We start from the raw sequence: 111,499 nt of genomic DNA on the forward strand, positions 1-111,499 counted from the left end.
CCTGCGCCCAGGCCTATGTCGCCGGCATCAATGCGCGCATCGACGAAGTGATTGCCGATCCCGCGCTGTTGCCGCTCGAATATCGCATCCTCCAGATCGTCCCGATCCGCTGGGACCTGCGCGACCTGGTGCGTGCCCGCGAAGCCTCGAGCGGCAATGTCGACGACGAGATCCGCCGCGCCCGCCTCGCCGCCCTGGGGTTGCTCGATCTCGACGCGATCGTCGCCCCGCTCCGCCCGGCCTGGTCGATGAAGGTGCCCGACGGGCTCGACGCCGCGGCGGTGAGCGCGGCGGACCTGGGCGTGCTCAACATCGACGGCCTGCCCTGGGCCGAGCTCACCGGCCAGGACCCGGCCGCCGCTTCCGCCGAGCGCGCCAATGCCGGCAGCAACGCCTGGACGGTGTCGCCGTCGCGCACCGCCACCGGCCGGCCGATCCTGGCCAATGATCCGCATCTCGGCATCGGCGGCTTCAGCCCGCGCCACATCGCGCACCTGACCGCGCCGGGGCTCGACCTGATCGGCGGCGGCGCGCCCGGCCTGCCCGGCATCATGCAGGGCCATACCGATCGCTTCGCCTTTGGCCGCACCAATTTCCACATCGACCAGGGCGACCTGTTCGTCCTCGAGCTCGATCCCGCCGATCCCGAACGCTATCGCCACGACGGCGGCTGGAAGCGGTTCAACAAGGTCGAGGAAGCGATCGCGGTGAAGGACGGCGCGCCCGTCGCGGCGACGCTGCGCTATTCGGTGCAGGGCCCGGTGCTTTCCTGGAACCCGGAGAAGCGCCGCGCCACTGCGCTCGCCACCATCGCGATGCAGCCGGGCGGCGACGGCGCCTTCGCGATGATCGCGATCAACCTGGCCCGGGACTGGGAAGGCCTGCGCAAGGCCTTCGCCCTCCACCCCTCGCCCACCAACTTCCACTATGCCGATGTCGACGGGAATACCGGCTGGCAGGTGATCGGCTTCGTGCCGGTGCGCAAGCGCGGCGACGGGCTGCTCCCCGTGCCGGGCGACGGCCGCTACGACTGGACCGGCATGCGCAAGTTCGAGGCGCTGCCGAGCGCGTACAATCCCGCCAAGGGCTGGTTCGCCTCGGCCAACCAGAACAACCTGCCCGCCGATTGGCCGCGCGACCGCATCCCCGCTTTCTCCTTCCGCGATCCCTATCGCTACGATCGCATCGCCGAAGTGCTCGCCTCCCAACCCAGGCACAGCCTGGCCGACAGCGTCGCGCTCCAGCACGACACGCTCTCGACGCCCGCCCGCCAGTTCCTCGCGCTCCTGCCGGCGGCGCCCTCGGCCGCGGCCAGGCCGGCGGCCGACATGCTGCGCGGCTGGAATGCGCGGATCGATCGCGACAGCGGCGCCGCCGCACTGTTCGAGGCAGTGTGGCGCGAGGCCGGCAGGCGCATGCTCGCCGCGATCGTTCCGGCCCGCGCCAAGGGGCTGATCAACACCATCGCCCCTTCGATCCTGCTCGACGCCCTGGCCAAGCCCGACACGCGGTTGGGCCCCGATCCCGTGGCGGCGCGCGACGCGATGCTCGATGCGGCGCTGGCCGCCGGCTGGACCGCGATCCGCGAGAAGCTCGGCCCCGATCCCGCCGCCTGGCGCTATGGCACGCTCCACCAGGTCCGCCTGCGCCACCCGCTCTCCGCCATCCCCGCCATCGCCCGCGCCTTCCCGGCGATCGAGGGCGAAGGCTCGGGCGGCGACGGCTATACGGTGATGGCGCGCTGGCTCGGCTCCGGCCCGGGCTGGCAGGTCGGCGGCGGCGCGAGCTATCTCCAGGTGATCGACGTCGGCGCCTGGGACAATTCGCTGATGCTGATCCTGCCCGGCCAGTCGATCGACCCGCGCTCGCCGCATTATCGCGACCAGTATCGCAACTGGGCGAGCGGCCGGATGCAGCCCATGCCGTTCAGCCGCGCCGCGGTCGACGCGCGCGCCGCCTCGCGCACCACGCTGCGGCCGGCATGAGGCGCGCCGCCCTGCTCCTGCTCGCCCTCGCCGCCGCCCCGGCCGCGGCGCAGGATCGCGGCTTCGACAAGGCAGTGGCCGATTTCCGCGCCCTCCACCGCGCCGAAGTCGCCAAGGCCGGGATCGCCGGCAGCAGCTTCTACCTGATCCGCGACGGCCGCACGATCGTTGCCGACCATCTCGGCGAGCAGGATGCCGAGGCGCATGTGCCGGTGGATGCGCGGACCATCTATCACTGGGCGTCGATCACCAAGACGATGACCGGCATCGCGATCCTGCAGCTGCGCGATCGCGGGCTGCTGAAGCTGGACGATCCGATCATCCGCTACGTGCCCGAGCTCGCCGGCGTTCACGATCCCTTCGGCGATCCTGCCGAGATCACCATCCGCCAGTTGATGAGCCACAGCGCCGGCTTCCGGAACGGCACCTGGCCGTGGCGCGACAAGGCATGGCAGCCCTTCGAGCCGCCTGGCTGGAAGCAGCTGGAGGCCATGATCCCCTACACCGAGCTACAGTTCAAACCGGGCAGCAGGTTCGGCTATTCCAACCCCGGCATCGTCTATCTCGGTCAGGTGATCGAGCGGCTCTCGGGCGAGGATTTCGAAGTCTATGTCGACAAGAACATCCTGCGCCCGCTCGACATGCGATCGAGCTATTTCGACCGCACCCCGCCCTATCTCCTGCCCCACCGCGCCCACAGCTATTATATCCGCGACGGCAAGCGCGTGCCCGCCCCGTTCGACGTCGATACCGGCGTGACCGTCTCGAACGGAGGGCTCAACGCCCCGCTGCCGGACATGGCGAAATATGTCGCCTTCCTGCTCGGCGACCCGAAGCGCGGCGCCGAGTACGACCTCGTCCTCAAGCGGGCCTCGCTCGAGGAGATGTGGCGGCCGGTGATCGGCGCGGGCGAGGACTTCACCCAGGGCCGGATGGCGCCGACCACCTGGAGCGGCCTGTCCTTCTTCCTCGACCGGACCGACGGCATCCGCATCGTCGGGCACAATGGCGACCAGAACGGCTTCCGCGCCTATCTGAGCCTGTGCCCCGACCAGCACATGGGCACCCTGCTCGCCTTCAACACCGAGACGCGCGGCGTCGAGAACGATCCCGGCAACCGGAACATGCCGGAATCGCGCATCGCGCTGGCGACCGACAATCTGTGCAAGGCGGCGGCCCGGCCCGGAAAGTGATCAGCGCGCGCGGAGCAGCCGCCCGCTCTTCCCAACGCGCGCGCCGCCCTCATAGGCGGGCTTCCCATTGACCATGACCAGGTCGAACCCCTCGGCCCTGGCAAAGGGATCGACATAAGTGGAGCGCGCCTTCACCTTCGCCGGATCGAACAGGATCAGGTCTGCCTTCGCCCCGGCGCGGATCATGCCGCGATCGCCCAGGCGCAGGATATGCGCCGGATAGCCGGTGCCCTTGCGGACCATCTCCTCGATCGTGAGCTTGCGATCGCGCACCACATATTCCTCGACCAGCTTGGCATAGGTGCCGGTCGCGCGCGGATGGCGCATGCCCGGGCCGCCATCGGTGGAGAAGGCGACATGGGGATCGACCAGCAGCACGTCCTGCAACGCCTTGTCCTGCGTGAAATGCGCCCCTGATCCGCTCTGCGGGCCGATCCTGATCAGGAAATCGGCATAATGCAGCCCGGCTTCCCCCGCCGCCTGGGCCAGCGTCTTGCCGGCATAGGGCTTGGTGCCGATCAGCAGCGCCTCGGGCCCGCCGCGGCGGGTCATGCGCTGCACCAGATAGTCGCGCAGTTCCTGCCGCCGCTCGGCCACCACCTTGGCATAGTCGGTCGGCGGCAGCGCCCATTTGGGAAAGAGGATCGCGATGCCGGTATAGCCGGCCTCGTACGGATATTGGTCGGCGGTCAGGTCGATCCCCCGGCGGCGCTTCTCGGCCAGATAGGCGAGCAGCTCGCGCGCCCGCGCCTCGCCCTTGCCGAAGACGACCTTGAGGTGCGAGATGTGCGGCCGCGCCGGCAGCGAGGAAGCGATCAGCTCGTCGATCGAGGCCTTGATATCCTCGTCATTCTCCGAGCGCATATGGCTCATCACCACGCCGCCGTACCGCGCCACCACCTTGCCGAGATTGGTCAGTTCGGGCGTCTCCGAATAGATGCCCGGCACATATTCCAGGCCATAGGACAGGCCGAACGCCCCCGCCTTCAGCTCGGCGTCGAGCTGCGCCGCCATCCGCGCGAGCCCGGCGGCATCGGGGCGGCGGACCGAATCCGGCACGCCCGCCGCGCGCCGCAGCGTGCCATGGCTGGAGAGCAGCGCGACATTGAGGTCGATCGCCGCCCGATCGACGGCCGCCATCCAGCTGCGCGGATCCAGGTCCTTGCCCAGCCGGGGGCCGCTGCCGTCCTGGCCGAGCGTGATCGTGGTGACGCCCATCGCGAGAAAGGCCTCGTAGCTCTCGTCGAGCGGGTCGCCATGGCTGTGCATGTCGATGAAGCCCGGCGCGAGCACCCGCCCCTCGCCGGCGACGATCCGCATCGCCCCGCCCGCGGCCGAGGGCGCCGAAACCTCGACGATCCGGTCGCCGGCGACCAGCACATTGGCCAGGCGCGGCGCGGCGCCCGTCCCGTCGACGAGAAGCACTTCGCGGAACAGGATCTCGGGCTCGGCCGCCAGCGCGATCAGGCCGGGCCAGCTCGCCAGCCCGCCGGCCGCCACCGCCCCGCCAATGGCCTGTCGCCGTGTCAACCGCTGGGTCATCCCGCTCCCCCGTTATTGTCTTGCCCGGCAGGACTATGCGCGGAAGGAGAGCGAAGGCGAATCCCTAAAAATGATTAACCTCATTGCTTCCGCGCATGGGAAGCGGGGATGGGAGCGGAACCCGATCGAGGTCTGACCCAGCCAGTCGCCTGCCCGCGCTTCCAAAGGGGGCCGAAGCCAATTTGCCGTCCCCTATCGATGGTCAAATCGGTCCGGATCGGGACTCGCCTTGGCCACGTATCGCCACTAGACCTCGCCACGTGCTGCAGATGACTTCGCTCCCCGCTTCCGCCCGCCCGCGCGCCCTTGCCCATTGGCTGTTCGCCGTCGCGGCGCTGATCGTGCTGATGGTGGTGATCGGCGGCATCACCCGCCTCACGGAATCGGGCCTGTCGATCACCGAATGGAAGCCGCTGTCGGGCGCGATCCCGCCGCTCACCGATGCGCAGTGGCAAGCCGAGTTCGCCCATTACCGGCAGATCGGCCAATATGAGCAGCTGAACCGCGGCATGACGCTGGCCGAGTTCAAGAACATCTTCTTCTGGGAATATCTCCACCGGCTGCTCGGCCGCGTCATCGGGCTCGCCTTCTTCCTGCCCCTGGTCTGGTTCGCTGTCCGGCGCGCGATTCCGCAAGGCTATGGCTGGCGGCTGACCGCGCTGCTCGCGCTGGGCGGGCTGCAGGGCGCGCTCGGCTGGTGGATGGTCCAGTCCGGGCTCAACAAGACCAGCACCGCAGTGGATCATTTCTGGCTCGCCGCGCACCTGCTCACCGCGCTGTTCACCCTGGGCGGCATCGTCTGGACCGCGCTCGACCTGCTGGCGCTCGCCCGCAACCCGATGGCACCTCCCGCCCGGCTGACCGGCCTCGCCACCGGCGTGCTGCTCGTGCTGTTCGTCCAGCTCTTCTACGGCGCGCTGGTCGCCGGGCTCGATGCCGGGCTGGTGACCGACCAATGGCCGCTGATGAACGGCCATTTCTTCCCGGGCGTCAGCCAGACGGGCCAGAGCCTCGGCCATGTCCTCTTCTCCGATCCGGCGGTGGTGCACTTCATCCATCGCTGGTGGGCCTGGGTGGCGGTGGCGGGGCTGATCCTGCTCGCGCGCAAGGTGCGCGCCACGAGCCGCCCCGCCTCGATCGCGATCCACAGCGCCTTCGGCACCCAGATCCTGCTCGGCATCGCCACGGTGATGGCCGGGGTGCCGATCTGGCTCGCCGCGTTCCACCAGCTCACCGGCGCGCTGGTGGTGATCGCCACCGTCTGGGGCGCGCATGTCGCCGGCGCCCGGGCTGCCGCTTGAGCGAGCTCGCGCTCTTCTACGTGACCTTCGCCACTCGCGCGGATGCCGAGCGGGTGGCGGAAGCCGTGCTCGACGAGCATCTCGCCGCCTGCGCCAACATCCTCGCCCCCTGCACGTCGCTCTATCTGTGGCACGGAGCGCTGGAGAGAGCGGAGGAAGTGCCGGTGCTGTTCAAGACGCGCCCGATGCTCGCCACGCGCCTGCGCGATCGGATCGCCGCGCTCCATCCCTATGAACTGCCGGTGATTGAGAGCTGGACCGCCACTGCCAGCGAGCAGGTGGCCGCCTGGGTGGCAGGCGAGACGCGCTGATGCTGCTTGCGGCGATCATCCTCCAGGCCAGCACGGCCACCTTCGCCCCGCCGCTGGATGCGCCGAGGCGCGTGGTGACCGAACGCCGCGACGGCGCCCGCACCTATCGCATGGAGCGCGATGTCCGCTTCGCGCGCGTGGACAAGGGCTATCGCGCCGAAGTGACGCTGCGCGCCGGCATCGGCGAAACCCCGGACAGCAGCGGCGCTGCCTATGAAGCCGGGTTCGAGGCATTTGCCGGCAGCACGATCGTCTTCCATCTCGATCCGCGGGGCGCCGTCGTCGCGATCGACGACATGCCGGCGCTGTGGGAGCGCTTCTGCCGGCGTGTCGCCGAAGTGGCCGCCGCCCGGCATGCCCTGGCGCCGGCGGAACGCGAGAAGCTCGCCGCGCGCATCGCGGCCCCGCTCCGCGCGCTGCCGGTCGAACGCCGGCGCGCGATGCTCGCCTCGCTCGTGGTGGCGGTGATTGCGGACGAGGCGACAACCCCCGGCAGCGCGCCGGTCCGCCTGCCCGGCCAATCGGCCTATGGCGGCACGATAGCGCTCGAGGGGCGGCGTACCGTCGTCGCCCTGCCCGACGGCCTGCTCCGCAGCACCGTCCGCGCCGATGCGGCCGACGTGGCGTTCGAGCGCGTGACCGACATGGATCCCCGCACCGGGCTGATCACCCGCAACAGCAAGACGCTGCGCATCCGGGCGGGCGGCCTGGAGAAGGTCAGCGTCACATTGCTCACCGTGGAACGGGCCGCCGATTAGGCCATGGTATCCCAGTACCCGTCAGCAAACCCGCGCTTTTCTTGACTTTCTCCGCGCGAATCGTCAGAGGGCCATCAACCGCGCTGCCCGGAAGGGTGGCGCGCTTGCGTTTCATACTCGAAAGGTCTCGCCCATGAAGGCGCTGATGAAGACCACCAAGTCGGCCAAGCCGGCCGAGGTGGAGAAGAAGTGGCACATCGTCGATGCCGACGGCCTGATCGTCGGCCGCGCTGCCGTCGTGATCGCCAACGTCCTGCGCGGCAAGCACAAGACGAGCTTCACCCCGCACGTCGATTGCGGTGACAATGTCATCGTCATCAACGCGGACAAGATCCGGTTCACCGGCAAGAAGCTGGCCCAGAAGGTGTACTACAAGCACACCGGCTATGCGGGCGGCATCAAGGGGATCACCGCGGGCAAGGTGCTCGAGGGTCGTTTCCCGGAGCGCGTGCTCGAAAAGGCCGTGGAGCGCATGATCCCGCGCGGTCCGCTGGGCCGCCAGCAGATGCGCAACCTGCGCATCTACAACGGTGCTGAGCATCCCCACGAAGCGCAGAACCCCGAGGTCCTCGACATCGCCGGCATGAGCCGCAAGAACAAGGTGGGCGCATAATGTCCGACAACCGCCAGTCCCTTTCCGATCTCGGCGCCATCGCCGCCGGCGAGCAGGCCGTGGCCACCGAGGCCCAGGCTTCGGCCGACACCCGCGCCGAGGCGTATCTCGCCGGCCAGCTCGACGCACCGTCTACCCCGGCCGTGCTGCGCCAGCAGGAGCTCGACAAGTTCGGCCGCGCCTATGCGACCGGCCGCCGCAAGGATGCCGTCGCCCGCGTGTGGCTGAAGCCGGGCACCGGCAAGATCACGATCAACGGTCGCGATCAGGAAGTCTATTTCGCGCGCCCGACGCTGCGTCTCGTCATCAACCAGGTGTTCGGCATCACCGAGCGCGAGGGCCAGTATGACGTCGTCTGCACCGTCAAGGGTGGCGGCCTTTCGGGCCAGGCCGGCGCGGTGAAGCACGGCATCAGCCAGGCGCTCACCAAGTACGAGCCGATCCTGCGCACCCCGGTGAAGCAGGCCGGCTTCCTGACCCGCGACAGCCGCACGGTCGAGCGCAAGAAGTATGGCCGGGCCAAGGCTCGCCGCAGCTTCCAGTTCTCGAAGCGCTAAGCGGTTCTTCACGGAACAACGAAGGGGCGGTCCGGCGACGGGCCGCCCTTTTCGTTTGTGCGCCGGCCCCGACCGCGGCTAGCCTCGCGCCATGGCGCTCGACCATCCCGACACGGTCCGCATCCTGGCCTTCCTCGACGAGATCGGGATCCCGGTGTCTCGGGGCAGGATCGAGGGCGAGAGCTTCCTGCCCGGCATCGAGGTGCGCAGCGGCGGGCTGGTGCTCGATCCGGCCCGGCCCTTTCACCCCGGCGACCTGCTCCACGAGGCCGGCCATATCGCCGTCACCGACCCCGCCGACCGCCCGACACTCTGCGAGGTCCGCGACGATCCGGGCGAGGAGATGGCGGCGATCGCCTGGTCCTATGCCGCTGCCCGCGCGGCCGGCATCGATACGCGCACGCTGTTCCATGCCGATGGCTATCTCGGCGGCGGCGAAGCGCTGGCGGCCGCGTTCGACCGCGGCGCCGGGCCCGGGCCGCCGATGCTGCAATATTTCGGCATGTCCGCCGAGCCGCACCAGGCCGCCGCGCTGGGCCTCCCCGCCTATCCCCGAATGGCGCGCTGGCTGCGCTAGAGGCGCGCCAGCCAGCCGGTATAGTGGACCACCGCGCCGAGCAGCGGCAACGCTACTCTCACCTCGAAGCGGAAGCGCCCGTCCTCCTGCCATTCGCGCGCGGCGATGCGGGGGGCCAGCAAACGCGGCATCGGCACGCCGAACGCGCTCCAGCGCCGCAGCACCATCCGCAACCCCTTGTCATCCGAGGGGAGGTCGAAGGCGAAGCGCAGCGGGCCGAAACGCTCCGCGACGCCCTGTCCCGCTTGGCCGAGTTCGCTCGAAAAGGCATGGCCACCGAAATCCCGCGTCCAGCATTCCTTGCCATCCCTGGCGGCGAAGGCGACGCGGAGCGGATAGCTGCCGCTCGGCGGGAACCCCATCACCCGCCCGACCAGCCAGGCCAGGCCCCTGCCTCGGCGCACCTCGCCCTCTCCCTCCGCGCCGGCGTCGCCACAAAACGCGTGCATGGCACGCACCTGTTCCGGCAGCCGCGCGAAGCGCGCACCCATGGCCCGCGCGTAGAGCGGATCGACCGCATGCTCGCGCACCGCATGGCGGATGGCCAGGCCGACGAAGAGCGGCTCGAACCGGTCGAGCGTCAGCAGCCGGCTCGCATCCTGTGCACCCGGCGGCACGCGACCGGCCAGAATGTCCCCGGCGAGCAGTTCGGCCGCCAGCGTGGGAATTTCGGGCCCGTCTCCGCGATCGGCGATCAGCGTCCAGCGCCGGCGGACACCTGCCCCAACCAGCGTTACCGACATCGCCGATCGGTCGCTCCCGGCCCAGGCGGTGATCCGCTGGAGCTCGTGCAGCCAGGGCGCCGCGCCGCGCAGCGTCCGGAGCCACCCCCAGCGGACCGGCCAGCTCAGCAGCCACAAGGCGAGCATCTGGAACCCGAGCTCGGTACCGGCACGGAAAGTCGTCGCGGGGCGACCGGGCAACAGTTCCGGCGCCAGCGACAGGTCCGGCACTTCGGCGAGCGCGATCCAGCGACGGAGCGGGGCCGCCTCTCCTTCGATGGCGAAGCGCTCGCGGCGCAGGTCCTGCCAGCCGGTCGCCTGCATCCAGCGCTGGCCGCGCCAGACGCGCACCGGCTTGCCGACATAGGAGAGGATCGCGGCCGCCACCGATGGGCCGGCCACTGCCCGGTTCGAAGCGCTGATGGCGATGTCGATGCGCTCGACCTGCGGCAGTCCCGCCGCCAGGGCACGCACCACGGCGCCGGAAAGCGCCGGCACGCTCGAGGCGCCGCTGACGATCGGCACCGCCACCATCGGGCCCTTGTTGAGCGCCGCGATTCCCGTCACGAAATCGCGCGAATCCGCCAGGTCGAGATAGGGGATGCGCATCGCGATGCACGCCTCGGGCACCGTATAGCCGCTGCCCTGGAACGGTCCCGCCGCATCGATCACCAGGTCGGGCCGTTCGCGCGCCAGCACCATGCCGATCCCGTTGGTCCGGTCCGCCACAACGGGTTCGGCGCCGGGATGCCCGGCGCAGAACGCCGCGGCCCTGTCGTGGCTCCGCCCGGCGACCAGCACCTCATGCCCCGCCGCAAGCAGTCGCCGGCTCAACCGCGCCCCGAACCCGCCATAGCCGCCGATGACGAGGATGCGGCTCATTCGGCGCCGTCCGGCACCACGATGTCTCCGCCGCGGACCGCGCAAAAGGCCAGCCCGCCGACCAGTCCCGAACCACCGAACCATAATATCGCCGAGAGCAGCGCTCCCAGGTCCGGCCTGCCACCGAGGCCAAGTAGCGACATTGGTATCGCACCGATCAGAAAGCCGGCCAAACCCGCATTCCACATGCGCAGCGGCCATCGATCAACCAGCACCAGATAGATCGGAAGCGCAATGAAGACCAGGTGACCGAATGCGAGAATCAGGGCGATGAAGAAGCAGAGCAGGAACAGGTCACCGGCGAGACTGCCCGCGAGGAGCATGAATCCGATCGAGCCGGCCAAGGCGGCGGCGAGGATCGCCGCGCAGCAGGCAAGGGGGCCGCGCCCGCTCATTCCACCGGGTCCGCGAACACGCAGAGCTGGTGGACCAGCTCGCCAAGCCAAGGATGCACCAGGTCGAGGCTGAACAGGAAACGTCCGCCGCCCAGATCCATATGCCCCACCGTCAACGCCCCGGGCATCGCCCAGGCCGGCAGCTTCACCCGCAGCCCGCCCAGTTTCAGGAAATAATGATCGCTCACGAACAGTAGCGCGCCACCCGCTTCCTCCAGCCGGAGTGCGATGCCCACCCCAAGCCCCAGATATTCCTCGATGCCCGTCGGCCCGGCAAAGCGCTTGGCGCTGTGGATAACCTGTGGAAAACCCTGTGCGCGGCCATATTGCCGCGTCCAATATTGCCCCTGGCCGTCGGCGTCGGCGGTGACGCTCACACTGGCCGAGACGCCCACGTCCGTGCCGAGCGGCAACGGCGCGCCGATCAACCGCGCGGCCTGCGCCAGCAGCCATCCCGCCCGGCTGATCCGGCATTCGGCGACTTCGCCGAGATAGGAGACACAGGCCCCGGCCTCGATCTTGCGCAGGAAACGGCGGCGCGTCGCGGGCGGCAGGAACAGCCAGCGTGCGCCGAGCAGCCGGGCAAAGGGGCTGTCGTCGTCAGTGCGGCAGGGCGCGCCCATTCGATGCCAGTCGGCGTAACGGGCCAGCGCGCCAGGCGCATATCCGATTGCCACGCCCATATGCCACCCTTTCCGCGGCCGGAGGCCGCTATTCAGCCTTGCCCTTGGGAAGGAAGCTCAGGATCCGCTTGCCCAGCCGGATCAGCGTCATCAGCCGTCCCGGCGGCACGCTCATCATCTGCTGGTACCAGTCGTCGATCGTGACGACGAAATCCTGCATCGCCTCGATCCGCCCGCGCGCAACGTCCGAGATGCGGCCGTCACGCCTGGCTTCCTCGGTGCACACACGCAGCGCCGCCACTGCCGGATCGATCTCGCGCTCCTTGCGGCCCTGGGCGATGCGCGTGAGCATCTGCATCAAGTCGACCTCGGCCTCGTAATGATCGCGCCGGTCGCCCATCACGGGCACGCGGCGGATCAGCTTCCAGCCGAGCAACTCCTTGAGACTGTTCGACGTGTTGCTCCGCGCGATGCGCAGCGTGTCGCTGATCTCCTCGGCGTTGAGCGGCCGGTCCGAGAGATAGAGCAGCGCATGGATCTGGGCGACCGAGCGGTTGACGCCCCACTGCCCCCCCATCTCGCCCCAGTGCAGCACGAACTGCTGCACCGCGATCGGCAACTGAACAGCATTGTCCGTAATTTCTGTCATAACAGAAATATAAGACACGATTGCGGAAGAGTCAACCGCTGTCGGACTGCGTATTCCGTCGCATGTTCCGATCGTCTCGTCGCCGTTCGCGCCGTTGCGGCTGCGCAACTACCGGCCGGATCCGCGCCCTTGCGCCGGGCACAATCGCGCTGAAGCCCGTCTTAGGTATTTCCGCAGGTTGCTGGGATTCCGCCGGCAAACTATGCAGATTCGCGCAGGTCGCGACTTCTCGCGGCGGCGGGGGAAAATTGGTGTTCCGGCAACGAAAACTGGCCGCGCTTGGCGCGGCGCTCGGTTTGCTCGCGCTCGCGGGTTGCGATTCGGGCGGCGGGGGCACGTCGTCGGGCGGCGGCGGCGTGGTCTCGACACCCGGACCGACGCCCACGCCGGCCGTGTTCACCGAGGGGGACGCCGCCCGCCTCGCCAAGCAGGCGAGCTTCGGCCCCACGCCCGATCTGATCGCCCGGATCAAGCAGCTCGGCGCCACTGCCTGGGTCGACGAACAGCTCGCCGCGTCCAGCAGTTCCTACGCCGATCTCACCACGGAAGTGCGCCGCGATTTCTGCGCGAGCGGCGACACGGTCTGCTCGCGCGCCCATTTCAGCCGCACGCCGGTGGCGATGCGCTTCTACGCCAATGCCATCGCCGGTTCCGACCAGCTGCGCCAGCGCACCGCCTTCGCGCTCGGCCAGATGATCGTCGCTTCCGAAGCCGAGGTGAACTCGACCGCAGGCATCGCCGCGTTCAACCAGATCTTCCTAGCCAACGCCTTCGGCAATTATCGCGACATCCTCCAGCAGGTGACGATGAGCGGCTATATGGGCGACTATCTCGACATGGCCGACAGCAACAAGTCGGGCCCGTCGGAGAATTACGCCCGCGAGCTGCTCCAGCTGTTCTCGATGGGGCCGGACCAGCTGAATATGGACGGCAGCTTGAAGCGCGACGGCAGCGGCGCGGCGATTCCCAATTATGCGACCGACGACATCAAGGGCGTCGCCAAGGCGCTGACCGGCTGGACCTATGCCCGGGTCGGCGGCGCCGCGATCACCGACGGCAATGCCCGCGACTATTCCAAGCCGATGATCCAGGTCGCATCGCGCTATGACACGACCGAGAAGAAGTTCCTCGGCGCCACCGTCGCCGCGGGTGCCACGCAGGAAGCCAGCGTCGCGGCGGTGGTCGATGCCGCGTTCAATAGCGCTTCCACCGCGCCCTTCGTCGCGCGCCACATGATCGTCCACCTCGTCACCGCCAATCCGAGCCCGGCCTATGTCGGCCGCGTGGCGGCGGCGTTCGCGGACAATGGCAAGGGCGTGCGCGGCGACATGAAGGCGGTGGTCCGCGCCGTCCTGCTCGACGGCGAGGCGCGGGCGGCGCCCACCGCCGCCGGCGGCAAGCTAAAGGAACCGGTGCTGCTGATGACCGCGCTCGCCCGCGCGATCGGCTTTGCGACCGACGGCTATGTCTTCACCACCCGCGATGCCAATCTCGGCCAGCCGGTGTTCCGGGCGCCTTCGGTGTTCAACTTCTATCCGGACGACTTCCCGCTGCCCGGATCGACGGTGCTGAAGAGCCCGGCCTCGAAACTGCTCAATACGTCCAACGTGCTGCGCTGGCACAATTTCGTCTATGACTGGACCGTCTCGGGCGATGCCAATCGCAGCGAATATGCGCTCGATTCCGGCCTGCCCATGTCCTCGCTGACGCAGCCCCTGTGGGCGACCTGGGAAGCCTATGGCACCGATCTCGACACGATGGTGTCGCGCATCGACCTGACCTTGTTCGCCAATACGCTGAATCAGGCGCAGAAGGACGCGCTCAAGGCCGCTGCCACGCCGATCACCAATGCCGATGCGAATGTCCAGGCGCGCCGCCGCGCCCAGACGATGCTCTACGTCGCGGCGACCAGCCCGATGTTCCTGGTCGACCGCTGAGGAGCCGGACCGATGACGATTTCCCGACGCGACTTGCTCAAGGTCACCGCCGGCGCGAGCGCGCTCGCCGCGATCGGCCAGCTCGGCCGCACCACCGCCATCGCCGCGCCGAGCGGCAGCTATCGCGCGATGGTGGGCGTGTTCCTGTTCGGCGGGAACGACGGCTGGAACATGGTGATCCCCACCGATGCCCGGCACCCGCAATATCTCGCCTCGCGCGGCACGGTGGGCATCGCGGCCAACCGGCTGACCGCGCTCACCGGCGCGCCCTATGCGCTCCATCCGGCGATGGCGGCGCTGCGCCCGCTCTGGGACGAGGGCAGCCTGGCGCTCGTCCTCAATGCCGGCACCCTCTTCGCCCCGCTCACCAAGGCGACCTATCAGTCGCGCGCCGATCTGCGCCCGATGAACCTGCTCAGCCATTCGGACGAGCAGGCGCACTGGCAGGGCCTGCGCGCCCGCGACTTCGCGACCGACGGCTTCATGGGCCGCCTGACCGACCGGATGGGCACGAGCGCGGTCCCGTCGATGATCTCGATCGCCGGCTCGAACCTGGCGGTGATCGGCAAGACCAGCTCGACGCTGGTGCTGCCTTCCACCGGCACGCTCACGCGTTCGGGCTATTCGAGCATGAGCAACGCGGCGAACAACGCCAAGAACGCCGCGCTCACCACCTTCTCCTCGGCCGCCGGCCTGGGCGACGTCGCGGAGGCGAGCGCGCGCGACATCAATGCCAGCTATGATCAGGCGACCACCGCCAACACGATCATCTCGGCGAACAGCACGCTCGACGGCTATTTCGTCAACCCGGCCACCGGCGCCGCGCTCACCAGCGACGTCGCGCGCCAGCTGATGCGCGTCGCCCGGATGATCGATGCGCGGGGCAGCCTGGGCCATGGCCGCCAGACCTTCTTCGTCAGCCAGGGCGGGTACGATAACCATTCGGGCCAGACCAATGGCGGCACCAACGATACCGGCACCCATGCGAACCTGCTCGGCGACCTGGCCATGGCGCTGGCCGGCTTCCACCGCGCGATGCAGGCGATCGGCATGGCCGAGAACGTCACCAGCTTCACGATGAGCGACTTCGGCCGCACCTATCGCGGCAATGCCCAGAACGGCACCGACCATGCGTGGGGCAGCAACCATCTGGTAGTCGGCGGCAATGTCGCGCCCGGCGGCATCTTCGGCGCCTATCCGGACCCGGTGCTCGGCGGCGCCACCGATGTGAGCAGCGAGGGTCGCTTCGTTCCCGCCGTGGCGCAGGAGGAGTATATCGGCGCGATCGCCCGCTGGCACGGCGTCGCCGATGCGGACCTGCCCTATGTCTTCCCCAACTGGTCGACCTGGAGCACAGGCGGGCGCGGGCCGCTGGGCCTGTTCCGAACTTAGGTTCCTCCGCGCTTAACTGCGTATCGGGATTGCGCTATCGTTCCGCTCCGGTAATGGGGCGCGGCTTTGGGGGAGGCGGACGATGGCCAATCTCTATCGCATTACACCGTTCATGCACGTGCCGGATTTCGAGAAGGCCGTCTGGTTCTTCACCGAGGTGCTGGGCTTCACGCTCTATTTCCGCACGTCCAACTATGCGTATGTCCAGCGCGAACAGGCTGCATTCCGCCTGCTGGAGAATGTCGGCGACGACGGCGCCCCGCCGGGCAATCGCCGCTTCTGCTATTATGTCGACGTCGAGGATGTGGAAGCGGTCGCCGACGAGCTGAGACCCAAGGCGCACCTGCTCAACGATGGCGACATCCACGGACCGGTCGACCAGATCTATGGCCAGCGCGAACTGATGGTGGTGGCGCCGGACGGCAATCTGCTCGTGTTCGGGCAGGACATCTCGAAGCGGTGATCAGAGCGCCACGCTCCCCTCGCCCATGAACCGCGCCCGGGTGGAGAAGCCCGTGCCCGCCACGCTGAGTTCGTTGAACGAAGGCGGGCGCGCCCGCACCCGCTCTGACAAGGTGCCCGCCCCGATCAGGCGCACCGTCCGCTCGCCGATCCGCCGCTCGATATCGAACGGATCATGGACATGGCCAGTGAGCACCGCATCCACCCCCGCCCGGGCCAGCGCGTCCAGGGCCTGGGCCCCGCAATGCGTCTCCGAGGTCGTCCGCGTGCCACCCTCCACCAGCGGGTGATGGCAGGCGACGAACACCAGCCCGCCCGGCGGCACCGCTTCGACCAATGCCAGCGATGCCCGCAGTGCCCGGCCGCTGACATAGCCCTTCGACCAGTCGAGCCGCCACTGGAAGCGCGCGGTGGTCTTGAGCGGCACCACTGCCACGCCCTTCACATCGAGCGGCCGCTCGATCATCCGTTCGAGCGCATGGTAGCGCCGGTAGGGCGCCACGAACCGCGCCCAGGGATTGAACCACGGCAGGTCGTGATTGCCCACCTCCACCGTCACCGGCCGGCCAAGGCCCTTGAGCCACTGCGCAGCGGCCGAGAATTCCTTCGCCCGCGCCTGCATCGTCAGGTCGCCGGTCACGATCACGGCGTCAGGCTGCTCTTCGCGCACCCGCGCGGCGAACCAGTCGAGCGCAGCGCGGTCCTCCCGCCCGAAATGCACGTCGCTGACATGGAAGAGCCGCGTCATTCCGGCCCCTCGCGCGTCGCGATGAAGGCCTTGCGGCTGATCCCCGCCGTGATCGGGGTTCCCGGCGCCAGCGGAACCGGCTCGCCATCGAACAGCGCCAGCACCGGCTTCTTCCCGCGGGCGGCGAACTCGCGGGTAAGGCCCTCGCTCACCGCATGCGCCGCGACCCAATCCCCGGTCAGCCATTCCCAGCCCAGTTGCGCGATCGCGCTCCAGTCGCGCGCGTCCACCGCCGCTACGTGCAGTTCGCCCTTCTCGGGCCGGACGAATACCGCCTGATAGCGGCCCGCGAGCGCCGATACGCCGGAGATGCGGATGCCGCTGCCGCCGAACGTGCGGTTCCATGCAACATGGGCCGCCTGGAACAACCGCCGGAACGCCCCCTTGCGCACCGCCTCGCGCGCGCGGAACCAGGCAGTGGCGGGCCCCATGATCAGCCCGACGAACGCACGATGCCCGGCCGCCTGGACATAGGGCAGGGCGATGCGGGTGGCTTCGTCATGCGCGGCCTGGACGATCGCCCGGGGATCGAGCGTATCGTGCAGCGACTTGGCGAGCAGGTTCATCGTTCCGCCCGGCAGGATCAGGAAGCTGCCCTCCCATGCCCTGAGCGCCGATAGTGCAGCGTTGATCGTTCCGTCGCCCGCGAACAGCACCACGGTATCGACCCCGTCCCGATCGAGATCGGCCCCGGCGGGCATCTTCTGCTCCGGAAACTCGGTGCGGCCGACCAGCGTCAGCCCGCGCTCCGCGAACACGCCCTCGAGCGCATTGCATTTCGCCCTGGTGGTGGATCCCGAGCCGGGATTGGTGATGAACCAGAGTCTTTCCATCCGGATCGTAACGCCCGAGATATGATTTGGCTCAACCGGATCTCAATAACGATAGAGCCGCATCTTCTGGATGCCGAACTGCCCGGGCGGCAGGCGGACGTGCCGGCCCTGGTGCGTCTCGTCGCCGTTGAGTTTCCGGCCGGCGACCCATTTCCCGTCGACGAACTTGCCCTCCTCGACGGTATCGAGGCCGATGCGCGGCCCGAACGTCACCGTGATTCCGCTGCCCGCGACCAGATAATCCTCGCCGCCCAGCCAGAGCAGGATCCCGCCATGCTCGGCCGGCTCCTGCTTGTCCTTCGGCGTCCAGGGATCGACGAACCCGACGGTCAGCGCATAGCCACCCAGCGTCGCCGTCTGCGGTGCGCTGTCGACCGCGCCTTCGAAGCCCACCGGCGGCGCGAACCCCGCGCGTGCCCTGGCCGCGAACAATGCCGGGGTCAGTTGCTCGAGCATCGCATAGAAGCTGCCCAGGCGGTCCTTGTCGGCAATGTTCTCGATCGCGAAGGGGCTGAACCCGATCGCGCCATGTTTGCCGATCGCCCGCATGGCGTTGGCCGGCGCGCGCGGATCGCCCGCCTGGTTCGCCTCGGGCACGAACAGGGGGTTGCCAGGCACGGCATAGCCCTCGACGATGCCCGCGAAGTTCGGGAAGTAGATGTCGGGCGCGAGCATATCGATCGCAGGCGCGGCATCCCGCCATATCTGCATCAGATGCGCGAGCGGGCCGCCGCTCGGATATTCGCCCGGCAGCTTGCCCGGCCGCCCCTGCGCTCCGTTGACGTACATCGGCAGCGCGTATTCGCGCTTGCCGGCCTCGGCCACCGCATTGGCCCAGCGCGCATAATGATGCGCGGTGAACCCCTCCTCGCCGCCCTTCCACCTGGCGAAGGCGGCGTCGGCCAGCGAGCCGTGCTCGCGCGCGGTCGGCAGGAAGCCGATCTCGTTCTCCACCTGCACCATGAGCACGGTGTGCCGGTCGCCGTCGATCGCCTTCAGATGCTTCATCAACGCGGCAAAGGCCCGCGCATCGGCGTCGCGCGTGGCCATGCCGAACACCGACAGGATATCCTGCGGCTGCCCATCCTCGCCGGTCGAGCGCAGGAAGCGCTTGCCGTCGCGCTTCACCCACGCGGGCACATAGGTCGACATGCTGTTCTTCCAGCTGCCGAACCACAGCAGCACCAGCCGCATGTCGTTGGCCCGCGCATCCTCGACCAGCCAGTCGAGGCTGGAGAAGTCGAACCGGCCTTCCTCGGGCTCGATTGCCTCCCAGGTCACCGGCGCCAGCACCGTGTTGAGATGCAGCGCCTTCAGCCGCTGCCAGTGCGGCCTGAGCCACGCGCGGTCGGTGGCCGAGCTATTGCCCAGTTCGCCCCCCCGGATCAGGAACGGCTTGCCGTCCACGATCAGCCGCCCGCCCTCCATATGCGGCATCTGGGCGAAAGCGGGGGTGGCGAGCAGAAGGGCGAGCGCAGGGAGCCAGCGGAGCATGGCAAGCACAATAGTCTGATTTAATCGCGCATGGGAACCGCGCATGGCGCGTCGTCCGCGATTCGCGGCAATGTCTTCGGAATCAAGGAGAAGCTGGAGCGGGTAGCGGGAATCGAACCCGCGCTAGAAGCTTGGGAAGCTCCTGTGATACCATTTCACCATACCCGCTCGGGCTCGCCGAAATCCCCGCTTTTGCCGATTCTGTCAAGCTGCTCCGCTCAGTGTCGAAGCTTCAGATGATGCGGCAGCGGCCGGCGCCTGCGGAACAGCAGCTTCAGGCACACCCATAGCAGCAGCCACTCCCATAAGGTCGGCACCCGATCGGCACGCATCATTTCGGCTCCCATGGCTCGAGGAAAGCGGGCGGCACCTGCTCGGTCAGCCACACCCCGTTGCTGGTGACGAAGAAGTCCCGGCCGGTCTCGGCCAGCGCCGCCGCGCGAACCGCCAGGATAACCGCCGTCCCGCGCCGCTGCCCCACGCGCGTCGCGGTATCGCGTTCGCCCGAGAGATGGACATGATGGCGCCGCATCGGCTTCAGCCCCTCCGCCAGGATCATCGGCAGGAAGCGCTCGACGGTGCCGTGCCACAGCAATTCCGGTGGGTCGGCGCGCGGCCAGTCGAGCGCCACTTCCACGGAATGCCCCTGCCGTGCCCGGATCCGCGCCGCGTCGCCGGAAAGCTCGAAGCGCTGCTTGTCGCATTCTTCGACCAGGCGCATCAGATCGTTCCGATCGCATCTGACGCCCGCCCGGGCGAACGCGCCCAGCACCGCGCGGACATCGGTCCAGCCCTGTCCGTCGAGCGTCAGTCCGCCCGCTCCGGGATCGTGCCGCAACCACAATGACAGCCGCTTCGAGCGCCGAATGTCGTTCACTGCTCCGCCCCCTCGATGACGACCGCCGCGCCGGGCCATTCCTCCGCCGCGACCTGGTCGATCGGCCGGGCGATGCCGCGCGTCAGCTCGGCCGGTACCGTCACCCGGAAGCCGCGCGCGATCAGTCCCTCGACTGCCCAACGCACGCAATAGTCCGCCGCGACGCCGACCACGGTCACCGCCTCGATCCCCGCGCCGCGCAGCCCGGCGAAGAATGCGTCGCGATCCGCCGCCTCGCGCGCGCCGACCCGCTCGATCGCCAGGCCCGGTTCGGCCCACATGTCGAACACGCCCTTCTCGAGTCGCAACACCGGGATCGCCGGATCGACCGCATCGGCATCGACCACCAGCTCCCAGCCCGGCGTGCCCTTCTCGCAATGCGGCGGGAACTGCTTCGCCTCTTCGGATATGGCGTAGATCGCCGGCACATGCGTGTCGAAGGTGAACAGCACGCCGGCCGTTTCTTCGGAACGCAGCCCGGCCAGCCAGGCCCGCATCGGCGCAACGATCCGCTCGGCGCCCGGAACCGGCAAGGCACCGTCCGCCGCCACGAAATCCCGCTGCATGTCCACCACGATCACGAAGTCCGGCATCGCTAGCCTCCACATTCCGCATTTGACATATATCCAATCTGAACATAAGTAAAGCGCATAACGCACATAAGGGTGACGTGATGGACCAGGCCGCCTTTCTCGAAAGCTACGATCCGGCCGCGTTCGAGCGCCCGTCGGTGGCGGTCGACCTGATCCTGATGAGCGTGGTCGATGATGCCCCCGTGGTGCTGCTCACCCGCCGTGATCAGCATCCCTTCCAGGGCGCATGGGCGCTCCCCGGCGGCTTTGTCGGCATCGGCGAGAGCCTGGATGACGCCGCCCGCCGCGTCCTCGCCGAGAAGACGCGCATGGCCGATGCCTGGGTCGAGCAACTCTACACCTTTGGCGCGGTCGGCCGCGACCCGCGCATGCGGATCATCAGCGTCGCCTATTTCGCGCTGATCCCCGCCACTGCCTTCGCCGCCGCGCTAAGGGCTGCCCCCGAACTGGCACTGGCCGAGCTGGCCGTCCCCTGGCATGGCGAGCTCGGCGGCCCGGTCGAGGCCCGCCTCGCCGAGGGCGAACCGCTCGCCCTCGCCTTCGATCATGGCGCCATGCTCGGCGTCGCGATCCTGCGGCTGCGCGGCAAGCTCGATTACTCCGGCATCGCCTTCGCCCTGCTGCCCGAACGCTTCACCCTGCGCGCGCTCCAGCAAGTGTACGAGGCGATCCTCGATACCCGCCTCAACAAGTCCGCCTTTCGCCGCCGCATGCTCGATCGCGGCTGGCTGGAGCCGACCGGCGAGCGCGAGACCGGCGCCTCGTTCCGTCCCGCCGAGCTCTACCGCTACCGCCCGCCCGGCGAAGCCCCTCGCTGAGCCGCGCCGCCGCGTCTATCGTCACCGGCCACATCCGGAGGAAGCCTTGCCCGTCACCGACATCGCCACCCGCGTCTACAATCATGGCTGGCGGCTCGATCCGATCGTCCGTAGCCTGCTCGACACCGATTTCTACAAGCTGCTGATGCTGCAGATGATCCGCCATCTGCACCCGGACGTGCAGGCGACCTTCTCGCTGATCAACCGCACGAGGAGCGTCCGCCTGGCCGAAGTGATCGACGAGGCCGAGCTGCGCGCCCAGCTCGATCATGCCCGTACCGTGCGCTTCTCGAAGAAGGAGCTCATCTGGCTCGCGGGCAACAGCTTCTACGGCAAGCAGCGCATGTTCGCGCCGGACTTCATCGCCTGGCTCGCCGATTTCGAGCTGCCCGAATATGACCTGCACAAGGTCGACGGCCAGTTCGAGCTGCACTTCGCCGGCCCGTGGACCCACACGATGATGTGGGAAATCCCCGCGCTGGCCATCGTCAACGAGCTCCGCTCGCGCGCCGCCTTGAAGGGCAAGGGCCGGTTCGAGCTCGACGTGCTCTACGCCCGCGCCAAGGCGAAGATGTGGGACAAGGTCGAGCGCCTGCGCCGGCTTCCGGACCTCGTCATCTCGGACTTCGGCACGCGTCGCCGCCACGGCTTCCTGTGGCAGCGCTGGTGCGTCGAGGCGCTGAAGGAAGGCCTGGGCAGCCGGTTCATCGGCAGCTCGAACGTGCTGCTTGCGATGGACAACGACCTGGAAGCGATCGGCACCAATGCGCACGAGCTGCCGATGGTCCTCGCCGCGCTGGCGGACAGCGACGCGGAAGTCGCCGCCGCTCCCTATCGCGTGCTGGAGGAATGGCGCGCCCATTATGACGGCAACCTGCTGGTCGCCCTGCCCGATGCGTTCGGCACCACCGCGTTCCTGCGCAACGCACCGGACTGGGTTGCCGACTGGACCGGCTTCCGCCCGGACTCGATGCCGCCGATCGAAGGCGGCGAGCAGATCATCGCCTGGTGGCAGGCGCGCGGGCGCGATCCGCGCACCAAGCTGCTGATCTTCTCCGACGGCATGGACGTCGACAGCATCGAGGCGACCTATCGCCACTTCCATGGCCGCGTCCGGATGAGCTTCGGCTGGGGCACCAACCTGACCAACGACTTCCGCGGCTGCGACCCTGCCGGTGGGCACGACCTCGAGCCGATCTCGCTCGTCGCCAAGGTGACCAGTGCGAACGGTCGCCCGGCAGTCAAGCTCTCCGACAATCCGTCCAAGGCCACTGGCGACCCGGCCGAGATCGCCCGCTACCTGCGCATCTTCGGCGGCGAGGGCCGGACGGCGCAGGCGGTGGCGGTTTGAACCGTCTCCCCTCCTCTGCAGGGGAGGGGAGACGGAGCGACGCGCCGAGTCAGAACCCGATCGGGGACGCGGTGCCGGGCCGCGCCGCCGCCTCTGCCCGCAACCGCGCGAGGATGTCCGCCGCGCCCTGCGCCGGCCGGTGCCGAAGCTGCCGCGCCACCACCGCGAAATCGCCGGGAGTCAGCCCGTCGAGCCCTGCCGGAGCGTCCATCCCGAAGAAGCGCGCGAACGCCTTTGCCGCGCGTTCGGCCCCAAGCGGCCGCAACGCCAGCTTGAACACGAACCGCCGCAACGTCGCCGGATCGAGCTTCCCCGGATGGTTGGTCGCCGCGACCACCGGCAGCGGGTGCCGGTCGAGCCAGGTGAGCAGTTCGTTGACTTGCCCCACTTCCCAGCTCGCCTGCGCCGTCGTCCGGTCGAAGAGGAGCGAATCCGCCTCGTCGAACAGCAGCACCCCACCGCGCCGCCGTGCCTCGGCAAAGGCATCGGCGATGTTCGCCTCGGTCTCGCCGACCCATTTGGACAGCAGGTCCGACGCGCGCTTCACCACCAGCGGCCGATCGAGCCGCCGCGCCAGGTGCCAGGCGAGCGCCGTCTTGCCCGTGCCCGGCGGCCCGGTGAGCAGCAGCGAGACATCGGCCGCGCCCGCCGCCGCGATGCCCTCGATCACTTCCGCCACCGGCGGATCGCTTTCGTAGAGCGCCACGTCGAGCGCGCCCGGCCCCGGCTGCGGCAGCTCGCCGCCCCGGAGCGCCTTCACCAGCGCCTCGGCCGAGCGCACGCCGCCATCCGCCTCGCCCGCCAGCCGCCCGGCCCGGGTCGCGACCCGCAGCACCGTCGCCGCCTCGGGTGCGGCGTCGAGCAGCCGGACGAAGCCGTCGCCCGGCGCCACGCCCTCGTCCGCCGCCACCCGCGCCAGCATCCGCTGCCCGGCGCTGCGCGAAGGCAGGCCGAGCCGCAGCACATGGCTCATCCGCCGCAGGATCGCGCCGTCGACATTGCCGATCGCGTTGGTCGTCCAGATCACCGGCACCTTGTTGGTCTCCAGCATCCGGTTGACGAACACCTTGCTGCCCGTGCGCTTCTGGAACCAGTCGCCGTCGCTCGGGCTGGACTCGCCGATCAGGTCCTCCATCTCGTCGAACAGCAGCGCCGCGCCCCGCCGCCCGCCGAGCACCCGCTGCGACAGCTGCATCGCCGCGATGCGTTCCCAGCGCTCGGGCTCGGCACCGTCCTCGTCCGCTTCCGCCACCGCGTGCAGCCGCGCGCCCGCGGCCGCCGCCAGCGTCCGCGCGAACTCGGTCTTGCCGGTGCCCGGAGGCCCGTGGATCAGCAGGTTGATGCCCACCGCCCGTTCGGCGATCGCGCCGCGGAGCAGCCGGACGAGATAGTCCGCCTCCTCCACCGCGAAGTCGTCGAGCCCGAGCCGCGCGACCTGGCAGGTGCCGGCCAGCGCCTCGAGCAGCGGCCGGCCGGGCCGGGGCGCCGCGTCGAGCACCCGCTCGAGCGACCAGCTCAGGTTGATCTGGTCCCGGCCCTGATAGTCATGGCCGAAGCTCGCCAGCCCGAGCCGCACCGCCGCCGAGCGCCGGGCCAGCCGCCCGGCATCGACCGGCTCTGCCCCGGCCAGTGCGCCGAACAGCCCGGGCAGGTCGATATCCGCCCGGCACATCGCCTCGACCAGCCCATAGACGCGCGGCACCCGTTCGGCCGCGATCATCAGCTCGAGCAGCGCATGGTCGAGCGGACCGAAGCCGAGCAGCAACGCCAGCTCGTCGGCGATCTGGAGCACCTGCGGACGCACCTCGCCCAGCGGCCGCCAGCGCAGCGTCGCCGCTAGCAGCGCGTCCCAGCCGATATCCTCGCTCGCTGCCGACGAGCCGGTGAGCCAGTCGACATGCGGCATCGCCCATTCGTGCACCGCCTTGGCGAGCGGCGCGGTGGCCGGCAGATTCCGGCCGATCCGGCGGAGCATCCGCCGGACGATCTGATGTTCGTGCATAAATTCCCGTGCTCGCCCCGGGCGCAGGCGCGCGTCTTCGCGACGCGCGGCTCGGCCGGCGCGGTTCTCTGATTGCGTTATCGAGACGGATGCTGCGGGCGCCGCTCGGCCCCCACAGCGCTCAGGCGAGCACTATCGGAACGAAGCGACGCAGGGCAGAAGGCCGTTTCGGGCGTTCGTGGCCAACACGTCATTTCTCCACATCGCCGGGCGGAAATGGTCCCCCGGTCGGGGCGGGCTCCTAGCCGCGTTCGCGCCCAAATTCAAGTTTGACCTGCCCCGGTCCGGCGCTAGCGTCGCGGCCAGGCAATGGGAGAGACGGGTAATGCGGGTTCTTGCAGGTGCGGCGCTGGTCGCGATGGCGTTCACCGGAACGGCAGCCCGGGCGCAGCAGAACCCCCAGGCCGAGGCCCAGGCGCTCGAACTGCTCAAGCGCGGCATCGCCTTCCGCACCGTTGCCGGGCCGGGCAACCAGACGCCCGACTATGCCGCCTATCTGAAGACCCAGCTCGTCGCCGGCGGCTTCGATCCTGCCGACATCCGCATCGAGCGGATCGACGACACCGCCTGGCTGGCCGCCCGCTATCCGGGCACGGACCGGGCCGCCAAGCCGATCTACATCTCCGGCCATATGGACGTGGTCGAGGCGAAGCCCGAAGACTGGACCCGCGATCCGTTCACGCCGATCGTCGAGAATGGCTATATCTTCGGCCGCGGCGCGACCGATATGAAATACGACCTCTCGACGATGGTCGCCACGCTGATCCAGCTGAAGCGCGAAGGCTACAGGCCGTCGCGCGACATCGTCCTCCTCGCCTCGGGCGACGAGGAGACCAGCATGAAGACCACCGCCGCGATGGCCGAGCAATATCATGACGGCGAGCTGCTGCTGAACATCGATGGCGGCGGCGGCGCGCTCGACGAGCACGGGAAGCCCGAGATCTTCGGCCTGCAGGGCGCCGAGAAGACCTATGCCGATTATGAGCTGACCTTCACCAATCCCGGCGGCCATTCCAGCGCGCCGACTAAGAGCAACGCGATCTATTCGCTCGCCCATGCGCTGGCGAAGATCGAGGCGTATCAATTCCCCGGCGAGATCAACGATATCACCCGCGCCGGCTTCGTCCAGGGCGCCAGGACTGCCGATCCGGAAATGGCCGCCGCGATGCGTGCCTTCATGGCCAATCAGCGCGACGCCAAGGCGCTTGCCGTGCTGCGTTCCGAACCCGGGCTGATCGGCCAGACGGGCACCACCTGCGTGGCCACCATGGTCAATGCCGGCCATGCGACCAATGCGCTGCCCCAGCGCGCCACCGCCAACATCAATTGCCGCATCTTCCCCGGCACCTCGGTCGCGGCGGTCGCGGCGACGCTGACGAAAGTGGTCGGCGATCCCGAGCTCAAACTCCGGACGCTCGACAGCGGCACCGTCGCCAGCCCCGCCTCGCCGCTGCGGCCCGACCTGATGAAGCTGGTGTCGGATGGCATCCACGCCCGCTTCCCCGGCGTGCCGATCGTGCCGGCGATGTCGGCGGGCGCGAGCGATTCGATGTGGTTCCGCGCCAAGGGCGTGCCGAGCTACGGCATCAGCCCGATCTTCATGAAGGGCTCGGACAGCTTCGCCCACGGCCTCAACGAGCGCACCCCGCTCAGCGAGATCGCTCCGTCGATCGTCTATTACAAGTTCCTGCTCCGGGGCCTGACGAAATAGCGCCTCCGCGCCGGCATGCGCTGCCCCCGATCCGCTGCGAGCGTATTAGCTTGATAACACGCACCGGATCGTGCAGAAATCGTCTCCAGTGGGCATCGAGGCCGAAGCCCTGGGGGAATCACATTGTCGACAGACGAACCTGGCGGCGCGCCAGCGCTGGAGTTGCGCGCGCTCGGCAAGACCTATGGCCGCGGCGCCGGCGCCAAGCGGGCGGTCGATGACGTTTCGCTCACCGTCCGCGGCGGCGAGGTCTATGGCTTTCTCGGCCCCAATGGCGCGGGCAAGAGCACGACGATCCGCATGGCGTTGGGCCTGATCCGGCCGAGCGACGGCGATGCCCTGCTGTTCGGCCGGCCGGTTTCGGACCGGCAGGCGCTGCGTCGGGTGGGATCGCTGGTCGATGGCGGCACTTTCTATCCCTTCCTTTCCGGGCGCGACAATCTGCGCGTGCTCGCCCGTACCCAGGGTCATGACGGCGCACGCATCGAGGCGGTGCTCGAACGGGTGGACCTGGCGCGGGACGCGAAGCGCAAGGTGAAGGGCTATTCGACCGGCATGAAGCAGCGCCTGGGCGTCGCCGCCGCGCTTCTCGACGATCCCGATCTTGTGATCCTCGACGAGCCGGCAAACGGTCTCGACGCCGCGGGCATCCAGGATATGCGCACGCTGCTGCGCGGCCTGGCTGCGGACGGCAAGGCAGTGTTCCTGTCGAGCCACCTGCTCCACGAAGTCGAGCAGATCTGCGACCGGGTGGCGATCGTCCACAAGGGGCAGTTGCTTCGCGAGGCGACGGTTCGCGAGATGCTCGACCAGGGCGAGGCGCTGCGCATCGAGGCGGAACCGCTCGACGCCGCGGCCGCCGCACTCGAGGGGCGCTGGCCGGTCGAGCGCATCGCCGGCGCGCTCAAGGTGCGCGCGCGCCGGGCCGAAGCGCCGGCGATCGTGCGCACGCTGGTCGAGGCCAGCGCCGACATTTTCCATATGGGCCCCGACGATCAGAGCCTCGAGGAAATCTTCCTGACCATGACGAGGGACTCCGATGCTTGATGCCGTCCGTGCAGAGGCGCTGAAGCTTCGCCGTCACCGGGCGACCTGGATGATGGTCTGGATCTATCCGATCGCCATCACCCTGATCGTTGCCGGGATGCTCGTCTACGGCGCGTTCCGGGCGCATGGCGTGCCGGCGCCCGCCCAACCCGCCCTGGAATGGATCCGGGAGAGCACGACTCTGTGGAAGCTCCCGGCCTCGCCGCCCGGACGCTTTCTCATCGCCGGCTTCTGCGCAGTGGTGTTTGCCGGCGAATATGGCTGGAACACCTGGAAGCTGATCATTCCGGCACGCGCGCGCTGGCAGCTGATCGCGGCCAAATGGGTCGTTGCGCTCGGCTTCCTGACGATCGCCCTGATCGCAGCGGACCTCATCACGCTGATCGGCAGCTGGCTGGGATCCTTCCAGGGCGACGGCATCCCCGCCGGCGTCACGCTGGCCGCCGTCCTCGAAGCGCATTGGCAGGCGGGCGCGCATGCGCTGCTGCCCATCGTCTACACGATCGCCTTTGCCGGGCTGTTCGCGATACTCACCCAGTCGATCCTCGCGACGGTGATCCTGTCGATCGCGCTCGTCGTGATCGAGGGGCTCTGGCCGCTGATCGGCCTCTTCCTCCATCAATATGTGCCGGCGCTGACGGAGACGCTGGTCAGGGTGCTGCCCTTCTATCACCTGGCCAATCTGAAGACCTGGGCCAGCGGTGCCGGCCTGACGATGCCGCTCGGGCCGGATGCCGTCGTGTCGATGTCCTGGGGGATGTCGTTCGCCGTGCTGATGGGCTGGATCCTCGCCGCAGCGGCCGCCACGCAGCTCCGCTTCCTGCGGCAGGATCTCAACTGAGGCGGCGCCGGCCCCGCTCGATCCCGGGGTTCGCGTCGCTACCCAACCGCTCAGGCCGGATCGCCGCCATCGGGGGCTGGCTCCGGCATCAGCCGGGAGGGCCAGCCGATGCGGATCAGCATGCCGTCCGGGCCGGCGATACCCACTTCGTACAGGCCCCATTCGCGATGCCGCAGCACGCCGCCCGGGCGGATGATCAGATCGTCGACCAGCGCGGCGACGGCATCCACTTCCGGGGTGCGGATGAAGACGCCGAACGGGTTGTGCGCCTCCGGCACCTGCCACGGGCCCGGGCCCGCCTGGGTGAGGTGCACCTCGCACCCCCAGCCGCTCATGATCGCATAGGCGGCATCGCCGCCGACGCGAGCGAAGCCCAGCCGTTCCCAGAACGGCATTGCGGCCCCGAGGTCGTTGTGGGGAACTATGGCGAACGCGCCCACCGTCGCGGGGATCGGCATCGTGCTTCTCCTTGCTTTCCGGACGATCCTTCGCATGGTCTGGCAGCCTGTGCACGAACGTCGCGGCGGACCGCTTGCGGCCCGTTCGCCGTATAAGCCGATGGCGCCAGGAAAGGGAGGCCGATGACCGCCAGATACGACGCCCTGATCATCGGGGGCGGCCATAACGGCCTGGTCTGCGCCTTCTACCTCGCCCGCGCCGGCCTGAAGGTCCGTGTGCTCGAGCGCCGCCATGTCGTCGGCGGCGCGGCGGTGACCGAGGAATTCCATCCCGGCTTCCGCAACTCGACGGCCAGCTATACGGTCAGCCTGCTCCGCCCCAAGGTGATCGCCGACATGAAGCTCCCGGCACGCGGCTGGCGCGTGGTCGAGCGGCAGATCTCCAACTTCCTGCCGCATGAGGGCGGCTATCTGAAGCTGGGCGGCGGGCATGAACGCACTCGCGCCGAGTTCGCGCGCTTCTCGGCCAGGGATGCCGAGGCGTTTCCGCGCTACGAGGAGGCGCTGGAGCGCGTCGCCGCGGTGCTGCGCGACATGGCCCTCAAGACGCCGCCCAATGTCGGCGGCGGCGTCCGCGCGCTGCTCGCCGCCGCGGCGCAGGGGCGCAAGCTGGCGCGCATGCCGATCGAGGCGCAGCGCGACACGATGGACCTGTTCGTCAAGTCGGCGCGCGACTTCCTCGATGGCTGGTTCGAGAACGACTATGTCAAGGCGGCCTTCGGCTTCGACGCGGTGGTGGGCAACTATGCCAGCCCCGATACGCCGGGCAGCGCCTATGTGCTGCTCCACCATGTCTTCGGCGAAGTGAACGGCAGGAAGGGTGCCTGGGGCCATTCGATCGGCGGCATGGGCGCGATCACCCGCTTGATGGCGGAAGCCTGTACCGAGGCCGGCGTCGAGATCAGCCTGGAGGCTCCCGTCGCGAAGCTGCTGGTCGACGGGAACCGGGTCGCCGGCGTGCGGCTGGAGAGCGGCGAGGAGATCGCCGCCGGGACCGTCGCGGCCAATGTCGGCCCGGCTCTGCTCTATCGACGACTCGTCGACCGCGCCGACATGCCCGCCGACTTCGCCCGGCGGATGGACCATTACAAGGCCGGCTCGGGCACCTTCCGGATGAACGTCGCACTCTCCGAGCTGCCGGACTTCACCGTCCTGCCCGGCGCCGGCGAGCATCATACCGCCGGCATCATGATCTGCCCGACGCTCGACTATATGGACCGCGCCTATGTCAGCGCCAGGGCCAGGGGCATGTCCGACGCGCCGATCGTCGAGATGACCATCCCCTCCACGGTGGACGACAGCCTCGCCCCGCCGGGCCGGCACGTCGCCGCGCTGTTCTGCCAGCAATTCGCGCCCGACCTGGACTGGGACCAGGCGCGCGAAGCCGCCGCCGACCGCATCATCGATACCGTCACGAAGCACGCGCCCAACTTCAAGGCATCGGTGATCGCGCGCCAGATACACTCGCCGCTCGATCTGGAGCGCAAGTTCGGCCTGGTCGGCGGCGACATCATGCACGGCCACATGTCGCTCGACCAGCTCTGGGCCGCCCGCCCGGTGCTGGGCCATGGCGACTATCGCGGGCCGATCCGGGGGCTCTACATGTGCGGCGCCGGCACCCATCCCGGCGGCGGCGTCACCGGCGCGCCGGGGCACAATGCCGCGCACGAGATCCTAAGGGATCGCAGCCTCCTCGGCCGCCTGCTCGGCTGAACCGCGCATCAGGTAGAGCGGGATCGCCGTCGCCATCAGCAACAGGCTGAGCCCGATCGCTTCATAGCCGGCGCCCCAGATCGCCCAGAGCGCGAAGACCAGCCCGATCGCAGCGGCGGGCCGCACGACGCCCAGCACCAGCGCGGACAGGCAGGTGCCGGCATAGAACCACAGCGTCGCCGCCGTCGTCACGCGCAGCATGAAGTCGTAGATGGCGGCGGTATCGCGCGAGACGTTGCTGAGCACCAGCACGCTGGCGAGCGCGCTCGACGCGAGCAGCGCCGCCACCGGCACGTCGCGCCCGCTGGTTCGCCCGATACGGGCGGGGATCACGCCGGCACGCGCCATGCCCAGCGGCACCTCGCCCTGCAGCAGCACCCAGCCGTTGAGCGCGCCGATCGCGGCGATCGCAGCAAAGCCCGCCACCGCCAGCCCGGCCCAATGGCCCCAGAAGGCCTCGACGAACAGCGCCACCGGCGCATTGGCGCCCGCCACCGATCCTTGCGGCATCGCGAAGATGATCCCCGAACAGGCGATCAGGTACAGCAGCCCGGTCAGCCCCACCCCGGTCAGCGTGGCACGGGGAATGGTTCGGGCCGGATCGCGCACCCGCTCGGCCGCGACGCCCGCACATTCGAACCCGACCATCGCGAAAAAGGCCAGCGTCACCGCCGATGCCAGCTGGCTCGCATCGAACGGCGTGTGCGGATGCGCGCTCGCGGCAAGGTCGCCCTTCGCGCCGAGCTGGGCGAGCAGCAGCACGATGGCGACGAGGGGCACCAGCTTGACGAGCGTGGTGACCACCTGGAACTCGCCCGCCGCCCGTGCGCCGCGCAGGTTGAGCAGCGTGATCCCCCAGAGCAGCCCCACCGCCGCCAGCACCAGGCTGAGCGAAGACTGGGCCAGGGGCGGCCAGAACACCGCCAGATAGCGTATCGCGGTGAGCGCGATGAACGCGTTCGCCGCCCATACGCCGACCCACATCGTCCAGGCGATCAGCACGCCGGGGAGCGGCCCCAGCGCGCGCACACAGATCGCCAGCGTGCCCGTCGCCTCGGGCATCGCGCGCGAAAGGCCGGCGATCACCCAGGCGATCACCATTGCCCCCGCGATCGCCGCGATCCACGCCGCCACGCTGGTGAAGCCATAGGGCGCGAGCTGCGCGGGCAAGGCGAAGAAGCCCGAGCCGATCATGTTGCCGATCACCAGCGCGGTCGCCGTCCAGAAGCCGAACGGCCGCTTCGATTCCGTCATGCCCCATTCCCCCGGAAAGTCAGATCCCGCCTTCGACCGCCTCCAGCCCCCGCTCGGCCAGCCCGTGGAGCAACGCGTCTCCGCATGCGTCGAGCGGCGCCTGCTCGGTCGCCCGCACCACGAAGTTGGCGCCGGTGCGGCCGTCGCGGAAGAAGGGATAGCTGCCGATCGCCACGCCTTCATGGGCGCGCTCGGTCTCGCCCAGGAACTCGGCGATCTCGCTCTCCGCCACCCAGGCGCCGATCGTGCGCGAGAGCAGCGGGCGCCCGCCCTCCAGCGTGCCGGTCAGCGCGTCGAGCATGCCCGCCGTGATGTGCGGCACCCCCGCCAGGATGAAGAGATTGCCGACGCGGATACCCGGCGCGCCGGACATGCGGTTGGGGATCAGCTCGGCGCCCTCCGGCACCCGCGCCATGCGCAGCCGCGCATCGGTGAGCCCGCCGCGCGTCTCGTAATAGCGCTCCAGCACCGCGCGCGCCTGGGGGTGGATCACCACGCCCACGCCCAGCGCCGCGGCGATCGCGTCGACGGTGATGTCGTCATGCGTCGGGCCGATGCCGCCGGTGGTGAAGCAATAATCGTAGCGGTCGCGCAGCGCGTTGACCGCCTCGACGATCCGCGCCTCGACATCCGGCACCACGCGCACTTCGGCCAGGCGGATGCCCTGCACGTTCAGCCAGGTCGCGATCTGGGCGATGTTCTTGTCCTGCGTGCGGCCCGAGAGAATCTCGTCGCCGATCACCGCCAGCCCAGCCGTCCAGATGCGTTCGCCCATATCCCCGGCATAGACGCATGCGGCGTCCGCGCCTAGCGTCCCGGTCATGCTGCTCGCCATCGCCGCCCTCGCGCTCTCCGCCGCCGCCTCCACCCCTGCCCCCTGTCAGGCCGAACTGGTCGTGCTCGGCACCTCGCAGGATGCCGGCACCCCGCAGATCGGCCATCCGGAGGACCCCGCCTGGCGCGATCCCGCGCTGCGGGCCTGGGCCGCCTCGCTCGCCCTGGTCGATCATGCCAGCGGTGCGCGCTACCTGTTCGACGCCACGCCCGACCTGCGCGAGCAGCTGGAATGGCTCGACGTGCACGATCCGAAGCGCACGCCGGGCCTCGGCATCGACGGCATCTTCCTCACCCATGCGCATATCGGCCATTATGCCGGCCTGATGTTCCTCGGCCGGGAATCGGCGAACGCCCGGGGCGTTCCTGTCCATGCGATGCCGCGCATGGCCGAGTTCCTGAAGAACAACGGCCCGTGGAGCCAGCTGGTCAGCCTGGACAATATCGCGCTCCGGCCGCTCGCCGCCGGCACCGCCACCCGGCTGCCCGACGGCATCACGGTCACGCCCTATCTCGTGCCCCACCGCGACGAATATTCCGAGACGGTCGGCTTCGTCATCGCCGGCGCCGGGCGCAGCGCGCTCTTTCTTCCCGACATCGACAGCTGGGAGAAATGGGACCAGCGGCTCGAGGACATGCTGGCCCGGGTGGACGTCGCCTATCTCGACGGCACCTTCTTCGACGATAGCGAGCTTGGCGATCCCGCACGGATGAAGAGCGTTCCCCATCCCCGCATCGCCGACACGATCCGCCGCCTGCCGCCCGTGCTCGCCGCGAAGGTCCGTTTCATCCATCTGAACCACACCAACCCGGCCCGTTTCCCCGATGCGGCGAAGCGCCGGGCGGCGGAGCGCGGCGGCGCGGGCTTCGCCCGGCTCGGCGAGCGTTTCTGCCTCTCGAAAAACGGCGCCGACCAGCCTATATCGCCGCGATGACCGAATATGTGACCGTTACTGCCGACATGCCCCAGGCCCGGGATGGCGCGATCAAGCTCCATGGCCCCGCAGGCTTCGAGGGCATGCGCCGCGCCGGCCGCCTCGGCGCCGAGATTCTCGACGCGCTCGTGCCCCATGTCGTACCCGGCGTCGCCACCGCCGAACTGGACGACATCGTCCGCGAGATGACCGTCGCCGCCGGCGGCGTGCCCGCCACGCTCGGCTATCGCGGCTACACGCACAGCTGCTGCATCTCGATCAACCATGTCGTCTGCCACGGCATCCCGAGCGACAAGACGCTCAAGGACGGCGACATCGTCAATATCGACGTGACGCCGATGCTCGACGGCTGGCACGGCGACACCAGCCGCATGTTCCTGGTCGGCGATGTCGGCATCAAGGCGCGCCGCCTGGTCGACGTGACCTATGAATGCCTGATGCTCGGCCTCGAACAGGCCAGGCCCGGCAACCATCTCGGCGACGTCGCCCATGCCATCCAGCGCCATGCCGAGAAGCATCGCTACGGCGTGGTCCGCGATTTCTGCGGGCACGGCCTGGGCCAGATCTTCCACGACGCGCCCGAAGTCGTCCATGTCGGCCGCCCCGGCACCGGCCCGGAGCTGCGCCCCGGCATGTTCTTCACCGTCGAGCCGATGATCAACATCGGCCGGGCGGACGTGAAGCTGCTCGACGACGGCTGGACCGCGGTGACGCGCGACCGCTCGCTCTCGGCGCAGTTCGAGCATTCGATCGGGATCACCGAGGACGGCTGCGAAATCTTCACCAGGAGCCCCAGGGGCCTCGACCACCCGCCCTATTGAAGCGTTCCGCAACTTGCCTGGGGCGCTACGCAACGGGTTGCGTCCGCCAGCGGCCGGAAGGCCGGGCGGACGCATGCGGCGGGTGGAGGGAGTGGGCCGCACCGCCGCCGGGGCTCATTCGCTCGCTTATAGTCAAGCGCGAACCGATTCGAACAACTTGTGCAAGGAATCCCCATATCGACTGGGGAGTCAATGCAACTTCCTGGGGACATTATTCCCATTTTGGACAATATTACTTCACGGCAATAGTAAACGCTATTACGTAAATTATGATATTTACTGAGGCAGGCCGCATCTCAGTGCGCGGCGCGCGACCAGAACGACAGTTGCTCCTCGGCAGCCGCTGCATCCAGATCGCCGATCTCGCTGTGGATCCAGCAGGTCTTGCGCGCCTCGGGATCGAGGGCCAGCAACCCGTGCGCCATGATGACAAGCGGCCCCGTGGCGACGATCACATCGCCGTCCGGCAGGTCGTTCCCACGCCGATGCAGTTCGGCGGGCAGGTCCATAGGCATAGGCTGCATACATCGCACCCCGGTACGCTCGCCGCCCCCAACGCGATTACACCGAAATGGTTCCACAAGCCGGTCGCCGATAATTTGTTGCCGCGGGGCAACGCTTTCGCCGCTGCCCCCAAATCCGGCACCGCATGCGGCGCTGCCCATTTGATAGGCACTTGTTAAAGCGGCGCGGCGCGTGCAACCGAGAGGGCGAGCCGAGTCCCGCCTCTGGCACGAAGTTTGCCAGACGCGCGGATAGGCAAGCCTCATGTGCCTCGGGGGAAACCGTGAAAAAGATCGAAGCGATCATCAAGCCGTTCAAGCTCGACGAAGTGAAGGAAGCGCTCCACGAAGTGGGCGTCTCCGGCATCACCGTCACCGAAGCCAAGGGCTTCGGCCGCCAGAAGGGCCATACCGAGCTCTATCGCGGGGCCGAATATGTCGTGGACTTCCTTCCCAAGGTGAAACTCGAGGTGGTGGTTGAGGATTCGCTTGCCGACCGCGTGGTCGAAGCGGTCGCCGCCGCGGCGCAGACCGGCCGGATCGGCGACGGCAAGATCTTCGTGATCCCGGTCGAGACGGCGCTCCGCATCCGCACCGGCGAGCGCAACGAGAACGCGATTTGACGCGCCGCAACATAGCGTCGATGTAACGCCCGATCTGGGCAAGATTCTTTCCCGATTCGTCGGGTCAACGAAAGAGAGCGAAAGGGCTTAACAATGGCGAATTCGGCCAGCGACGTTCTGAAGATGGTGAAGGACAACGAGATCGAGTGGATCGATCTCCGCTTCACCGATCCCAAGGGCAAGTGGCAGCACCTCACCATGGTCGCCAAGGTGATCGGCGAGGACGAACTGACCGACGGCCTGATGTTCGACGGCTCCTCGATCGAGGGCTGGAAGGCGATCAACGAGTCCGACATGATCCTGAAGCCGGATCTGGACGCGGTGTGGATCGATCCCTTCTCCGCCACCCCGATGCTGATCCTGGTCTGCGACATCGTCGAGCCCTCGACCGGCGAACTCTATGCCCGCGACCCGCGCAGCACCGCGAAGCGTTCGGAGGCCTATCTCAAGTCGCTCGGCATCGGCGACACCGTCTATGTCGGTCCCGAGGCCGAGTTCTTCATGTTCGACGACGTCCGCTTCGAGAACAGCTACTCCACCAGCTATTACGCGATCGACGACATCGAGCTGCCGGGCAATTCGGGCAAGGAATATGAGGCCGGCAATCTCGGCCACCGTCCGCGCGCCAAGGGCGGCTATTTCCCCGTCGCCCCGGTCGACTCCGCCGTCGACATCCGCGGCGAGATGGTCGCGACGATGCTCGAAATGGGCCTGCCCTGCGACAAGCATCACCATGAAGTCGCCGCGGCGCAGCACGAGCTGGGCCTGACTTATGGCACGCTGGTCCAGACCGCCGACCGCATGCAGATCTACAAATATGTCGTGCACCAGGTCGCGCATGCCTATGGCAAGACCGCGACCTTCATGCCGAAGCCGATCAAGGAAGATAACGGCTCGGGCATGCACACGCATATCTCGATCTGGGAGAAGGGCGCCAACACCTTCGCGGGCAATGGCTATGCCGGCCTGTCGGACGCGTGCCTCTATTTCATCGGCGGCGTGATCAAGCACGCCAAGGCGCTCAACGCTTTCACCAACCCGACTACCAACAGCTACAAGCGCCTGGTGCCGGGCTATGAGGCGCCGGTGCTCCTCGCCTATTCGTCGCGCAACCGCTCGGCTTCGTGCCGCATCCCGTACGGCGCGGGCACCAAGGCGAAGCGCGTCGAGTTCCGCTTCCCGGACGCGCTGGCCAACCCGTATCTCTGCTATGCGGCGCTGCTGATGGCCGGCCTGGACGGCATCCAGAACAAGATCCACCCGGGCGACCCGATGGACAAGAACCTGTACGACCTGCCGCCGGCCGAGCTGTCGCAGGTGCCGACGGTATGCGGTTCGCTCCGCGAGGCGCTCGACAGCCTGGAGGCCGATATGGACTTCCTGCTCAAGGGCGACGTGTTCTCGAAGGATCAGGTCGAGGCCTATGTCGAGATCAAGCGCGGCGAGGTCGCCCGCTGGGAGATGACGCCGTCGCCGGTCGAGTACGACATGTACTATTCGGCCTGAGCCGCGGGAAATCGGACGATTCGGAAGGGCGTCCGGGGAAACCCGGGCGCCCTTTCCGTTTCGGGAGCCGCGCGCGCCGCCGCCGGACTCGACGCGACCGGCCCGTGCGCATTAGGCTGGCCCCATCTGCCCGCCCCGCCACGAGGAGCCGAGATGGACGAGGATGACCGCCCCACCGACAAGGGGCCGCCGCACGGGCCGGGGCCTGCGACCCCGCTCGAGATTCCGGGCCTGGGCTCGATCCCGCCCATCGGCGCGCTGCCCAATCCCCTTGGCCGCCTGCCCGCGGACGCGATCGCCCAAGGCCTCGGCATCACGGGCATCGCGGCGCAATCCCCCGGCATCGGCCTGCCGTTCCCGCCCCTCTCGCCCCAGGCCGCGCCCCAGGGCATCTTCGGGCATCCGATCGGCAACCCGGCCGCTCCGCTGGGCGCCGCGCTCCCCATCCATCCCGGCAACCCGGGGGCGACGGGGCCAGGCATCCAGATAGGGAGCATAGCAGGCCAGCTCGGCTCGCTCCTCCCCTTCTCCGCTGCGCCGACACCGGGTGGCATGCCCGGAGCCGCGCCGGCCGCCGGGGACAAGGACGACCCGCTGCCTTCCTGACGCGCCGCCCGAACGCGCTACGACTGGTAAAAATACGCCCGGCCCCGAAGGACCGGGCGCATTCCCCCTTTTAACTCGTCGGCGCCTGCCGCCCGCTTGCCCACGCCGTTGGCCCCGGATCATGACATCCCTGTTGCGTTGCGGCGTAAACCGCGTGACTTTCCTTGCCGCCGGAACGGTTCCTTTCCCGGAGACGGAAAGAAAGCGCGTCTCACCAGTTAAACAATCGTCCCTAGAATGATGGCCATGCGCAGCCTCTCGACGATCCCTGCCCTGCTCCTCGTCGCCGCGTGCAGCGGAGGCGGCGGCAATGGCGGCACGCCGACGCCCGCCAATACCGCGCCGAGCTTCACTTCGCCGGCCGCCACGAACATGGTCGAGAACGGGACCGCCGCCTATCAGGCGGCCGCGATCGATGCGGAGGGGAACCCGATCACCTTCTCGATCGCCGGCGGTGCAGACGCGGCGCGCTTCGCGATCACCGCCGCCGGGGCGCTCAGCTTCGTCGCGGCGCCCAATTTCGAGGCGCCGACCGACGCGGATGGCGACAATGTCTATCGCGTCCAGCTGCGCGCCAGCGACGGCAGCGCCGCCTCGACGCTCGACCTGGCCGTGACCGTCACCAACAGCCGGGAGGGGATCGCGGTGAAACGGGTCGCGACCGGGCTGAACCAGCCGACCTTCGTGACCGGGATCCCCGGCAGCAGCGACGTGTACGTGCTCGAGAAGGGCGGCAACCTCTATCGCCTCGCCCCGGCCACCGGCGCGCGCGCCCTCGTCTTCACGGTGGGCGATCTCAGCACCGACGGAGAGCGCGGGCTGCTCGGCATGGCCCCGCTGCCCAATCCGATCAACGCCGATCGCTTCATGATCTTCTGCACCGCGGCGAACGGCGATATCGAGCTTCGCCAATATGCCTTCCGCGCCGCCGGCTTCCCGCCGACGGTGCTGGCCAGGATGGTGATCCCGCATCCCGGAGCGAACAATCACAATGGCGGCTGGATGGGCTTCGGGCCCGACGGCTATCTCTATGTCGGAATCGGCGATGGCGGCGGTGCCGGCGATCCCGGCAACAATGCCCAGAACCCCTATTCGCAGCTTGGCAAGATCCTGCGCATCAACGTCGTTTCCGATCCCTATGCCGGCGGCGCCCCCACCTTCTTCGCGCCGCCCATGAGCAATCCGTTCCCATTCGGCAGCGGCGGCGATCCCTATGTCTTCGCGCTCGGCCTGCGCAATCCCTTCCGCGCCAGCTTCGGCCCGGACGGGCGCCTCTATATCGGCGATGTCGGCCAGGGCGCGATCGAGGAGATCGACGTGCTGCGGCCGGACCAGCCCGGGCTCAATTTCGGCTGGCGCTATCTCGAAGGCACCCGGCCCTATACCGGCACCGCGCCGGGCGGGCTGACGCCCCCGGTCTCGCAATATGATCATGGCAACGGCCCCAAGCAGGGCGCGTCGATCATCGGCGGCTATGTCTATCGCGGCCCCGTCCCCTCGCTGCAGGGGCAATATGTCTTCGGCGACTATGTGAGCGGCAACATCTGGACGCTGCCGGCGGCCTCGCTGGTGCAGGGCCAGCTGTTCCCCGCCGCCGGCTACGAACGGCGCAACCTCGATTTCACGCCCGACGCCGGTACGATCGGCAGCCTGGTCTCGTTCGGGGAAGACGCCGCCGGCAATCTGTTCCTCGTCGATATCGGCGGCAGCGTCTTCATGGTCCAGCCGGGCTGAGTCGCGCACTTGCGTTGCGAATGGCAACTGTCCATCTAGGCACCATACCGGGTTTTCGAGAATTGGAGAGGCGAGTGATGCGCAGCTATCTGAAGCAGTTCATCGGGGGCGAATGGGTCGAGAGCCAGGGCGGCACCCGGCACGAAGTGATCAACCCGGCCACCGAGGAAGCCGTCACCGAGATCACGCTCGGCTCCGCGGCGGATGTCGACCAGGCGGTCGCCGCGGCGCGCAAGGCCTTTGAGAGCTTTTCGCGCACCAGCGTCGACGAGCGGGTGGCGCTGATCGAAGCGATCCTCGCCGAATACAAGGCGCGCGCCGGCGACATGGCCGAAGCGATCAGCCAGGAAATGGGTGCCCCGATCAGCCTGGCCAGAACCGCGCAGGTCGGCTCCGGCCTCGGCCACCTGATGTCGGCCGCCAAGGCGCTGCGCGAGTTCCGGTTCGAGGAGCAGATCGGCAACAGCCTGGTCGTGCACGAACCGATCGGCGTCGTCGCGATGATCACGCCCTGGAACTGGCCGCTCAACCAGATCGTCTCCAAGGTGGCGCCGGCGCTCGCCGCCGGCTGCACCATGGTGCTCAAGCCCAGCGAGGAAGCGCCGCGCTGCGCGATGATCTTCGCCGAAGTGCTCGCCGCCGCCGGCGTGCCCAAGGGCGTGTTCAACCTGGTCAATGGCGACGGCCCCGGCGTCGGCACCGCGCTCTCGCGCCACAAGGGCGTCGACATGGTGAGCTTCACCGGCTCCACCCGTGCCGGCGTGCTCGTCGCCAAGAACGCGGCGGAAACGGTGAAGCGCGTCCATCAGGAGCTGGGCGGCAAGTCGCCCTCGCTGATGCTCGAAGGCGCCGATCTCGGCCGCGCGGTCCAGACCACCTTGTTCAGCGTGCTGATGAATTCGGGGCAGAGCTGCATCGCCCCCACGCGCCTGCTCGTGCCGAAGGGCATGCAGGAACAGGTCGCCGCCGCCGCCGCCGAAGTGATGAAGGCCACCCACACCGGCGACCCGGCCGAGGAGGGCCGCCATATCGGACCGCTGGTCAACAAGGCCCAGTGGGAGAAGGTTCAGGGCCTGATCGCCCGCGGCATGGAGGAAGGCGCCAAGCTCGAGGCGGGCGGCCCCGGCCGTCCGGACGGAGTCGAGACCGGCTATTTCGTCCGTCCCACGCTCTTCTCGGGCGTGCGGAACGACATGACGATCGCCCGGGAGGAAATTTTCGGGCCGGTGGTGACGATCATCCCGTACGAGGATGAGGAAGACGCGGTCCGCATCGCCAACGACACCGATTACGGCCTGTCCGCGGTCATCTTCGGCGATGCCGACGCCGTGAAGCGCGTCGCCCCGCAGCTGCGCGCCGGCATGGTCTATGTGAATGGCGGCCAGCCGGATCCGAACCTGCCCTTTGGCGGCTACAAGCAGTCGGGCAATGGCCGCGAGCACGGCAAGTTCGGCCTGGCCGAGTTCATGGAAGTGAAGGCGATGGTCGGCGCGCTGGCATGATGCGCGCGGCCTTCCTCCTCCCCTTCGGGCTGCTCGCGCCGTCCCTTGCGGCGGCGCAGCAGGCCGGGGACCAGTTCCAGCTCGTCCGCACCACCCTGGTCGAGCAGCGCGGCCCCGGCACGATGCGCAGCTCGCAGAACAGCGACGCACTGATCGAGCGCATCGTCGCGGTGACGCCGGCCGGGGTCGAACTCGAATACGGCCTGCCGCCCGGCAGCCAGGGGGGCGACTGGACCTTCCCGGTCCGCGTGTTCCAGCCCCAGGGCGGCGCGCTCCAGCTACGCGACCGCGCCGCGCTGGAGGCCCGCATCGACAAATGGCTGAAGGACGCCAACCTGACGCGCGCCGCGTGCGGCCATTGGGTTGCCGGCTGGGCCGCCTTTCGCATCGAGTGCGACCCCGACACGGCGCTGCGCACGGTGGATGCCTTTGCGATCGGCCAGTTGAAGCTCGTCGACGGCGCCCCCTATGCCGATGCCCAGGCGGCGCGCCCGGCACCGCTCAGGGCCAGGCCCGACGGCAAGGGCTTCACCGCCGAGCTGGCGGTCGACCCCGCCGCCATCCGCGACGAACTGGCCCGGGCCGATGTCGCGGCAGCCGAGATCGGCGGGCAGGAACTTACCCTCGACGCTGCCCGCAAGGCGCATGCGGGCGACCAGGTCTCGGGCACGATCAAGGTGACGATCGACCTGGCCGGCACCGTCAGCCGCCGCACGCGCATCGTCACCTGGACGATCACCCGCAACGGCCGGACCGAGACGCGCACCACCACCGAAAGGGTCGAGCGCCGCCCGATCCAGCAGCACGTCGATCCGAACAGCATCTAGGGTCGCGACCCGATCCGCAAACCCCGTCGTCCCGCCTTTGCGGGGATGACGGTGGCGGCCATTTGCCCTGCCTGGATCTCACGCCCTCCATTGCAGGCAGATGCCGTACCCATCGGGATCGGCAAGATAGAGCTGGCGCATGCCATAGAGCGTCGTCACCGGCGCCCGTGCCGATGCCACGCCCCTGGCCTGAAGTTCCGCCCAGGCGCCGCCCAGGTCCCCGCAGCCGAGATACAGGCAGATATCGTCGCCCAGCCGCGCCGTCCGCGCCGCATCGCGCGCCGGCGGGCGCTCGCCCGCATCGTGCAGCGTGTTGAGCATCAGCTCGCCCCCGCCATTGCGCAGCCAGCACCAGTGGAAATAGCGCCCCTCCGCCGCTTCGATCTCGGGCGAATGCTCGACAAGCTCGAAGCCGAGCACGTCGCGATAGAATGCCACCGATTCCGCCATGTCGAACACCTGAAGCAACGGCACCAGGCCTTGCAGCTTCATCATGACCTCCCCTTTCTCAGGGCAGCAGGAGCGTCGATCCCGTCGTCTGCCCGGCCTCCAGCGCCCGGTGCGCCTCGGCCGCGTCCTCCAGCGCGAATCGCTGGTTGACGTCCACCCGCACCGCGCCCGAGCGCAGCATCTGGAACAGCCGGGCGCTGCCCGCGGCGCGCTCCTCGGGCGTCACATAATAGTCGAACATCGTCGGCCGGGTCACGTAGAGCGAGCCCGCCCGGGCCAGCGCGCCCAGCGCCACGCCCTCGACCGGCCCGCTGGCATTGCCGAAGCTCACCACCAGTCCGCGCCGCCGGGCAGAGGCCAGCGATGCCTCCCAGGTCGCCTTGCCGACGCCGTCGAGCACCACTTCCACGCCTGCGCCGCCGGTGATCTCGCGCACCCGCGCGGCAATGTCGTCCTCGCGCGCCAGCAGCACATGGTCCGCCCCCGCCCCGCGCGCCAGCGCCACCTTGTCGCCATGCCCCACCGTCGCGATCACCGTCGCGCCGATCGCCTTCAGCCAGCGCACCGCGATCTGCCCCACGCCGCCCGCCGCGGCATGGACCAGCACCGTCCAGCCCGGTTCGACCCGGGCGCAGCGCTCGACCAGGAACTCCACCGTCCCGCCCTTGAGCAGGGCCGCCGCCGCCGTCTCGTCGCTGATGTCGTCGGGCAGCGCGAACAGGATCTTCGCCGGCACGTTGCGCGCGGTGGCATAGGCGCCCAGCCCCGGCCCGAAGGTCGCCACCCGGTCGCCGGCCGCGAAGTCGGTCACGCCTTCGCCCACCGCCTCGACCACGCCCGCCGCCTCGCCGCCCAGCCCGCTCGGCAGCGGCACCGGGTACAGGCCGGAGCGATGATAGGTGTCGATGAAATTGAGTCCCACCGCAGTGTTGCGCATCCGCACTTCGCCGGGGCCCGGCGGGGCCAGCGCGACATCGCTCCACCCGATCACCTCGGGCCCGCCCGTCCGCTCGATCCGCGCCATCCGTTCCATATGTGCGACTCCCGTCAGAATACCGGCCATACCCATAGGATCAGCGGCGTTCCCACCGCCAGCACCAACACCGAGAGTGGCGCGCCCAGCCGGGCATAATCGCCGAACCGATAGCCCCCCGGCCCCATCACCAGCGTGTTGCACTGGTGGCCGATCGGCGTGAGGAAGTCGCAGCCCGCGCCTACCGCGGTCGCCATCAGGAACGCCTCGGGGCGATAGCCGAGCTGCCCGGCAAAGGTCGCGGCGATCGGCGCCATGACCAGCACGGTCGCGGCGTTGTTCAGGAAGGGCGTCACCGCCATCGCCGCCGCCAGGATCAGCGCCACCGCGCCCCAGGGCGGCAGCGTCGCGGCGAGCTGGCCCAGCCAGTCGCCGATAATCTGGCTCGCCCCCGTGGTCCGCAGCGAATCGGAGACCGGGATCAGCGCGCCCAGCATCACCAGGATCGGCCATTCGATATGGTCGTACGCCTCGCGCACCGGCAAGGCGCCGAGCAGGATGGTGAGCCCGGCAGCCGCGAAGAAGGCCACCGCCACCGGCACATAGCCGAGCGCGGTCGCCGCCATCGCCGCGGCCAGGATGGCGACGGGCAGCAGCCCCTTGCGGGCGCTGCCCAGCCGCAGCGTCCGCTGGGCGAGCGGCAGGCAGCCCAGCTCGCCCAGCCGCTCGAACAGCAGCTCCAGCGGGCCCTGCAGCACGATCACGTCGCCCGCCTGCAGCACGATCGCGCCCAGCCGGCTCGCCAGCCGCTCGCCCTGGCGCGAGACCGCGATCAGGTTCACGCCGAAGCGCTCGTGCAGCCCCAGCCGTCCGGCGCTGCGCCCGATCAGCGGGCTCTCGGTGCCGATCACCGCCTCGATCACGCCCGGCTCGCCCTCGGCGCCCTCCGGCCGCTCGCGCTGCGAGCCCTCGAGCGCCAGCCGGTCGCCGGCGATCACCCGCTCCAGGCTGTCGGGCGCGCCGGTGAGGATCAGCAGGTCCTCGGCCCGCAGCACCGTGTCGGGGAAGGGCGTCGCGCGGATGCCGGCGCGCAGGATCGTGGTGACCTTCACTGCATCGTCGTGGCGCGCGCGAAAGGCGGCGACGGTTTCGTCCACGGCCGGCGATCCGGCGGGAATCTCGGCCTCGGTCACATAGTCCTGGATGTCGATCGCCTCGCCCAGCGTCGGCGCCGCCCGCCGGTCGCGCGGCAGCGGCCGATAGGCGAAGCGCAGGAAGACCAGCCCCATCAACGTCAGCCCCAACCCGACCGGCGCATAGTCGAACATGCCGAAGGGCTGCCCGGTCATCTCCTCGCGCACCCGGCTGACGATGATGTTGGGCGAGGTGCCGATCAGCGTGATCAGCCCGCCGAGCAGCGAGGCGAAGGACATCGGCATCAGATAGGCGGCCGGCGATATGTTCGAGCGCTTGGCCATCTGGAAGGCGACCGGCATCATCATCGCCAGCGCCCCGATATTCTTCACCAGGGCGGAGGCGAAGCCGACCGAGGCGCAGAGCAGCAGCAATTGCGAGCGGATCCGCGTCACGCGCCGCTGGAGCACCAGCATCGCCCGCTCGATCACGCCCGAGCGCTGCACCGCCCCGGAAAGCACGAGCGCGCTGGCCACGATGATCACGATGTCGTCGGAAAAGCCGGTAAAGGCCTGTTTGGGCGAAACGATCCCCAGCGCCAGCGCCGCGAGCAGCGCGATCACCGCGACCATGTCGTAGCGGAAACGTCCCCAGACGAAGAGCAGCATCATGCCGGCGAGCACGCCGACGGAGAGCAATTGGGGCGTGTTCATCGCTTGAGGAACGCCGCGCGATGGTTTCGGGTCCGTGCCCTTTCGTCTCCCCGCCCTTCCGGGCAGGGGAATGCACTCAGTGCACCGTCCCCACTGCCCGGCCGACCGACATCAGCACGATCAGCCGCTCGATCTGGCGCCAGCGGCAGAAATGGATGTGGTTGCCAAGGTCGCGGCTGCGATCGGCAAGCGCGGCGGCCTCGCTGCCGGCCAGTTCGCCGAATCGGGCGATGAGTTCGTTGGCGTCGGCGATTTCGCGGCGATCGCCGAGATAAGGCATCATGTTCATGCGGGCAGACACTCACGCATCATGCCAGTTCCGCGGAATCCCCGCTTCGCGCGCCACATGATGCTGAATTTCCGCTAACCATGCCGAAAATGCCGTATCGCCTGCCCCGGTTCGGCACAGGTGGCGTCCCGGCCCGGGACGTGGCAGAGGAGCGGCCATGACCAAGCCCCCCTCCAAGACGCCGATGGCCGGCGGCTTCCTGCTCGCGCTCAGCCTGATCGTCGGCGTGTTCGCCGGCATCGCCCGCGGCGAAGCCTCGTTCGGCTTCCTCATCGGCCTGGGCGTCGGCATCGCGCTGCTGATCCTGGTGTGGCTGGCCGATCGGATGCGGACGGGGCGGTAGTCCGGCCCCTCCTCCGAAGGGAGAGGGTCAGATCGCCCGGCCCAGCCAGGCCACCCGCCCCACCACATCGACCAGCGCCGCCGGCACGACCCGCGCTTCCCAGGCCGGATTGTCCGAGATCACTTCGATCCCGCCCACTCCGGTGCGCAGCCGCTTCACCATCAGTTCGCCGTCGAGCCGGATCACGAACACCCCGCCCCGCCCCTCGATACGGCGCCGGTCGCGATCGACCAGTATCTCGTCGCCATCCTCCAGCGTCGGCGCCATCGAATCGCCCTTCACCCGGATCATCGAGGCGGCCTCGGCGCGCACGCCCAGCGCGCGCAGCAGGTCGGGCGAGAAGCTGCCCGGCCGCCGCCGCGCCTCGCCCTCGACCAGGCCGCCAGGGCCCGCCGAGGCGCCCACGTCGAGCCGCGCCACCGCGACCATCCCGGCCACCTCGGGCCCACCCAGCCGCGCCTCGGGCACCCCGAAATAGCGCGCCAGCAACGCGCGGTCCGCCTCGGCCAGCAGCCGCGGCGTGCCGCGCACCACATATTGCTGAAGATAGGCCAGATTGCGCCCGAGCAGCCGCGAAAGCTCGGAAAGGCTCGTGCCATTCTCCGCGATCAGCGCTTCCAGCGCGGCGCGTTGCGCTTCCGGATCCATGACATCTCCATACCCGTAGGATTTTTCCTAGACAAGTAGGAAATACGGAACAAATTAGGAACGATCTTCAGCGAATCGGACGGGAGACAGGCGGATGTCGGTGCATCGCAAGATCGAGAAATTCCTTCGGGCGACGGACATGCCGCCCACCAAGTTCGGCCGGCTGGCAGTGCGCGACCCGCGCTTCGTGCTCGACCTGCGCCGCGGTCGCGAACCCGGCCCGCGCATCGTCGCGCGAGTCGAGGCGTTCCTGGCCGCCCAGCAACCGGCGCAGGCCCGGCAAGGCGAGGCCGGGCAATGAGCCGCGGCCCCGATGCGGAAGCGCTGTTGCGCCGAGCGCTGGAGGCGAGTGCGGAAGCGGCGGGCTGCCCCGCCGCGCTGGTCGCATCGGATTGGACGCGATGGGCCAGCGCCACCTTTACCGGCGCGCGCCACCTCCTCACGCTCGCCGCCCCGCCCTCGGCCGCGCTCGACGCCTGGATCGCCGGCCTGCCCGATGCGGAACTGCGCCTGCGCCGCCACCTGGTGGCGGACCTGGTAGTCGATCATGTCCGCCGCGCGGGCGATCGGGTGACGATCTCGCTCGAAGTGCTGACGGTGGAGGAAGGGCGGTGAGCGCTCACCCGGGATCCGTCATCCCGGCGCGCGGATGACGAAAGAGACGATCCGGCGCGGTATCAAGCCGTCCGGCGCGCCAGGTTGCGCAACGTGACCAGAGCCTCTTCCAGTCCGCGTTCATGCTGCTTCGACGTCGGCGGGGTCGCGGGCGCCAGGCCCTTGTCGGCCACCCCGCGCTCGAGCCGTTCGAGCAGCGCGTGGATCGAGGCATCGGTTTCCGGCCGCACGATCCGCTCGCCCCTGGGCGGCAGCACCGGGGCTTCGGCCGCGGGTTCCGGCACATGGCGGCGCACCGCCGGCGTCAGTTCGAATATCTCGAACCGCTCGCTCTCGTCGAAGATCGACGGGCGCGGCGCGCGGCGTAGCGGGGCGAGCGGCACCGGCGCGGGCTTGGGCACGGCCGGAATGGCCTGCGGATCGAAGGCGGAGAGCGGCTGGTCGAAATCGACCGGCAATTCCTGCTCGGCGAGCGGCTGGCGTGCCCGCGCGTGGACATCGCGGCTTTCGCGACCTTCCGGCGCCTCGGCGATCGGCTCGGGAGCGGCAATCGCGGCCTGCTCGGGATAGGCTTCGGAAACTTCCGGTACCGCGATCACAGGCTCGGGCGCGGCGACCGCCACCGGCGCGAGCGGCACCATAACGGGCTCGGGCGCCTGTGCCACCGGCTCCGGCGCCTTGGGCGGCGTGATCGCGCGCGGCGGGAAGATCGCGTCGAAATCGATATGCTCGTCCTCCGGCGCGGGCGCCGGCGGCGCGGGCGTTGCGGCGCGAATCTCGAGGAACGGCCGGCCCAGGTCGCGCGTGGCGAGCAGCGGCGGGCGCGGCGGCGCGTCGGGATGCGCATCGGCGCGGCGGAGCACCGGCAGCGGCACTTCTTCCGGATCGAGCGCGATATCCTCCGCCTCGCCGATGGTCAGCCCGCGCGAGCCGAGCAGAATGAAGGCCGAGAGCCACATGAAGGCGCCGACGAACGCGCCGGTGCCCAGCGCCACCGCGAGGCGGGCAGTGGCGCCCAGCGGCGGCTCGGCCGCGGCGAGGATGGAGGGAAGGCCGGAATCCATCACCAGCGCCTCGAGCGCAGGCACGGGGATCATCGCCACGCCAAGCGCGGCGAGCCCCCCCGCGACCGCGGCGATCAACGGCGCCAGCGGCAGGTTCATGCGCTCACCATGGGCGTGTGCGACCACGAGTCTTCCATGGCCCCGACTTTGGCGAGTCTTTGGTAAACGGAGTCATAACGCCCGACATTCCTCGCCCAGTTGCGCTCCGCCTCGACAAAGGCTCGGCCACGCTCGCGCCGCGCATCCCATCCGTCGCGCTCGGCGAACAGCCGGGCCACGGCCTGTGCGAGCGCCACGGGATCGTCGGGCTTGAAGAGCGTCCCGGTGTCGCCATCGCGGATCAGCTCGCGATGCCCGCCCACGTCGGACGCAGCGACCAGCCGGCGCTGGGCCATGGCCTCGAGCGGCTTCAGCGGCGTCACCAGGTCGGTGAGGCGCATATGCTTGCGCGGATAGACCAGCACGTCGATCACGCTGTAGTAACGCTCGACCTGCTGGTGCGGCACCCGGCCGACGAAATGGATGCGATCGGCGACGGGCGACGCTGCCGCCTGCGCCGTCAGCGCCGGGTCGCACGGCCCGCCACCGACGAGCACCAGGTGCATCTTCGGCCGCGCGGCGACCAGTGCCGGCATCGCCTCGATCAGCACGTCGAGCCCCTCATAATCGTAGAAACTGCCGATGAAGCCGATCGTCTCGGCACCGTCGATCCCCAGCTCCTTCGCCAAGGCCCGGTCATAAGGCAGGGGTTCGCCGAACACGCCCAGATCCACGCCGTTGGGCGAAATCATGATCTTGCCCGGATCGATCCCGCCACGGGCGACCAGGTCGTTCTTCAGCCCCTCGCAGATCACCGCGACGGCATCGGCCTTGCGCACCGCCCGGGTTTCCAGCCAGCGCGTCGCCCGGTATTTCCAGCTGCCTTCGGTCCCCGTGCCGTTGCCCACGGCCGCGTCCTCCCAGAACGCGCGGATCTCATAGACCAGCGGCAGGCCGAGCTTGTCCGCCACGCGCTGGGCCGCCATCGCGCCCAGCACCGGCGAATGGGCATGGAGGACGTCCGGCCGCCAATTGCGCGCCACCGCTTCGATCCGCCTGGCGAACGCCGCGACCTCGCGCAGTTCGCCGATCACCGGCGGCCCGGAATTGACGCGCGGCGTCCGATAGAAGCGGATGCCGTCGATCGTCTCCTCGTCGGTGTCGAACTTGCCATGGCGCGGACTGGTCACCGCGGCGACGTCCCAGCCGCGTGCCATCTGCGCCTTCAGGATCGCCCGCGTCCGGAAGGTATAGCCGCTGTGGAGCGGCAGGCCGTGATCGAGGATGTGGAGGATCCGCATGGGGCTCCCATGCCATGCGAGCACTTAACGCCGCGTCAACCTCACAACACGCACTCCGGCTCCAACGATGCCTCGAGTGGTGCTCGACATCTGGAGCCCCTGACGACTGGCGGCAGATGTGCAGCCCGCCTTCAGTGGCACATTCAGCGTTGCTAGCGGGTCACAGTGCGAGTCAGGAGCAAGACTGTTTGCCGTTCAGACGTCCAGCGCACAGCTCAGGTTCTGCATCTGAGGGCAAAACCGGCCCCCCGCAGAATTGGTGGTTCCGGCTTAGCCGCTTGCGGGCAGTGCGGCGGGAGTTCACGTCAGATAGTCTTGCCAAGTTAGCCTCCGAGAAACGAAGGCGAACACTGGACCACGGTCACGGAAATCATGGGGTCGGTCGAATGGCCCGTGCCCCAAGTCAAAACGCTCGCGGACGCAATGCGCGCCTTTCAAGCGAGGTTCTGACTAGCTGGACAGACGGTCCCTCAACCCGTCACCGGCGATACCGGCTCCGACACGCAATATACTCGATTCGCTGGATCCCGGCAAGGAGCGCGCAAGTGCTTGGTCTTGTACCGAGGAACCTTCCCAAACGAACTCAGTCCCCCAACGGAATATGCGGAATGCACTTAACGCCGCGTCAACCGCATCCCGCTACACCGGCCCGACAAGCAGGAGCGCCGACGGGCACATGATCGACAATCTATCGCTCGCGATCTCGCACGGGCTGATGCTGCTCGCGGCCTTCCTGCTGCTGCGCCGTCCCGATCTCGACCACGAACCCGGCCCCGACGACCAGCCGTCCAAGGCCAAGCCCAGCCGATGGGGCAAGCCCGGTGCGTGATCTCGTCTTCGTCGCCTTCCTGCTGGCCTTTTTCGGGATGGGCTTCCGCAAGCCGTTCCTCTTCGTGCTCGTCTACGCCTATATCGACATCGTCTCGCCGCAGCGGCTCACCTATCTCCTGCTCAATTCGGTGCCGATCTCGCTGATCGCGGTGGGCCTGTCGGTGCTCGGCTGGCTGGCGATCGACGACAAGAAGGACGTGCGGGTGGCTCCGCGCCAGCTGATGATCGTCCTCCTCCTCGCCTATTGCTTCTACACGACCAAGAATGCCGACTTCAAAGTCGAGGCGCTCGACAAATGGGACTGGGTCTGGAAGGCGCTGGCCTTCGCCGCCTTCCTGCCGCTGACGCTGCGCACCAAGCTGCGCATCGAGAGCCTGCTGCTCTTCATGATCCTTTCCGCCGCCTCGATCATCATCGTCGGGGGCATCAAGACGCTCGGCTCGGGCGGCGGCTATGGCGAGCTCAACCTGATGGTCGCCAACAATTCCGGCCTCTACGAAGGCTCGACCATCTCCACCGTGGCGATCGCGATCGTCCCGCTGATCATTTGGTTCATGCGCTTCGGCACGATCTTCCCGCCGGACTGGAAAGTGAAGGCGTTCTGCGTCGCGCTGATCTTCGCCTGCCTGCTGATCCCGATCGGCACCTCGACGCGCACCGGCCTGCTTTGCATCGGCCTGGTCGCGCTGCTGATGCTCCGCGATACCAAGCGCAAGTTCGTCTATCTGGCCGCGCTGGGCTGTGTCGGCCTCGTCGCCGTGCCCTTCCTGCCCTCGGCCTTCACCGAGCGCATGGGCACGATCAAGACCTACAAGGCGGACGCCTCGGCCTCCACACGCCTTGCCGTGTGGCAATGGACCATCGACTATGCCAAGACTCATCCGATGGGCGGCGGGTTCGAAGCCTATCGCCAGAACCATATCCGCTACGAGAAGGTGGCAGTGGAGAGCGACGGTGCCGGCCAGGCGACCGTCGACCGCAGCCTCGAGGTGGACAAGGCCCGCGCCTATCACAGCGCCTATTTCGAGATGCTCGGCGAACAGGGCTATCCCGGCCTGGCGCTGTGGCTGACGATCAACCTGCTCGGCATCTTCCGCATGGAAGTGCTGCGCCAGCGCTACAAGAAGCCCGAGCCCGGCCAGGAATGGGTCGCCCCGCTCGCCTCGGCGCTGCAGACCGCGCACATCGTCTACATGCTCGGCGCCACCTTCATCGCCATCGCCTTCCAGCCCTTCGTCTACATGCTGATCGGGGCACAGATCGGGCTCGACACCTATATGGCCCGCAAGCGCGAGGAAGCGCGCTGGCGGCCGCTGCGCAAGGCAAGGCCGGCACTGGCATGAAGGGCGAACAGGCCAAGGGGGAACAGGTCAGGGGGGAACTCAGGGCCCTGACCAGCGTCCGCGGCATCGCGGCCTGGTTCGTGGTGTTCTTCCACATCCGCTTCGCGCTGGGCCTGCCCGATCCGGAGCTGCACCTGCTCGCCAAGGGCTATCTGGCGGTCGACTTCTTCTTCCTGCTCTCCGGCTTCGTCATCTGGATGACCTGGAGCGAGCGCGTCCGCGCCGGCGGGCCGGCGGCGATCCCCGGCTTCCTGCGGCGCCGGGTCGCCCGGGTCTGGCCGCTCCATCTGTTCATGCTCGGAGTGGGCGTGGCGATCGCGGCGACGCTGGAACTCACCGGCCGGGGCAGCGACCAGTTCCCCTGGCACGAGCTGCCGCTCCATGTGCTGCTGCTCCAGAACTGGGGCTTCACCGAGCATCTGACCTGGAACGATCCCGCCTGGTCGATCTCCTGCGAGCTGGGCGCCTATCTGCTCTTCCCGCTGCTCGCCCTTGCGATCGACTGGCGCCGCGTGCCGAGCTGGGCGGTGATCGCCGCCATCGCCGCGCTGCTCGGCCTGCTCCATGCGATCTTCGCCAGCCGCGGCGCCTGGGCGCTCGGCCAGGAAATCACCAGCCTGGGCCTGGTCCGCTGCGTGATCGAGTTCGCCGCCGGCACCGCGATCGCCGCGCTGTGGCTGCGCTGGCGCGACCATTGGCGCCTCCCCGCGCTGGCCGGCTTCGGGCTCGCGTTCGCTCTGGGCATCGGCTGGGCACTCGGCCTGCCCGAGACCTTCGCCGCGCCCGCCGCCTTCGCCGCCCTGCTGCTCGCCCTGGGGCTCACCGCCGCGCGCCGCGGCAATCCGCTCGAGGCGGGCTGGATCCATTATCTGGGCGAGATCAGCTACGCGACCTATCTCTCCCATTATCTCCTCTGGTTCGCCTTCAAGCTCGCCTTTGTCGAGAACGAGCATGCCGTGCCCTGGCCGCTGGTCGGCGGATTCCTGCTGCTCGTGCTCCTCGCCTCGATCGCGCTCTACCATCTGGTCGAGCGCCCGGCGCAGCGCTGGGTGAACGCGGCCGGGCTCCCCCGGCGCGCGCCGAAACGGGCCCTCCCCTAGCCCGCGTCCGGAACGAAGCGAAGGGCCGCGCATTGACCGGGGCATTGCGAGGAGGCCCATGCCCGATACCGAGATCGTCTATGTCGACGACCAGCAGCCCGGCATTACCCGGCGCAAGGTGCGCCACGGCTGGGGCTATCGGGATGCGGACGGCAAGCGCATCGCCGATCGCGACACGATCGACCGGCTGAACGCGATCGGCCTGCCCCCGGCCTATGCGAATGCCTGGTTCTGCCCGGATCCGCACGGCCATATCCAGGCGACCGGCCAGGACGAGAAGGGCCGCAAGCAATATCGCTACCACGCCGCCTTCCGCGAGGCGCAGGAGGCCGCGAAATATGATCGCTGCGCCGATTTCGGCGCGCATCTGGCAAGGCTCCGCGCCCGGGTGGCGCGCGATCTCGGCCTGCGCGGCCTGTGCAGGGAAAAGGCCGTCGCCGCCGTGGTCCGCCTGCTCGACCTCGGCAGCATCCGGGTGGGCAACGAGCAATATGCCCAGGCGAACAGGAGCTTCGGTGCCACCACGCTCCGCAAGCGCCACGCCCGGGTGACGGGGCGCACGCTCCGCCTCCAGTTCCACGCCAAGTCGGGCCGGCTGCGCGTGCTGACGATCACCGACGGCTCGCTCAGCCGTTTCGTCAGGAAGTGCCAGGACCTGCCCGGGCAGCACCTGTTCCGCTGGCTCGACGAAGCCGGCGAGGCGCACCCGGTCACTTCGACTGACGTCAACGCCTATATCCGCGCGGCCATGGCGGAGGACTTCACCGCCAAGCATTTCCGCACCTGGGGCGCCAGCGTGCTCGCCTTCCGCGCGCTGGCCGAAGCGAGCGCCCCTCTCGGCCTCAAGGCGATGCTCGCGCCGGTGACCGCGGCGCTGGGCAACACGCCCGCCATCGCCCGCAAATCCTATGTCCACCCCGCGCTCGTCGATCTCGCCAAGGATCGCGAGGCCCAGGCGGCGTGGCGCGCCGGTCTCCACTTGCCCCGCGCCACGCGCTGGCTCAATCGTTACGAACGCGGCCTGATCGCCTTTCTCGACGATCTCGCCGCGCACCAACAGCCCCGAAAGGCCGCATGATCATCAACCGCACCGCCACCGGCTTCCCGCAGAGCGACGACCTCGAGATCCAGGCAGAGGCCTTCGCCAACGACAGCTGGGCCTGGGCCCAGTCGCACTGGCTCCAGATCCTGATCGCCACCGGCATCGCCATCGCGGTGTTCTTCCTCCTCCAGGCGATCAAGGGCTGGGGCGCGCGGGTGTGCAAGAAGGGCGAGGGCGTGGCCAACTGGTACGCGGTCATCGGCCGCGCGGTCGCCAGGACCGGGAATTTCTTCATCCTGATGGTCTCGATCCGGCTGGTTACCGGCTATGCCAATCCCCCCCGGATGGTCGAGAGCACAGTCGAGTTCCTCTTCACCATCTCGGCCGCGTTCCAGTGCGCGATCTGGCTGCGCGAGCTGATCTTCGGCGCGATCGAGCGCAAGACGACGGCCGACAATTATCACGGCTCCGGCCTTGCCAGCGCGCTCGGCATCATCCGTATCCTGATCACGGTGGTGCTCTTCGCCATCGCGACGGTGATGGTACTCGGCAATCTGGGCGTGAACGTCACCGGCCTGGTCGCCGGTCTCGGCGTCGGCGGCATCGCCATCGGTCTTGCCGCGCAGGGCATCTTCGCCAACCTCTTCGCCGCGCTGACCATCCTCTTCGATCGGCCCTTCCGCGTCGGCGACAAGATCCGCTTCGACCGCAACAGCGGCACCGTCGTGTCGATCGGCCTGATGAGCACGCGCATCCGCTCGTTCATCGGCGAGGAGCTGGTCTTCTCGAACAAGCAGCTGCTCGACAAGCTGATCGAGAACCTCTCGCTGCGCCACCATACCCGCACCAAGCTGCCGATCGGCGTCGCCTATGAAACGCCGGTCGAGAAGCTCGAGGCGCTGCCCGCGATGTTCCGGGAAATCGTCGAGCAGGCCGGCGGCACGCTCTCGCGCGCCAGCACGGAAGGCTTCGGCGCCAGCTCGATCGATTTCGTGATCGAGTTCGACGTGGCCGGCGACGACGTGCCGCACGCCCAGCTGGTGCGCGACAGGATCATGTTCGCGATCCTGCGCCGGTTCGCCGCGGAAGGCATCTCGATCCCCTATCCCACCCAGACCAGCTATACCGCCGATCCCAGCGGCAAGTTCATCCTGCCCTATCCGGCGGAAGCCAGGGCCTGAGCGCCCGCGCCGGTGACGATCCGGAGTGAAGATCCCATGCTCAAGGACCATAGCAGCCACGCGATCCTCCCCTGCCGGGACATCGCCATCGCCAAGGCCTTCTACACCGGGACGCTCGGCCTGCCGCTGGTGGCGGATCATGGCGAGGTCTTGCTGCTGCGCACCGGCACCACGCTGCTCAACGTCTATCGCAGCGACTTCGCCGGCACCAACCAGGCCAATGCCGTGGTCTTCGACGTGCATGACGATCTGGAAGCGATCGCCGCCGCCTTGCGCGGGAAGGGCGTGAAGCTGGAGGAATATCCCGGCGGCTTCGACCGGGTGGAGGACGGCGTCCATATCCTCGGCGATTTCCGCGCCATCTGGTTCAAGGACCCGGACGGCAACATCCTCCACGCCAACAGCGGCGGGTGAGCGCTCAGGCGGCGGGCGCCATCCCGGCCGCACTCAGAAAGCCCCGCCAATTCTCCACCGTCAGCCCGGCCCGGTACTCGGCCTGCATCTCCGGCGTGAGCACCTCGATCATCCGGCTGCCCTCGACCCACAGCTCGAGCACGCCGAACACGCCCCCGCGCTTGCGATACTTCACCGGCCAGCCTTCGCGCTTCGCCAGCGCCAGGACCTCCTCCACGCCCTTGTCCGTCGCGATGGCGAGATGCGTGGCCGAGCGCGCGCCGTTGCCGCCGATCACGCCCATCGCATCGGCATCGCCCTCCGCCTCCACCAGCTCGGTGCCCCGCGGATAGACCTCCACCGTGGTGCGGCGGTCGTCGCCCGCCATCGCCATCCAGCTGCCCGCGATCACCGGCGGAAAGGGCAACGCCACTCCGCCCCACAGCTCGGCGATGACTTCGGCGACATGTCGCGGATCGTCCGCGTCGATCGAAACATGAAACAACATCCGCACACTCCCCGAGTCTGTGTATTATTCATCCAATACACATGGCACAATTTGTGTCAATCTATATTTGACACTTTTTGTGCCACGGCTATGGGATCGGCATGTCCAAACGGAATTTCCTGCTCACCGACCCGGCCAGGCCCGAAGGCCCCGACAATGCCCATACCCGTGCGAGGATCGACGATGCGATCCTGGCGCTGATGGCGGAGGGGGACCGGCTCAACCACGACCTGGTCGCGACGCGCGCGGGCGTCTCGCGCCGCACCGTCTATCGCTATTGCCCGGACCAGGCGGCGCTGCGCGCGGCGGCCTGGGCGCGCATCGGCCCCGCCGGCGGCATTCCGAAGACCCTCGGCGAATTCGTCGGTGGCGTGGCCTCGCGCTTCGCCAATTTCGACGACAAGGCGGATGCGATGACGGTGGTGATGGCCAGCGCCGAAGGCCGCGCGATCCGCAACGTGATGAAGGAGGAACGCGTCGCCGCCTTCCGCGCGATGCTTGCCCCCCGGGTCGAGGCGCTCGCCGAGCCCGATCGCACCCGCGCGATCGCGATGTTCCAATATCTGGGCAGCGGCTTCGCCTGGCGCGAGATGCGCGACCAATGGGACATGGACGGCGCCGGGGCCGCCGCCGCCTGCACCTGGGCGATCGAAGTGCTGCTCGCCGATCTGGAAAGGCGCGGCGCCAGGCCACTAGCCGACGGTCCGGCCTGAGTCGCCGACCGCTTTCGAATATCGGGTTCGGAAATTCCTCCCCGTATCTCCGGGGTTTGCTGCCAGCGGACGCTACGTCAGCCCCATCTTTCAAATTTCCGGTCGGCCGAGGCTTGCGGGAGGCCCCGCCCCGCCCCTAGATGGGCGCGAAACAGGCAAGAGGACCGCTATCTTGGCGACGATCACCGTGCAGCAGATGGCCGAGAGCATCGGCACCGAACGCGTTTCCGACTGGGTGGAAGTGACCCAGGCGATGATCGACCAGTTCGCCGAGGCGACCGGCGACCACCAGTTCATCCATGTCGATCCCGTCCGCGCCGCGCAGACGCCGTTCGGCGGCACCATTGCCCATGGCTTCCTCACGCTCTCGCTGATGCCGATGCTCGCCGCGCGCACCGATGCGCCGGCGATCGAGGGCACGAGGATGGGAGTCAATTATGGCGGTAATAAAGTCCGCTTCATGCAACCGGTACGCTCGGGCAAGCGCGTCCGCGGCCGTTTCAAATTGCTGAAATTCACCGAGCGCAAGCCCGGCGTCTGGGAACAGGTCCAGGAATATACGCTCGAGATCGAGGGCGAGGCGAAGCCCGCGCTGATCGCCGAGTGGATCGCGCTGGTATATGTATGAGCGCGCCTCGCATCGCTCCCCTCGAAAGGCCGTTCCCGCCCGCGTTCGATGCCCAGATGAAGGTGCTGATGCGCGGCGCCGAGCCGCTACGACTGTTCACCACGCTGGCCAGATCGGATCGCGCCTGGACGAAATTCTCGGCCGGCTCGCTGCTCGACCGCGAGGGCCCGCTCTCGCTTCGGCAGCGCGAGATCGTCATCCACCGCACGACGGCGCGGTGCGGCTGCGAATATGAGTGGGGCGTTCACGCGGCGATTTTCGCGCCGGCCGTCGAACTGGACGCGGCCCAGCTCCACGCCACCGTGCACGGGCCTGCCGACGCCTCGATATGGAGCCCGGCGGAGCGCGTGCTCCTCGCCACGGTCGACGCCTTGCTCGACGAACGCCGGCTGGGCGACGCCGCATGGGCCGGCCTCAAGGCATATTTCAGCGACGAGCAGGCGTTCGAAATCGTCCAGCTCGTCGCCTTCTACCACGGCGTGGCGCTCATCTGCGGCGCGTTCGATCTTCCACTTGAAACCCAAGCGGCACGCTTTCCCGCCGCCTGAAGGAGAATAAGTCCATGTCTCGCTCCGCAGTCATCGTCTCCACCGCCCGTACCGGCATCGGCCGCGCCTATCGCGGCGCGTTCAACGCCACGCCGGCGCCGACGCTCGGCGCCTATTCGATCAAGGCCGCGGTCGAGCGCGCCGGCATCGATCCGGCGGAAGTGCAGGACGTCGTGTTCGGCGCCGCGCTCCAGCAGGGCAGCACCGCCGGCAATATCGCCCGCACCGCGCTGCTGCGCGCCGGCCTGCCCGTCACGGTCGCCGGCATGTCGGTCGACCGCCAGTGCGCCTCGGGCCTGATGGCCATCGCGACTGCCGCAAAGGAGATCATCGTCGACAATATGGACATCGCCATTGGCGGTGGCCTCGAATCGATCAGCCTGGTCCAGACCCCGCAGATGCGCGTCGAGCCCGATCGCGAGCTGCTCGCGATGCACGGCGACATCTACATGCCGATGCTGCAGACCGCCGAAGTGGTCGCCGCCCGCTACGGCATCGGCCGCGACCGTTGCGATGCCTATGCCCTGCAGTCGCAGCAGCGCACCGCCGCCGCGCAGGCCGCGGGCAAGTTCGACGACGAGATCGTGTCGGTCACGGCGACGATGAACGTCGTCAACAAGGAGACCAAGGAAGTCTCCCAGAAGGAGATCACGCTCGCCAAGGACGAGGGCAACCGCCCCGAGACGACCGCCGAGGGCCTGGCCTCGCTCCAGCCGGTGCTGCCGAACGGCACCGTCACCGCCGGCAATGCCTCGCAGCTGTCGGACGGCTCGTCGGCCAGTGTGCTGATGGAGGAGAAGGTGGCCGAGAAGCGCGGCCTTACCCCGCTCGGCCGCTATGTCGGCATGGCCGTTGCCGGCACCAAGCCGGACGAGATGGGCATCGGCCCGGTCTTCGCGATCCCGAAGCTGCTCGAACGCTACAACCTCAAGATGGACGATATCGGCCTGTGGGAGCTGAACGAGGCTTTCGCGGTGCAGGTGCTCTATTGCCAGGACCAGCTCGGCATCCCGAACGAACTGCTGAACGTGAACGGCGGCGCGATCTCGATCGGCCATCCCTATGGCATGAGCGGCGCGCGCATGACCGGCCATGCGCTGATCGAAGGCAAGCGCCGCGGCGCCAAATATGTGGTCGTCACCATGTGCATCGGCGGCGGCATGGGCGCGGCGGGCCTGTTCGAGGTGCTGTGAGCCGCGTCATTGAAAATTGACGCCTGCGGGATTGCAAAGGTCTCGCAAGACTCATTGGGCTTGTCCCGTTGATATGGGCCTCGGTCGTGGCAGCGACCGGGGCCCATATCGTTCGGGGCCCGGCTGGCGGGCCGGGCCCCTCCCGTCGCTGTTCATTGAAGATCGACGCCCGCCATGGTATCCAGCCGGCAGGCGATGACATAGGCGCCTTTCTGTGAGCCCCGGTTGTGTCAGCAACCGGGGCTCAAACGTTTGGGGCCCGAGTGTCAGCTCGAGCCGCGCCCGTGTACCTATTTCTTTCGAGCCATCTCGATCGCCTTCACGACCGAAGTCGCAAAGGCAAACAGGACGCCCAGGAACAGGCACAGATCGGCGAATGACATAGGTTCACCTTTCTGTTGCGGCGGCGGGATTGCCGCCATGCCAACCCTACATCCGGAGCGGTCGCGTGCGGCGAGACTGGCCCGTAATGGATATGTCTACCGGACCCGCGTGAAATAGTTCGTCCGCATCACCGGCTTGCCGCCTTCGCCGATATAGCCGGCGGTCTCGATCATCGTCTTCCCGTCCGGCGCGACCGTGTAGACCCGGGTCGAGGCGGGGATCCCGCCCTTGCCCAGCACCATCACCAGCACATTGGGCGCCGGCAGCTGCACCGCGGCGATGTCCGCCTCGGGGCTGCCCTCCACGATATAGGGGGTCCCGTCGGGCGTGTAGGTGCCGGCCGTGTGGTTCTCATAGTCCTTGCCGACGATGTCGACACTGGTCCGCCACTTGCCGCCGCCGATATCGGCATAGCTGATCGTCACGCTCTTCGGCCGCGCCTCGGGCGGCATGGGCAAGCGCTCGACATCCACTGCCCAGCTGCCCAGCAGCGGCGACGGCGCGGCGGACTGGGCAAGGGCCGGCGCAGCATGGCCAAGGCCCACCGCCAGCAGAATCGCGAAAGGCACCTTCATCCGTCTCTCTCCCGAAGTTGGTCGGCGAGAGGATATGTCGGAATCCACGCCCCCGTCCTCCTGTAACTCCCTGTGTAACGCTGTAAATTCGCTTGTAACAAAGCCGCTTGCACGAATGGCTTTGTTCGCTTTACTCTCTGACAACGCTGCCAATCGCAATCTTGTTGCTCATGGGGCGACTGTTAGCGATAACAGTATTCGGACTCCGCAAAGCGGGGCCGATCAGACAGGGGGTGCGTCGATGGGCGAAGGCTTGGCGTTGGTGGCCGATATCGGCCGCCAATCGGTGCGGTTCGGGCTGACCGGCGGCGAGGCGGGGCCGGCGCCACGCGACATCCGGCGGTTCTCGACCAGCGAGCATCCCACCTTCACCAGCGCTCTCGTCTCCTATCTGAGCGGCCTGGGACTTCAGGACGCGCGGCTGCCGAGCGTGCTGGCCGTGGCCGGCGCGGCGCGCGGCGACCTGATCAACCTGACCGGCAGCCGCTGGTACATCTCGCTCGCCGGCGTCGAGGCGGTGCTGCGCGCGCCGCCTCGCGCGCTCAACGAATGCGCCGCCAATGCGCTGGCGCTCACCACCCTGCCGCCCAGCGCCTTCACCCCGCTGCACGGGCCGCCGCCGCGCGCAGTGGAGCCCGGCGGCACCTATGTCGTGATCGGGACCGGCACCGGGCTCGGCGTCGCCGCGTTGATCAGCGCGGGCGGGCGGCTCGTCCCCGTGCAGAGCGAGGCCGGCCACATCGCCTTCGCGCCCGAGACGGCGGACGAACGCAAGTTCGCCGAGTTCTGCCGGAAGCGCGGCCATGCGCTCGACGTGGAGACGCTGGTCAGCGCGCCGGGACTCTGCCTCGCCTATGAAGCATTGTCCGGAGGCATCAGGATAGCCTCGCCCGAGGACATCACCCGCAGCACCGCGCGCGACCCGATCGCGGCGGCGGTGGTGCGCATGTTCGTCGAGCATCTTGGTGCCTTTGCCGGGGATCTCGCGCTCGCCTTCGGCGCCTGGGACGGCGTCTACCTCACCGGCGCGATCAGCCGCGCGCTCCACTCCCATCTCCTGGATCCGGGCTTCCGCCGCCGGATGGAGGGCAAGGCCGCGTTCCGCCGCCAGCTCTCCGACGTCCCGGCAGTGCTGGTCAACCGCAACGATCTCGAACTGATCGGCGCGGCTGCCGCCTATGGGAACGCCTGACGCCATCTGCCGCGTGTCGTCGCCGGGGGTGATGGATGGCGCTTGACGCTGGGAGCGGCCCGAGCCACCCCGTCCCCATGACCGGCCCATCGCTAGCGCACCGCATTCGCACCGAAGCGCACGCCATCTGGTTCGCGGTGCGCGATCCGCGCACGCCGTTGCTCGCCAAGCTGGTCGGCGTGCTGGTCGCCGCCTATGCGCTTTCGCCGATCGACCTGATCCCGGATTTCATTCCGGTCCTCGGCCTCGTCGACGATGCGATCGTCATTCCGCTCGGCGTCTGGCTGTTCGAGAAGCTGATCCCGCCCGCGCTCTTTGCCGAGCACCGCGCCCGCGCCGAGATCGAGACGCAGCGGCCGGTCAGCTGGCCCGGCGTGCTGCTCATCCTGGCGATCTGGATCGGCGTCGCCTGGCTGATCTGGAGCATAGTCGCGACCAGCGAATATAACTGATCCGGCCTCCCCTCCGTTCCAGGGAGGGGAGAGCCACGCCGCTCAGCCCGGATTCGCCGCCATCCACTGTTCCAGGATCGGCGCGATGCGATTGCGCCACTTGGAGCCGTTGAAGATGCCGTAATGGCCCACGCCCTCGGCGAGGTGATAATGCTTCAGATCCTCGGGAAGCGCAGTCGCGATGGTCAGCGCCGCCCTGGTCTGGCCGATGCCCGAAATATCGTCCTTCTCGCCCTCGATCGCGAGGATGGCCACGTCCCGGATCGCCGCCGGATCCACCTTGCGCCCGCGATGCGTCATCGTGCCCCGGGGCAGCGCATGCGCCTGGAACACCGTGTCGATCGTCTGGAGATAGAATTCGGCGGTCATGTCGCAGACCGAGCGGTACTCCTCGTAGAATTTCATCGTCGCGTCGGCGCTCTCGTCATCGCCCTGGACGAGATGCTTGAACATCTCCCAGTGCGAGATCATGTGGTTGCCGAGGTTCATCGTCATGAAGCCCGCGAGCTGCAGGAAGCCCGGATAGACTTTCCGTCCCGCCCCGGCATAGCTCATCGGCACGGTGGCGATGACGTTCTGCTCGAACCAGCTGAACGGCCGCTCGGTGGCGAGCGTGTTCACTGCGGTCGGCGCTTCGCGCGTGTCGATCGGGCCGCCCATCATGGTGAGCGTCGCGGGGCGATTCGGATGCGCGTCGGCGCTCATCACCGCGACGGCGGCATAGGCCGGCACCGAGGGCTGGCATACCGCCAGCACATGCGGCCGCGGATCGCCGTCCTTGCCGATGAAGGCGAGGAACTCGACCAGATAATCGATATAGTCGTCCAGGTCGAAGCGGCCATGCGCGAGCGACACCAGCTTCGCGTCGCGCCAATCGGTGATGTAGACGTCCGCCACCGGCAGCATGCGCTCGACCGTGCCGCGCAGCAGCGTGGCATAGTGGCCGGACATCGGCGCGACGATCAGCAGCTTCGGGCCGCCTTCCACGCCCGTGCGCACGAAGCGCTTGAGCTGGCCGAACGGCTTGCGCAGTACCACTTCCTCATGAACCTCGACCTGCCGGCCGTCGACCGTCGTATGATCGAGCCCGAATTCCGGCTTGCCGCGGGGAGCGGAGGCATGGGCGAACACTTCGAGCGCCGAGGCGAGCACCGGTCCGCCGCCGAAATAGGCGAACGGATTGGCCGGATTGTTCAACAGCCCCGCGGAAAAATTGGCCAGCGCGCTCGCACCTGCGAGAAGCGAGCGCTGAATCTCATAAGCGTCGTACAGCATTGCGTCCCTTCCGCCGTCCCCCTCCCCAAAAACGGCGGCGGCTATGTTAGCGTTATAGGCGAGCCGTGCTGCGGCGCAACGCCGGGCAAGGCCGTAATGCGACGGAACGATCCGCAGCTCCCATACCGCAACCACGAAATCGCAGTCGATATCCGGCTAACCCCCTCTGTACACACGACGAACTGGCCGTTCCGGAATTCCTGTGGATATCCGGGCAACCCGTCCCGGCAAAGGACGGTTCCCCTCTCTCTCCAATCGCGCTAGTCCGCCGCGCATGGCCGAACCCGTCCCGCCTGCGCCCGCGCTCCCCCCGTCCGATGGGCCGCAGCGGCGCAAGATCTCCAATCTCCTGGTCGTTTGGGGCTTCACGCGGCGCTATCCGCTTCAGCTGCTGATCGCGATCGTCGCGCTGATCGGCTCGTCGCTGACGACGCTGCTGATCCCCCGCACCTTCCAGAAGATCGTCGACCACGGCTTCGCCGCCGGAGCGGACACCAGCCGGATCGGCATCTATTTCCAGGGACTGCTGCTCGTCGTCGTGGCGCTCGCGGCCTTCACCGCGGTCCGCTTCTATTTCGTTTCCTGGCTGGCCGAACGCACCGTCGCGGACCTGCGCATGGCGGTGCACCGCAACCTGCTCCGCCTCCCGCCCAAATGGTTCGAGGAGAACCGCCCGTCCGAGATCGCCTCGCGCCTCACCGCGGACACCGCGGTCGTCGAGCAGGTGGTCGGCTCCACCGTCTCGATCGCGCTCAGGAACCTGCTCACCGGCGCGGGCGGCGTCATCTATCTCTTCGCGCTCGCGCCCAAGATCGCCGCCTATCTGGTCGTCGGCATCCCGGTCACCATCCTGCCGATCGTCTGGCTGGGCAGCCGGGTGCGGCAATTCTCGCGCACCAGCCAGGACCGGGTGGCCGATGTGGGCGCGATCGCCTCGGAGACGCTGGGCGCGATGCGCATCGTCCAGGCCTTCGGGCAGGAGCAGCGCGAGGCCGAGCGCTTCCAGGGCGCCGTCACCCGCACCTTCGAAGCCGGCAAGCGCCGCTTCGGCCTGCGCGCGATCATGACGGCGCTGGTGATCGGCTCGCTGTTCACGGCGATCACGCTGATCGTATGGGCCGCGGTGGCCGATGTCGCCGCCGGCCGGCTATCGGGCGGCTCGATCATGGCGTTCGTCCTCACCGCCGGCCTCGTCACCGGCTCGTTCGGTGCGCTTACCGAAGTCTATGGCGACCTGCTGCGCGCCTCGGGCGCGGCCAGCCGCCTCGCCGAACTGCTCCATCAGCAGCCCGACATCGCGGCCCCCGCCAGCCCCGTGCCACTTCCCCAGCCGCCCCAGGGCGCGCTAGCCTTCGACCGGGTCACCTTCCGCTATCCCACCCGCCCGGACAGCGCCGCGCTCACCGACTTCTCGCTCGAGGTCCGCCCCGGCGAGACGGTGGCGGTGGTCGGCCCCTCGGGCGCCGGCAAGTCGACGCTCTTCCAGCTGCTCCAGCGCTTCTACGATCCCGATGGCGGCGAAGTCCGTGTCGACGGTGTACCGGTCCCGGCGGCCGATCCGGCCGATATCCGCGCGCGCATGGCGATGGTGCCGCAGGAGACGGTGATCTTCGGCGCCTCGGCGCGCGACAATCTGCGCTATGGCGCCTGGGGCGCGACCGACAACCAGATCTGGGCCGCCGCCGAAGCCGCCAACGCCGCCGATTTCCTGCGCGACCTGCCCCAGGGCCTCGACACCTTCCTCGGCGAAGGCGGTGCGCGGCTTTCGGGCGGACAGCGCCAGCGCGTCGCCATCGCCCGCGCGCTGCTCCGCGACGCTCCCATATTGCTGCTCGACGAAGCCACCTCCGCGCTCGACGCCGAGAGCGAACGCCTTGTCCAGGACGCGCTCGAGCGGCTGATGGAGCACCGCACCACGCTCGTCATCGCCCATCGCCTCGCCACGGTGCGCGCCGCCGGCCGGATCATCGTCATGGAGGAAGGCCGCATCGTCGAGACCGGCACCCATGCCGAGCTGGTCGCGCGGGGCGGCCTCTACGCCCGGCTGGCCGCGTTGCAGTTCCACGAGGCCTGACACGGGCTTCGCGGCGGACCGAACCGGCCGATCCCGATCGGCTGCCGGCCCGCAACGGTGCCGGGGCTCCGTGCCCCGGCGGGCCGGCAGCGATCGGGCGGAAGGATGCCTCAGGCGATCGTCAGGCCCACATCGAGATTGTTGCGGGTCGCATTCGAATAGGGGCAGATCTGGTGCGCGGCCTGGACGAGCTTCTCCGCATCGGCGCGCTCCACGCCGGGCAGGCTGATTTCCAGGTCGGCGGCGATGCCGAAACCGCCCGCCGCGCGCGGTCCGATGCCGACGGTCGCGGTCACGCTGGTTTCGGCCGGAACCTTGATCTTGAGCTGCGCGCCCGCAACCTTCAGCGCGCCGATGAAGCAGGCCGAATAGCCGGCTGCGAACAACTGCTCGGGATTGGTCCCCTCGCCGCCCGCGCCGCCCAGTTCCTTCGGCGTCGAGAGCCTGGCGACGAAACGCCCGTCCTCGCTGCGGGCCTCGCCGTCGCGGCCGCCGGTGGCCGTGGCGCGGGTGCTGTACTTTACGTCAACCGACATGCTCGATCTCCTTATTTAAGCTCGCGATATTGTTTATTGCGATATTATTCAGCTAATGGATGAATCGGGGCTTGTCCAGCGAATTCGTTATCGCGATATGGTTTTTGATGATATCGGCCTCGGCCAAGGAGACGACCATGCCCGCCGCGATGCCCCTCGACGACCAGCTCTGCTTCTCGCTCTACGCGACGAGCATGGCGATCACGCGCGCCTACAAGCCGATGCTCGACCGGCTCGGCATCACCTATCCGCAATATCTGGTGCTCCATGCGCTGTGGGAGCAGGACGGCCGCACCGTCGGGGCCATCGCCGATCGGCTCGCACTCGAATCGAGCACGGTGACCCCGCTGGTGAAGCGGCTCGAAGCGGCACGCTTCGTCACCCGCGAACGCAATCCGCAGGACGAGCGCCAGGTCCAGGTGCGCCTCACCGATCGCGGCCGCCACATGCGCGAGGAATGCGGCTGCCTGGCGGAGGAACTGCTGGCCCGCTCGGGGATGCACGGCGAGGAGCTGGGGGCGCTCAACCGCGACGTGAAGACGCTGTGGAATGCGCTGCGCGAGGCGCGGGACTGAACGCCGTGCCAGCTTGATGCGAAGCAGCGGCGACGCGCTCGATCACCATACCGCCTCTTCCAATATTGGCCTTCCTCTGCTTCACTCAAATCCGTTCGGAGCCATCGCTTCGGGCGGAGGGCAAGGCGCGGCACTCCTGTACGTGCGATCGGGAGCGTCAACGGAATCAATGAATCGTTCAACTACGCGGTTGAACGTCAAGGAGCAGGAAACGAGCAGATGGCAGACCGCGAATTCGATATCATCGTCTATGGCGCCACCGGCTTCACCGGCCGCCTCGTCGCCGAATATCTTGCGGGCCATTATCCGGACGTGAAATGGGCGATGGCCGGGCGCTCGCTCACCAAGCTGCAGGAGGTCCGGGACGAGATCGGCGCGCCGGCGTCGACTCCGCTGCTCACCGCCAATGCCGATGATCCCGCCGCGCTGAAGGCGATGGTTGCCCGCGCCACGGTGGTGATCACCACGGTCGGCCCCTATCAGCTCCATGGCGAGGCGCTGCTCGCCGCCTGTGTCGAGACGGGCACCGCCTATGTCGACCTGTGCGGCGAGCCGGCGTGGATGGGCCAGATGATCCGCAAATACGAAGACGCGGCCAAGGCCAGCGGCGCGCGCATCGTCTTCTCCTGCGGTTTCGATTCGATCCCCTTCGATCTCGGCGTGTGGACCGTGCAGCAGGCGGCGATCGCCCGCTTCGGCCGGCCGGCGCCGCGCGTGAAGGGCCGGGTGCGGGCGATGAAGGGCACCTTCTCGGGCGGCACCTTCGCCAGCGGCAAGGCTTCGATGGCCGCGGCGGCCAGGGACCCCGCGATCCTCAAGCTGATGCTCGATCCCTTCGCGCTCACGCCGGGCTTCGCGGGCCCCGCCCAGCCAAACGGCATGGTTCCCTATCATGACGAAGCGATCGACGCCTGGGTCGCGCCCTTCATGATGGCAGTGATCAACACCAAGAACGTCCATCGCTCGAACTTCCTCGCCGGCCAGCCCTATGGCGCGGACTTCCAATATGACGAGATGCTGGTCGTTCCCGGCCTTGGCGAGATCGGCAAGGCCGCGGCCGAGGCGATGGCCAAGATCAATCCGATGGCGGCGGACAAGGGCCCGGCACCGGGCGAGGGGCCGAGCAAGGAGGAGCGCGAGACCGGCTTCTACGACATCGCCTTCGTGGCGGAGATGCCCGACGGACAGCGCCTCTCGGCCATAGTGAAGGGGGACCGGGATCCCGGCTATGGCTCGACCAGCAAGATGATCGCCGAGAGCGCGCTCTGCCTGATCGAGGATGTGCCGGCGGCGGGCAAGGGCGGCATCTGGACGGCGGGAGGCCTGATGGCCGCGCCGCTGGCCAGGCGGCTGGAGGCGCATGCCGGCCTCAGCTTTGCGGTCGACTGATCAGTAGAACAGCATCGTTACCCCGGCGGCGGCGAGGCAGAGGACGATCACCACCGGCACCATGATCGCCCGGGTACGGTCCAGCTGCTTCCGGAAGGCGGCGAGGTCGAACCAGTAGCGCCCCGCCCCCACCTCGTGGACGATGCCGGCGCCGCGCATGCGCTCGAACTGGGTTCGCTCGATCCGGTCCTGGGGCACGAAGGAGACCGCCTCCTCGGCGCTCACTGCGTGCTGGGCAAAGAAATGCGCGCGGATCCGCTGCCGCGCCCGCATGGCCAGGGCGCCGATGGAGACTGGCGCATGGGACCTGAACATCATCGGGACATCCCCGGCCTGCCCCATGCCGGTGCGGCGGCGCGGGCCAGAACCAAGAGGACGGGCGTCGACATCGGGTCGGTTCCCCCGGAATATTAGGATGCGAGCATAAACCCCTGCGCCCGCCGGTTCAATCGTCCTCGCTCAACGGCTCTTGTGCCGGATGTTGGGCGGCCGGCCGCGGCGCTTGATGGGGCGGGGGCGCCCCTTGCCGCGATCCCTGGCAAAGGCGGACGGGCCCGCCGAACCCTTGCCGTCGGGCAGTTCGAAGCGGAGTGCGCCGGAAACCGGATTGGCCTCCACCAGCCGGAGCCGGAGGCGCTGGCCCAGGGTGAATTCCTCGCCGCTCTCGTCGCCCACCAGCCGTTGCCCGGCCTCGTCATAGCGGAAATATTCGGTGCCCAGGTCCCGCGCCGCGACCAGCCCGTCGCCGCCGACGCCGTCCACCGTGGCGAAGAAGCCGAAGCTCTGCACCCCGGTGATCCGCGCCTCCAATATTTCGCCGACATGGTTGGCGAGATAGGCAGCGACATAGCGGTCGATGGTCTCCCGCTCGGCCTCCATCGCCCGGCGCTCCAGGCTGGAGATGCTCTCGCCGATCCGCTCCATTCCCGCGGCTTCCTCGGCCGTCAGCCCGCCGGGGCCCAGGGCATAGGCCTCGACCAGCGCACGGTGGACGATCAGATCGGCATAGCGGCGGATCGGCGACGTGAAGTGCGCATAGCTGCCCAGCGACAGGCCGAAATGGCCGTGATTGGCAGGGCCATAATAGGCCTGGGTCTGGGTGCGCAGCACCTGCTGCATCACCTGCTCGCGGAAGTCGCTCTCCCCCACCCGTTCGAGGATGCGGTTGAAGGTAGCCGGCTTGATGACCTGGCCCAGCGCGAACTCCACCCCGAAGGTCTTGAGGTACTCGCGCAGCGCGACGAGCTTCTCCCGGGCCGGCGGCTCGTGGATGCGGTACATCACCGGCGCCTTCTTCGCCTCCAGCGCCTTGGCCGCGGCGACGTTCGCCGCGATCATATAGTCCTCGATCAGCTTGTGCGCGTCGAGCCGCTCGCGCGGCGCCACGGATAGGATGCGGCCCATCTCGTCGAGCACGATCCGGCGCTCGGGCAGATCGAGGTCGAGCGGCTCGCGCTTGTCGCGCGCCTTGTTGAGGGCGTGCCAGCAGTCCCAGAGCGGCCTGAGCGCCGTCTCGGTCAGCGGGTGATCGAGCGTGCCGTCGATCGCCGCCTGGGCGTCCTCATAGGCGATGTTGGCCGCGATGCTGACCACGGCGCGGGTGAAGCGCCAGCTCTTCAGCTCGCCATGCCTGCCGATCTGGAGGTGGCAGGCGAGCGCAGCCCGGTCCTCGCCCTGCTTGAGCGAGCAGACTTCCGCCGAGAGGATCTCGGGCAGCATCGGCACGACGCGATCGGGGAAATAGACCGAGTTGCCGCGCTTGCGCGCCTCGCGGTCCAGCTCCGAGCCGGGGCGGACATAGAAGGACACGTCGGCGATCGCGACGACGGCCTTCCAGCCGCCGTCGTTCTTCGGATCCTCGTCGGGCGCCGCCCAGACCGCGTCGTCATGGTCGCGCGCATCGGCCGGGTCGATCGCGACGATCGGCAGGTGGCGAAGATCCTCCCGCTTGCCCAGATCGAGGCGGGACACCCGCTCGGCCTCGTCGAGCAGCTCCTGCGAGAAGATATTGGGGATCGAGTGCCGGTGGATCGCGATCAGCGAGAAGCTGCGCGGCGCGAAGGGATCGCCCAGCACCTCGACCACCTTGGCGGTGATTCGCGGCGGCCGGCCGGCCTTCTCGGCGAGGACGAGGTCGCCCGATTGGGCACCGCCGGCATCGGAGACCGGCCAGTTGCGCCGCTCCTTCTTCTCCACGCCCTGCAGCCAGAGCCGCCCGGCCTCCTCCTTGAGCACGCCGAGCATCAGCTCCTCGCCACGGGCGAGCTTCTTCATCGGATGCGCGATCCAGCCGTTGCCGGCCTCTTCGGTGCGGGCGAGGATGCGGTCGCCGATGGCGAGCGCGGAACGCTTGCCGCGCGCTTCGCGGACGCGAAGCCGCGGCACGGGCACGCCTTCGGCCTCCCAGCGCTCGGGCACCGCCCAGGTGGTGTCGCCGTCCGCATCGGTGACGCGCAGCACGGTGACCTTGGGCACGCCGCCCATCCTGTGGAAGGCGCGGCCCGGGGCGACGTCGATCAGCCCCTCGTCGCTCATGTCCTTGAGCAAGGCCTTGAGCAGGATCTTGTCCTGCCCATGCAACCCGAAGGCCTTGGCGATCTCGCGCTTGCCGGCCGGCGTATCGGAATTGGTGATGAAATCGAGAATCTGCTGCCGCGTGGGCAGCCCTGCTTTGATTTTGGTTTTTGCCATTGACCCCCAAGATAGGGACTCGCGGGCTCGCTGCCAACGCCGTAACCTGCCTCCGTGGCATATGACCTGCTCATCGCCGGCGGCGGGATCAACGGGTGCGCGATCGCCCGCGAAGCTGCGTTGCTCGGCCTGAAGGTGCTGCTCGTCGAGAAGGACGACCTGGCCAGCCATACCAGCTCGGCCTCGACCAAGCTGATCCATGGCGGGCTGCGCTATCTCGAAAGCTACGAGTTCCGCCTGGTCCGCGAGGCGCTGCACGAGCGCGAGCGGCTGCTGGAGGCGGCACCGCACCTGATCCGCCCGCTCACTTTCGTGCTGCCCCATGCCCATGCGGTGCGGCCCTGGTGGATGGTCCGGCTCGGCCTCTATCTCTACGACGCGCTGGCGGTGGGCGGCGATTCCACCCTGCCCCGCTCGCGGAGCCTGCGTGCCAGGGACAAGGCGTTCACCGGTCCGCTGGCCGGCACCCATCGCGGCTTCGTCTATTCGGACTGCCGGGTGGACGATGCCCGCCTCACTCTGGCCAATGCGCTCGACGCCGCGCATCACGGCGCCGAGATCGCGACGCGGACCGAGCTGCTTGCCGCCCGGCGCGAAGGCGGAGCCTGGCGCGCCGAGCTGTCCGACGGCCGCACCGTCACCGCCCGCGGGCTGGTCAACGCCGCCGGCCCCTGGGTGCGGCACCTCCTCGACACGCTGGCTATTGCTAATCATTCGCGGATCCGGCTGGTCAAGGGCAGCCATATCGTGGTGCCCAGCCTGTATGACGGCGACCATGCCTATATCCTCCAGCAGCCCGACCGGCGGATCGTCTTCGCCATTCCCTATGAAGGCGGCTTCACCGAAATCGGCACCACCGACATCCCGGTCGACCGGCCCGAGGATGCGATGTGCTCGCCGGAGGAACGGACCTATCTCTGCGAGGCGGTGAACCGCTATTTCACCCGCCAGATCGTGCCCGCCGACATCGTCTGGAGCTGGTCCGGCGTACGGCCGCTGCACGACGACGGCGCCGCCAGGGCCCAGTCGGTGACGCGCGACTATGTGCTCGAGCTCGACGAGGACGGCCCGCCCCTGCTCTCCATCTTCGGCGGCAAGATCACCACGGCGCGGGCCCTGGCCGAGGAAGCGCTGGGGAAGATCGGGCCCGTGCTCGGCGCGAAGGTCGAGCCGGTGACGCGTGCCCGCGTCTTCCCCGGCGGCGCGATCGCCGATTTCGACCGGTTCGTTGCCACCGCCAAGGCACGCTGGCCGTTCCTGGGCGATGCGCGGGCCGAGCGGATGGCGCATGCCTATGGCTGTGGCCTGGCCGACATGCTGCGCGACCTGACCGACCTGGGCGAGGATCTGGGCGCGGGGCTCACCGCCACCGAGATACGCTGGATGCGCGACCATGAATGGGCGCGCACCGCCGAGGATGTGCTGTGGCGGCGGAGCAAGCTGGGGCTGCATGCCGGGCCGGAGCTGGCGGAACGGGTGACGCGGGTGCTGGAGGAGAAATGATCGCCTCCCTGCTCGCCCTGACCCTGGCCGGCAGCCCTCCGATGCTCTGCCGCACCGTCCATGGCCGGCTGTTCGCGTCGAACGGCAACCCCGCGATACGCATCTGGGTGGTGGGCACGAAGCGCATCCTCGGCATCGATGCCGACGAGGATCTGTTGCTCGACCGGTTGCCGGCCAATGTCCGCAAGCTCTGGGCACCGACCGGCAATCTGTTCAACGCCAGCATCTATGGCGACTTCCGCGTCTGTGCCCGGAAGCCGCAACGGCCCGGCGTGATGCAAAGAGTGATCGTCACCCGCGCCGGCCGCCTCCGCCTCGATCGCTACGACGGAGGACCGCCTTAAGTGCTTGTTAAACCGTCCGCGGCAGGGTTGCGCCGGGGCGGAGAGAGATGGCGACCAAATTCTCGCAATATCGGACCGTGACACCCGCGCTCGTCGAACAGCGCGCGGCGACGCGTCACCGCATCCTCGTCACTCGCGCTACGGTGACGAAGCGCGGCAACAAGCCGGTCGAGGCGATGCTCCACGATCTCTCGGTCTATGGCTGCCGTCTCGCCTGCGCGGCACCGCACGGCGCAGGCGACAAGGTATGGCTCAGCCTGCGCAACGATCTGCCCGTGCCTGCGACCATCGTCTGGAATGACGGCGCACATATCGGCTGCCGGTTCGACGACCCGATCGAGCGGAGCCTGGTGCGGCAGCTGACCCTGGTGATCCGCTGATCCTGCGCGGCGGGGCCGGGTCGGCTCCCGAAGGGCACGAAAGCCGCGCCGTCCGCCGGGAAGGCGGCAGCGGGCTAGAACCCGATCACATTGGCCCGAGTGAAGCGCTTCGCCGCTTCCGCCGTCAGCAACCGGCGATCGGCTCCGGCCGGCGCCGCGCCCGGCCCGGCATTGCCGAACTCCCATAGCCGCGCCTCGGGCGGGGTCAGGCGGCGCTGCTCGCCATCGGGTCCCTTATATCCCATCCAGGTCCAGCCTTCGCGGCGGATATGGGCGTCTATCCAGCATTGGAGGAACGCCGCCTGGCCCATGAGCGCCATGTTGCCGCCGGCACGCCAGGGGCGGCCGAGCCAGGTCGAGCCATCCGGCACGCCCGCCTCGCGGCGCAGGCGGCAGCGAGAGAAGACCAGGCCGAATTCCTGCGCGGCGGGAGTACTGGGCGCAGCGACATAGCCGAAGCCATCGGCGTTCGGGACGTAGCGCGTGACGATCTCGCAGCCTTCGAACCAGGCCGCCGCGCCACCGAAAATGAAGTCCACCCCGCCGACGATACGGGTATCGGTGATCAGGCTGCGGGCCTGGAGGTAGAAGCTGTCCTGATAGCCGAGCAGCACGCAGCGATCGACGATCATATGGTCCGCCTCGCGGCCCACCGCCAGCGCCACTGCCTGCGCGCCATTGCCGGCGCCGTCCCGGCGCGCGCCGATATAGTCGAAGCTGTTGCGGATGGTGAGGCCGCGCAGCGTCACGTTCGGCGCGGCGATGGCGAGCGTTCCCGATCCGCCGGTACCCCAGCTGCCGCCACCGGGCTTCGCCGTGCCGGCCGCGGTGCCATATTGGAGGACCGTGCCGGGGCTGCCCTGAAGGGTGAGTCCGGGCACGCGCACCGTCAGCTTCTCGGTGAAGATGCCGGGCCGGAGCAGGATGCGGAAGGGGCGCCCCGCCTTCTCCGCCTGCGCCAGCGCAGCGCCGAGGGTGCCGGTGGCGGGGTCGACCACCGCGTCCCATGGTTCGCCGGCCCGGGCCGGAAGCGGCAGCGCCAACGCACTGGCGAGCAGGGTACGCCGCGCGATCATCCTCCGCCGCTTCTCCGCGCGTCCCTGTGCCCGGCCGGAACCGCGCATCCCGTGGAACCGGCCAAGGGCCGGACGCTGGCGAGCAGCCGGTCAAGGGCTATCGGATATTGGCCGCGCCTTCGATCGCTCCGATAGAAGCTCAGATAGGCAGCGAAGGGCTGCTCTCGAAATACGAAGAACAGCGCGATGGTCTGCTCGCCCGGCTCGTTGGCATTGTCGGTCCACCGCGCCTCGACGGCTCGCGTGATGCCCGTAACCGACGCATGGGAAACGCTACGCGTCGAGGAAAATGCGTTGGCCCGGCGCCGCAGTTCCATCAGCTCCTCGATCGATTTCGCCTCGTCGGATCGCCGGCCGATCGCAAGAGTCGCAAATCCCCTTGGCAGGGTCTGCAGCGAATAGGGGCGTTCTCCAGGCGGCCCGGAGACAAGCAAGGGAATGGGGTTGCCCGCCACAACTTTCCATCCCGCCGGCACCTGGAAGCTGTAGCAGCTGTCCCTGTCGACAAGCCTGCCGCTTGCCGCGACATCATAGCCCTGCGCCGAGGCGGAGGCCCCGAACAGGCCCAGCACGATAGCGAGAAGCTCCATGACCGCGCTCCCGGAAAACCCCTGTGCGGCCCTCCGGAATATACCGATGGCTGTCCCGCGTCACCAGCGGACGGCAGTCATCCCCAGCGATAGTTGAAGCTGATGCTGATCCGCTGCGCCTTGCCCGATCCGGGCGGGACCTCGTGGCGCAGCCAGCTTTCCCAGAGCAGCACCGTGCCGGGCTCGGGCACGATCTCGACAAAGCCCTGCAGTGCCTCGGGCGCGTCTTCGAGGCGCGGGGGCGCGGCCATCATCATGGCGTGGCGCGGATCCTCGAGCTTCAGGCCCCGCGCGCCCGGGGGCAGCGCCACGTAGAGCGTGCCCGAGACGGCGCTGTGCGGATGGATGTGCGCGCCGTGCCCGCCCTTGCCGTCGAGCACGTTCACCCAGAGGCTGTCGAGCTTGAGCTTCCTGCCCCCCAGATCGAAGGCGCAGGCCTTGGCGAACTTCGCGACATGCTTGTCGAGCAGGCGCTTGAGATCGGCGAAATTGGGGTCGCGGATCGGCAGGTCGTCCAGCGAGGCGTAGCTGGTGTAGCCGCGATACTCATGCTCGCGGCACCAGCGGCGGCCGGCCATGTCGTCCTCGGCGAGCTGGAGGCAGGATTGCTCCAGCGCCTCCAGGAGATCGGGGTCGCCCAGCGGCTGCTCGTACAGCAAGGTGGGGAAGAGCGTGCGCATGCCCCTATCCCGTCACCCCGCCACAAGGCCGGGGCGCGGATTTCGGTCCGACGTGACGAGGCTCAATACGCACGCGCCACCAGGATGCGCTCGACCGCCGGCGCGCCGGTGAAGATGCAGGTGCCGGTGGCGGGCGCCGCATCGTTCGGCACGTTGCGGAACGTGAGCTTCAGCGCCTTCAACCGTTCGACCACCTTGTCGAGCTCGGCGCCGCTCGGCCTGGCCCATTCGACCTCGACCCAGCCGGGGAACTTGCCCGCGCCCTCGAAATAGCTCTCCAGGCCGGCAAAGTCGGCGATGTCGCGGACGATGTTCGCATCGGTGCGCGCCTTGGCTTCGTCGTACAGCGCCTTCTGCACCGCTTCGAGCCGGCCGATGGCCTCGGCGAGGAACGCGTCGCGCGCAACAATGGCCGAATTGAGCTTGCCGTCCTCCTTGTACAGGTCGGTGCGGACGGTGACCGAGACGTTGCCGCCGGCCATGTCGCGCCCGCCGACCTCGACGACGAGCGGCGCCCCCTTCTTGATCCAGCCCCAGCGCTTGGTGACCGCCTTGGCGGCGCGCAGATCGAGCAGCGCGCGAACGGGCTCGCCGAACGCATATTGCCGCGCCAGTTCCTGCTGGATGCCCTTGCAATAGTCGATCAGCGCGGCGTCTTCGTCATTGTCGCGCAGCATCGGCACGATCACCACCTGCCAGGGCGCGACGCGAGGTGGCACGCGCAGGCCGTCATCGTCGCCATGCGTCATGATCAGGCCGCCGATCATGCGAGTCGACATGCCCCAGCTCGTCGTCTGGGCCAGCTCGAGCTGGCCCTCCGAATTCTGGAACTTGATGTCCTGCGCGCTCGAGAAGGTGGTGCCGAGGAAGTGCGAGGTGCCCGCCTGGAGCGCCTTGCCGTCCTGCATCATCGCCTCGATCGAATAGGTCGAGACCGCCCCGGGGAAGCGCTCATTCTCGGGCTTCTCGCCGGCGATCACCGGCATCGCCACGCATTCCTCGGCGAAGCTGCGATAGACTTCGAGCATCTTCATCGTCTCTTCGCGCGCTTCCTCCACGCTGGCATGGGCGGTGTGCCCTTCCTGCCAGAGGAACTCGGCGGTGCGCAGGAACATGCGGGTGCGCATCTCCCAGCGGACGACGTTCGCCCACTGGTTGATCAGCACCGGCAGGTCGCGCCACGACTGGACCCAGCGGCTGAACGCGGCGCCGATCACCGTCTCCGAAGTGGGGCGCACCACCAGCGGCTCCTCCAGCTTCGCCTCGGGATCGGGGATCATCTTGCCGTCCTTGTGGATCAGCCGGTGATGCGTGACGACCGCCATCTCCTTGGCGAAGCCGTCGACATGCTCGGCCTCCTTCTCGAAATAGGAGAGCGGGATGAACAGCGGGAAATAGCAATTCTCGTGGCCGGTCGCCTTGATGCGATCGTCGAGCAGGCGCTGGATCCGCTCCCAGATGCCATAGCCCCACGGCCGGATGACCATGCAGCCGCGCACGCCGCTTTCCTCGGCCATGTCGGCCTCGGTGATGACGGTCTGGTACCATTCGGCGAAATTGGCTTCGCGGGTGACGTTGAGCGCATGCTTGATCATGATCGGGCGGATAGCGGCAAAGCTTGGCGCGGCAAAGAGGAGACACACTTGATTGTGCAGCCCTTCCCGCGCCAGTTGGGCGGGTCGATGGTTTGGGGGATGCAGTGAGCGGACGGTGGCGGACCTTGGCACTGGTGCTGGTGGTGCTCGGCGCGATGGCCTGGGCGATCACCCAGGTTCGACCCACGGGCCCGCAGAACCCCCTCACCGATCCGGCCTCGGTGGAACGCGAGCTGCTCGCCGACCGGCCCGGCGGGCTGCTGAGCGCGACCATCAAGCGGACCTTCCCCGAGGATTTCGAGGCGCTGAAGACGGTGGTGGCCGAGCGCGCCCGGGCCGGCGGCGGACCGCAGGACATCCAGCAGGCGGCAGGCGCGTTCGTCGGCGAGGCGACGCGGCGCCACCGCGCCGGCCTGGTCCAGGCGCCGGCGCCGCAGCTGCGCGCCTATCTGGCGGCGGAGATCGCGCTGGTCGGCAAGCTCGCTGCGACATCGCCGGAGCGGTGCGACGCCTATTTCGCGGACCCGCTGGACGATGCCGGCTGGTTCGCGCCCGACCTGCGCGAACTGTATCTCCGGCAGAATATCGCGCTGTGGGAAGCCGCGGGGGCGGCGCGCGATCACCCCGCCGGCCGGGCGGCCTCACCGGCGGAAGCGAAGCCGGCGGCTTCGTGCGACGCGGGGCTGGCCGCGCTCGAAGCGATCGCGGCGCTCCCTCCGGCGCGGTTCGAACAGGTCTATCCGCAACTGCTCGCCACCGGCCATTGAGGGTTGCCGCCCGCGCGCCCCTGCCGCAAAGGCGGACAGGTGCAGGGCGATCAGATATTGAAGGGCATCTTGCTGCGGCTCTTCGCAGTCGCCTGCCTCGCTACGATGTCGGCGCTGATCAAGCTGGCCGAGATGCGCGGCGCCGGGCTGGTCGAGACGATGTTCCATCGCCAGCTCTGGGCAGTGCCGCTGGTGACCGCCTGGGTGGCGGCGGGCCCTGGCCTGGGATCGATCCGGACGCGGCGCTTCGGCGCGCACGTCTCGCGCACCGCCGTGGGACTGACCGGCATGGTCTTCACCTTCGGCGCGGTGCTGCTGCTGCCGCTGGCCGAGGCAGTGACTTTCCAGTTCACCGTGCCGATCTTCGCGACGATCCTGGGCGCGCTGCTGCTCAAGGAGCCGACCGGCTGGCATCGCTGGGGCGCGGTGATCGCGGGATTCGTCGGCGTGCTCATCGTTGCGCAACCGGGGAGCGCACATATTCCGGCGTTCGGGGCGATGGTGGGGCTGCTCGCCGCGCTTTTCGTGGCGATCGTGGCGATCCTGCTGCGCCAGATCGGCAAGACCGAAGCGACGGGGACGACGGTGTTCTGGTTCTCGGTCCTCTCCGTGCCGGTGCTGGCGATCCCCTATGCCTTCTCGTTCAAGCCGCATGACCCGGTGACCTGGGCGATGCTGGTGGGAATCGGGCTGATCGGCGGAGTCGGCCAGCTGGCGTTGACCGGATCGGTGAAGCACGCCCCGGTGAGCGCGGTGGTGCCGATGGACTATTCGAGCCTGATCTGGGGCACGCTCTATGGTTGGGCGATCTTCGGCATGTGGCCGAGCGCCTGGACCTGGCTCGGCGCGCCGGTGATCATCGCAAGCGGGCTCTACATCGTGTGGCGGGAGCGCAAGCGCGGCGTGGGCCCGGCGGTCACCAGCGCGGAGATGGAGCCGGTGTGATCCTGCCGCTCCCCTCCCTTCCAGGGCGGGGCGCTTTAGGCCCGCCGGTACACCAGCATCAGATTGTTCGCCGGCATCTCGACCAGCCGTTCCAGCGACAGGCCGTGCGGCGCGGCCGCCGCGGTCACGGCTTCCACGAAACGTAACCCGAAGCGGGAATCCCTGTCCTTCAGCCACAGCTCGAACTGCTCGTTCGACGGCGCCGTCGCCACCCCTTCGCGACGATAGGGGCCATAGAGGATCAGCGGCGCCCCCGGGGCCAGCGCCGTGCCCGCCCCGGCGAGCAGCCCGAGCGTCGCTTCCCAGGGGCTGATATGGACCATGTTGACGCACAGGATCGCGTCCGCCGCCGGGAAAGCGCCCGTCGCCGCATCGATCTCCAGCGGCGCGCGGACATTGGCCAGCCCAGCACACCAGTCCGCGATCGAGGCCAGCGCATCGGCATCGGGGTCGCTGGGCTGCCAGACCAGGTCGGCAAAGCGCCCGGCGAAGAAGGCGCAATGCTCGCCGCTGCCGCTCGCGATCTCGAGCACATGGCCGCGCGCGGGCAGTTCCTCCGCCAGCACCGCGGCGATCGGATCGCGGTTCCGTTCGGTGGCGGGGGCGTGACGCCTCACCCGCCGCGCGCCTGCTCGAGCAGGCGGCGGGCGCGCAGGAACATCTCCACCCGCTGCACCGTCAGCATGCCGAGCGCGAAGGCGATCAGCACGTCGGTCATCGCCATCACGTCGAAATGCATGCCGGGGATGCCCAGCGAGTCGGCGTTGCGGGCCAGCGAGCGGATGAGGACCAGCGCAAGGATGAACGCCATCGCGGCGAGCGAGCCCCTTTGCGAAATCTCGTGCGTCTCCGGATTCACCTGGATGTGCATCATCCGGCCGCGCTGCCAGCCCAGCGCAGCCCCGGCGAGCAGGGCGGCCGCCGCCGCGGCCCAAGTCATCGGCGCCAGCGGGATGTTCCAGAAGGTGAAAGCGGTGATCGCCAGATAGAGCGCGGGCACGATCCACAGCCGCTCGATGCGCAACGGCCGTTCGCGCGTGAGCCGGCGGAAGCGCAGCGCGAGCACGACGAGGATGATCGCGATCGGGATGAGCTGGTAGAGCGGATTGGGATGGACGGGCTGCGTGTGCATCGATCGAGACCCCCGGAACTTGCAAGTGATCTATACAAGTAATACAGTATCTATGCCAGCCGAACTGGCTGGCAAAGGCAAGAGGATTGCGCATGCGGCCACGCCGGTCCATCAGGGCGCCCGGAGGGTTCATGGACGTCGATCACGATAGCGCGGGGGTGAAGTTCGCACCGCCGGCCGCTTTCCTTGGCACGCTGGTGGTGGGGCTGGCACTGGGCAAGCTGTTGGGCAGCCCCGACCTGCCGCTCGCCCATTCGACCGAGCGCGGCCTGGGCTCGCTGGCGACTCTGCTCGGCATCGGGATCATGCTCTCCGCCCTGGGGCTGTTCCGGGCCGCAGGCACCGATCACAAGCCGTGGAAGCGCTCCACTGCGCTCGTCACCGACGGCGTCTATCGCTGGTCGCGCAACCCGATGTATTTCGGCATGGCGCTGGCCTATGCCGGCGTGGCGATCTGGATGGACAGCCTGATCGCCCTGCTGCTGCTCTTCCCGCTGATCATCGTGATCCAGCGCGAAGTGATCGAGCGCGAGGAAAGCTATCTCGCGCGCAAGTTCGGCGAGCGCTATCTCAGCTACAAGTCCGCAGTGCGCCGCTGGATCTGAGCCCGGCGCTCAGGGGTGCCGGGGGTAATCGCCGCGCACCGCGATGCAATAGCGCAGCTGCTTCTGCGGGTCGGTCGCCGCGGCGGGGATCACCTTGCGCAGATCGGGCAGCGCGAAGTCCGTCCTGCCGTCGCCGCCATAGCTGTTGCCCAGCAGCGTGAAGAGCACCTGATAGTTGCGGATGGGCAGGAGCCGGCCATCGGCTTCGACCCAGCCATCGGGGCAATAGCGGACGGGAAAGAGCATGATCTCGCCGACAAAGGGGTCGTTGCCCGCATAGGCCGGCATCGGCGCGGAAAACGTGGCGGCGGCGATGGCGGTGGCGGCGAGCAGCGCGGTCTTCATGTCGGATTCCCCTTTGTCCGTTTCGCGGCACGCTGCCCCGGCGGCACGCGACAGGGCAAACCGCATTTGCACGGTTTCGGGGCTATCGGTCTGCGGCGCAAAGGAAAATGTCCTATCGGCAGCAGACACCCAAGAGAAAGGGCCGAGGCATGAAGCCCCGGCCCTTCGCTATTCGGCCCTCCCCCGAGGGAAGAGGATGCCGGGGACTATTCCGCCGCTTCGGCTGCGGCCGGCGCCTTCCACGCCAGCACCGGCTTGCGCGCGGCGAGCGTCTCGTCGAGGCGGCGGCGCGGAGCGAAGTGCGGCGCGGTGCGGATCGTCGGGTCGCCGTTCTTGGCGCGGGCGGCCACGCTGCGGAAGGCGCCGATGAACTGGTCGAGCGTCGCCTTGCTCTCGGTCTCGGTCGGCTCCACCAGCATCGCGCCGTGGACGACGAGCGGGAAATAGACCGTCATCGGGTGATAGCCCTCGTCGATCAGCCCCTTGGCGATGTCGATGGTCGACAGGCCTTCGGGCAGGCCCCTGTCGCTGAAGATCGCCTCGTGCATGCACGGCCCGTACTTGGCGAAGGGCGCGTCGAGCACGTCCTCCATCGAGCGCAGGATATAGTTGGCGTTGAGCACCGAATCCTCGGCGACCTGGCGCAGGCCGTCGGCGCCGTGGCTGAGGATATAGGTCAGCGCACGCGTGAACATGCCCATCTGGCCGTTGAAGGCGGTCATGCGGCCGAAGGTGCCGGCATGATGCTCGCCCGCGGTCTCTTCCTCGACCAGGTGGAACTTGTCGCCGTCCTTCTCGACGAAGGGCAAAGGCGCATAGGGCGCCAGCGCCGCCGACAGCACGACCGGGCCCGAGCCCGGGCCGCCGCCGCCATGCGGCGTCGAGAAGGTCTTGTGCAGGTTGATGTGCATCGCATCGACGCCGAGATCGCCCGGGCGCACCCGGCCGACGATCGCGTTGAAGTTGGCGCCGTCGCAATAGACATAGCCGCCCGCCGCGTGGACCGCGTCCGAGATCGCCTTCATGTCGCGCTCGAACAGGCCGCAGGTATTGGGGTTGGTGATCATCACGCCGGCGATGTCCGGGCCGAGGCGCGCCTTGAGCGCCTCGAGGTCGACGCGGCCATCCTCGGTGGCGGGGATGTCCTCGACCGAGAAGCCGGCGAACGCCGCAGTGGCCGGGTTGGTGCCGTGCGCGCTGGTCGGGACGAGCAGAATCTTGCGGTCCTGCTGGCCCTGCGCGTCGAGCGCCGAGCGGATCGCGAGGATGCCGCAAAGCTCGCCATGCGCGCCGGCCTTGGGGCTCATCGCCACCGCCTGCATGCCGGTGAGCGTGATCAGCCAGTGCGCGAGCTGGTCGATGACTTCCAGCGCGCCCTGCACCGTGTCGACGGGCGCGAGCGGATGGATGTCGGCAAAGCCCGGCAGGCGCGCCATGCGCTCGTTGAGGCGCGGATTATGCTTCATCGTGCACGAGCCGAGCGGGAACAGGCCCAGGTCGATCGCGTAGTTCTGGCGGCTGAGGCGGGTGTAATGGCGCACCGTCTCGGGCTCGGACAGGCCGGGCAGGCCGATCTCGCTGTCGCGATAGAGATCGCCGAAGCGCGGCTTACCGATCGGCACCGAATCGAAATCGACGCCGGTGGTCTCGCTCGATCCGATCTCGAAGATCAGCGCTTCTTCGAGCATCAGTGCGCGGTTGCCGGTGAAGGTCGAGATATCGCTGGCCTCGCCCGCTTCCGGGGTGGTGGGGCGCCAGCCGGACTGGTTGATCGTGCTCATGCCAGCACCTCCTCGAGTGCGGAGGCAAGCGTCTCGACGTCCTCCCGCGTAGTAGTTTCGGTGACGGCGACGATCAGGCCGTTCTGGAGTGCGTCGGCGCCCGGATAGAGGCGGCCGAGCGAGACGCCGGCGAGGATGCCCTGGTCCGCGAGTTGACGCACAACCGGGCGTGCTTCCTTCGAAAGCTTCAGCGTGAACTCGTTGAAGAAGGTCGGGGTGACCAGCTCGACACCCGGCACCCGGGCCAGGCGGCCGGCAGCCTGATCCGCACCGGCATAATTGAGCATGGCGAGCTGGCGCAGGCCCTTCTCGCCCAGCAAAGTCATGTGCACCGACATGGCGAGCGCGCAGAGCACCGAGCTGGTGCAGATGTTCGACGTCGCCTTCTCGCGGCGGATATGCTGCTCGCGGGTGCTGAGCGTCAGCACATAGCCGCGCTTGCCCTCGGCATCGACCGTCTCGCCGCAGAGGCGGCCCGGCATCTGGCGGACCAGCTTCTCCGAACAGGCGAACAGGCCGACATAGGGCCCGCCGAACTGCAGGCCGACGCCGAGCGACTGGCCCTCGCCCACCACGATGTCCGCGCCCATCTCGCCCGGCGCCTTGATCGCGCCCAGCGCGACGGGCTCCGTCACCACGGCGACGAGCAGTGCCTTCTTCGCATGCGCGGCCTCGGCAAGCTTGGAGAGATCGGCGATGCGGCCGAGAATGTCGGGATACTGGACCACGACGCACGAGGTGTCGTCGTCGATCTGGGCGATCAGGTCATCGGTATCCGGGGTCGGGCTCAGCGTCGGCAGCGACGTGACCAGCTGGTCGCCGGTGAACCTGGCCATGGTCTCGGCGACCGAGACATAATGCGGGTGGAGGCCGCCCGAGAGGATCGCCTTGCCGCGCTTCGTCACGCGGCGGGCCATGGTGATGGCTTCCCAGCACGCGGTCGAGCCGTCGTACATCGAGGCGTTCGCCACGTCGCAGCCGAGCAGCCGCGCGATTTGCGACTGGAACTCGAACATCATCTGCAGCGTGCCCTGCGCGATTTCCGGCTGATAGGGCGTGTAGGCGGTGAGGAACTCGCCGCGCTGGATGATGTGGTCGACGCTCGCCGGCACATGGTGGCGATAGGCGCCGGCGCCGAGGAAGAAGGGCGCCGCCCCCGCCGCCAGGTTCTTCGCCGCCAGCCTGGTCATGTGGCGTTCGACGGCAAGCTCGCTGGCATGCATCGGCAGGCCGGCGATCGGGCCGTCGAGCACCGCGCTGGCGGGCACGTCGGCGAAGAGGTCGTCGATCGACCTGGCGCCGACGACGCCGAGCATCGCCTCGCGATCGGGCTGGGTAAGGGGCAGGTAGCGCATCAGGGCCTTCTCAATTGGTGTTCGCAGGAGCGCCCTCGGACGGAGTCCAGGCGCGGATATCGGAGGGTTCGATGCCGGCGGAGCGATCGGTGCCGCCCACCCCGGTGCAGCTGTCCTCGGCCACCCGACCGGTGATCACGACATAGCGATGCTGGAAGGGCGCGGCCTGCCGGTCGAAGGCCGCATCGCCCCCGATGCCTATCATCGGAATCGCCTGCATTTCGTTCCAGGCGGCCCACTGCGCCTTGCGCCCCTCGGGCGAGGCCTTGGCGCTGCCGGCGGCGCGCTTGAAGGCATCGCCATGGGAATCCCATGTCTGCCTGCTCGCGGTCATGTGGCAATCATAGCCGGCGCACCCGCCGAGATAGCCGGCCAGCCGAACGGGCTTGCCCTTCAGCGCCTCGCATTGCGCGAGATACCGCTCGACCGTCAGCAGCTGCGGTTCCCCGCAGCTGCCGAGCAGGGCCGTTGCGGCGCCAAGGGCAAGTACCCGGATCACAGCTTCGAGACGTATTCCTGATAGGCGCTGTCGTTCATCAGGCTCTCCAGCTCGCCGGCGTCGCTGAGCGTGAGCTTGAAGAACCAGCCTTCGCCCTCGGGGTCCTCGTTGACCAGCGCGGGGTTGTCGGCGAGCTCGGCATTGCCCTCGATCACCGTGCCCGAGACCGGCGCATAGACGTCCGAGGCAGCCTTGACCGACTCGACGACGGCGGCATCGTCGCCCTTCGACACCTGCTTGCCCTCGTCCGGCACTTCGACGAACACGATGTCGCCGAGCTGGCTCTGGGCATATTCGGTGATGCCGACGGTCGCGGTGTCGCCGTCGACATCGACCCACTCATGGTCCTCGGTGAAATAGCGGCTCATCAGGCTCCCTTTCTGACGTAACGATGGGGGACGAAGGGCATCTTCACGACCTCCGCCGAATGGATCTTGCCGCGCTGGGCAAGGGTGATCTTCGTGCCGGGTTCGGCGCTGGCCGCCGGCACATAGGCCATGGCGATCGGCTGCTGCAGCGTCGGCGCGAAGCCGCCGCTCGTGACCTTGCCGACTTCGTTGCCGTCCGCATCGAGGACGAGACCGCCCTCGCGGACCGGCTGGCGCCCCTCCACGACGAGGCCGACCCGCTTGAGGATCGAACCATTCTCGCGCTCGAGCATGATGCGGGCGTGGCCGGGGAAGCCGCCTTCCTCGCGGCGGCGCTTCTTGAGCGCGAAGCCGAGCGCGGCCGCCACCGGCGTGGTCTCGGCGTCGAGATCATGGCCATAGAGCGGCAGATCGGCCTCCAGGCGCAGTGAATCGCGGGCGCCCAGGCCGATCGGCTTCACTTCGGGCTCGGCGGTGATCGCATCGGCCAGCGCCGCGGCTGCCTCGACGGGCACGGAGAGCTCGAACCCGTCCTCGCCGGTATAGCCCGAGCGGCTGATCCACAGGTCATGGCCCTGCCACTGGAAGGGCGCGCCCTGCATGAAGACCAGGGCGGAGACGCCGGGGACCACGCGCTCCAGCGCGGCGGCCGCCTCGGGGCCCTGGAGCGCGAGCAGGGCATGGTCCTCCATGTGGTTCATGCCGACCTCGTCGGGCAGGAACTCGCGGAAATGGGCGATGTCGTCCCATTTGCAGGCGCCGTTGACGACCATATAGACTTCGCCTTCGCCAAGGCGGGTCAGCATCAGGTCGTCGAGGATGCCGCCATTCTCGGCCATCAGCAGCGAATAGACCGGGTGCGCGAGCTTCGCGGCCTGGATGTCCGCGGGCATCAGCGCCTCCAGCGCAGCCTCGACGCCTTCGCCGGTGAAGGTCAGCTGGCCCATATGGCTCACGTCGAACAGCCCGGCATGCGCACGCACCCAGAGGTGCTCGGCCATGATGCCTTCATATTGTACGGGCATCTCGTAGCCGGCGAAGGGAACCATGCGGCCGCCCCTGGCGCGGTGCCACTGGTCGAGCGGAAGCAGGCGAAGCTCCTCGGTGCCGTCCCCGCCTTCGGGATCGCCGCTCATGGGCTGGTCCTGGACTTGCTGGCTCATCGCGGCACTCCGGATTCGAGAGGAACTCGACGAAACGGCGCGGAATCCTCGCGCACCGTTCCATCGCCCCCTCTGTCACGGAACCTGAGAGCTTTCGCCAGTCGCCTGGCTTACCCCTTCGGTGGGACGTGGCCGGGCCGCGTCCGCTTTCCAGAGTGTCGTGCCCGCGCGGTCCCTTGTGCCTGAGAGATTCCGGGGCGGTTGCTCCTTCGGCGGTGGGTAACCCCACACTCTCCCGCGCGTGCCTGTCGACGGTGCGCAGCCTTGGCCGCACCCTCGATTCGAGTCAATCGACGATGAAGAGCTTTGCGCCGGTTGTCGTCGAGGAGCGGTGCGCCGCGTCGCCGAAATCGGACACCTGGTACGACATGCCCGCAGTCAGCCGGACATGCCGGCCGTCCTTGAGCTCGCTCACGATCTCGCCCTCGAGCACGAGCAGCACATGCCCGCGATCGCACCAGTGATCGGCCAGATAGCCCGGCGAATATTCCACCATCCGCACGCGCAGGTCGCCCGCCGCGAAGCTTTGCCACCAGGCCATCCCGGTTTCCCCGGGATGCTCGGTGCGCGGAATCGCCGCCCAGTCGGTAGCGGTGAAGGCCAGCTCGGGCAGCTTCACCGCGTGACGTTGTACTTCAGCTGGTCCTCGGTCAGCTGGAAGCCGACCAGCGCCTCGAACGTGGCCGAGAGCACCGCGCCGCGGATCGAGGGATCGGCCAGCGGATCCATCGCCGCCGCCTGCTCGCCGGCCTTGCGCTTCTCGGTGAGGCGCTTGCGGACCTCGTCCGGCAGCGTCGCCGCGCTGCGGTCGACATAAGTGGTGGCGGTGCCGCTGGTCTGGGCACGCAACTGGCCCGGTTCGAAATGCACGGTGACGCGGTTGATCCGCTTGGCGACCACCGAGGTGCCGCCGCGCACCACCGTCACGAAATAGGGAAAGCTGACGTCGCGCGCGCCGTCGTCGCTCTGGCGGCGCGCCAGCACGTCGAAATTGACCGTGGTGACGACCTGCTGGCCGGCATCGTCGCAGGTCGACGTGACGTTGGTCATCACCGCATTGACGTCGATCGCGCTCGACTCGCGGCTGGTCGCCGGGTTGAAGATGGTCATGTCGCCCGTGCCGGCGGGAATCGCGACGTGCGGGCAAGCCGAGCGCACCGCCGTGACGCCGGCACCACCGCCATTGGCATCGATTTCGCCGGTACGGCTGCATGCGCCGAGCGCGAGCGGGATCAGAGCGAAAACGGCGAGGTTGCGGACCAAGACGGAAACCCTTTCAAACACACGGGACCAGATGGGGTCCAAAACGGCGCGCAGCATAGGAACCGCGTTGAGCCCGCGCAAGCAATCGCGTAGGTGCGAGGCGGAACTATGGCAGACCCTGTAAAACCCTTCCTCGAGCTGCTGATCGCAGCGCCCCGCGGCTTCTGCGCCGGCGTCGACCGTGCCATTCGCATCGTCGAGCTGGCGATCGAGAAGTACGGCGCCCCCGTCTATGTGCGCCACGAGATCGTGCACAACAAATATGTGGTCGACAGCCTGAAGGCGAAGGGCGCGATCTTCGTCGAGGAGCTCGACCAGGTGCCCGACGACGTGCCGGTGGTCTTCTCCGCGCACGGCGTGCCCAAGGCGGTGCCGGCCAAGGCGGAGGAGCGCGGCCTCGAATATCTCGACGCCACCTGCCCGCTCGTCTCCAAGGTCCATCGCCAGGCCGAGCGGCTGGTCGCCGCCGGGCGGCACATATTGTTCATCGGCCATGCCGGCCACCCGGAAGTGATCGGCACCTTCGGCCAGGTGCCCGCAGGGTCGATGACGCTGGTGGAGACGCCGGCCGATGCCGAGGCCGTGCAGGTCTCCGATCCCGCCAACCTCGCCTTCCTCACCCAGACCACGCTTTCGGTGGACGATACGGCGGCGACGCTGGCGGTGCTCCAGCGCCGCTTCCCGGACATCCTTGCCCCTGGCCCGAACGACATCTGCTATGCGACCACCAACCGCCAGGGCGCGGTGAAGGCGATCGCCTCGTCGGTCGACCTGGTGCTGATCATCGGCGGCCGGAACTCGTCCAATTCGCTCCGCCTCGTCGAAGTCGCCGAGCGGCAGGGCACCACCGCGCATCTGATCCAGCGCGCGGAGGACGTGGACTGGGACTGGTTCGCCGGCGTGGGCACGGTCGGCGTCAGCGCGGGCGCTTCGGCCCCCGAGCTGCTGGTCCGCGAGCTCGTCGACAAATTGTCCGAGCGCTTCGAGGTGAGCGAACGCGAAGTGGAAACGGTACCCGAGAACGTCACCTTCAAGCTGCCGCGCGGACTGGAAGCGGCTTGATGCACGCCCCAAGCACAACTGCGGTTGTGCGCGGGGCGCCGGCAGGAGATGGGTCGCCCCGCTCGCGGGGATGACGAAGGGGGAAATGTGGCAGTCTATACGCAGGTTTCGGCGGAGGCGCTGAGCGCGTTCCTCGACAGGTTCGACGTCGGCGAACTCGTCTCGGCCAAGGGCATCGCCGAGGGCGTGGAGAATTCCAACTACCTGGTGGACACGACGAAGAGCCGCTTCATCCTGACGCTCTACGAGAAGCGCGTCGCTGCTGGCGACCTGCCCTATTTCATGGCGCTGCTCGATCATCTGGCGGGCAAGGGCCTGCCGGTGCCGCCGGCGGTGCCCGACCGCGCCGGCACGCTGATCCACGAACTGGAGGGACGCCCGGCCTGCCTGATCCAGTTCCTCTCGGGCGTCTCCGTATCGCACCCGACACCGGCCCAGGCGCACGCCGCCGCCGAGGCGATGGGCAGGATGCATGCCGCCGCCGCCGACTTCCCGCTCGACCGGCCCAACTCGATGGGCTTCGACACCTGGCTGCCGCTGTTCGAGCGCTGCGGCCACAGCCTCGACGAGATCCAGCCCGGCCTCTACGACGATATCGGCTTCGCCCTCGACGATGTGCGCTCCGCATGGCCTGGCGACTATCTGGACCGCTGCGCGATCCATGCCGACCTCTTCCCCGACAATGTGCTGATGCTCGGCAATCGGGTCACCGGCCTGATCGACTTCTATTTCGCCTGTACCGACATCCGGGTCTATGATCTCGCGGTGATGCATGCCGCCTGGTCGTTCGACGCCAGCGGCCGCGCGCACGACAAGGCGGTCGGCGACGCACTGATCCAGGGCTATGCGCAAAGCTTTCCGCTCAGCGATCTGGAGCGGGCGGAATTCCCGGTGCTGGCAACCGGTGCCTGCATCCGCTTCACCTTGTCGCGCGCCTGGGACTGGCTCAACACGCCCGCGGACGCGCTGGTGACGCGCAAGGATCCCCTCGCCTTCTGGCGACGCGTGAAAACCTATGACAACGCCCTCGGCAGCCGGCTAAGGACGCTCGCCTGATGGAATTGCAACATGTCGAGATCGCCACCGATGGCGCGTGCAAGGGCAACCCGGGCAAGGGCGGCTGGGGCGTGGTGCTGCGCATGGGCGGCGTCGAGAAGGAACTCTCCGGCGGCGAGAAGCACACCACCAACAACCGCATGGAGCTGATGGCGGCGATCCAGGGGCTGAACGCGCTCAAGCGCCCCTGCCACGTCACCCTGTCGACCGACAGCCGCTACGTGATGGACGGCCTGACCAAGTGGATCCATGGCTGGCTGAAGAACGGCTGGAAGACCGCCGACAAGAAGCCGGTGAAGAATGCGGACCTGTGGCAGGAACTGCTCGCCGCCGCCAAGCCGCACCGCGTGGAATGGGTGTGGGTGAAGGGCCATGCCGGCCATCCCGACAACGAGCGCGCCGACAAGCTGGCCAGCGACGCCGCGCTCGCCGCCTAAGGGCCGGCGCCCCGCCTCCACCGCTTCAGGCGCCGAGCGCGCCCGCCATCAGCGTCTGGGTGATCTCCTGCAGCGGCGGCGCCGCATAGGACAGGAGCTGTATCATCCCCACGAACGCGAGATCGTTCTCGGGGTCGACCCAGAACCAGGTGCCCGCGGCGCCGTCCCAATGATAGGTGCCGCGCCCCACCGGCACCCCGGCAAGGGCGGGATCGGTGAAGACCACGCCGTTATAGCCATAGCCGAAGCCGGGCCGGAACTTCTGGTGCCCGGCGACGAAGCGCGTCTCGAGCAGCGCGTCGGGCAGGCGGTTGGTCATCTGCGCGCGCACGCCCGCGGCACTGACGATCCGGCGCCCCGCCAGCGTTCCGCCGTTCAGCAGCATCTGCGCATAGCGGGCATAGTCGAGCGCCGTCGAATAGAGCCCGGCACCCCCCATGGCGAGGCCGGGCTCGCGCTCCGGATCCGGGCGCATCGGATTGACCGCGAGCTTCTCCAGCGGTCCGTCCAGCGGCTTGAAATAGAGGCTGGCGAGGCGATGGCGCCGCTCCGGCGGCACGAAGAAGCCGGTATCGACCATGCCCAGCGGCTCGAAGATGCGCGTGCGCATGAAGTCGGCCAGGCGCTGGCCGCTCAGCCGCTCGACGATCGCCCCCTGCACGTCCATCGACAGGCTGTAGCGCCACAAGGTCCCGGGCTGGTGCGCGAGCGGCACCGTCGCCAGCCGGGCGACCATCTCGTCCAGATCCGCGGCGCCGAGGATGCGCGCCTGCCGGTACAGCGCCTCGATCCGGTCCTTCGGCTCGCCGAGCGGCAGGCCATAGGCGAAGCCGGCACGGTGCGTCATCAGTTCGGCCATGGTCGGCGGATGATCGGGCGCGACGCGGCCATCCTCTCCCGCCAGCACCTGGAGATCGGCCAGTTCGGGGAGGTGGCGCGCGATGGGATCCTCAGGCCGCCACAAGCCCTGGTCGTGCAGGATCATCATCGCCGTGGCGGTGATCGGCTTGGTCATCGAGAAGATGCGGAAGATCGCGTCCTCGGCGAGCGGCGTGCCGGCTTCGATGTCGTCCAGGCCCAGGCTGCGGATGCGCGCGATCCGGCCATGGCGCAGCGTGAGCGTGACCGCGCCGGCGACCACGCCCGCATCGATCCGCGCCTGTATCGCGGCATCGACGGCATCGAGCCCGCCGGCGGCGAGGCCGACCTGCTCCGGGGCGACCCGCTCCATCAGTTGCGCCCGTTCCAGCTGGAGACCCGGATCGCTTCGGAGCGTATTTCGCCGCCGCCGGCGCGCGTGATCGTGACGATGCGCTCCTCGCCCCCCGCCAGGTCGAAATGATTGTCGCTGAAGCGCAGCGCCGGATCGTCCGAGCGGAGCCGGACGGCGAGCGCATAGCGTTCCGCCGCGATGCCGATGCGCAGCCCGGCGCCCATCGGCTCGCAGCGCACCCGCAGCCCGGGATCGGGCGCCAGCGCCAGATCCTTCACCGGCGCAAGGAGCGTCCGGTTCGCGGGGAACGCCCCGCCGGCACTGCGCACCGTCAGCGCATGCGCCGCGGAATGCGCGGCAGGGCCCCGCCAGATACAGGCGCTGCCATTCGCCGCCGCTTCGAACGGCACCCGCTCCTCCCGCTCGGCGCCGCCGGCCAGCCGCGCCAGCGCGATGACGGCGATGTCGCGGACCGGCGCGAGCCCGTCATTGGTGATCCACAGCTCCGCAGCATCGCCGTCCAGCCGGAACGACGCCAGCACCGGCGCGAAGGCGCGGCGGGTGGCGTACCATGCCGATTTGGCGACACCGTCATGGTCGATCAGGCTCCAGCTCACGCAGGGCCAGCAATCATTGTGCTGCCAGATCAGCGCGCCCGAACAATGCGGCTTGCGGCGGCGATAATGCTCGATGCCGAACTTCAGCCCCTCGGCCTGGGTGAGCATGGTGAAATCGACATAATCGGCAAGCGTCGCCGGCAGGCCGGTGACCGGCGCCATCATCGCGCTCGCCTTGTCGGCCACGTCCTTGATCCGATCGAGAAATCCCTGGCTGCCCAGCACCAGGTCCTCGGGCGCCATCCAGCGCTCGAGCGTGCCGATATCGGGCGCGCCCTGGATGCCGAACTCGCTGACGAAGCGGGCCATGTCCTCGGCATAGCGCGTGAAGGCGACGCCTTCGGGCGAGCTGTCGTTGCCGCCCATCGCATCGGTGTCCGGCACCAGCGGGATGCCGTGCCACACCGTCCAGTTGTGGACGTCGCCGCCGCGCATGGAATTGGGGCTCGGGCCGCCCCAGGGGCTGCTCGGCCAATAGGGCGTGGCGGGATCGAGATCGGCGAGAATGCCGGGAATCAGTTCGTCGTAGAATTTCAGCCCGGCCAGCGGCGTGGCGGTGCCGGCGGCGTGGTCGGCGAAGAACTGGATGCCCTGATTCTCGTTGTTGCCGCACCAGAGCGCCAGGCAGGCATGGTGGCGCAGGCGCGACACCTGCTCGACCACTTCGGCACGGACATTCTCGACAAAGGCGGGATCGTCGTCCGGATAGGGCGCGCAGGCGAACATGAAATCCTGCCACACCAGCAGGCCGAGCCGGTCGCACTCCGCATAGAAGATGTCGTGCTCGTAGATGCCGCCGCCCCAGACGCGGATCATGTTCATGTTGGCGCCGACCGCGCGATCGAGCAGGTCGCGATAACTGGCATCCGGGATCGCGCCGACGAAGGAACTCGCGGGCACCCAGTTGGCGCCCTTGGCGAAGATCGGGACGCCGTTGAGCACGAAGCGGAAGAAGCTGGTGCCCGGCTCGTCGGGATCCGGCGACTGGTCGATCGCGATGGTGCGGATGCCGACACGGTGGCGGATCGCCTGCCCGTCGATGGTCGCGACCAGCGTGTAGAGCGGCTGTGCGCCCAGCTCGGCAGTCCACCAGAGCTGGGGGTCGGGCACCGTCATCGCGACCGGGCCCGAACCGTGCCGGGACGCGCGGGCGACGGAAATGCCAGCGGGGTCGAGCAGTTCGACGGCGACGTCGACAGGCCCGGAGAGATCGAGATCGACCGTGACTTCCGCTGCCCCCGCGATCGAGCGCGTCGTGAAGTTCAGGCTGCGGAGCGTCGCCGCGCGCCGGGGCTCGATGCGCGCCGGCTTCCAGATGCCGATGGTCGGCAGGTCGGGCCCCCAGTCCCAGCCCCAGCCGAACTGCGCCTTGCGCATCAGCGTGCGGCGCGAGCGGCTGATCCGATCGGTGAAGACCGGCCAGACGGGCAGCGGCGCGCCGGCGACCTTCGCGGCGGTGGGGTGGAAGCGGATGCCGAGATCGTGCGTGCCGGGCGCATGCCCGGACAGGTCGAAGCGCCAGCTGCGGAACATGTTGTCGGCGCTGCCGATCGGCACTCCGTCCAGATGGATGTCGGCAAAGGTGTCGAGACCTTCGAACACCAGCGCGTCATCGCCGCCGATCTCGATCCGCGCATGCCACCACCATTCGCGGTCGCGCACCCAGGCCGCGGCCGCCTCGTTCCGCCCGGCATAGGGATCGGCGAGCCGGCCCGCCTCGATCAGCGCGCGATAGGTGTCGCCGGGCGCATCGGCGGGGATCCAGCCCGCGCCCTGCCCGTGCGCGGCGCCGGCGGGCCCGCCTTCGCCGGGCGCAAAATCCCGTATCCGCCAGGCACTGACGAATTCGCTCATGATCCAGCCCTCTTCAGTTTCGGAGGCGCGCCGATCGGGCGGCGGACGCCTCCATATTCACCTCACAAGAACATCCGCATGCGTCGGCGCCGCCATCCTCGCTCGGCGACAACGGGCGCGAACGGGGAACCCCATGGGGTCAGCCGGCCGCCGCCGCCCGGGCCTCGGCACGGTCGCGACAAATGCCTTCGAAGCCGAACGCCAGGAAGCGCGCCATGCGCGCCTTCACCGCGGGAAAATCCTCGGACTTGCACAGCCCCTGGGACAGTTGGTCGATGCGGCCGGTGCGGGCCAGGGTCATCACCAGCGCGCCGGTGACGAAATGATAGCCCCAGAAAATATCCTCTTCCGGGCATTCCGGCAGCGCCTGCTTGAGCAGCCCGATCAGCTTGAGCACGACCGGATCGAAATGCTCGTCGAACAGCTTGGCGCCCCAGACCGGCGCCATCGCCACCTGGGCGCCCAGGCCGGCGAAGTTGCGCCAGCCCTCGCCGCCCTGGATGTAGAGATCGAGATCGGTGTCGAGGAACGCGCGCAGCGCCCCCTCCACCGTCGGCTTGCCGCGGCATTCGCCGGCATAGCGATCGAGCGCCGCCATGCGCTTGTCCGCCGTCACATGAGCGCGACGGGCGAAGACGGCGTCGAACATCGCCTTCTTGTCGTCGAAATAATAATGGAGGAGCGAGGTGTGGACGTCCGCCTGCTGCGCCACGTCCTTCAGCGTCACGCCATAGAGCCCGCGCTGCGAGAAGAGATATTCCGCCGCGTCGAGGATCACTTCCAGCGTCTCGGCGCGCTGCTGCGCCTTGGTGCGCCGCTTGGGCTTGGCTTCGGTCATTGTCGCTCCATCGATCGACGCGCCCCTGCCGCCAGCAATTGCCGAAGAAGAAAGGCCCGCCTGATCCATGGCTTTTGTCTATCTTGGTCCCGGATGCAAATGCCGCCCCGCGGACCGGCCGGCGCCGGCCCGCGGGCACGGGATCAGAAGGTGCGGCTGACGCGCAGGCCATATTGGCGCGGCGCGCCGGCGAGGCGGCGATTGCCGTTGATCGCCGCGACATAATGCGCGTCGGTCAGGTTGGTCGAATAGGCGGCGATCGACCAGGGGCCGGTCGCGAGCGTCAATTGCGCGTTGACGATGTCGCGCGCGCCGATCCGGTCGCCGCGGGCGACGTTCTGGAACAGCGTACCCCACACCGCGCCGATATGCGCATAGTCGACCCGCGGGGTCAGCGTCGCGTCGCCGCCCAGCGCGATGGTATATTGCGCACCGGCGCTCAGCGTGAACTTCGGCGCATAGGCCTGCTCGTTGCCGGTCAGGTCGAGGCAACGCGCCGTGGTCGGGCCGGTCGCCGGGTTGCAGACGGCAGGCGCGGCGCCGAGCCGGGAATCGGCGGCATGGAAGTTGCCGAGCTCCGAATTCGAGACCGAGCCCGACAGGTCGAACGAGAAGGCATCGAAATTGCCCTGGGCCGAGAATTCGACGCCATAGAGCTTGGTCTTGCCGGGCACATTGTAGATCGACGAGATGCTGGGCGTCGTTGGATCGACGATGTTGACCTGGAAGCCCTTATACTCGTTGTAATAGCCGCCGAGCTGCGTGCGCAGGCGGCCGCCCATGAAGGTGCCCTTCCAGCCGATCTCGTAATCGGTCACGTCCTCGGCGGCGAAGGCGCGGGGCGGCGCGCCGACCAGGTTCGGGCCATTGAGCCCGCCCGCCTTGCTGCCCGTCGCGACAAAGGCATAGAGGAAGTTGCTGGCATCGACCGTCCAGTTGAGCGCCACCTTGCCGTTCAGCTTCTTGTCGGCAGTGAAGTCGTGCTGGGCGAGCTGGAGCGGCGGATATTGGGGCGTGGTCGACACCGCGTCGTTGCGCGACGTGGTGCGCGACCAGCGCGCGCCGACGGTGAGCTGCAATCCCTTGGTCAGCTCGTAGCCGACCTGGCCGAACGCAGCGAGCGCGGACTTGGGATTGGTGCCTTCGATCGCCACGTCGATCAGCACCGGGAACAGGTTGGGCGTCACGTCGCTGAAATAGCCGCCCTTGGGAATGATGATCTTGTCGCTCTGCCAATAGCCGCCGAGCACCCAGGTGAAGGGGCCGGTGTCGGGCGAGACGATGTTGAATTCCTGCGACCAGATCTCCTCGCTGATCTTGTCGTGGAACGCGGTCTGCGGCGCGGCCAGGCTGGGCGCGTTGGCGGTGCCGTCCGAATCATAGTCGATCTGGGTGGTGCCGCGCTGATAGCCGCTGATCGAGCGCAGGGTCACGCCGCCATCGGTGGTATAGGCCATGTTGAGCACGATGCGGCCGAACTCGTCGCGCCCGTTCAGATAGGTGTTGTTGGCGACGTTGAGCGGATCGCCGGTGGCGGTCGCCGGGCCGGCGGGCAGGCCGCCATATTCGATGTTGTTATAGTCGCCCTTCAGCAGCACGCGGAAGTTCGCGCTGGGCTGCCAGAGCATGCTGGCGCGACCGCTATAGTCGCGACGGTTGCCGGGGTTGCCGGTCCAGGGGCCGCTCACATTGTAGAAGGTGTCGCGCCGTTCCATGTTGCCGGCGAAGCGGAATGCCAGCGTATCGCTCGCCGGCAGGTTGACTGCGCCCTGGAGCTTGATGTCGTTGTAATTGCCGTACTGGGCAAGCGCATAGCCCTTCACCATGTCGGTCGACGGGTTCACTTCGGTGATGAACACTGCGCCGCCAGTGGCATTGCCGCCCGCGAACGTGCCCTGCGGGCCGCGCAGCACCTCGACGCTGGCGATGTCGTAATAGGGCTCGGACTGGAAATAGCCCGGCAGCGTGGCGACGCCGTCGCGATAGGTGACGACGCCGACGCCGATGGCGCTGGTCTGCTCGGTCTTGCCGATGCCGCGAATGTTGAACGCATTGCCCTGGCCGGTGGTGTTGACGGTGAGCGAGGGCGTGGCGAACTGGAGCTGCTCCACGCCGTTGACGCTCTTCTTCACCAGGTCGTCGCCGGTCAGCACGGTGGCGGCGACGCCGGTGCGCTGCAGGCTGGTCGAGCGGCGCTCGGCGGTGACGACGATCTCGCTCGAATGGTCGACGGGCGCATCCGCCTGGGCGGCCGGCGCGGGATCGGTGGTGGTGGCGGCGGTCTGCGCCTGCGCGGCGCCCGCGCTCATCAATGCGACGGCAGAAACCGTCAGCCAGCAAAAGGCCTTCATGCTATCCTCCCAAGAGCGCCCCTCTTTGCGAGGTGGCGTTGCGACTCAACTTACTGACTCACGAATCAAGTTGAACATTCATTGATTCATAAATCAAGATCATAATCAGGCAGCCGCGGCGGGATCCGTCCCGAAGCGGCGGCGCAGCGCCTGCTTGTCGATCTTGCCGGTCATCGCGAGGGGCATGCGCTCCACGCGCTCGATCGCATCGGGCATCCACCAGCGCGGGACGGCGCCGTCGAGCGCGGCGCGGATCTCCGCGTCGGTCGCGCCCTGCCCCTCCGCTTCGATCACCAGCACCGGGCGCTCGGTCCATTTGGCATGCGCCCGCCCGATCACCGCGACCAGCGATACCCCCGGCAGGCCGCCGACGATCGCTTCGATCTCGCCCGGGTTGATCCATTCGCCGCCCGACTTGATCAGGTCCTTGGTACGGCCGGTGATCGCGAGATTGCCCTCGGCGTCGATCGTCGCGAGATCGCCGGTGTCGAACCAGCCCTGGGCGTCGGTCGCCGGAGTCTCCTGGCCGAAATAGCAATGGACGGTGCCCGATCCGCGGACCTGGAGATGCCCCTCCACGCCGCGCTGGGCTGCAAGCTCGCCGCCCTCGGCATCGACCAGCCGCAGGTCGACGCCCAGCGGCGGGCGGCCGGCGATGCTGGCCCGGCCGGCATTGCCCGGCGGAGTCACGGTGCCGAGCGGTGCGAGCTCGGTCATGCCCCAGCTGGTCTGGACGCGGACGCCGAGGCGCGACTCGATCCGGTCGATCAGCGCCTGGGGCACGCCGGAGCCGCCGAGCAGCACGCGCCGGAGCGTGGGCAGCGCCGTGCCGGTCTGCTCGAGATGCTCGATCAGCCCGAGCCACACGGTCGGCACGCCCACCGCCAGCGTGACGCCCTCGCTGCGGATCAGCGCGGCCAGGCTCGCGCCGTCATTGTGACAACCCGAGAACACCAGCCGCGCGCCCGAAGCCGGCGCGGCGAAGGGCAGGCCCCAGCCATTGGCGTGGAACATCGGCACGGCGGCGAGGATCGAATCGCCCGCATTGATCCCCATCACATCGCTCTGCAGCAGCGAGAGCGTGACCAGATAGTTGCAGCGATGGCTGTAGGGCACGCCCTTGGGCGCGCCGGTCGTGCCCGAGGTGAAGCAGAGGCCCGCTTCCTCGCGCTCGGAAAAGCCGCCCCAGTCCAGCGCCTTGCCGTGCTCGGCGAGCAACTCCTGCAGTGTCCGTACCGGCACCGCGCCGCAATCGGGCAGCGGGAAATCGGCACCGGGCTCGTCCAGGATCAGCACCTGCACGATGCCCGGGCACAGCCGCACCAGTTCCTCGACCACCGCGCCCTGGTCGGGGCTGGCAGCGAGCAGTCGGTCGCCCGCCTGGCGCACCATGTCGGCAAGCTGCGCGACGCCCAGGCGCGGGTTGAGCGTGTGGCAGCTCACCCCCATGCCGAACGCCGCATACCAGCATTCCATATGGCCCTGGCTGTTCCAGGCGAGCGTGGCGATGCGGTCGCCCCGCGCGATGCCGAGCGCGGCGAAGGCCCCCGAGAGCAAGGTGCTGCGCTCCCGCAACGCCGCATAGTCGATCCGCGCAACCGGGCCGCCAACCCCGCCGCCGGTGACCACCTGCCCCTGCGGATGCCATTTGGCGGCGTGCGCGAGGAACTTGTCGAGCGTCAGCTCATAGGGCTGCAACCGCTCCAGTTCCCGCGCACCCCCCGCCCGGAGCTGCCCCTCATGCATGCCAACGCTCTCCAAAACCTGTGTCTTTTTCTCTCCCCTTGGATGGCACCGGCTCCGATCCCCTGTCAATCTTCATTTATTTTCTAGTGAATTTGTTTGCGCACTGATATGCAGCCCTGCGAGCGCCGGAAACACGGCGCCGATGGGAGAGTGCCGATGAAGGCTGGACGACCGCGCCTCGCCGCGCGCCGAAGCGCCATGCCCTGGCTGCTGATGCTCGCACTCGCCGGCTGCGACCGGAGCGAGCCGAAGGAGGGCGCAGTGATCGTGCCGACGCCAAGCGTGGCGGCCACGCCCTCCCCCGTCGCCACGCCAATCGCCGGGCTGCGCACCGCAGATCACATCGAGCGGCTGCCGAACGCGGCGCCGACCGCACCGGCACAGGCGCCGCCCGCGAAGATGCAGGTGCGCAAGGACTTCACCGATCCCCCGCTTCCCGCCGAGCTCGAGGACGATGGCGGCCTGAAGCCGCTACCGCCGCCGCCCCCGCGCTGAGCCGGGCGACGGAAGGAAGAACAGAACCAACAGGAGAGGAGAAACTGCAATGAAGGCACGTCTTTCGCGTTTCCGGCTGTCTTGGGCCGCGCTGCTTCTGGCATTCGCCACCGCATGCTTCGCCAGTCCCGCGGCAGCGACGCCCTGCACGGGCATCTGCTTCACGCCCGGGGACTATTCGATCACGACGCTGCACAAGGGGCTGCTGCGCAACTATCTGGTGCATGTTCCCGCCAGCTATACCGGCCGGACGGCGGTGCCGCTGCTGCTCGACTTCCACGGCTTCAGCAAGGACGCGAGCAACGAGCGGCAATGGTCCGGCCAGCTCGCCGAATCCGACAGGCGCGGCTTCATCGCCGTGTGGCCGAACGGGGTGAGCCTGTCGTGGAACGCCTATGGCTGCTGTTTCCTGGGCGACGCGCTCAACATCGACGACGTCAGCTTCAACCGCGCGATCATCGCCGCGATGAAGGCCTATGCCAATATCGACGGCGACCGCGTGTTCGTGACCGGCATCTCGAACGGCGGCGGGATGGCGCAGCGCATGGCCTGCGAAGCGGCGGACCTGATCCGCGCCGCGGTCTCGGTCTCCTATCCGCTCAACCGCGAGACGTGCAGCCCGGCCCGGCCGATCGGCATGTGGGAAATCGCCGGCACCGCCGACACGACGATCAGCTATGACGGCAACACCGCGCCGCTGGGGCTGCCCAACGACCTGGCCGGCATTCCGCTGGGCGTGCAGGGCGCGCGCGCCAGCCTCGCCGCCTGGAAGCGGATCCTGGGCTGCAGCGACGACCTGTATCGCGAGCAGCTTCCCGACGGATCGCATTATGCCGGTTCGCGGTTCGAGGAATATCGCAACTGCAACGGCGGCGTGCGCACCGGGCTGGTGTCGATCGCGAATGGCGGGCACGTCCTCTACAACGGCTATACCGAGCTGGGCAGCAATCCCGACAAGGCGCCGATCGACGTCGCCCCCTATATCTGGGACCATTTCTTCAACCTCTGACCGACGCGCTGCCGGGCGGCGCGCGTCGCCCGGCAGCCGATCGCCGACCAAAGGAACGATCGTGCTCCAACCGACCGACGCGGCCGATGCGGCCGAAGCCTCACCTTCCGCGCCGCCCTCGGCCGCGATCCGCCCGACCAAATGGGGCGTCATCTGGCTGCTGACGCTCACGCTGTTCTCCGCGCTGACCGTGGGCGGGCTGCTCAGCCCCTTGCAGGAAGCGGTGAAGGCCGAGTTGCACCTCACCGATCTCGACATCGGCCTGCTCGCGGGCGGGGCGACCGCGATCCCGATCGCGCTGCTGTCGTTGCCGATCGCCTGGCTGGTGGATCACAGCACGCGCACGCGCCTGCTGATCATTCTCGCCTCCTTCTGGGCGATCGGGACGATCGGCACCGCCTTCGCCCCGAACTTCGCCGGGCTGTTCGCCGCGCGGCTGATCGCCGGGATCGGCGCGGGCACGGCGCTCCCGGTGCTGATCTCCCTCCTCGCCGATGTCTGCATGCCCGATCGGCGCGGACGCTCGATGCTGCTGGTGTCGATCGGCGCCTGGGCCGGCGCGGCGGCGGCGTTTGCGATCGGCGGCTCGCTGTTCGGCTATCTGACCAGCCATCCGGGTGCCGGCCTGCTCGGCATGACGCCGTGGCGCGAAGTCCATCTGCTGGTGGGCGTCGGCGCGGCGCTCGCGGTGCTGCCGCTCTTCCTCATCAAGGAGCCGCCGCGCTACGAAGTGGAGCAGACCAGCGTTTCGCTGCGCCTGGCGATGGACGCCTTCTGGCGGCGTCGCAAGTTCCTGGGCCCGCTGCTCGCCGGGCAGTTGACCGGCGGCATGGCCGAGGGCGCAGCGGCGATCTGGATGGGATCGCTGCTCATCCGCCAATATGGCCAGGCGCCCGGTTCGTTCGGCGGCTGGGTGGGTGCCGTGATCCTGGGATCGGGCATCATCGGATCGATCATCGGCGGCTTCGCCGCGGACGCGGCGGGCAAGCTCAAGATGCGCGGCGCCATCCTGCTGCCCGCTGCGATCGCAACGGCGCTGACCATTCCGGCAGGCGCCTTTTCGATCATGCCGACCGTCACCGGCTTTGCCTGGACGCTGTTCGCGCTGCTGGTGGGCGGGACGATCGTCAACCTAGTCTCCTCGGCGGCGATCGCGGTGCTGATCCCGAACGAGGACCGCGCCGTGACGCTGGCAGGCATGAAGATTGCCGGCACGATGGTCGGCGCGGGCGTCGCCCCGCCGCTCGTCGTCTGGCTCTCGACCTTCAGCACGGGCAAATGGGGCCTGGGCGAAGCGGTGGCGATCATGGGCGTGGTGACCGGTGCGATGTCGCTGGCCGGCTTCTGGATCGCGATGCGCAACGCACCCCAGCAAGTCGCGCGCGATCCGAACGCGAAGATGATCCCGGCGGAGGCCTGATGCCCGGCCAGGCCCCGCCTGCCCCTGTTCGCCGTCCCCGCGAGGGCGGGGACGGCGAACAGGGGGAACAGGTTGGGCTCGGGCCTAGCCGCCCTTCAAATGCCGCTTCAGCCAGTCATCGGCATCGCGGTTGGAGCGGACCGACACGCCCGCCGTCTTGTGGACGTTGAAGCCGTGGAAGCCGCCCGGATAGACGTGCAGCTCGGTGGGCACGCCCGCCCGGATCAGGCGCGCGGCATAGGCCAGGTCCTCGTCGATGAAGAGATCGAGCGTGCCCGAGGAGAGAAAGGCCGGCGGCAGGCCGGCAAGGTCCTCCGCACGCGCCGCGGCGGCATAGGGCGGGATGCCCTCCCCGCCCGGCTCGGTCCCCAGATAGCTGCGCCAGCCGAAGCGATTGCTGCCCGAATTCCAGATGAACTCGCCGGCATGGGGATTGGGCTCGGCCGTGCAGGTCCGGTCGTCGAGCATCGGATAGATGAGCTGCTGGAAGGCAATGGTGAAATCGCCGCGATCGCGGACGAGCAGCGCCAGTGCGGCGGCCAGCCCGCCGCCGGCGCTCTCGCCACGAATGCCGATCCGCGCCGGATCGATCTCGAGCTCGGCCGCATGCGCATGGAGCCAGGCGAGGCCGGCATAGCAATCCTCGAGCGGCCCCGGGAACGGCGTCTCGGGCGCAAGCCGGTAATCGACGCTGACCAGCGCACAGCCCAGTATTTCGACCATGTGCCGGTGGACCGGCTCGAGCGTGACGGCCGCGCCGCCGACATAGCCGCCGCCATGGATGTGATAGATGCAGGGCAGCACCGTGCCCGCGCTCCCCGCGGGCCGATAGAGCAGCATCGGCACGTCGGGAGCGCCGTCGCGACCGGGCGCGGTCAGCGCGCGCTTGTCGACACGCTCCGGATTCTCGACTTCGCCCAGCGGTATCCGTCCCGGCGCGCGCACCAGCGGCAACAGGCTCTCGTCCAGCGTAACCGCCGGCCAGAGCTCGAGCAGGTCGAGCAGCTCCGGATCGACGAGGTGGCGCGTTCCGGTCATGCTCTTGCTCCCATCAGTTTCCCAGCCCACCGGCGACGAGCAGGGTCTGCCCACTGACATAGTCGCTTTCCGGCGCACAGAAGAAATAGACGCCGCCCGCCGCTTCCTCGGGCGTGCCGGGGCGGCCGAGCGGGATCTGCGCGGTCACGGTGTCGCGGAAACCGGCGGGCACGCCGAACCGGAGCTGCCGGCCCTCGATCTCCGCCCCGGCGTCGGGGTGATCGCTGGGCAAGTTCAGCCGCGTCTCGATGAAGCCGAAGGCGACGCAGTTCACGCAGACCTTCAGGCGGCCCCATTCCTTGGCGAGCGTCCTGGTCATGCCGATCACGGCGGACTTGGCCGAGGCATAGTTGACCTGGCCGGCATTGCCGTTGACGCCCGAGATCGACGAGATGTTGACCACCTTGCGGATCACTTCGCGCCCCTCCGCCGCTTCCGCCTTGGCCATGGCCCGCCACGGCTCGGCGGCGGCGCGCAGGATGCGGAACGGCGCGGTGACGTGCACGTCGAGCATCGCCTGGAACTGCTCGTCGCTCTGCTTGTGGATCACGCCGTCGCGCGTGTAGCCGGCATTGTTGACGATGATGTCGAGCCCGCCAAGCCCGTCGAGCGCGGCCTGGACGATGCGCTCCCCGAAATCGGGCGCGGTGACGCTGCCGTTGCAGGCGATCGCCCGCCCGCCGGCGGCGCGGATCTCCTCGATCACCGCCAGCGCGGGCGCCGCGTCGAGATCGTTGACCACCACCGCCGCGCCCTGCGACGCCAGCTTCAGCGCGACTGCCCGCCCGATCCCCCGCCCCGATCCCGTGACGATCGCGACCTTGCCTTCGAGCGCGCGCATCACGCGCGGCCGTAGAGCGTCACCACGCAGGCGCCGCCCAGGCCGAGATTGTGCTGCAGCCCGAAGCGCATGCCTTCGACCTGGCGCCGGTCCGCCGTGCCGCGCAACTGCTGGACCAGCTCATGGCATTGGGCGAGGCCGGTGGCGCCGAGCGGATGGCCCTTCGACAGCAACCCGCCCGAGGGGTTGGTCACGTGGCGCCCGCCATAGCTGTTGCCGCCGTCGCGAATATAGGCCTCCGCCCCGCCTTCCGCGCACAGGCCGAGCGCCTCGTAGCTGATCAGCTCGTTGGCGGTGAAGCAGTCGTGCAGCTCGATCGCCTGGATGTCGTCGGGACCGATGCCGGCCTGGTCATAGGTCATGCGCGCCGCCTCGCGCGTCATCTCATAGCCGACGACGCTCATCATCGATCCGGTCGCGAAGGTCTCGGCATAGTCGGTGGTCATCGCTTGGGCGACGATCTCCACGCCCGCGTCCAGCCCGTGCCTCGCCGCAAAGGCCGGCGAGACGAGCACCGCCGCCGCCGCGCCGCACGTGGGCGGGCAGGCCTGGAAGCGGGTGAGCGGCCCATGGAGATGCGCGGAGGCCATCACTTCGTCGAGCGTCAGCGGATCGCGGAACAGCGCCAGCGGGTTGTGCGCCGCATGCGCGCGGGCCTTCACCGCGATCATGCCGAACACGTCGTCGGGCGCGCCGTACCGGCTCTGATAATCGAGGCCCGCGCCGCCGAACTGCTGCGCGACCAGCGGCGCGCCCTCGTCCCGGCCGAGCAGCGCTTCCTGGCGGCTCAGATGATGGTCGAGCGAGCGCTTGCGATCCGTGAACACCGCCCCGAGCGCGCCCGGCAGCATCTGTTCGAAGCCGAAGGCCAGCACGCACTCGGCGACGCCGCTCTCGATCGCCTGGCGCGCCAGGAACAGCGCCGTCGATCCGGTGGAGCAGTTGTTGTTGACGTTGACGACCGGGATGCCGGTGCAGCCCACTCGGTAGAGCGCCGACTGGCCGGCGGTGGAATCGGCATAGACATAGCCGGCATAGGCCTGCTGGACCTGCCGATATTCGATCCCCGCATCGGCGAGCGCCAGGCGGATCGCCTGCTCGGCCATCACGTCCCAATCCTCGCTGCGGCCGGGCTTGGCGAAGGGGATCATGCCGACGCCGGCGATGCGCGCGCGCGGCATCATGCGGCGCCCCCGGCGGCATCGACGCCGTCGATGAAGTCGAGGAAAGCGCTGGTCGACGCTTCGTTGTTCGCGACGAGATAATTGTGCCCGGCGCCCTTGAACTCGACATATCTGCTGTCGGGCAGCATCGCGTGCAGCTCGCGCCCCTTCTCCACCGGCACGGCCTTGTCCTCGTCGCCGTGCAGCACGAGCACCGGCATGGTCAGCCGCGCCTGCGCCCGTTCGCGCGTGGTGGCATAGGCCGCGATCGCCTGGGCCTGGGCGCGCACGCCGGCCATGGTGAAGCGGTCCCTGGAGAGCACGCCGATATCGTGCAGCGCCGCGTCGCGCGGGGCGGCGCTGCCATAGGCCTCCGGCTTGGCCCGCTTGAACATCGCCCGGACCAGCCAGCGCGGCAGGCGGTAGATCAGCTTCTGGGCGCCCTTGATCTCGGTCTGCTCGGTCTTGAGCATGGTGCAGCCGAGCGTCACCGAGCGGGTGCGCTCGGGATATGCCATCGCGAACTCGGCCGCGATGCCGCCGCCCATCGAGACGCCATAGACATGCGCGCCCGTCTCGCCGGCCGCCTCCAGCACCGCCAGCGCATCGGCGGCGAACTGCGCGATGGTGACGCCGGGCGTGGTGTCGCTCTCGCCGGTGCCGCGATTGTCGAACCAGATCGCGCGGTGGTTCCGCGTCAGCGCCGGCAGCAGCGGATACCACATCCGCGAACTGTAGAGATGGCCCATGATCAGCAGCACCGGCGTGCCGCTGCCCTCCGCTTCCCAATGGATGCTTGCGCCGTTGCTCCGAACGAATGGCACGTCTTCTCTCCCACGCGGTCTCCGCGCCGCATGCGAAGACACAGCATGACCAAGGCCGGCCTGTCAATCTTCATTCATGAATCAATTAGTTTATACAAAGGAGGCGACCCGCAAGGGCCGCCTCAGGATCAAAGAGACGCTGCACGAAGTTGCAATCGGCCATCGCCTCGGGGCTCGTTCGACTGGATCAGAAGTCCACCTTCGCTCCGACGCGGAAATAGCGGCCCATGATGTTGGGGCCGGCCCAGGCCGGGTTGTAGCCGAAGATGCTGTAGGCGGCGTTCGGATCGAAGGGCGGCTTGGTGTCGAGCAGGTTGAGCACGTTCAGCGACAGCGAGAAATTGTCGTTGATCCGGTGCTGGATCGTCAGGTCGACGTTCCAGATATCCTTCGAACGGCACTGCACCGGCGTGCCGTCGCCATAAGTCGCCGCGCCATGCTCCACGGCACTCGCGCAGTCGAACGGCGTCGCGCCCATATCGACCTGCGAGACGTGATAGCCGGCCGTGTAATAGGCCGTCGCCGTCACGCTGGTGTCGCCGAGCTTGAGCGTGTTCTGCCAGCTCGCCCGCCAGCGCGGCGAACCCGAGCACGACGTGTTGTTGCAGGGGCTGAGCGTGCCCTCGTAGCGCTGCGGCGGCTGCGCCTCGCCGGTGATCGGATCGACCAGCGTGAGGTGGTTCTTGTCGAGATACGATGCCTCGAACGCGCTGATCCAGCGCACGCCCTCGGCCAGCTTCAGGTTCGCGTTGAAGCCGGCATCGATACCCTGGACGACCTGGTTGTTGGCATTGGTATAGGACGCCTGGATGGTCCCGATATGCGGCAGCGCGTTGGGATTGGCCGGATCCACCGGGCCGGGGCGGACGGTGAAGCCCGGAATGTTCACCACGCCGTTGTTGCGATAATAGGCGTCGAGCACCGGCGCCGTGTTGTTCACGCCGACGATCTGGTCCTTGACCTTGATCCGCCAGAAATCGAGCGTGAAGCTCAGGCCGCGGATCGGCTCGAAGATCAGGCCGGCGGTGATGCTCTCCGACTTCTCCGGACGCAGCGCGGGATTGCCCACATTGGTCAGGCCCAGGGAGAATTGCTGGGTCACATAGGCGTTGTTGCCGTGCGCGGCGCAGAACGCCGCATAGGTCTGGCAGAAGGTGCCGCCGCCGCGCGTGACGAAGCCAGTGGTCGGCAGGCCGAAGGCCTCGTTGAAGCTCGGGATGCGGAAGCCCTTCGACCAGGTGCCGCGCACCGCAAGGGCACGGATCGGCGTGAACTTGGCGCCGACCTTGGGCGAGAAGTTCTTCTGGCCGGTCGAATAGGAGTCGTAACGGCCCGAGAGGTTCAGCTCGATCTTGTCCAGCGCGCTCGCCTGGACTTCGCCAAAGGCCGAGAAGACCTTGCGGCTGCCCGAGGTGCCGACTGCGTTGATGTCGTAATAGCGCTCCCAGGGATGGGCATCGTTGCCCGGATTGGCGCTGGGCGCGATGATCGATTCATAGCGATAGGAAAGGCCGCCGGCCGCATCCACGCCGCCGCCCGGCAGGTCGATGACGTGCCGCGACAGGTTCGCCGTCGCCTGCCACAGGTCCGAGTTCGAAACCGTGCTCCTTTCCGGCGCGATATAGTCCCAGACGCTCTGCGGGTTCGCGGACGGATTGGTGAAGTTGAACGTGCCGCGGGCCAGCACGTCCATGATCCGCTGGGGGATCAGATAGTTGATCTGGGTGCGGGTGAGCTTCGAATTGGCGGCGACGAAGCTCGCCGAATAGTCGAAGCCGGCAATCTGGCCGGACAGCCCGATCGTGCCGCGCAGCGTCCGCGAGACCGTGTCGTCGGCGCGCGGACGGTCCGAGCGGAACAGGACCTGCGCGGTCTGGCCGGCGGCGGCGAAGGGGTTCTGCGGGTTGAGCGTGCCGTTGGCGGCAGTGCAGCCGGTTTTCAGCCCGTTGGGCGTGCCGACGCCGCTCGCGCAGACATAGACCGGCATGATCACATAATAATTCCCCACGGTGGTGGGGTCCGGCATGAAATAGTTGAACTGCTTCGGCGTGGACGTCGCGTGGGTGGATGTCTTGTAATAGTTCGCCTGTGCGTAGAACTGGTGCGAGTCACCGATATTGGCGGTGAAGCGGCTGGACACGCCGAAGCGCTCCACGTCCGGCAGCAGCATCGCATAGTCCGTCGGATTGCCTTCGCAGACGATGCCGTTCGCGGGGGCCGTGGCCAGCTTCGCGATCTGGGCTGCGGTCAACTGGCGGCGCGTGGCCCGCCCGCAATCGACCGAATTGTTGAGATAGGAAAAACGCCCCGCACCGATCGCCGCGCCGGGAGTCGTCACCGGGCGAACCAGCGCGACATTGGGCGTGGCGATCATGCCGTTCACCGAACCGTCGACATTGATGCCGTTCCAGTTGTTGTTCTTCATGCAGGCGCCGCCGGCATTGCAGATGCGGCTCCAGTCCGTCGTGTTGAACGGATAGCCGCGGTCTCGCGCCCAGAGCGGATTTTGCTTCAGATACTCGCCGCCGACGTAGAAGTTGAAGCCCTGGTCGTTGAGGTCGCCATAGCCCCAGGTCAGGTCGGCGCGTCGCTCGCCCGCGTCGCCGCGCTGCGAGATGCCGGCCGAGACATTGGCGTGCAGGCCCTTGATCTCCTTCTTCGTGATCACGTTGATCACGCCGGCGACGGCATCCGCGCCATAGGTGGAGGAAGCGCCGTCCTTCAGCACGTCGATGCGCTCGATGATCGCGTTCGGGATGGTGTTCATGTCGACGAAGTTGCGCTGGCCGTCGTCCGCGAGCGGATAGGGCGCCATGCGCAGGCCGTCGAACAGCGTCAGCGTCGCCTGCACGGTGAGGCCGCGCAGCGAGATCGCGCTGGCACCCGCCGCGAAATTGGCGCTCGCATTCCAGCCCTGGGTGATCGTGCCGGCATTGCCGGCCGACAGGCGCTGCAGCGCCTCGGTGACGGTGTTGAGGCCGCGCTGCTCCAGCGTCTCGGCCGAGAGCACGGTGACCGGCGACGGCGTTTCCGTGTCGGTGCGCCGGATCAGCGAGCCGGTGACGACGATCTGGTCCCCGCTCTCCACCGTTGGCGCTTCGCCGGGATTGGCCTGGGTGCCGGGCCGGCCGGCGTCGGTTCGATCCTGCGCCAGGGCGACCGGCGCCTGGACGGTGGCGAGCACAAGCACCGAAAGCGCGGCCGTGGCGCGCAATGTGTTCCTGAAGTGCACGAAGTTACCCCTTTTTCAAGTCCGCGGCCCTTTGGGCCTGCCGATGGGCAACTATGGCGCACGATCCGTCCGCTGTGCGTAAGCACTTCGAAAGCAAAGCGTAAATTTTCTGAAAAGACATCGGTCGACGATGGCTTCGCATGGGCGCGCAGCGTCGCCCGTCACCTCGCCCTCATGCGGGCGAGATGGCGCGACGGGTTCCGGGAACGCGCTCTATCCGGCGCCGCCGTCAGCCGGGTGAACCGCGGCCGGCACCGGCCTTCCGGGGCAAGGCTTCGAGGCGCCGTTGCAGCAGCTTCTCGACCAGTCCGCGATAATAGCCAGCGAGTTCCGGCTCGTCGCCGATGATCTCGAGGGCACGGACGATCGGCACCCATCCGTTCGCGCCGTTGACGAAGATCGCCGCACCGGTGCGCCGATCGGGCGAGAAATAGACGAGATCGGTTTCGCCCTCGTCATTGCCCGTATGCTGGAGCACGGTGTGGCGGCCATAGCGCTGCACCTGCCACCCAAAGGCATAGCCATAGCGATCCGGGCAGCGCCGGGTGAAACGGGGTTCGCAACCATAGCGCGCGTCGCCGGCGAGCGGGGTCACGATCTTCTCGCGGATATCGCGCGTCCCCGATTCCGGCCGCGATCCCGGCCGCGATGCGGCGATCAGGCGCTCGAGGAACGCGCCATAGGCGCCGGTCGTCGCGATCAGGTCATAGGCGGCCCCAAGCCCCGTCCCTTCCCGAAGCCCCGGATACAGCGATGCGAGATCGAGGAACCGGCCGTCCGCGCCCATGGGCAGCGCCAGGCGTCCCGCGGTCCAGTCCGGCAGCTCGCCCACCGCCATATGCGCGATGCCCCAGGGGCGCAGCACGGTTTCCGCGGCGAGCGCCCGCAAGGTCATGCCGGTCCTCGCCTGGGCGTAGCGGGCGGCCAGCTCGATCCCGGCGCCCGAATAGCGATAGCGCGTGCCGGGTTCCCAGTCGAAGGCGAGCCTGCCGTCGGGATAGTCGTCGGCCCAGTTGCGCAGGCCCGAGCGATGCGAGAGCAGGATGCGGGTGGTGAGCAGCTTGTAGCGCGGATCGCCGTCGAGGCCGGGCGAGCGGACATAGCCGGCGATCGGCTCGTCCAGATCGATCCGGCGCGCCGCCGCCAGCGCGAGCAGCGTCTCCGCCGTCACCGTCTTGGCGATCGACGCGGTGTTGAACGCCGTGTCCGCGCTGGTCGGCACGCCCGGCGCCTGCTCGCCATAATGGCCCGACCAGATCAGGCGGCCGTCGCGGATCACTGCGATGCCGATGCCCCCGATCTTCTCCGCCCGCACGATATCCGGCATCCACCGCTCCATCGCGGCATCGAGCTTGGCCGCGGCCGGAGTCACGTCCCTTGCCGCCACGGGCTGGGCGGCAAGACCGGCAATCGCAAGCGCGGGGATCATGCGCCTGGCCATCCAATGCTTCATATGCTGCGCCTCATCTTCCGGAATAGGGGCCGGACCGTGTGGCCGGCGGCGGCGCCTGCATCGCGGCCATCGTCGTCAGGCACAAGTCGAACATCCGCTCGCCGGCCTCTTCCGTGGCGATGTTGCTCATCGCCACCACGGCCCGGCCGGTTCCCGGCTCGACCATCATCCCGGTGGTGAACCCCACATCCTGCCCCATGTGAAAGGCGATGGCACGGCCCTCGACCGTCAGCAGGAACCAGCCCAGGCCGATCGCCGGCCGCCACTGCGCCCGGTCCGGCCGGTCGATGGCGGCGCTGGGCCGCAACATCGCCGCGATGCCGGCATCCGAGAGCAGCCGCGGCCCTCCCCTTCCCGGGGCCGCCGCCCAATGGCGCGCCCAGCGCAGCATGTCGGGCGCATCCGCATAGAGCGTCGAGCTGCCCGCATGCACACGGTTATAGGGGAAGACCGCGCTCACCCGCACCTGCCCGCCTTCCGGCATGTGCGGCGCCGCGAGGTGGCGGCGATCGACTTCGGAGAGCAGCAGTGTGCTGTGCCGCATGCCGAGCGGCGCCAGCACGTGCCGGCGCACATAGCGCTCGAACGGCATGCCGCTTGCCTTGGCGACGACATCGCCGAGCACGTCATAGGCAAGGTTACTGTACTGCACCGCCGCCCCGGGATCGTTCACCAGCTTCAGCCCGGCCAGGCCGCGCACCCAGCGCTCGAGCGCCGCGTCGGAGGTCTGCGGGTGCTCCCATTCATAATCCTCGACATCGGGCAGCCCCGACGTGTGATTGAGCATCTGCCGGATCGTAACCCGCGCGAAGCGGGGATCGGCCAGACGGAAATAGGGCAGATAGCGGGTCGGCGACGCATCCAGATCGAGGCGCCCCCGCTCGGCGAGCTGCAGGATCGCCGCGGCGACCAGCGGCTTGGTCACCGAGGCCATGTGGAAGATCGTGCGCCGGTCGACCGGCGCGCCGGTAGCAAGGCTGGCGGTGCCTGCCGCGGCGACGCGCGGATGGCCATCGCCCTCGCTCCAGCCGATCACCACGCCCGGCGCACCGGTAGCGCGGAGATAGGCCGCAGCGGCGTCGCGGTGCTGCGCCAGGGAGGTGGTCGCGGTGCAGCCGGCCGTCAGCAGCAGCAATCCGGACAGCAGCATGCGAAGCATCAGGCCAGCCGCTGCACCACGAAGAATGCGTCGCGTTCCAGCAGCAGGTCGACGCTGTCGCACCATTCCGCGCCGACGAGCAGGCTCCGCTCGCGCCGGCCGGTCTCGCGGAATCCGAGCCGGTCCAGCAAGCGCAGGCACGCGGCGTTGCGCGGATCGACATCGGCCGTCACGGCCGGCAGTCCGTGGACCTCGAATCCGTGCGCCAGCACCGCGCCAAGCGCCTCGATCGCGAAACCGCGGCCCCAGCTTCGCGGATGCAGGATCAGCCCGATCTCGGGGAAGCGATAGAAGCCGGCCTTGCCGATCACCGCGCCTTCATGCTCGACGATGAAGTCCTCGCCCTCGCCGGGCTGGATGGCGAGCATCGCCGCCAGCCATTCCTCCGACTCACCGATGCCGGAATGGGGCGGATGCGACCAATAGGCCGTCGCCACGGGATCGCTCAGTATCGCATGCAGCGCGGCCAGGTCTTCGGCGCGCGCCGGCCGCAGCGTCAGCCGGGCGGTATGGAGCGAACCGGCCTGGCTCGATCGTGCATCTTGAACCGTCACTTGCCCTCCGCGTAGCGCGCCACCCATTCGGGCGGCTCCTGCTCCTTGCTGCCATCGACCTTCACCTGGCGCTCCTTCGCCCAGCGATACCCCCACATCGGGCCATATTTCGTCGCGATCCGCGGCGCTTCCCGATAGGCGGGGTCCGACTGCGCCTCGTCCAGCGAGACGAAGCGATAGTCCTGCTGGCGGATCAGGCGCAACAGCCGGTCCATGGTCGCCGCGTTCAGCCGGTTCAGGTGCAGCAGCAGGATCGCGGGCGGCTCATATCCCAGCGCGGCGCGATCGAGCGCGGCATAATAGGCGATCTGCGTCCGGCTGTGCGCGAGATAGGCTTCCTCGATCCGCCGGCGCATCCAGTCGTCCGCGCCCTTGAGCGCGCGCTCATAGGCCTGGTCGAACACATAGTCGGACGTGTCGATCGTCGCCGCCGCCAGCCGGTAGCCATGGCGTGCCAGCAGCGCTTCCGCAGCCTGCCGCTTCTCCGCCGTGTCGCCGACATGATTATAGGGGAATCGGAAGAACCGGAGCTTGCGGCCCGCCGCCTCGACCATCGGCCGGATCGTCGCCTCGCCGCCAATCACTTCGCGGCCGATGCCGTCGATGTCCAGGCCGTTGCTGTCGGCATGGCTGGCACCGTGGTTGCCGAGTTCCAGCAGGCCCTGGTTCCACTCGCGGAGCAATGCGGGGCCCGCATCGCCCAGCGCACGCACATGCTGCTCCGTGACGAAGCCGGTCGCGGGCACGCGCTGCCGCTTCAGCGCCGCCACGATGGCGCGATTGGCGTCGGCCGCCGCGCGATTCCCGCCGGCTTCCCCCTGCGCCGATGCATGGACATAGGGCAGGTCGTCGAAGGTGATCGCCACTCGGCGCTCGGCGGCCGGCACGGCGGCTTCCGCCTGCGCCTGGGCCAGCGCCGGATGCGCCCCGACCAGCAGCAGCATCGCCGCCACTGCGCCGCCTCCCCGGCGCGGCAGGTACCACAGGCCCGTCTTCATCGATGCACCCCCTTCATCGTCATCCA

Annotated in this window: 111 protein-coding genes, 1 tRNA gene and 2 riboswitches (1 of these 114 running past the window's edge); of the genes, 55 read left to right on the forward strand and 57 right to left on the reverse strand. The window is 68.5% G+C overall.

Annotated features, from left to right (window positions below; all coding sequences use genetic code 11):
- Both FHR20_RS18030 and FHR20_RS18035 read left to right on the forward strand, forming a co-directional pair.
- Positions 1-1,985, forward strand: the 3' portion of a protein-coding gene (locus tag FHR20_RS18030) for a penicillin acylase family protein (RefSeq protein ID WP_167301005.1). Its footprint begins 373 nt before the window's first position; only the last 1,985 of its 2,358 coding nucleotides appear in the window; its start codon lies off the left edge, out of view; it ends in the stop codon at positions 1,983-1,985.
- Positions 1,982-3,178, forward strand: coding sequence for a serine hydrolase domain-containing protein (locus tag FHR20_RS18035; protein WP_167301006.1), 1,197 nt, complete (start codon positions 1,982-1,984; stop codon positions 3,176-3,178). Before FHR20_RS18030 ends, FHR20_RS18035 begins: the two co-directional genes overlap by 4 nt.
- Here FHR20_RS18035 and FHR20_RS18040 read toward each other — a convergent pair whose 3' ends face one another.
- Positions 3,179-4,720, reverse strand: a complete 1,542-nt coding sequence (locus tag FHR20_RS18040) for an N-acyl-D-amino-acid deacylase family protein (RefSeq protein WP_167301007.1) — start codon at positions 4,718-4,720, stop codon at positions 3,179-3,181. It abuts the gene before it with no gap.
- Positions 4,721-4,989: 269 nt separating this feature from the next.
- Here FHR20_RS18040 and FHR20_RS18045 point away from each other — a divergent pair, with 269 nt between their 5' ends.
- The 6 genes from FHR20_RS18045 (at position 4,990) to FHR20_RS18070 (ending at position 8,837) form a co-directional block, all read left to right on the forward strand.
- A complete protein-coding gene (locus FHR20_RS18045; RefSeq protein WP_167301184.1) occupies positions 4,990-6,021 on the forward strand; it encodes a COX15/CtaA family protein in 1,032 nt (343 codons plus the stop codon).
- On the forward strand, positions 6,018-6,332 hold the full coding sequence (gene cutA / locus FHR20_RS18050; RefSeq protein ID WP_167301008.1) for a divalent-cation tolerance protein CutA: 315 nt from the start codon (positions 6,018-6,020) through the stop codon (positions 6,330-6,332). Before FHR20_RS18045 ends, cutA begins: the two co-directional genes overlap by 4 nt.
- A complete protein-coding gene (locus FHR20_RS18055) occupies positions 6,332-7,090 on the forward strand; it encodes a hypothetical protein (RefSeq protein ID WP_167301009.1) in 759 nt (252 codons plus the stop codon). Before cutA ends, FHR20_RS18055 begins: the two co-directional genes overlap by 1 nt.
- 133 nt (positions 7,091-7,223) lie before the next feature.
- Complete coding sequence (gene rplM / locus FHR20_RS18060; RefSeq protein ID WP_086131156.1) at positions 7,224-7,703, forward strand: 50S ribosomal protein L13; 480 nt, start codon at positions 7,224-7,226, stop codon at positions 7,701-7,703.
- Positions 7,703-8,260 (forward strand): 30S ribosomal protein S9, encoded by a 558-nt coding sequence (gene rpsI, locus FHR20_RS18065; protein ID WP_167301010.1) that lies wholly within the window; start codon positions 7,703-7,705, stop codon positions 8,258-8,260. Before rplM ends, rpsI begins: the two co-directional genes overlap by 1 nt.
- Before the next feature lie 91 nt (positions 8,261-8,351).
- Positions 8,352-8,837 carry a hypothetical protein gene (locus FHR20_RS18070; RefSeq protein ID WP_167301011.1) on the forward strand — a complete coding sequence of 162 codons (486 nt, stop codon included), beginning with the start codon at positions 8,352-8,354 and terminating at the stop codon, positions 8,835-8,837.
- Here FHR20_RS18070 and FHR20_RS18075 read toward each other — a convergent pair.
- From FHR20_RS18075 to FHR20_RS18090, 4 genes are read right to left on the reverse strand one after another with little or no spacing between them, the layout of a single operon-like run.
- Positions 8,834-10,441: a saccharopine dehydrogenase family protein gene (locus tag FHR20_RS18075; protein WP_167301012.1), complete on the reverse strand. Its 1,608-nt coding sequence runs from the start codon at positions 10,439-10,441 to the stop codon at positions 8,834-8,836. The two genes, FHR20_RS18070 and FHR20_RS18075, sit on opposite strands and share 4 nt — an antisense overlap.
- Positions 10,438-10,836: a hypothetical protein gene (locus FHR20_RS18080; protein WP_167301013.1), complete on the reverse strand. Its 399-nt coding sequence runs from the start codon at positions 10,834-10,836 to the stop codon at positions 10,438-10,440. Before FHR20_RS18080 ends, FHR20_RS18075 begins: the two co-directional genes overlap by 4 nt.
- The gene (locus FHR20_RS18085; protein ID WP_243857614.1) at positions 10,833-11,519 is read right to left on the reverse strand and encodes a DUF4166 domain-containing protein; all 687 of its coding nucleotides are present in this window, start codon (positions 11,517-11,519) and stop codon (positions 10,833-10,835) included. Before FHR20_RS18085 ends, FHR20_RS18080 begins: the two co-directional genes overlap by 4 nt.
- Before the next feature lie 28 nt (positions 11,520-11,547).
- A complete protein-coding gene (locus FHR20_RS18090) occupies positions 11,548-12,108 on the reverse strand; it encodes a GbsR/MarR family transcriptional regulator (protein ID WP_137865016.1) in 561 nt (186 codons plus the stop codon).
- A gap of 251 nt (positions 12,109-12,359) precedes the next feature.
- Here FHR20_RS18090 and FHR20_RS18095 point away from each other — a divergent pair, with 251 nt between their 5' ends.
- The 3 genes from FHR20_RS18095 to FHR20_RS18105 all read left to right on the forward strand — a co-directional run bounded on the left by FHR20_RS18095 (position 12,360) and on the right by FHR20_RS18105 (position 15,900).
- Positions 12,360-14,045, forward strand: a complete 1,686-nt coding sequence (locus FHR20_RS18095; RefSeq protein WP_167301014.1) for a DUF1800 family protein — start codon at positions 12,360-12,362, stop codon at positions 14,043-14,045.
- A gap of 12 nt (positions 14,046-14,057) precedes the next feature.
- Entirely contained in the window at positions 14,058-15,437 is a 1,380-nt protein-coding gene (locus tag FHR20_RS18100; RefSeq protein ID WP_167301015.1) for a DUF1501 domain-containing protein, read from the forward strand.
- Between the two features lie 82 nt (positions 15,438-15,519).
- Positions 15,520-15,900, forward strand: coding sequence for a VOC family protein (locus FHR20_RS18105; protein ID WP_167301016.1), 381 nt, complete (start codon positions 15,520-15,522; stop codon positions 15,898-15,900).
- Here FHR20_RS18105 and FHR20_RS18110 read toward each other — a convergent pair whose 3' ends face one another.
- From FHR20_RS18110 to FHR20_RS18135, 6 genes are all read right to left on the reverse strand, one after another.
- Positions 15,901-16,647 (reverse strand): metallophosphoesterase family protein, encoded by a 747-nt coding sequence (locus FHR20_RS18110; RefSeq protein ID WP_167301017.1) that lies wholly within the window; start codon positions 16,645-16,647, stop codon positions 15,901-15,903.
- Positions 16,644-17,480 (reverse strand): diacylglycerol/lipid kinase family protein, encoded by an 837-nt coding sequence (locus FHR20_RS18115; RefSeq protein ID WP_167301018.1) that lies wholly within the window; start codon positions 17,478-17,480, stop codon positions 16,644-16,646. The genes FHR20_RS18110 and FHR20_RS18115 overlap by 4 nt, the downstream gene beginning before the upstream one ends.
- Before the next feature lie 42 nt (positions 17,481-17,522).
- Positions 17,523-18,974 (reverse strand): DUF5597 domain-containing protein, encoded by a 1,452-nt coding sequence (locus FHR20_RS18120; protein ID WP_243857617.1) that lies wholly within the window; start codon positions 18,972-18,974, stop codon positions 17,523-17,525.
- A gap of 94 nt (positions 18,975-19,068) precedes the next feature.
- Positions 19,069-19,142, reverse strand: a tRNA-Gly gene (locus FHR20_RS18125).
- Between the two features lie 163 nt (positions 19,143-19,305).
- On the reverse strand, positions 19,306-19,851 hold the full coding sequence (locus tag FHR20_RS18130; RefSeq protein ID WP_208413736.1) for an RNA 2'-phosphotransferase: 546 nt from the start codon (positions 19,849-19,851) through the stop codon (positions 19,306-19,308).
- Positions 19,848-20,444, reverse strand: a complete 597-nt coding sequence (locus FHR20_RS18135) for a cysteine hydrolase family protein (protein ID WP_167301020.1) — start codon at positions 20,442-20,444, stop codon at positions 19,848-19,850. Before FHR20_RS18135 ends, FHR20_RS18130 begins: the two co-directional genes overlap by 4 nt.
- A gap of 80 nt (positions 20,445-20,524) precedes the next feature.
- Here FHR20_RS18135 and FHR20_RS18140 point away from each other — a divergent pair, with 80 nt between their 5' ends.
- Positions 20,525-21,262, forward strand: a complete 738-nt coding sequence (locus FHR20_RS18140) for an NUDIX hydrolase (protein ID WP_167301021.1) — start codon at positions 20,525-20,527, stop codon at positions 21,260-21,262.
- Positions 21,263-21,308: 46 nt separating this feature from the next.
- The gene (gene pncB, locus FHR20_RS18145; RefSeq protein ID WP_167301022.1) at positions 21,309-22,613 is read left to right on the forward strand and encodes a nicotinate phosphoribosyltransferase; all 1,305 of its coding nucleotides are present in this window, start codon (positions 21,309-21,311) and stop codon (positions 22,611-22,613) included.
- A 49-nt stretch (positions 22,614-22,662) separates the two neighbouring features.
- On the opposite strand, the gene FHR20_RS18150 is transcribed toward pncB, so the two are convergent.
- A complete protein-coding gene (locus tag FHR20_RS18150) occupies positions 22,663-24,615 on the reverse strand; it encodes an AAA family ATPase (RefSeq protein ID WP_167301023.1) in 1,953 nt (650 codons plus the stop codon).
- Positions 24,616-24,940: 325 nt separating this feature from the next.
- On the opposite strand from FHR20_RS18150, the gene FHR20_RS18155 reads away from it, so the two are divergent.
- From FHR20_RS18155 to FHR20_RS18165, 3 genes are all read left to right on the forward strand, one after another.
- The gene (locus FHR20_RS18155) at positions 24,941-26,326 is read left to right on the forward strand and encodes a M20/M25/M40 family metallo-hydrolase (protein WP_167301024.1); all 1,386 of its coding nucleotides are present in this window, start codon (positions 24,941-24,943) and stop codon (positions 26,324-26,326) included.
- Positions 26,327-26,449: 123 nt separating this feature from the next.
- Positions 26,450-27,373, forward strand: coding sequence for an ABC transporter ATP-binding protein (locus FHR20_RS18160; RefSeq protein ID WP_208413737.1), 924 nt, complete (start codon positions 26,450-26,452; stop codon positions 27,371-27,373).
- Positions 27,366-28,214 carry an ABC transporter permease gene (locus FHR20_RS18165; RefSeq protein ID WP_167301025.1) on the forward strand — a complete coding sequence of 283 codons (849 nt, stop codon included), beginning with the start codon at positions 27,366-27,368 and terminating at the stop codon, positions 28,212-28,214. Before FHR20_RS18160 ends, FHR20_RS18165 begins: the two co-directional genes overlap by 8 nt.
- Positions 28,215-28,264: 50 nt before the next feature.
- Here FHR20_RS18165 and FHR20_RS18170 read toward each other — a convergent pair whose 3' ends face one another.
- Positions 28,265-28,672, reverse strand: a complete 408-nt coding sequence (locus FHR20_RS18170; protein ID WP_167301026.1) for a VOC family protein — start codon at positions 28,670-28,672, stop codon at positions 28,265-28,267.
- 123 nt (positions 28,673-28,795) lie between these two features.
- Here FHR20_RS18170 and FHR20_RS18175 point away from each other — a divergent pair, with 123 nt between their 5' ends.
- Complete coding sequence (locus tag FHR20_RS18175; protein WP_167301027.1) at positions 28,796-30,385, forward strand: phytoene desaturase family protein; 1,590 nt, start codon at positions 28,796-28,798, stop codon at positions 30,383-30,385.
- On the opposite strand, the gene FHR20_RS18180 is transcribed toward FHR20_RS18175, so the two are convergent.
- Together FHR20_RS18180 and FHR20_RS18185 are read right to left on the reverse strand one after the other, a co-directional pair.
- Entirely contained in the window at positions 30,347-31,639 is a 1,293-nt protein-coding gene (locus tag FHR20_RS18180; protein WP_167301028.1) for an APC family permease, read from the reverse strand. The two genes, FHR20_RS18175 and FHR20_RS18180, sit on opposite strands and share 39 nt — an antisense overlap.
- Positions 31,640-31,658: 19 nt before the next feature.
- Positions 31,659-32,414, reverse strand: coding sequence for a competence/damage-inducible protein A (locus FHR20_RS18185; protein ID WP_167301188.1), 756 nt, complete (start codon positions 32,412-32,414; stop codon positions 31,659-31,661).
- A gap of 46 nt (positions 32,415-32,460) precedes the next feature.
- On the opposite strand from FHR20_RS18185, the gene FHR20_RS18190 reads away from it, so the two are divergent.
- Both FHR20_RS18190 and map read left to right on the forward strand, forming a co-directional pair.
- A complete protein-coding gene (locus FHR20_RS18190) occupies positions 32,461-33,408 on the forward strand; it encodes an MBL fold metallo-hydrolase (RefSeq protein WP_167301029.1) in 948 nt (315 codons plus the stop codon).
- Positions 33,405-34,229 (forward strand): type I methionyl aminopeptidase, encoded by an 825-nt coding sequence (map, locus tag FHR20_RS18195; RefSeq protein ID WP_167301030.1) that lies wholly within the window; start codon positions 33,405-33,407, stop codon positions 34,227-34,229. Before FHR20_RS18190 ends, map begins: the two co-directional genes overlap by 4 nt.
- A 296-nt stretch (positions 34,230-34,525) precedes the next feature.
- Here map and FHR20_RS18200 read toward each other — a convergent pair whose 3' ends face one another.
- A complete protein-coding gene (locus FHR20_RS18200; protein ID WP_086131132.1) occupies positions 34,526-34,738 on the reverse strand; it encodes a hypothetical protein in 213 nt (70 codons plus the stop codon).
- Positions 34,739-35,016: 278 nt separating this feature from the next.
- Between FHR20_RS18200 and FHR20_RS18205 the strand changes: the two genes are divergently transcribed.
- The 6 genes from FHR20_RS18205 to FHR20_RS18230 all read left to right on the forward strand — a co-directional run bounded on the left by FHR20_RS18205 (position 35,017) and on the right by FHR20_RS18230 (position 41,530).
- On the forward strand, positions 35,017-35,355 hold the full coding sequence (locus tag FHR20_RS18205; protein ID WP_086131131.1) for a P-II family nitrogen regulator: 339 nt from the start codon (positions 35,017-35,019) through the stop codon (positions 35,353-35,355).
- Positions 35,356-35,448: 93 nt separating this feature from the next.
- On the forward strand, positions 35,449-36,861 hold the full coding sequence (gene glnA / locus FHR20_RS18210; protein ID WP_167301031.1) for a type I glutamate--ammonia ligase: 1,413 nt from the start codon (positions 35,449-35,451) through the stop codon (positions 36,859-36,861).
- Between the two features lie 153 nt (positions 36,862-37,014).
- Positions 37,015-37,467 carry a hypothetical protein gene (locus FHR20_RS18215; protein WP_167301032.1) on the forward strand — a complete coding sequence of 151 codons (453 nt, stop codon included), beginning with the start codon at positions 37,015-37,017 and terminating at the stop codon, positions 37,465-37,467.
- A gap of 246 nt (positions 37,468-37,713) precedes the next feature.
- Entirely contained in the window at positions 37,714-39,201 is a 1,488-nt protein-coding gene (locus FHR20_RS18220) for a PQQ-dependent sugar dehydrogenase (RefSeq protein WP_167301033.1), read from the forward strand.
- 77 nt (positions 39,202-39,278) lie between these two features.
- The gene (locus tag FHR20_RS18225; protein WP_167301034.1) at positions 39,279-40,703 is read left to right on the forward strand and encodes an aldehyde dehydrogenase family protein; all 1,425 of its coding nucleotides are present in this window, start codon (positions 39,279-39,281) and stop codon (positions 40,701-40,703) included.
- Positions 40,700-41,530, forward strand: coding sequence for a hypothetical protein (locus FHR20_RS18230; protein ID WP_167301035.1), 831 nt, complete (start codon positions 40,700-40,702; stop codon positions 41,528-41,530). Before FHR20_RS18225 ends, FHR20_RS18230 begins: the two co-directional genes overlap by 4 nt.
- A 78-nt stretch (positions 41,531-41,608) precedes the next feature.
- Here the strand turns inward: FHR20_RS18230 and FHR20_RS18235 are convergent, their stop codons facing one another.
- The 4 genes from FHR20_RS18235 to FHR20_RS18250 all read right to left on the reverse strand — a co-directional run bounded on the left by FHR20_RS18235 (position 41,609) and on the right by FHR20_RS18250 (position 45,089).
- On the reverse strand, positions 41,609-42,022 hold the full coding sequence (locus tag FHR20_RS18235) for a VOC family protein (RefSeq protein WP_208413738.1): 414 nt from the start codon (positions 42,020-42,022) through the stop codon (positions 41,609-41,611).
- A gap of 16 nt (positions 42,023-42,038) precedes the next feature.
- Positions 42,039-43,013: a quinone oxidoreductase family protein gene (locus tag FHR20_RS18240; protein ID WP_167301037.1), complete on the reverse strand. Its 975-nt coding sequence runs from the start codon at positions 43,011-43,013 to the stop codon at positions 42,039-42,041.
- A 14-nt stretch (positions 43,014-43,027) separates the two neighbouring features.
- A complete protein-coding gene (locus FHR20_RS18245) occupies positions 43,028-44,800 on the reverse strand; it encodes an SLC13 family permease (RefSeq protein ID WP_167301038.1) in 1,773 nt (590 codons plus the stop codon).
- Between the two features lie 76 nt (positions 44,801-44,876).
- On the reverse strand, positions 44,877-45,089 hold the full coding sequence (locus FHR20_RS18250; protein ID WP_208413739.1) for a hypothetical protein: 213 nt from the start codon (positions 45,087-45,089) through the stop codon (positions 44,877-44,879).
- Positions 45,090-45,246: 157 nt separating this feature from the next.
- Here FHR20_RS18250 and FHR20_RS18255 point away from each other — a divergent pair, with 157 nt between their 5' ends.
- Positions 45,247-45,432 carry a hypothetical protein gene (locus tag FHR20_RS18255; RefSeq protein ID WP_167301039.1) on the forward strand — a complete coding sequence of 62 codons (186 nt, stop codon included), beginning with the start codon at positions 45,247-45,249 and terminating at the stop codon, positions 45,430-45,432.
- Between the two features lie 27 nt (positions 45,433-45,459).
- On the opposite strand, the gene FHR20_RS18260 is transcribed toward FHR20_RS18255, so the two are convergent.
- Positions 45,460-46,080, reverse strand: coding sequence for a S24 family peptidase (locus FHR20_RS18260; RefSeq protein WP_167301040.1), 621 nt, complete (start codon positions 46,078-46,080; stop codon positions 45,460-45,462).
- A gap of 94 nt (positions 46,081-46,174) precedes the next feature.
- On the opposite strand from FHR20_RS18260, the gene FHR20_RS18265 reads away from it, so the two are divergent.
- Both FHR20_RS18265 and FHR20_RS18270 read left to right on the forward strand, forming a co-directional pair.
- Positions 46,175-46,381, forward strand: a complete 207-nt coding sequence (locus tag FHR20_RS18265; protein ID WP_167301041.1) for a hypothetical protein — start codon at positions 46,175-46,177, stop codon at positions 46,379-46,381.
- Positions 46,378-46,695, forward strand: a complete 318-nt coding sequence (locus FHR20_RS18270) for a hypothetical protein (protein WP_167301042.1) — start codon at positions 46,378-46,380, stop codon at positions 46,693-46,695. The genes FHR20_RS18265 and FHR20_RS18270 overlap by 4 nt, the downstream gene beginning before the upstream one ends.
- A 62-nt stretch (positions 46,696-46,757) precedes the next feature.
- Here the strand turns inward: FHR20_RS18270 and FHR20_RS18275 are convergent, their stop codons facing one another.
- Complete coding sequence (locus FHR20_RS18275) at positions 46,758-47,858, reverse strand: hypothetical protein (protein WP_167301043.1); 1,101 nt, start codon at positions 47,856-47,858, stop codon at positions 46,758-46,760.
- Positions 47,855-49,099, reverse strand: a complete 1,245-nt coding sequence (locus tag FHR20_RS18280; protein WP_167301044.1) for a TIGR04063 family PEP-CTERM/XrtA system glycosyltransferase — start codon at positions 49,097-49,099, stop codon at positions 47,855-47,857. Before FHR20_RS18280 ends, FHR20_RS18275 begins: the two co-directional genes overlap by 4 nt.
- A gap of 676 nt (positions 49,100-49,775) precedes the next feature.
- On the opposite strand from FHR20_RS18280, the gene FHR20_RS18285 reads away from it, so the two are divergent.
- The 6 genes from FHR20_RS18285 to FHR20_RS18310 are packed head-to-tail and all read left to right on the forward strand — an operon-like array spanning position 49,776 to position 55,010.
- A complete protein-coding gene (locus FHR20_RS18285) occupies positions 49,776-49,928 on the forward strand; it encodes a hypothetical protein (protein ID WP_167301045.1) in 153 nt (50 codons plus the stop codon).
- Positions 49,921-51,273, forward strand: a complete 1,353-nt coding sequence (locus FHR20_RS18290; protein ID WP_167301046.1) for a putative O-glycosylation ligase, exosortase A system-associated — start codon at positions 49,921-49,923, stop codon at positions 51,271-51,273. Before FHR20_RS18285 ends, FHR20_RS18290 begins: the two co-directional genes overlap by 8 nt.
- On the forward strand, positions 51,270-52,373 hold the full coding sequence (locus FHR20_RS18295) for an acyltransferase family protein (RefSeq protein WP_167301047.1): 1,104 nt from the start codon (positions 51,270-51,272) through the stop codon (positions 52,371-52,373). The genes FHR20_RS18290 and FHR20_RS18295 overlap by 4 nt, the downstream gene beginning before the upstream one ends.
- Positions 52,374-52,431: 58 nt before the next feature.
- Positions 52,432-53,451, forward strand: coding sequence for a DNA topoisomerase IB (locus FHR20_RS18300; RefSeq protein WP_167301048.1), 1,020 nt, complete (start codon positions 52,432-52,434; stop codon positions 53,449-53,451).
- Entirely contained in the window at positions 53,448-54,596 is a 1,149-nt protein-coding gene (locus tag FHR20_RS18305) for a mechanosensitive ion channel family protein (RefSeq protein WP_167301049.1), read from the forward strand. The genes FHR20_RS18300 and FHR20_RS18305 overlap by 4 nt, the downstream gene beginning before the upstream one ends.
- Before the next feature lie 36 nt (positions 54,597-54,632).
- On the forward strand, positions 54,633-55,010 hold the full coding sequence (locus FHR20_RS18310; RefSeq protein WP_167301050.1) for a VOC family protein: 378 nt from the start codon (positions 54,633-54,635) through the stop codon (positions 55,008-55,010).
- 4 nt (positions 55,011-55,014) lie between these two features.
- Here the strand turns inward: FHR20_RS18310 and FHR20_RS18315 are convergent, their stop codons facing one another.
- Positions 55,015-55,497 carry a hypothetical protein gene (locus FHR20_RS18315; protein WP_167301051.1) on the reverse strand — a complete coding sequence of 161 codons (483 nt, stop codon included), beginning with the start codon at positions 55,495-55,497 and terminating at the stop codon, positions 55,015-55,017.
- A gap of 101 nt (positions 55,498-55,598) precedes the next feature.
- On the opposite strand from FHR20_RS18315, the gene FHR20_RS18320 reads away from it, so the two are divergent.
- The 4 genes from FHR20_RS18320 (at position 55,599) to FHR20_RS18335 (ending at position 58,579) form a co-directional block, all read left to right on the forward strand.
- Entirely contained in the window at positions 55,599-56,210 is a 612-nt protein-coding gene (locus FHR20_RS18320; RefSeq protein WP_167301052.1) for a resolvase, read from the forward strand.
- Between the two features lie 172 nt (positions 56,211-56,382).
- Positions 56,383-56,838 (forward strand): MaoC family dehydratase, encoded by a 456-nt coding sequence (locus FHR20_RS18325; RefSeq protein ID WP_380925246.1) that lies wholly within the window; start codon positions 56,383-56,385, stop codon positions 56,836-56,838.
- Entirely contained in the window at positions 56,835-57,386 is a 552-nt protein-coding gene (locus FHR20_RS18330; RefSeq protein ID WP_167301053.1) for a carboxymuconolactone decarboxylase family protein, read from the forward strand. The genes FHR20_RS18325 and FHR20_RS18330 overlap by 4 nt, the downstream gene beginning before the upstream one ends.
- 14 nt (positions 57,387-57,400) lie before the next feature.
- A complete protein-coding gene (locus FHR20_RS18335) occupies positions 57,401-58,579 on the forward strand; it encodes an acetyl-CoA C-acyltransferase (RefSeq protein ID WP_167301054.1) in 1,179 nt (392 codons plus the stop codon).
- 479 nt (positions 58,580-59,058) lie between these two features.
- Here FHR20_RS18335 and FHR20_RS18340 read toward each other — a convergent pair whose 3' ends face one another.
- Positions 59,059-59,538 carry a hypothetical protein gene (locus tag FHR20_RS18340; RefSeq protein ID WP_167301055.1) on the reverse strand — a complete coding sequence of 160 codons (480 nt, stop codon included), beginning with the start codon at positions 59,536-59,538 and terminating at the stop codon, positions 59,059-59,061.
- 241 nt (positions 59,539-59,779) lie between these two features.
- On the opposite strand from FHR20_RS18340, the gene FHR20_RS18345 reads away from it, so the two are divergent.
- Complete coding sequence (locus tag FHR20_RS18345) at positions 59,780-60,730, forward strand: glucokinase (protein ID WP_167301056.1); 951 nt, start codon at positions 59,780-59,782, stop codon at positions 60,728-60,730.
- A 35-nt stretch (positions 60,731-60,765) separates the two neighbouring features.
- Positions 60,766-61,182: a YkvA family protein gene (locus tag FHR20_RS18350; protein WP_243857619.1), complete on the forward strand. Its 417-nt coding sequence runs from the start codon at positions 60,766-60,768 to the stop codon at positions 61,180-61,182.
- 42 nt (positions 61,183-61,224) lie between these two features.
- Here the strand turns inward: FHR20_RS18350 and FHR20_RS18355 are convergent, their stop codons facing one another.
- The gene (locus FHR20_RS18355) at positions 61,225-62,457 is read right to left on the reverse strand and encodes a polyhydroxyalkanoate depolymerase (RefSeq protein ID WP_167301057.1); all 1,233 of its coding nucleotides are present in this window, start codon (positions 62,455-62,457) and stop codon (positions 61,225-61,227) included.
- A gap of 274 nt (positions 62,458-62,731) precedes the next feature.
- On the opposite strand from FHR20_RS18355, the gene FHR20_RS18360 reads away from it, so the two are divergent.
- Positions 62,732-64,531 (forward strand): ABC transporter transmembrane domain-containing protein, encoded by a 1,800-nt coding sequence (locus tag FHR20_RS18360; RefSeq protein WP_167301058.1) that lies wholly within the window; start codon positions 62,732-62,734, stop codon positions 64,529-64,531.
- A gap of 110 nt (positions 64,532-64,641) precedes the next feature.
- Here the strand turns inward: FHR20_RS18360 and FHR20_RS18365 are convergent, their stop codons facing one another.
- Positions 64,642-65,067, reverse strand: coding sequence for an organic hydroperoxide resistance protein (locus tag FHR20_RS18365; protein WP_167301059.1), 426 nt, complete (start codon positions 65,065-65,067; stop codon positions 64,642-64,644).
- 137 nt (positions 65,068-65,204) lie between these two features.
- On the opposite strand from FHR20_RS18365, the gene FHR20_RS18370 reads away from it, so the two are divergent.
- Both FHR20_RS18370 and FHR20_RS18375 read left to right on the forward strand, forming a co-directional pair.
- Complete coding sequence (locus tag FHR20_RS18370; protein WP_167301060.1) at positions 65,205-65,642, forward strand: MarR family winged helix-turn-helix transcriptional regulator; 438 nt, start codon at positions 65,205-65,207, stop codon at positions 65,640-65,642.
- Positions 65,643-65,861: 219 nt separating this feature from the next.
- Positions 65,862-67,031: a saccharopine dehydrogenase family protein gene (locus FHR20_RS18375; RefSeq protein ID WP_167301061.1), complete on the forward strand. Its 1,170-nt coding sequence runs from the start codon at positions 65,862-65,864 to the stop codon at positions 67,029-67,031.
- On the opposite strand, the gene FHR20_RS18380 is transcribed toward FHR20_RS18375, so the two are convergent.
- Positions 67,032-67,349, reverse strand: a complete 318-nt coding sequence (locus tag FHR20_RS18380; RefSeq protein WP_167301062.1) for a hypothetical protein — start codon at positions 67,347-67,349, stop codon at positions 67,032-67,034.
- A 141-nt stretch (positions 67,350-67,490) separates the two neighbouring features.
- On the reverse strand, positions 67,491-69,722 hold the full coding sequence (gene rnr, locus FHR20_RS18385) for a ribonuclease R (protein ID WP_167301063.1): 2,232 nt from the start codon (positions 69,720-69,722) through the stop codon (positions 67,491-67,493).
- 54 nt (positions 69,723-69,776) lie between these two features.
- On the opposite strand from rnr, the gene glpD reads away from it, so the two are divergent.
- The 3 genes from glpD to FHR20_RS18400 are packed head-to-tail and all read left to right on the forward strand — an operon-like array spanning position 69,777 to position 71,949.
- Positions 69,777-71,225 carry a glycerol-3-phosphate dehydrogenase gene (gene glpD, locus FHR20_RS18390; RefSeq protein WP_167301064.1) on the forward strand — a complete coding sequence of 483 codons (1,449 nt, stop codon included), beginning with the start codon at positions 69,777-69,779 and terminating at the stop codon, positions 71,223-71,225.
- Positions 71,222-71,569 (forward strand): hypothetical protein, encoded by a 348-nt coding sequence (locus FHR20_RS18395; RefSeq protein ID WP_167301065.1) that lies wholly within the window; start codon positions 71,222-71,224, stop codon positions 71,567-71,569. Before glpD ends, FHR20_RS18395 begins: the two co-directional genes overlap by 4 nt.
- 47 nt (positions 71,570-71,616) lie before the next feature.
- Positions 71,617-71,949, forward strand: coding sequence for a PilZ domain-containing protein (locus FHR20_RS18400; RefSeq protein ID WP_167301066.1), 333 nt, complete (start codon positions 71,617-71,619; stop codon positions 71,947-71,949).
- Between the two features lie 74 nt (positions 71,950-72,023).
- Here the strand turns inward: FHR20_RS18400 and FHR20_RS18405 are convergent, their stop codons facing one another.
- The 4 genes from FHR20_RS18405 to FHR20_RS18420 form a co-directional block, all read right to left on the reverse strand.
- Positions 72,024-73,025 (reverse strand): pectinesterase family protein, encoded by a 1,002-nt coding sequence (locus FHR20_RS18405; RefSeq protein WP_167301067.1) that lies wholly within the window; start codon positions 73,023-73,025, stop codon positions 72,024-72,026.
- The gene (locus tag FHR20_RS18410; protein WP_167301068.1) at positions 73,022-73,615 is read right to left on the reverse strand and encodes a hypothetical protein; all 594 of its coding nucleotides are present in this window, start codon (positions 73,613-73,615) and stop codon (positions 73,022-73,024) included. Before FHR20_RS18410 ends, FHR20_RS18405 begins: the two co-directional genes overlap by 4 nt.
- Before the next feature lie 77 nt (positions 73,616-73,692).
- A complete protein-coding gene (locus FHR20_RS18415; protein WP_167301069.1) occupies positions 73,693-74,295 on the reverse strand; it encodes a TIGR02466 family protein in 603 nt (200 codons plus the stop codon).
- Between the two features lie 62 nt (positions 74,296-74,357).
- The gene (locus FHR20_RS18420) at positions 74,358-75,890 is read right to left on the reverse strand and encodes an aminoacyl--tRNA ligase-related protein (protein WP_167301070.1); all 1,533 of its coding nucleotides are present in this window, start codon (positions 75,888-75,890) and stop codon (positions 74,358-74,360) included.
- A 104-nt stretch (positions 75,891-75,994) separates the two neighbouring features.
- On the opposite strand from FHR20_RS18420, the gene FHR20_RS18425 reads away from it, so the two are divergent.
- The gene (locus FHR20_RS18425; RefSeq protein ID WP_167301071.1) at positions 75,995-76,657 is read left to right on the forward strand and encodes a hypothetical protein; all 663 of its coding nucleotides are present in this window, start codon (positions 75,995-75,997) and stop codon (positions 76,655-76,657) included.
- 39 nt (positions 76,658-76,696) lie between these two features.
- Positions 76,697-77,602, forward strand: a complete 906-nt coding sequence (locus FHR20_RS18430) for a DMT family transporter (protein WP_167301072.1) — start codon at positions 76,697-76,699, stop codon at positions 77,600-77,602.
- Positions 77,603-77,637: 35 nt separating this feature from the next.
- Here FHR20_RS18430 and FHR20_RS22920 read toward each other — a convergent pair whose 3' ends face one another.
- Positions 77,638-78,219 (reverse strand): DUF938 domain-containing protein, encoded by a 582-nt coding sequence (locus tag FHR20_RS22920; protein ID WP_286711769.1) that lies wholly within the window; start codon positions 78,217-78,219, stop codon positions 77,638-77,640.
- Positions 78,216-78,734, reverse strand: coding sequence for a CcdC protein domain-containing protein (locus FHR20_RS22925; RefSeq protein WP_243857621.1), 519 nt, complete (start codon positions 78,732-78,734; stop codon positions 78,216-78,218). Before FHR20_RS22925 ends, FHR20_RS22920 begins: the two co-directional genes overlap by 4 nt.
- Before the next feature lie 131 nt (positions 78,735-78,865).
- On the opposite strand from FHR20_RS22925, the gene FHR20_RS18440 reads away from it, so the two are divergent.
- Positions 78,866-79,339 carry a methyltransferase family protein gene (locus FHR20_RS18440; RefSeq protein ID WP_167301074.1) on the forward strand — a complete coding sequence of 158 codons (474 nt, stop codon included), beginning with the start codon at positions 78,866-78,868 and terminating at the stop codon, positions 79,337-79,339.
- 9 nt (positions 79,340-79,348) lie between these two features.
- On the opposite strand, the gene FHR20_RS18445 is transcribed toward FHR20_RS18440, so the two are convergent.
- The 8 genes from FHR20_RS18445 to FHR20_RS18480 all read right to left on the reverse strand — a co-directional run bounded on the left by FHR20_RS18445 (position 79,349) and on the right by FHR20_RS18480 (position 86,113).
- Complete coding sequence (locus tag FHR20_RS18445; protein ID WP_167301075.1) at positions 79,349-79,684, reverse strand: phage tail protein; 336 nt, start codon at positions 79,682-79,684, stop codon at positions 79,349-79,351.
- Between the two features lie 206 nt (positions 79,685-79,890).
- Positions 79,891-81,465: an aminomethyl-transferring glycine dehydrogenase subunit GcvPB gene (gcvPB, locus tag FHR20_RS18450; RefSeq protein ID WP_167301076.1), complete on the reverse strand. Its 1,575-nt coding sequence runs from the start codon at positions 81,463-81,465 to the stop codon at positions 79,891-79,893.
- On the reverse strand, positions 81,462-82,820 hold the full coding sequence (gene gcvPA / locus FHR20_RS18455) for an aminomethyl-transferring glycine dehydrogenase subunit GcvPA (protein ID WP_167301077.1): 1,359 nt from the start codon (positions 82,818-82,820) through the stop codon (positions 81,462-81,464). Before gcvPA ends, gcvPB begins: the two co-directional genes overlap by 4 nt.
- Positions 82,821-82,830: 10 nt before the next feature.
- On the reverse strand, positions 82,831-83,319 hold the full coding sequence (locus FHR20_RS18460; RefSeq protein WP_167301078.1) for a hypothetical protein: 489 nt from the start codon (positions 83,317-83,319) through the stop codon (positions 82,831-82,833).
- A complete protein-coding gene (gene gcvH, locus FHR20_RS18465) occupies positions 83,316-83,687 on the reverse strand; it encodes a glycine cleavage system protein GcvH (protein ID WP_167301079.1) in 372 nt (123 codons plus the stop codon). The genes FHR20_RS18460 and gcvH overlap by 4 nt, the downstream gene beginning before the upstream one ends.
- Positions 83,687-84,823 carry a glycine cleavage system aminomethyltransferase GcvT gene (gene gcvT, locus FHR20_RS18470; protein WP_167301191.1) on the reverse strand — a complete coding sequence of 379 codons (1,137 nt, stop codon included), beginning with the start codon at positions 84,821-84,823 and terminating at the stop codon, positions 83,687-83,689. The genes gcvH and gcvT overlap by 1 nt, the downstream gene beginning before the upstream one ends.
- A 95-nt stretch (positions 84,824-84,918) precedes the next feature.
- Positions 84,919-85,008: riboswitch (glycine riboswitch) on the reverse strand.
- A gap of 1 nt (position 85,009) precedes the next feature.
- A riboswitch (glycine riboswitch) is annotated at positions 85,010-85,098 on the reverse strand.
- A 38-nt stretch (positions 85,099-85,136) separates the two neighbouring features.
- A complete protein-coding gene (locus FHR20_RS18475; protein ID WP_167301080.1) occupies positions 85,137-85,469 on the reverse strand; it encodes a DHCW motif cupin fold protein in 333 nt (110 codons plus the stop codon).
- Entirely contained in the window at positions 85,466-86,113 is a 648-nt protein-coding gene (locus FHR20_RS18480) for a hypothetical protein (RefSeq protein ID WP_208413740.1), read from the reverse strand. Before FHR20_RS18480 ends, FHR20_RS18475 begins: the two co-directional genes overlap by 4 nt.
- Before the next feature lie 108 nt (positions 86,114-86,221).
- Between FHR20_RS18480 and ispH the strand changes: the two genes are divergently transcribed.
- From ispH to rnhA, 3 genes are all read left to right on the forward strand, one after another.
- On the forward strand, positions 86,222-87,175 hold the full coding sequence (gene ispH, locus FHR20_RS18485; RefSeq protein WP_167301081.1) for a 4-hydroxy-3-methylbut-2-enyl diphosphate reductase: 954 nt from the start codon (positions 86,222-86,224) through the stop codon (positions 87,173-87,175).
- Positions 87,176-87,262: 87 nt separating this feature from the next.
- Positions 87,263-88,231: a homoserine kinase gene (gene thrB / locus FHR20_RS18490; RefSeq protein WP_167301082.1), complete on the forward strand. Its 969-nt coding sequence runs from the start codon at positions 87,263-87,265 to the stop codon at positions 88,229-88,231.
- A complete protein-coding gene (gene rnhA / locus FHR20_RS18495) occupies positions 88,231-88,668 on the forward strand; it encodes a ribonuclease HI (RefSeq protein WP_167301083.1) in 438 nt (145 codons plus the stop codon). The genes thrB and rnhA overlap by 1 nt, the downstream gene beginning before the upstream one ends.
- A gap of 25 nt (positions 88,669-88,693) precedes the next feature.
- Here the strand turns inward: rnhA and FHR20_RS18500 are convergent, their stop codons facing one another.
- The 5 genes from FHR20_RS18500 to FHR20_RS18520 form a co-directional block, all read right to left on the reverse strand.
- Positions 88,694-89,899 (reverse strand): serine hydrolase domain-containing protein, encoded by a 1,206-nt coding sequence (locus FHR20_RS18500; RefSeq protein ID WP_167301084.1) that lies wholly within the window; start codon positions 89,897-89,899, stop codon positions 88,694-88,696.
- Positions 89,899-92,352, reverse strand: a complete 2,454-nt coding sequence (locus tag FHR20_RS18505) for a beta-mannosidase (RefSeq protein WP_167301085.1) — start codon at positions 92,350-92,352, stop codon at positions 89,899-89,901. The genes FHR20_RS18500 and FHR20_RS18505 overlap by 1 nt, the downstream gene beginning before the upstream one ends.
- Positions 92,353-92,491: 139 nt before the next feature.
- A complete protein-coding gene (locus FHR20_RS18510) occupies positions 92,492-93,190 on the reverse strand; it encodes a TetR/AcrR family transcriptional regulator (RefSeq protein ID WP_137863127.1) in 699 nt (232 codons plus the stop codon).
- Between the two features lie 143 nt (positions 93,191-93,333).
- On the reverse strand, positions 93,334-95,541 hold the full coding sequence (locus FHR20_RS18515; RefSeq protein WP_167301086.1) for a TonB-dependent receptor: 2,208 nt from the start codon (positions 95,539-95,541) through the stop codon (positions 93,334-93,336).
- 105 nt (positions 95,542-95,646) lie between these two features.
- Positions 95,647-97,287 carry an AMP-binding protein gene (locus tag FHR20_RS18520; protein ID WP_167301087.1) on the reverse strand — a complete coding sequence of 547 codons (1,641 nt, stop codon included), beginning with the start codon at positions 97,285-97,287 and terminating at the stop codon, positions 95,647-95,649.
- A gap of 156 nt (positions 97,288-97,443) precedes the next feature.
- Here FHR20_RS18520 and FHR20_RS18525 point away from each other — a divergent pair, with 156 nt between their 5' ends.
- The 3 genes from FHR20_RS18525 to FHR20_RS18535 all read left to right on the forward strand — a co-directional run bounded on the left by FHR20_RS18525 (position 97,444) and on the right by FHR20_RS18535 (position 100,211).
- Positions 97,444-97,782 carry a hypothetical protein gene (locus FHR20_RS18525; RefSeq protein WP_167301088.1) on the forward strand — a complete coding sequence of 113 codons (339 nt, stop codon included), beginning with the start codon at positions 97,444-97,446 and terminating at the stop codon, positions 97,780-97,782.
- A 49-nt stretch (positions 97,783-97,831) separates the two neighbouring features.
- Positions 97,832-98,791 (forward strand): CE1 family esterase, encoded by a 960-nt coding sequence (locus FHR20_RS18530; protein ID WP_167301089.1) that lies wholly within the window; start codon positions 97,832-97,834, stop codon positions 98,789-98,791.
- A 61-nt stretch (positions 98,792-98,852) separates the two neighbouring features.
- Positions 98,853-100,211, forward strand: coding sequence for an MFS transporter (locus tag FHR20_RS18535; protein ID WP_167301090.1), 1,359 nt, complete (start codon positions 98,853-98,855; stop codon positions 100,209-100,211).
- A gap of 84 nt (positions 100,212-100,295) precedes the next feature.
- On the opposite strand, the gene FHR20_RS18540 is transcribed toward FHR20_RS18535, so the two are convergent.
- From FHR20_RS18540 to FHR20_RS18580, 9 genes are all read right to left on the reverse strand, one after another.
- Complete coding sequence (locus FHR20_RS18540; protein ID WP_167301091.1) at positions 100,296-101,249, reverse strand: alpha/beta hydrolase; 954 nt, start codon at positions 101,247-101,249, stop codon at positions 100,296-100,298.
- A gap of 13 nt (positions 101,250-101,262) precedes the next feature.
- Positions 101,263-102,090, reverse strand: coding sequence for an SDR family NAD(P)-dependent oxidoreductase (locus FHR20_RS18545; protein WP_208413742.1), 828 nt, complete (start codon positions 102,088-102,090; stop codon positions 101,263-101,265).
- The gene (locus tag FHR20_RS18550) at positions 102,090-103,274 is read right to left on the reverse strand and encodes a lipid-transfer protein (RefSeq protein WP_243857625.1); all 1,185 of its coding nucleotides are present in this window, start codon (positions 103,272-103,274) and stop codon (positions 102,090-102,092) included. Before FHR20_RS18550 ends, FHR20_RS18545 begins: the two co-directional genes overlap by 1 nt.
- Complete coding sequence (locus FHR20_RS18555; protein ID WP_167301093.1) at positions 103,271-104,077, reverse strand: alpha/beta fold hydrolase; 807 nt, start codon at positions 104,075-104,077, stop codon at positions 103,271-103,273. The genes FHR20_RS18550 and FHR20_RS18555 overlap by 4 nt, the downstream gene beginning before the upstream one ends.
- A gap of 187 nt (positions 104,078-104,264) precedes the next feature.
- Positions 104,265-107,309 carry a TonB-dependent receptor domain-containing protein gene (locus FHR20_RS18560; RefSeq protein ID WP_167301094.1) on the reverse strand — a complete coding sequence of 1,015 codons (3,045 nt, stop codon included), beginning with the start codon at positions 107,307-107,309 and terminating at the stop codon, positions 104,265-104,267.
- 229 nt (positions 107,310-107,538) lie between these two features.
- A complete protein-coding gene (locus FHR20_RS18565) occupies positions 107,539-108,762 on the reverse strand; it encodes a serine hydrolase domain-containing protein (protein ID WP_167301095.1) in 1,224 nt (407 codons plus the stop codon).
- 10 nt (positions 108,763-108,772) lie between these two features.
- The gene (locus FHR20_RS18570; protein WP_167301096.1) at positions 108,773-109,921 is read right to left on the reverse strand and encodes a serine hydrolase domain-containing protein; all 1,149 of its coding nucleotides are present in this window, start codon (positions 109,919-109,921) and stop codon (positions 108,773-108,775) included.
- Positions 109,921-110,475, reverse strand: coding sequence for a GNAT family N-acetyltransferase (locus FHR20_RS18575; protein WP_341786480.1), 555 nt, complete (start codon positions 110,473-110,475; stop codon positions 109,921-109,923). The genes FHR20_RS18570 and FHR20_RS18575 overlap by 1 nt, the downstream gene beginning before the upstream one ends.
- Positions 110,472-111,473 (reverse strand): polysaccharide deacetylase family protein, encoded by a 1,002-nt coding sequence (locus FHR20_RS18580; RefSeq protein WP_167301098.1) that lies wholly within the window; start codon positions 111,471-111,473, stop codon positions 110,472-110,474. Before FHR20_RS18580 ends, FHR20_RS18575 begins: the two co-directional genes overlap by 4 nt.
- Positions 111,474-111,499: the final 26 nt, after the last annotated feature.

Origin of the sequence: Sphingomonas leidyi, assembly GCF_011761945.1 — a bacterium.
Lineage (GTDB): Bacteria > Pseudomonadota > Alphaproteobacteria > Sphingomonadales > Sphingomonadaceae > Sphingomonas > Sphingomonas leidyi.

Bases quoted from the DNA above. Each gene is read 5' to 3' on its own strand.
- FHR20_RS18035 (WP_167301006.1), top strand. From the start codon at position 1,982: ATGAGGCGCGCCGCCCTGCTCCTGCTCGCCCTCGCCGCCGCCCCGGCC.
- FHR20_RS18040 (WP_167301007.1), bottom strand. From the start codon at position 4,720: ATGACCCAGCGGTTGACACGGCGACAGGCCATTGGCGGGGCGGTGGCG.
- FHR20_RS18045 (WP_167301184.1), top strand. From the start codon at position 4,990: ATGACTTCGCTCCCCGCTTCCGCCCGCCCGCGCGCCCTTGCCCATTGG.
- FHR20_RS18055 (WP_167301009.1), top strand. From the start codon at position 6,332: ATGCTGCTTGCGGCGATCATCCTCCAGGCCAGCACGGCCACCTTCGCC.
- rplM (WP_086131156.1), top strand. From the start codon at position 7,224: ATGAAGGCGCTGATGAAGACCACCAAGTCGGCCAAGCCGGCCGAGGTG.
- rpsI (WP_167301010.1), top strand. From the start codon at position 7,703: ATGTCCGACAACCGCCAGTCCCTTTCCGATCTCGGCGCCATCGCCGCC.
- FHR20_RS18070 (WP_167301011.1), top strand. From the start codon at position 8,352: ATGGCGCTCGACCATCCCGACACGGTCCGCATCCTGGCCTTCCTCGAC.
- FHR20_RS18075 (WP_167301012.1), bottom strand. From the start codon at position 10,441: ATGAGCCGCATCCTCGTCATCGGCGGCTATGGCGGGTTCGGGGCGCGG.
- FHR20_RS18080 (WP_167301013.1), bottom strand. From the start codon at position 10,836: ATGAGCGGGCGCGGCCCCCTTGCCTGCTGCGCGGCGATCCTCGCCGCC.
- FHR20_RS18085 (WP_243857614.1), bottom strand. From the start codon at position 11,519: ATGGGCGTGGCAATCGGATATGCGCCTGGCGCGCTGGCCCGTTACGCC.
- FHR20_RS18090 (WP_137865016.1), bottom strand. From the start codon at position 12,108: ATGACAGAAATTACGGACAATGCTGTTCAGTTGCCGATCGCGGTGCAG.
- FHR20_RS18100 (WP_167301015.1), top strand. From the start codon at position 14,058: ATGACGATTTCCCGACGCGACTTGCTCAAGGTCACCGCCGGCGCGAGC.
- FHR20_RS18105 (WP_167301016.1), top strand. From the start codon at position 15,520: ATGGCCAATCTCTATCGCATTACACCGTTCATGCACGTGCCGGATTTC.
- FHR20_RS18110 (WP_167301017.1), bottom strand. From the start codon at position 16,647: ATGACGCGGCTCTTCCATGTCAGCGACGTGCATTTCGGGCGGGAGGAC.
- FHR20_RS18115 (WP_167301018.1), bottom strand. From the start codon at position 17,480: ATGGAAAGACTCTGGTTCATCACCAATCCCGGCTCGGGATCCACCACC.
- FHR20_RS18120 (WP_243857617.1), bottom strand. From the start codon at position 18,974: ATGCTCCGCTGGCTCCCTGCGCTCGCCCTTCTGCTCGCCACCCCCGCT.
- FHR20_RS18135 (WP_167301020.1), bottom strand. From the start codon at position 20,444: ATGCCGGACTTCGTGATCGTGGTGGACATGCAGCGGGATTTCGTGGCG.
- FHR20_RS18140 (WP_167301021.1), top strand. From the start codon at position 20,525: ATGGACCAGGCCGCCTTTCTCGAAAGCTACGATCCGGCCGCGTTCGAG.
- FHR20_RS18150 (WP_167301023.1), bottom strand. From the start codon at position 24,615: ATGCACGAACATCAGATCGTCCGGCGGATGCTCCGCCGGATCGGCCGG.
- FHR20_RS18155 (WP_167301024.1), top strand. From the start codon at position 24,941: ATGCGGGTTCTTGCAGGTGCGGCGCTGGTCGCGATGGCGTTCACCGGA.
- FHR20_RS18165 (WP_167301025.1), top strand. From the start codon at position 27,366: ATGCTTGATGCCGTCCGTGCAGAGGCGCTGAAGCTTCGCCGTCACCGG.
- FHR20_RS18170 (WP_167301026.1), bottom strand. From the start codon at position 28,672: ATGCCGATCCCCGCGACGGTGGGCGCGTTCGCCATAGTTCCCCACAAC.
- FHR20_RS18175 (WP_167301027.1), top strand. From the start codon at position 28,796: ATGACCGCCAGATACGACGCCCTGATCATCGGGGGCGGCCATAACGGC.
- FHR20_RS18180 (WP_167301028.1), bottom strand. From the start codon at position 31,639: ATGACGGAATCGAAGCGGCCGTTCGGCTTCTGGACGGCGACCGCGCTG.
- FHR20_RS18185 (WP_167301188.1), bottom strand. From the start codon at position 32,414: ATGGGCGAACGCATCTGGACGGCTGGGCTGGCGGTGATCGGCGACGAG.
- FHR20_RS18190 (WP_167301029.1), top strand. From the start codon at position 32,461: ATGCTGCTCGCCATCGCCGCCCTCGCGCTCTCCGCCGCCGCCTCCACC.
- map (WP_167301030.1), top strand. From the start codon at position 33,405: ATGACCGAATATGTGACCGTTACTGCCGACATGCCCCAGGCCCGGGAT.
- FHR20_RS18200 (WP_086131132.1), bottom strand. From the start codon at position 34,738: ATGGACCTGCCCGCCGAACTGCATCGGCGTGGGAACGACCTGCCGGAC.
- glnA (WP_167301031.1), top strand. From the start codon at position 35,449: ATGGCGAATTCGGCCAGCGACGTTCTGAAGATGGTGAAGGACAACGAG.
- FHR20_RS18215 (WP_167301032.1), top strand. From the start codon at position 37,015: ATGGACGAGGATGACCGCCCCACCGACAAGGGGCCGCCGCACGGGCCG.
- FHR20_RS18220 (WP_167301033.1), top strand. From the start codon at position 37,714: ATGCGCAGCCTCTCGACGATCCCTGCCCTGCTCCTCGTCGCCGCGTGC.
- FHR20_RS18225 (WP_167301034.1), top strand. From the start codon at position 39,279: ATGCGCAGCTATCTGAAGCAGTTCATCGGGGGCGAATGGGTCGAGAGC.
- FHR20_RS18230 (WP_167301035.1), top strand. From the start codon at position 40,700: ATGATGCGCGCGGCCTTCCTCCTCCCCTTCGGGCTGCTCGCGCCGTCC.
- FHR20_RS18235 (WP_208413738.1), bottom strand. From the start codon at position 42,022: ATGAAGCTGCAAGGCCTGGTGCCGTTGCTTCAGGTGTTCGACATGGCG.
- FHR20_RS18240 (WP_167301037.1), bottom strand. From the start codon at position 43,013: ATGGAACGGATGGCGCGGATCGAGCGGACGGGCGGGCCCGAGGTGATC.
- FHR20_RS18245 (WP_167301038.1), bottom strand. From the start codon at position 44,800: ATGAACACGCCCCAATTGCTCTCCGTCGGCGTGCTCGCCGGCATGATG.
- FHR20_RS18250 (WP_208413739.1), bottom strand. From the start codon at position 45,089: ATGAACATGATGCCTTATCTCGGCGATCGCCGCGAAATCGCCGACGCC.
- FHR20_RS18255 (WP_167301039.1), top strand. From the start codon at position 45,247: ATGACCAAGCCCCCCTCCAAGACGCCGATGGCCGGCGGCTTCCTGCTC.
- FHR20_RS18260 (WP_167301040.1), bottom strand. From the start codon at position 46,080: ATGGATCCGGAAGCGCAACGCGCCGCGCTGGAAGCGCTGATCGCGGAG.
- FHR20_RS18265 (WP_167301041.1), top strand. From the start codon at position 46,175: ATGTCGGTGCATCGCAAGATCGAGAAATTCCTTCGGGCGACGGACATG.
- FHR20_RS18270 (WP_167301042.1), top strand. From the start codon at position 46,378: ATGAGCCGCGGCCCCGATGCGGAAGCGCTGTTGCGCCGAGCGCTGGAG.
- FHR20_RS18275 (WP_167301043.1), bottom strand. From the start codon at position 47,858: ATGAACCTGCCGCTGGCGCCGTTGATCGCCGCGGTCGCGGGGGGGCTC.
- FHR20_RS18280 (WP_167301044.1), bottom strand. From the start codon at position 49,099: ATGCGGATCCTCCACATCCTCGATCACGGCCTGCCGCTCCACAGCGGC.
- FHR20_RS18285 (WP_167301045.1), top strand. From the start codon at position 49,776: ATGATCGACAATCTATCGCTCGCGATCTCGCACGGGCTGATGCTGCTC.
- FHR20_RS18295 (WP_167301047.1), top strand. From the start codon at position 51,270: ATGAAGGGCGAACAGGCCAAGGGGGAACAGGTCAGGGGGGAACTCAGG.
- FHR20_RS18300 (WP_167301048.1), top strand. From the start codon at position 52,432: ATGCCCGATACCGAGATCGTCTATGTCGACGACCAGCAGCCCGGCATT.
- FHR20_RS18305 (WP_167301049.1), top strand. From the start codon at position 53,448: ATGATCATCAACCGCACCGCCACCGGCTTCCCGCAGAGCGACGACCTC.
- FHR20_RS18310 (WP_167301050.1), top strand. From the start codon at position 54,633: ATGCTCAAGGACCATAGCAGCCACGCGATCCTCCCCTGCCGGGACATC.
- FHR20_RS18315 (WP_167301051.1), bottom strand. From the start codon at position 55,497: ATGTTGTTTCATGTTTCGATCGACGCGGACGATCCGCGACATGTCGCC.
- FHR20_RS18320 (WP_167301052.1), top strand. From the start codon at position 55,599: ATGTCCAAACGGAATTTCCTGCTCACCGACCCGGCCAGGCCCGAAGGC.
- FHR20_RS18330 (WP_167301053.1), top strand. From the start codon at position 56,835: ATGAGCGCGCCTCGCATCGCTCCCCTCGAAAGGCCGTTCCCGCCCGCG.
- FHR20_RS18335 (WP_167301054.1), top strand. From the start codon at position 57,401: ATGTCTCGCTCCGCAGTCATCGTCTCCACCGCCCGTACCGGCATCGGC.
- FHR20_RS18340 (WP_167301055.1), bottom strand. From the start codon at position 59,538: ATGAAGGTGCCTTTCGCGATTCTGCTGGCGGTGGGCCTTGGCCATGCT.
- FHR20_RS18345 (WP_167301056.1), top strand. From the start codon at position 59,780: ATGGGCGAAGGCTTGGCGTTGGTGGCCGATATCGGCCGCCAATCGGTG.
- FHR20_RS18350 (WP_243857619.1), top strand. From the start codon at position 60,766: ATGGCGCTTGACGCTGGGAGCGGCCCGAGCCACCCCGTCCCCATGACC.
- FHR20_RS18355 (WP_167301057.1), bottom strand. From the start codon at position 62,457: ATGCTGTACGACGCTTATGAGATTCAGCGCTCGCTTCTCGCAGGTGCG.
- FHR20_RS18360 (WP_167301058.1), top strand. From the start codon at position 62,732: ATGGCCGAACCCGTCCCGCCTGCGCCCGCGCTCCCCCCGTCCGATGGG.
- FHR20_RS18365 (WP_167301059.1), bottom strand. From the start codon at position 65,067: ATGTCGGTTGACGTAAAGTACAGCACCCGCGCCACGGCCACCGGCGGC.
- FHR20_RS18370 (WP_167301060.1), top strand. From the start codon at position 65,205: ATGCCCGCCGCGATGCCCCTCGACGACCAGCTCTGCTTCTCGCTCTAC.
- FHR20_RS18375 (WP_167301061.1), top strand. From the start codon at position 65,862: ATGGCAGACCGCGAATTCGATATCATCGTCTATGGCGCCACCGGCTTC.
- FHR20_RS18380 (WP_167301062.1), bottom strand. From the start codon at position 67,349: ATGATGTTCAGGTCCCATGCGCCAGTCTCCATCGGCGCCCTGGCCATG.
- rnr (WP_167301063.1), bottom strand. From the start codon at position 69,722: ATGGCAAAAACCAAAATCAAAGCAGGGCTGCCCACGCGGCAGCAGATT.
- FHR20_RS18395 (WP_167301065.1), top strand. From the start codon at position 71,222: ATGATCGCCTCCCTGCTCGCCCTGACCCTGGCCGGCAGCCCTCCGATG.
- FHR20_RS18400 (WP_167301066.1), top strand. From the start codon at position 71,617: ATGGCGACCAAATTCTCGCAATATCGGACCGTGACACCCGCGCTCGTC.
- FHR20_RS18405 (WP_167301067.1), bottom strand. From the start codon at position 73,025: ATGATCGCGCGGCGTACCCTGCTCGCCAGTGCGTTGGCGCTGCCGCTT.
- FHR20_RS18410 (WP_167301068.1), bottom strand. From the start codon at position 73,615: ATGGAGCTTCTCGCTATCGTGCTGGGCCTGTTCGGGGCCTCCGCCTCG.
- FHR20_RS18415 (WP_167301069.1), bottom strand. From the start codon at position 74,295: ATGCGCACGCTCTTCCCCACCTTGCTGTACGAGCAGCCGCTGGGCGAC.
- FHR20_RS18420 (WP_167301070.1), bottom strand. From the start codon at position 75,890: ATGATCAAGCATGCGCTCAACGTCACCCGCGAAGCCAATTTCGCCGAA.
- FHR20_RS22925 (WP_243857621.1), bottom strand. From the start codon at position 78,734: ATGCACACGCAGCCCGTCCATCCCAATCCGCTCTACCAGCTCATCCCG.
- FHR20_RS18440 (WP_167301074.1), top strand. From the start codon at position 78,866: ATGGACGTCGATCACGATAGCGCGGGGGTGAAGTTCGCACCGCCGGCC.
- FHR20_RS18445 (WP_167301075.1), bottom strand. From the start codon at position 79,684: ATGAAGACCGCGCTGCTCGCCGCCACCGCCATCGCCGCCGCCACGTTT.
- gcvPB (WP_167301076.1), bottom strand. From the start codon at position 81,465: ATGAGCACGATCAACCAGTCCGGCTGGCGCCCCACCACCCCGGAAGCG.
- gcvPA (WP_167301077.1), bottom strand. From the start codon at position 82,820: ATGCGCTACCTGCCCCTTACCCAGCCCGATCGCGAGGCGATGCTCGGC.
- gcvH (WP_167301079.1), bottom strand. From the start codon at position 83,687: ATGAGCCGCTATTTCACCGAGGACCATGAGTGGGTCGATGTCGACGGC.
- gcvT (WP_167301191.1), bottom strand. From the start codon at position 84,823: ATGAGCGGCGATCCCGAAGGCGGGGACGGCACCGAGGAGCTTCGCCTG.
- ispH (WP_167301081.1), top strand. From the start codon at position 86,222: ATGGCAGACCCTGTAAAACCCTTCCTCGAGCTGCTGATCGCAGCGCCC.
- rnhA (WP_167301083.1), top strand. From the start codon at position 88,231: ATGGAATTGCAACATGTCGAGATCGCCACCGATGGCGCGTGCAAGGGC.
- FHR20_RS18500 (WP_167301084.1), bottom strand. From the start codon at position 89,899: ATGGAGCGGGTCGCCCCGGAGCAGGTCGGCCTCGCCGCCGGCGGGCTC.
- FHR20_RS18505 (WP_167301085.1), bottom strand. From the start codon at position 92,352: ATGAGCGAATTCGTCAGTGCCTGGCGGATACGGGATTTTGCGCCCGGC.
- FHR20_RS18510 (WP_137863127.1), bottom strand. From the start codon at position 93,190: ATGACCGAAGCCAAGCCCAAGCGGCGCACCAAGGCGCAGCAGCGCGCC.
- FHR20_RS18515 (WP_167301086.1), bottom strand. From the start codon at position 95,541: ATGAAGGCCTTTTGCTGGCTGACGGTTTCTGCCGTCGCATTGATGAGC.
- FHR20_RS18520 (WP_167301087.1), bottom strand. From the start codon at position 97,287: ATGCATGAGGGGCAGCTCCGGGCGGGGGGTGCGCGGGAACTGGAGCGG.
- FHR20_RS18525 (WP_167301088.1), top strand. From the start codon at position 97,444: ATGAAGGCTGGACGACCGCGCCTCGCCGCGCGCCGAAGCGCCATGCCC.
- FHR20_RS18530 (WP_167301089.1), top strand. From the start codon at position 97,832: ATGAAGGCACGTCTTTCGCGTTTCCGGCTGTCTTGGGCCGCGCTGCTT.
- FHR20_RS18540 (WP_167301091.1), bottom strand. From the start codon at position 101,249: ATGACCGGAACGCGCCACCTCGTCGATCCGGAGCTGCTCGACCTGCTC.
- FHR20_RS18545 (WP_208413742.1), bottom strand. From the start codon at position 102,090: ATGCGCGCGCTCGAAGGCAAGGTCGCGATCGTCACGGGATCGGGGCGG.
- FHR20_RS18550 (WP_243857625.1), bottom strand. From the start codon at position 103,274: ATGATGCCGCGCGCGCGCATCGCCGGCGTCGGCATGATCCCCTTCGCC.
- FHR20_RS18565 (WP_167301095.1), bottom strand. From the start codon at position 108,762: ATGAAGCATTGGATGGCCAGGCGCATGATCCCCGCGCTTGCGATTGCC.
- FHR20_RS18570 (WP_167301096.1), bottom strand. From the start codon at position 109,921: ATGCTTCGCATGCTGCTGTCCGGATTGCTGCTGCTGACGGCCGGCTGC.
- FHR20_RS18580 (WP_167301098.1), bottom strand. From the start codon at position 111,473: ATGAAGACGGGCCTGTGGTACCTGCCGCGCCGGGGAGGCGGCGCAGTG.